Raw genomic sequence first — 91,506 nt, forward strand, 5'->3', positions numbered from 1 at the left:
GTGCACAACGGCGAGCTGCCTGCCGTCCGGGTCGGGCGCTCGTTCCGCGTGCATGCGAAGGCTGTTCACGACATGTTGGAGAGCTCGTACTTCGACGCAGGCTGATCGACTTCCGCGAACTCGGCGCGACGCTGGTGACCGGTCGGGCGCGTTTCGCGGTTACCTGCACAGCCCGGTAAAGTGGCCGGGTCAGTCAACGATGCTCATCGGGCAGGTAAGGCGTAGGTAGCGGAGTTCATGGGTTCAGTCATCAAGAAGCGGCGCAAGCGCATGTCGAAGAAGAAGCACCGCAAGCTGCTTCGTCGCACCCGGGTCCAGCGCAGAAAACTCGGCAAGTAATCGCCGCCCGCGGTCGCTAGGCTGACCGGACATGGATTCCGAGGGCCGTGCCAACGGAGACGTCAACGGAACTGACCCGCGCGATGCCGTGCAGTATCCGAAGGTCGTCCTGGTCACCGGGGCGTGCCGGTTTCTCGGCGGCTACCTGACGGCAAGGCTGGCGCAGAACCCGTTGATCAACCATGTGATCGCCGTCGATGCGATCACGCCGAGCAAGGACCTTCTGCGGCGGATGGGCCGCGCGGAGTTCGTTCGCGCCGACATCCGCAACCCCTTCATCGCGAAGGTCATCCGCAACGGCGACGTCGACACCGTGGTGCATGCCGCGGCGGCGTCCTACGCGCCCCGCTCCGGGGGCCGGGCGACGCTCAAGGAACTCAACGTGATGGGCGCGATCCAGCTGTTCGCGGCCTGCCAGAAGGCGCCCTCGGTGCAGCGCGTGGTGCTCAAGTCCACGTCGGAGGTGTACGGCTCGACCGCGCGCGACCCGGTGATGTTCACCGAGGACACCAGCGCGCGACGGCCACCGGGGGAGGGCTTCGCCCGCGACAGCATCGACATCGAGGGCTATGCGCGCGGACTGGGACGTCGTCGGCCCGACATCGCGGTCACCATCCTGCGGCTGGCCAACATGATCGGACCGGGCATGGACACCGCGTTGTCGCGCTACCTCGCCGGCCCCGTGGTGCCGACGGTGATCGGACACGACGCCCGCCTGCAGCTGCTGCACGAGCAGGATGCGCTCGGGGCCCTCGAGCGCGCGACGATGGCCGGCAAGGCGGGCACCTACAACGTCGGCGCGTCCGGCATCGTGATGATGAGCCAGGCGATCCGGCGGGCCGGCCGGATCGCGTTGCCGGTGCCGCGATCGGCGCTGGCTGCCGTGGATTCGCTGAGGCGTGCGACTCGTTACACTGAACTCGATCGAGAACAGCTGAACTACCTCAGTTATGGCAGAGTGATGGACACATCGCGGATGCGCAACGATCTCGGCTATAACCCGAAGTGGACGACGGTGGAGGCCTTCGACGATTACGTCCGAGGTCGCGGATTGACTCCGATCGTCGACCCGCGGTGGGTACGCTCAATGGAGAGTCGCGCCGTTGCCGCGGCGCAAAGGTGGGGGCGCTAGGCGCATCAACTGATCGGGTGGGGAGAAGGAAACGACCGTGGCGGGCGAGTCCAAGGCGAAAGTTATTCCGCTGCATGGCAATTCGAGTCGTGCAGCGGCTCAGCGGCGTAATGCCGCACGAGCGCAGGGCTCGCGCCGACATCCCTCGCAAATGTCGGATCCGGTGGGCGGGGCCTCTGCCGAAGAGATCGCCGCCGTCGTCCGCGAGATCGACGAGCACCGCGGCGGCGCCGCGGGCGCACCGTCGGTCGACGAGACGCCCACCGAACTGGCCAAGCAGATCGCCTCGGTCGCCGAGTTCGTGCGTAAGCGGATGACGGGTGATTACACCGTCGACGAGTTCGGGTTCGATGCCCACCTCAACAACGCAATCTTCTTGCCTTTGCTGAGAGTCTTCTTCAAATCGTGGTTCCGGGTCGAGGTCAGCGGGATCGAGCACCTGCCCGAATCCGGTGCCGCGCTCGTGGTCGCCAACCACGCCGGCGTGCTGCCGTTCGACGGGCTGATGACATCGGTGGCAGTGCACGACCACCACCCGACGCATCGCGACCTGCGCCTGCTCGCTGCCGACATGGTGTTCGACCTGCCCGTGGTCGGCCAGGCGGCCCGCAAGGCCGGCCACACCATGGCCTGCACCGCCGACGCGCACCGGCTACTGGCCGCGGGCGAGCTGACCGCGGTCTTCCCCGAGGGCTACAAGGGTCTCGGCAAGCACTTCAAGGACCGCTACAAGCTGCAGCGATTCGGCCGCGGGGGCTTCGTCGGCGCGGCGCTGCGCACCAAGGCGCCCATCGTGCCGTGCTCGATCGTCGGGTCCGAGGAGATCTATCCGATGATCGCCGACGTCAAGCTGCTGGCCCGGTTGCTCGGGCTGCCGTACTTCCCGATCACACCGTTCTTCCCGCTGGCGGGTCCGGCCGGCATGGTGCCGCTGCCGTCGAAGTGGCACATCCAGTTCGGTGAACCGATCGAGACCGCGGATTACGACGAGTCGGCCGCCGACGATCCGATGATCACCTTCGAACTCACCGACCAGGTGCGCGAGACCATCCAGCAGACGCTGTACCAACTGCTCACGCAACGTCGCAACACGTTCTTCGGCTGAGGGCGCCGAAAGCCGCTAGCTCTACGAATTACTTTGCTTGGCAATCATTTTCGCGATTGCCTCGTCACGTGCCGCGGCGATGCGCTGACTCACCTCATCGGCTTCGGTGTCCGACTGCGCCTCGCCCATGACCGTGACGACGCTCGTCAGGACGGGGTTCCCGTCGGCGTCGGTCACTTCGCCGCGCACCTCGGTGACGATGGCGCCGTGCGATTCGGTGACCGAATCGAGGTAGGAGTCGAAGAACAGCTTGTCGCCGGCCAAAATCGGACGGTGGAACGTGATCTTCTGGTCGCGGTGCAGGACGCGCTCCATATTGATCGGCACGTCGAACTGATTGAAGATCTCCAACTGAACCCGGCGACCGGCGACGGCCAGGAACGTCAGCGGGGCGATCAGCGAGTCGTAGCCGTACCCGGCGGCGGCCTCCTCGCTGAAATGCGCGGGGTGATCGTCCTTGACCGCCCGTGCGAACTCGCGGATCTTCTCCCGGTCGACCTCGAAGTAATCGGGATACCGGTAGTGCGTTCCGATGATGTTCTCTGCGATTGCCATACCTGAACTGCTCCTCGCGTGCGCGGGCTGCCGTCTCGTCCTCGGAGTCAGCGGCGCGAGCCTATCAGCGGGTCTCGACCCCCGCCGCGACCAGAGCGGCTCGTCAGCGGCCCTCCTGGCGGCGGGAGACCACCGCTGCCAGCGCCCCTCCTGCCGCGCCGAGCGCAAGCGCGGACGGAACTCCGATGCGCGCGGCCTTGCGGGCGGTGCGGAAGTCGCGGATCTCCCAGCCCCGCTCACGGGCCAGGTCGCGCAGGTCGGCGTCGGGGTTGATCGCCACCGCGGTACCCACCAGCGAGAGCATCGGGACGTCGTTGAAGCTGTCCGAGTAGGCCGTGCAGCGGCGCAGGTTGAGCCCCTCGCGGATGGCCAACGAGCGCACCGCGTGCGCCTTGCCGGTGCCGTGCAGGATGTCGCCGACCAGGCGTCCGGTGAACACCCCGTCGACGGATTCCGCGACGGTGCCCAGCGCTCCGGTCAGGCCCAGCCGCTTGGCGATGGTCGCGGCCAGTTCGTACGGCGTCGCGGTGACCAGCCACACCTGCTGTCCGGCGTCGAGGTGCATCTGCGCGAGCGCGCGGGTGCCGGGCCAGATCTTGTCGGCGATGATCTCGTCGTAGATCTCCTCGCCGACCGCCATGAGTTCGGCCGTCGAACGGCCCTCGATGAAGGCCAGCGCCTTGCGTCGGCCGGCTGCCACGTCATCGCTGTTCTCGCGTCCGGTCAGCTGGAACTTCGCCTGCGCGTACACGAACCGCGCGATGTCGCCGTAGGTGAAGTACTTGCGGGCGGCCAGGCCGCGGGCGAAGTGCAGCAGCGAAGAGCCGTGCACAAGGGTGTTGTCGACGTCAAAGAACGCCGCCGCGGTCAGGTCCGGTGGCGGAGCGGGCGGCGCCGCGGCAGCTTCGGCCGCGAGGTCGGTGAAGGCCGCCTCCGCGCTGGCCTCACCGGCAAGTTGCTGTTCAGCAGCTTCGCGGTCGCCGTTTCGAGACACGAATCAACCCTAAGACACGGAAGTGGAGATACTGGCCAGGTGGAGCACCGGGTGGAGTTGCTGACGCGCGACGGTTGCACGATCTGCTCGGCGGCGGCCGCCCGACTCGCGGCGCTGGCCGAGGAGCTGGGCTTCACGCTTGCTGTCACCGATGTCGATGCCGCCGCGGCCGCGGGCGACTCCGGGCTGCGCGCGGAGTACGGCGACCGGCTCCCGGTCGTTCTGCTCGACGGCAGCGAGCACAGCTACTGGGAGATCGACGAGCCGCGCCTTCGCGCCGACTTGGCCGGGTGACCATCCGTTTCCGCGCAAAATTGCGTTCCAGCAGGCCTGCACTGGTGATTCGGCTGCCGGAACGCAATTTCAGCGATAATGGTTGGAATTTGGTGAGCTAACTGTTCAGCGACTACCTTGGATGACGTGGTGATGAAGCCGTGAGCGTGTTGCTTTTTGGGGTTTCGCACCGCAGTGCGCCGGTGTCGGTGCTCGAGCAGCTGAGCACGGACGAGTCCGATCAGGCCAAGATCGTCGATCAGGTGCTGCAATCCTCGCTCGTCACCGAGGCCATGGTGCTGTCCACGTGCAACCGCGTCGAGATCTACGCGGTCGTCGATGCGTTCCACGGCGGATTGTCGGTGATCGGCCAGGTGCTCTCCGAGCACTCCGGGATGAGCCTCAACGACCTGACCAAATACGCGTATGTGCGGTACGCCGAAGCGGCCGTCGAGCACCTGTTCGCAGTCGCCTCCGGCCTGGATTCCGCCGTCGTCGGCGAACAACAGGTCCTCGGCCAGGTACGGCGCGCCTACGCCGCCGCCGAGGCCAACCACACCGTCGGACGCACGCTGCACGAGTTGTCGCAGCGCGCGCTCGGCGTCGGCAAGCGAGTGCACACCGAGACCGGCATCGACGCCGCGGGCGCCTCGGTGGTGTCGGTCGCACTGTGCAGCGCCGAATCCAAGCTCGGCTCGCTGGCCGGCCGCACCGCGGTGGTCATCGGGGCCGGTTCGATGGGCTCGCTGGCCGCCAAGCACCTGACCCGCGCGGGCGTCGACCGGATCCACGTCGTGAACCGCAGTCAGCCCCGGGCCAAACGGCTCGCCGCGAACATCCGGGAACTGGGCGTCGAGGCGCACGCATTCCCGTTCGACCATCTGCCCCCGCTGCTGACAGACGCCGACGTGGTCGTCTCCTGCACGGGAGCGGTGCGCCCGGTGGTATCACTGGCCGACGTGCACCGCGGCCTGGCGCACGGTCAAGAGCCCAAACAGCTCGTCATCTGCGACCTCGGCATGCCCCGTGACGTCGACCCCGCCGTGGCAGGCCTGCCCGGCGTCTCCGTCGTCGACATGGACCGTATCCAGCGCGAACCGGCGGCCCGCGCCGCGGCGTCCGACGCCGAAGCCGCCCGCGCGATCGTGGCCGCGGAGGTCGCCAACTACCTGGCCGGTCAGCGGATGGCCGAGGTCACCCCGACCGTCACCGCCCTGCGTCAGCGCGCCGCCGACGTGGTCGAGGCGGAGTTGCTGAGGCTGGATCACCGCCTGCCGGGCTTGGACGCCGCGCACCGCGACGAGGTCGCCAAGACGGTGCGACGGGTCGTCGACAAACTCCTGCACGCGCCGACGGTGCGCGTCAAACAATTGGCGAGCGCGCCGGGCGGAGACAGCTACGCCGAGGCGCTGCGCGAGCTGTTCGAACTCGACCAGCAGGCCGTCGACGCCGTCGCAGGGCCCGAATTACCTTTGATCACAACGGATCTCGACAAGGCCGAGTAACGCTTGACTGTAATTCGGATAGGCACTCGCGCCAGTCTCCTGGCGACCACTCAGGCCGGTACGGTCCGGGACGCGCTCATCGCGAACGGGCATGAAGCCGAGCTCGTCCCCATCTCCACCGAGGGGGACCGCAACCAGGGTCCGATCGCCGAGATCGGCGTGGGCGTGTTCACCGCCGCCCTGCGGGAGGCCATCCACGACGGCCGGGTGGACGCGGCCGTGCACTCCTTCAAGGATTTGCCGACCGCGGCCGATGCGCGCTTCGTCATCGCCGCGAGTCCCCCGCGCGAAGACCCCCGGGACGCCCTGGTGGCGCGCGACGGGCTGGTGCTGGGGGAGTTGCCGCCGGGTTCTCTGATCGGCACATCGAGCCCGCGGAGGGCCGCACAGCTTAGAGCACTGGGTCTCGGTTTGGAAATCCGCCCCCTAAGAGGCAACCTGGATACCAGGTTGAACAGGGTTAGCAACGGTGATCTCGACGGCATCGTAGTCGCACGGGCGGGACTGGCCCGCATCGGGCGACTGGCCGATGTCACCGAGACTCTCGAGCCGGTGCAGATGTTGCCAGCGCCGGCTCAAGGTGCGCTCGCGGTCGAGTGCCGCGCAGACGACACCGAGCTCGCCGCGCTGCTGGCGGAGTTGGACGACGCCGACACACGCGCCGCGGTCACCGCTGAACGGGCCCTGCTCGCCCGACTGGAGGCGGGTTGTCACGCACCGGTGGGCGCGATCGCTGAGGTGGTCGAGTCCATCGATGAGGACGGCAACGTCTTCGAAGAGGTGTCGCTGCGCGGCTGCGTGGCGGCACTGGACGGATCCGACGTGATCCGCGCGTCCGGCGTCGGCACGACCGACCGGGCCCGGGAGCTGGGGCTCTCGGTGGCCGAGGAGCTGTTCGACCTCGGGGCGCGCGACCTCATGGCGGACGCCAGATGAAGCAGTAGAGCTGCGATGAGCGTTGAGCGAAGAGCAGAGAGATGAGTGACTGAGATGACAGGCCAGACCAGCGGGCGGGGGCGCAAGCCGAAGCCGGGCCGCATCACGTTCGTCGGCTCGGGTCCGGGCGACCCGGGACTGCTGACGACGCGGGCCCACACGGTGCTCGCCAACGCTGCCTTGGTGTTCACCGATCCCGACGTGCCCGAAGCGGTGCTGGCCCTGGTGGGTTGCGAACTGCCGCCGCCCTCGGGGCCCGAACCCGCCGAGACCGCCGACAACGGCGAGGCCTCGGGCAAGGAAACACCGGCGCTGCCCGGTGGGCCGGATATCCGGTCGGCCGTAGGCGATCCGGCCGAGGTGGCCAAGACCCTGATCACCGAGGCGCGCACCGGGGTCGACGTGGTTCGGCTGGTGGCGGGCGACCCGCTGTCGGTGGACGCCGTGATCACCGAGGTGTCGGCGTTGGCCAAGTCGCACCTGAACTTCGAGATCGTGCCCGGCCTGCCCGACACCACCGCGGTGCCCACCTATGCGGGCCTGCCGCTGGGTTCGGCGCACACCGTGGCCGATGTCCGCGACCCCGATGTCGACTGGGCCGCGCTGGCCGCCGCACCCGGCCCGCTGATCCTGCACGCGACGGCGTCCCATCTGCCCGATGCGGCGCGCACGCTGATCGAGTACGGGCTGACCGACACCACCCCGCTGGTGGTCACCGCCAACGGCACGACGTGCCAGCAGCGTTCGGTCGAGACCACGTTGGCCGGGTTGCTCGACAAGGCCACCCTGGCGGGCACCGAGCCGGCCGGTCCATTGGCCGGACCGCTGGTGGTGACCATCGGCAAGACCGTGGCCAACCGCACGAAGCTGAACTGGTGGGAGAGCCGCGCCCTGTACGGCTGGACCGTGCTGGTGCCCCGCACCAAGGACCAGGCCGGGGAGATGAGCGAGAAGCTGGTGGGTCACGGTGCGCTGCCCATCGAGGTCCCGACCATCGCCGTCGAGCCGCCGCGCAGCCCCGCTCAAATGGAGCGCGCCGTCAAGGGACTGGTCGACGGCCGGTTCCAGTGGGTCGTGTTCACCTCGACCAACGCGGTGCGTGCGGTGTGGGAGAAGTTCAACGAGTTCGGTCTGGACGCCCGGGCGTTCTCGGGGGTGAGGATCGCGTGCGTCGGCCAGGCCACCGCCGACCGGGTGCGCGCGTTCGGCATCAATCCCGAGCTGGTGCCCGCCGGCGAGCAGTCCTCGCTGGGCCTGCTCGATGAGTTCCCGCCGTACGACGACGTTTTCGACCCGGTGAACCGGGTGCTGCTGCCGCGCGCCGACATCGCCACCGAGACGCTGGCCGAGGGCCTGCGTGAACGCGGGTGGGAGATCGAGGACGTCACGGCCTACCGAACGGTGCGTGCCGCGCCGCCGCCCGCGCACACCCGCGAGATGATCAAGACCGGCGGCTTCGACGCGGTCTGCTTCACCTCGAGCTCCACGGTGCGCAACCTGGTCGGTATCGCGGGCAAGCCGCATGCGCGCACCATTGTGGCGTGCATCGGGCCCAAGACCGCCGAGACCGCAGCGGAATTCGGTCTGCGCGTCGATGTGCAGCCCGAGGTGGCCGCCGTCGGACCGCTGGTCGAGGCGCTCGCCGAGCACGCCGCCCGGCTGCGCGCCGAGGGCGCCCTGCCCCCGCCGCGTAAGAAGAGCCGCCGCCGCTGACCGCGAGACCGAAGGTGGGTTTGCATGGCTTTTCCCAGGCACCGCCCCCGCCGGCTGCGCACGACTCCGGCGCTGCGGCGACTGGTCGCCGAAACAACCTTGGAGCCAAGGCAACTCGTGTTGCCGATGTTCGTCGCCGACGGGATCGCCGAGCCGCGCCCGATCTCCTCCATGCCCGGCGTCGTCCAACACACCCGCGACTCGCTGCGTCGCGCCGCCGCCGACGCGGTGGCCGCCGGGGTGGGTGGTCTGATGCTGTTCGGTGTACCGCGCGACGAGGACAAGGATTCCACCGGTTCGGTCGGTGTCGCCGAGAACGGCATCCTCAACGTCGCCCTGCGTGATTTGGCGACTGACCTCGGCGAGGACACCGTGCTGATGGCCGACACCTGCCTCGACGAGTTCACCGACCACGGTCACTGCGGCGTGCTGGACTCCGCGGGCCGCGTCGACAACGACCTGACGACCAAGCGCTACGTGGAACTCGCTGTGGCACAGGCGGATTCAGGAGCGCACGTCGTCGGCCCGAGCGGAATGATGGACGGCCAGGTCGCCGCGATCCGCGACGGCCTGGACGCTGCCGGGCACACCGACACGGTGATCCTGGCGTATGCGGCGAAATTCGCCTCGGGCTTCTACGGCCCGTTCCGCGAAGCCGTGGGATCGAGCCTGCGCGGGGATCGTCGCACCTACCAACAGAATCCGGGCAACGCCCGCGAGGCGCTGCACGAGGTGGAACTCGACATCGACGAGGGCGCCGACATCGTGATGGTCAAGCCGGCGATGGGCTACCTCGACGTGGTGCGCGCAGCCGCCGATGGCTCGCCCGTCCCGGTGGCCGCCTACCAGGTGTCCGGTGAGTACTCGATGATCAGCGCCGCAGCCGCCAACGGCTGGGTCGACCTGCAGACGGTGGCACTGGAGACGCTGACCAGCATTCGGCGGGCCGGTGCGGACATCGTCCTGACGTACTGGGCGGCCGACGTCGCCGGTTGGCTGGCGTGAATCCGGAGTCGCAGGGCCGACCGGACGCGGCCGGCCAGCCGCCTGAGCCGGGCGCCCGCCCAGACGATGTCGACACCGGTTTCTGGCTGTGGGTGGTCGCGCTCGTCCTGTTGGTCGTCGGCCAGGTGGTCGACCTGCTGGTCAGCGAACGCGCCGAGGGCCTGCCCGCGCCGGTGTTGGCCCTCTCGGTGGTGTTCATCGTGATCCTCGGCGCCGTCGCGCTGACCTTCCAGGTGTTGATGCGTCAGGGTTACCGGTGGACCCGCACCGTGCTGACCGGCGCCGGCGTCGCCGCGGTCGTGTACGTCGTGAGCAGCTTGTTCAGCGAGGATCGGCCGCCGGCCGCCGCGCTCGCCTACGCCGTCACCGCGATCCTAGGCTCGGTGCTGATCGTCGGCGGTGTGTACCTGCTGCACCGAAAAGACGCCAACGACTACTTCACCCGGTGACCCGATAGGCTGACCCGACCATGACCGCTCCTGCGCCGCGAACCCGCGTCGTCACCGCCGCCTTCTGGTGCTGGGTCCTCGCCGCGGTGATGTTGATGCTGGGCGGGCTGATCGCCGCCTCGGTGGATCTGCCGCCGCTGTTCCGCGGCGCGGGGGTCCTCACCGCCGTCGCGGGCGCCGGCATGGCCTTCCTCGCGGGCCGCAGCCGCGCAGGCGACGTCCGGTTCCGCCGGGCCGGGGTCGCGTTGGCGCTGACCATCGTCGTATTCGTCGCGCTGCTCGCGATGCGCGGCGTCGTCCACATCATAACGGTGCTCGCGGTGCTGCCCCTTGTCGCGGGCGCCATCCTGATCACACGGCCGAGCGCGAACGCGCAAGAGGAAGCGACGTGACCGACAAGCAGAGCCCGCCGCAGGTGCTGTTCTACGAGCAGGGGGCCAGCTGGTGGTGGTTGGCCGCCGGGCCCGCCGCGGCGATCGCGATGGGGTTGATCCAGGCATCGGCGGGCTACGGGTTTCAATGGCTGGTTCCCGGCATGTTCCTGGTCCTCGTCAGCGGCTTCCTCGCGATCCAGGTCAAGGCCGCGCGCATCCACACCTCGGTCGAGTTGACGACCGAGACGTTGCGGCAGGGCACCGAGCGCATCAGTACCGACGAGATCGTCCGCATCTACCCCGAGGCAACCGGTTCCGAGCCGCCGAAATGGCAGTCGGCGCGCGCGCTCGGCGAGCTCACCGGTGTCCCGCGCGGCCGCACGGGGATCGGGCTGAAGATGACCAATGACCGCACCGCCCAAGCCTGGGCCCGCAAGCATCAGACGCTGCGGCAGACGCTGACGCAGCTCATCGAAGAGCGCATCCCGCCGGTATGACGGTCCGCGCAGCGCTCGAACTGGTGCTGGGCGTCGCCGCCGCGGTGGGCAGCGTGCTGAGCTGGTTGGCGGCGAAGGCGACGGTCGTCGTCGCACCGGTGCTCGAAGGTGAACCCCAGACCACCTCGGTCGAGTACCGCGCGCCGATGGTGGGGCTGGCGCTGCTGCTGGCCGCGCTCGCCGGTGTGCTCGTGGTGCTGGCCATCGCGCATCTGCGGCGCGCACGCCGTTCTGCACCATCGCGCGACTGACCGCCCGCGTCGGCACCCTCTCCCTCCGCGACTGACCGCGTTTGCACCGCGACACGCCGTTGCATCGCGGGCACAACAGGTCGCTCGCCGGCACCGTGAGACCCCTCACAGCCACTTGGTACAAAGTGCAAAATTTGTAACACTGTGTCTCATGACCGAATTGGTGCAGACAGACAGGCCCGTCGACGATGCGCTGCCGCTGGGCCCGCAGTCGCTGGTGTGGCGCTATTTCGGGGACAACCGGATGTACCTGATCGGACCCCGCCCCGCAGTGCTTCAGAACATGCTCGCCGAACTCGGCCAGGGCGTACTGGACCACTCGGTGTTCTTCGACGACACCGCCGCGCGGGTCAAGCGCTCGCTGCCGCCGATCTTCAACACGGTCTACGGCTCCGAAGACGACCACCCGGGCACCCAGGTGCGCGACTTCCACACCGACATCAAGGGCAACATGCCCGACGGTGCCCGGTACCACGCCCTGGATCCGGAGACCTACTTCTGGGCGCACGCGACATTCGTCGAGCAGGTGCTGTACTTCGCCGACACCTTCGTCAAGCGGCTGAGCCGCGAGGAAAAAGAGCAGATCTATCTCGAGTCGAAGACGTGGTACCGCCGCTACGGCGTCAGTGACCGGCCGATGCCCGCCACCTACGACGAGTTCGAACGGTACTGGGACCGCATGCTCGACGAGATCGTCGTCGCGCACAAAACCGCGGTGTACGGCGTCGGCTACGTGAAGAAGGGTTTCCCGTGCCCCAAGGGTGTCCCCGCATGGGCGTGGAAGCTGATCGCACCGGCGTTCAACCCGCTCGCAGCGTTCCTGACCACCGGGGGCCTGCCGCCCCGCGCGCGCGAACTGCTGCAACTGCCGTGGAGTGACCGCCAGGAGCGCCGCTACCAACGCTTTGCGGCGCTGTGGCGGTCGCGTCCGGTCAACTGGGTGTGGGATCGTCTGCCCATGAGCTGGCGCTACAACAGCTACGCCCAAAAGGGTTATGCCCGGGCCTGACCCGGCCCACGGGCCTGATTCGTCGCCCGCGACTGGACCTGATTCGTCGCCCGCGACTGGACCTGATTCGTCGCCCGCGACGGGACCCGATTCGTCGCCCGCGACGGAAGCCATCCTGGACGCCGCCGTCATCGAGTTCGAACGGCACGGCTTTCGGCGGGTCGCGCTCGACGACGTCGCCCGCCGCGCAGGCGTCAGCCGGACCACGATCTACCGACGGTTCGCCAACCGCGACGAACTCGTGGCCGCGGTGATCGAACGCGAGAACATCGCGCTGTTCGCCGACATCGCCGAAGAGGTCAAACGCGCTGGGCCGCAGTCGAACTACTACGTCGAGGCGTTCACCCTGTCGATCCTGAAGTTCCGTCGCCACCGCGTGCTGTACCGGATACTGACCGACGAACCCGCTCTGCTGCTCGAACTTGCCCGCACGCACTACGACGCCGCGATCACCAGGATGGCCGCCGCGTTGCGAATCATCTTCCCCGCCGGGTTCGCCGAACGCATCGGCGACGAAACCGTCGAGGAGTTGGCCGACACGATCCTGCGGTATGCGGTGATGGTGTTGCTGCTGCCCAGTTCCCAGCCTCTGCAGTCCGCCGACGACATCCGCGCTTTCGCTCGCAAACACTTCCTTCCCAGCCTTCCCGCCGCTTTGCGAACAGTGCCCACCGGTTAGCCGAACTGCGTTTCGTATTTCGGCTCTCCGGGCAGTCGTAGTTCCATGACCAGCGAACAAGGGCAGGACCCAGGGTTCATCGAGGAGCAGCGGAAAGCCGAACCGGAGACCGACGAACACCACCAGGTCACCAGCGAACAGGAAACGCCGCCGCCCACCGAGAAACCCGAAGTCACCGACGAGCATCGGGAAAAGGCCAAAGAAATGCACAAGGCCTACGAGGAGGAGAGGCCGACGACCAAGATGCCGGGCACCGGCGGGGCGGTCGCGGGTACCGCGGTCAACGACTGGCTCGACGATGACGGCAACCCGAAGTTCACCAAAGAATCTGCGGGCGACGAAGCATCTGAGAGCAACAGCAGCTGACTGGCCGAGCGGGCGCGTGCCTACGCTAGGCAACCGTGACCACTCTGGAACAGATCGCACCGGCGTTCGTCGACATGGCCCACTCGATCGTGTGGGCCTCCGTCGCCACCGTCGACGCGAACGGCCGGCCCCGCACGCGCATCCTGCATCCGTTCTGGGAGTGGGACGGGACTGATCTCCTCGGTTGGATCGCCACCGTGCCGTCACCGGTGAAGAAGGACCATCTCGCGGCGCACCCGGAGGTCTCGGTGAGCTACTGGACCACCAACCACGACACGTGCAGCGCGGAATGTCTTGTCGAGTGGTATGTCGACGACGAAACCCGGGCGGCGGTATGGGACAAGTTCGCCACCGCCCCCGCACCGGTCGGCTACGACCCACGGATCATCCCGATGTGGCAGGACGGGCCCACCTCAGACCAGTTCGCCGCGCTGCGGTTGACGCCGTACCGCATCCGGGTCATGCCCGGCACGGTGATGACGAAAGGTGAAGGCGCGCCGCTCACCTGGTCCGCGTGAATCTCGCGTACCGATGCGGACCCGACGCGACCTGGGCGATGATCTGCACATGACCACCACGCTCGACGTCTCGGCGTTGCCGCTGGTGCCGAAGAACCCGCTGCCGATCTGGCGGCTGGTCAAGCTCCTCCGCAGACTCGACACCGGCCAGGACGTCATCCGCGACGCCAGCGGCCCGATCACGCGCATTCAGGTCGCACCGAAGTGGCTGTATCAACCGATCGTGGCCGTGATGTCGCCCGCCGGTATGCGCGACATACTCGGACGCCCCGACAACTCCTCCGAGCGATGCATCTACCACGACGAAGTCCGCAACATGGCGGGCGACAGTCTGTTCGTGTTGCCCAATGAACTGTGGCGACCGCGCAAGCGGGCCCTGCAGCCGGTCTTCACCAAGCAGAACGTCCGCAACTTCGGCGGCTACATGTCCGCGGCCGCCCAAGCCTTCGTCGACCGCTGGCCCGACGGCGGCGAACTCGACCTCGACGTCGAATGCCGCCGCGTGGCCATGCAGTCACTGGGACATTCCGTGTTGGGCGTCGACCTCAACGAGCGCGCCGACACGATCGCCCGCTGCATGCACGTCGCGTCTTCCTACACCGCCGACCGCGCGCTGCGCCCGGTGCGGGCACCGCGCTGGCTACCCACGCCCGCCCGCCGCCGCGCGCGCCGCGCGGTAGCCGAGATGAAAGAGATCACCGACGAGATGGTGCGCGCGTGCCGCGACGACCCGACGCGCGACGCCCCGCTGGTGCGGGCGCTCATGGCTGCCAGGGATCCCGAGACCGGGGTGCCCCTGTCGGACGACGACATCTCGAACGACCTACTGATCTTCATGCTCGCCGGGCATGACACCACCTCGACCGCGCTGACGTTCTCGCTGTGGGCGCTGGGGCGTCATCCCGACATCCAGGACCGCGTCGCCGCAGAAGCCGCCGCGATCGGCGACCGGGAGCTGACTCCCGACGACGTGCCCCGGCTGACGTACACCGTGCAGGTGCTGCACGAGGCGATCCGACTGTGTCCACCGGCGGCCGGCGTGGCCCGGCTGGCCACCCGTGACATTGCCGTCGACGGCTATCGCGTCGAGGCCGGCACCCTCGTGGCGCTCGGGCTCTACGGGCTGCACCACGACCCGGCGCTGTGGCCCGACCCGATGGTGTTCGACCCCGAGCGCTTCAGCCCGGAGAACACCGCGAACCGCGAGCGTTGGCAGTTCCTGCCGTTCCTCGCCGGTGGACGGCCGTGCATCGGCGAGCACTTCGCGCGGCTGGAGACGACGCTGGCGCTGGCCACGATCGTGCGGGCCGCCCGGATCGAATCGCTGGACAGCGCGTTCGAGTGCGACGTGCCGTTCACCACCATCGCCAAGGGCCCGATCCGGGCCCGTCTTTGCCCCCGGGCTTAGCCCCGCGTCAGCAGGACGGCCTGGTCGAACGGCAGCAGGCCGAACAGCGGCCGCATCCATCCGGTGACCGAGGGCGCGGCCTCGGCCTTCGTCACCACGCGGGGGTCACGGACGCCGAACGTCCGGCCGTACCGTCTCATCCGCCCACCACCGGCAGCGGTGATGTTCTTCAGCCAGTCCCGGTCGGGGCCGTAGGTGAGCAGAATGGCCACCCCGTCACGGGTTGGGAACACCGTCAGCGGAGTCCGATACGGCCGACCCGACTTGCGCCCGGTGTGCTCGAGGATGCCCATCGACGGCGCCCACCCCGCCCACAGCCGCTGAATCGGATTGGTGACGCGGCGGTTGAACCGCGCGAGCCATTGCGGGAGCTGCATGCCCTCATCCAACTCGGAAGCCGAACGCGGCTCAAGCGTGTGACCACTACACCCTGTAGTTGACGGTTTGCGCCGGGCTGGGACACTGGTGGCCATGCGTGCTGACCAGATCACCACCGAGGTGTCGGCGCGGTTGTTCGCCGAGGCGTCGGCCGTCATCCCGGGCGGGGTGAACTCACCCGTGCGGGCGTTCACCTCGGTCGGCGGCACCCCCCGGTTCATCACCTCCGGCAACGGCTACTGGCTGACCGACGCCGACGGCAACCGCTACGTCGACCTGGTCTGCTCGTGGGGACCGATGATCCTCGGCCACGCGCATCCGGACGTGGTCGCCGCGGTGCAGCAGGTGGTGACCGACGGACTGTCCTTCGGCGCGCCCACCCCCTCGGAGTCGGAGCTGGCCGCCGAGATCATCGGCCGGGTCGCGCCGGTTCAGCGGCTGCGGCTGGTGAACTCCGGGACCGAGTCGACGATGAGCGCGATCCGGCTGGCGCGCGGCTACACCGGCCGGGCCAAGATCGTGAAGTTCTCCGGCTGCTACCACGGCCACAGCGACGCGCTGCTTGCCGACGCCGGTTCCGGTGTCGCCACGCTCGGCCTGCCGTCCTCGCCGGGTGTGACGGGTGCCGCGGCGGCCGACACGATCGTGCTGCCCTACAACGACGTCGCCGCCGTCGACGAGGTTTTCGTCCGTTTCGGCGACGACATCGCCTGCGTGATCACCGAAGCCAGCCCCGGCAACATGGGAACGGTGCCGCCGCAGGACGGTTTCAACGCCGCGCTGCGCCGCATCACGGCCGACCACGGGGCCCTGCTGATCGTCGACGAGGTGATGACCGGCTTCCGGGTCAGCCGATCGGGTTGGTACGGCATCGACCCCGTCGATGCCGACCTGTTCACCTTCGGCAAGGTGATGAGTGGCGGGCTGCCCGCGGCGGCGTTCGGCGGCCGCGCCGAGGTGATGGAGCGGCTCGCCCCGCTGGGGCCGGTGTATCAGGCCGGCACGTTGTCCGGTAACCCTGTCGCGATGGCGGCCGGGCTGGCGACGCTGCGCGCGGCCGACGACACCGCGTACGCGACACTCGACGCCAACGCCGACCGCCTTACCGCACTGCTTGAGCAGGCGTTGACCGAAGCCGGTGTGGCGCACACCGTCTCGCGGGCCGGCAACATGTTCAGCGTGTTCTTCACCGACCAGCCGGTCACCGACTTCGCCTCCGCGCGGGCGTCAGAGACGTGGCGGTTCCCGGCCTTCTTCCACGCGCTTCTGGACGCTGGTGTCTACCCGCCGCCGAGCGCCTTCGAGACCTGGTTCGTGTCAACGGCTTTGGACGACGAGGCGTTCGACCGTATCGCAGCCGCGCTGCCCGGTGCGGCCCGCGCCGCCGCCGAGGCGGTCAAACCGGCATGACCGAGACACCGTCCGAGGCGGGCGAGGCCGTGAAGACAGTGGTGCACGTCATGCGCCACGGCGAGGTGCACAACCCCGACAAAATCCTCTACGGCCGCCTCCCGGACTACCACCTCTCCGAACGGGGCCGAGCGCAGGCCCAGGCCGTGGCGAACTGGCTCGCCACGCGAGACATCGTCTACGTGGTGGCCTCGCCGCTGGAGCGCGCACAGGAGACAGCCGCCCCGATCGCGGCGGGTCTGGGACTGTCCGTCGACACCGACGACGAGCTCATCGAATCGCTGAACATCTTTCAGGGACAACGGGTCTCACCGGGTGACGGCGCGCTGCGCGACCCCCGCAACTGGTGGCACCTGCGCAACCCCCGCACACCGTCGTGGGGGGAGCCGTACCGCGAGATCGCCGAGCGGATGACCGCGGCCGTGCATCGGGCCAGAGGCAAGGCGGCCGGCCACGAGGCGGTGTGTGTCAGCCATCAACTACCCGTTGAGACCCTGCGCCGGTCGATGACCGGTCAACCGCTGCACCACTTCCCGACCCGACGGCTGTGCAACCTGGCCTCGGTGACGTCGTTCTACTTCCACGGGGACACCTACGTCGGCTGGGGTTACGCGGAGTTGGCCGGACAGTGAGTCGGTGGTTTGTGCACGGCCGTCGGCACTTCGCGCGAGCGCTCATCGCAGCCTGCGTGGGATGCGTCGCGGTGGCCGGATGCTCCACCGGCGACGATGCCGTGGCGCAGGGCGGCACCTTCGAATTCGTCGCCCCCGGCGGCCAGACCGACATCTTCTACGACCCCCCGCAGGATCGCGGCCGTCCGGGTCCGCTACGCGGTCCGGATCTGATGGACCCCGACAAGACCATCTCCCTCGACGACTTCGCGGGCAAGGTGGTGGTTCTCAACGTGTGGGGCCAGTGGTGTGGCCCGTGTCGCACCGAGATCACCGAGCTCCAACAGGTGTACGACGCCACCAAGGATCTCGGCGTGCAGTTCCTCGGCATCGACGTCCGCGACAACAATCGAATTGCGGCGCGGGACTTCATCGTCGACCGCGGCATCACCTTCCCGTCGATCTACGATCCGCCGATGCGGACCATGATCGCGTTCGGGGGCCGCTATCCGACGACGGTGATCCCCTCGACGGTGGTCCTGGATCGCGAGCATCGCGTCGCCGCGGTGTTCTTGCGTGAACTGCTGGCCGAAGACCTGCAGCCGGTGGTGGAACGCCTTGCGCGCGAGAAGAATGGGACCGAGCAGCCGGAGAAGGCCGGCACATGAGCCTCGACCAGGTGGACCAGCTGATCGCCGGCGGTCCGGTTCTGCTGGCTCTCCTGGTCAGCGCGCTCGCCGGGCTGGTGTCGTTCGCGTCGCCGTGCGTGGTGCCGCTGGTGCCCGGTTACCTGTCGTATCTGGCCGCGGTCGTCGGGGTGCAGGATGCGGCTACCCCCGGGGACACCCCCGTATTGGTGCGCCCAGACCGACGTCCTGGCGGAAAAACGCGGGAAGAATCCGCCACAGGGTCGGTCTCGGCGAGAACCACCAGGCTGCGAGTCGCCGGCGCGGCCGCGCTGTTCGTCGCCGGGTTCACGGTCGTCTTCCTGCTCGGCACCGTCGCCGTCCTCGGGATGACGACGTCGTTGATCACCAATCAGCTTCTGCTGCAGCGCATCGGCGGGGTGGTCACGATCGTCATGGGGCTGGCGTTCGTCGGATTCATCCCCGCATTACAGCGGGAGGCCCGGTTCGCGCCGCGGCAGATCTCCACGCTGGGCGGCGCCCCCCTGCTCGGCGCGGTCTTCGCGCTGGGCTGGACACCGTGCCTCGGTCCCACCCTGACCGGTGTGATCGCGGTCGCTTCGGCCACCGACGGCGCCAACATCGCCCGGGGCGTCGCGCTCGTCATCGCATACTGCCTGGGCCTGGGAATCCCGTTCGTGTTGTTGGCGTTCGGCTCGGCGCGCGCGGTGCAGGGTCTGGCGTGGTTGCGCAGGCACACCCGCGCGATCCAGATCTTCGGCGGCGTGCTGCTGATTCTGGTCGGCGTGGCGCTGGTGACGGGGCTGTGGGGAGACTTCGTGTCCTGGGTGCGCGACGCCTTTGTCAGCGATGTGACGCTGCCGATATGACGAAAGTGTTTGCGCTGCTTCGGAACACCTGGCGAACCCTGACGTCGATGGGCACCGCGCTGGTGTTGCTGTTCCTGCTGGCCCTCGCGGCGATCCCCGGCGCCCTGCTGCCGCAGCGCAGCCTCAACGAGTCCAAGGTCGATCAGTACATCGCCGAGCACCCGACCATCGGGCCCTGGCTCGACCGACTGCAGGCCTTCGATGTGTTCTCCAGCTTCTGGTTCACCGCAATCTATGTGCTGCTGTTCATCTCGCTGGTGGGCTGCCTCACCCCCCGCCTCGTCGAACACTTCCGCAGCATGCGGGCCAACCCCGTCCCCGCCCCGCGCAACCTGAGGCGGCTGCCCAAACACCACACCGCCGAGGTGTCCGGCCAGGCCGATGACCTGGCGGCGACGGTGAACGAGCGGTTGCGCGGATGGCGCAAGACCACCCGCGAGGACAACGGAACCGTCGAAATCTCCGCGGAGAAGGGCTATCTGCGCGAGTTCGGCAACATCGTGTTCCACTTTTCGCTGCTCGGGCTGCTCGTGGCGGTGGCTGCGGGCAAGCTGTTCGGCTACGAGGGCAACGTCATCGTCATCGCCGACGGCGGTCCGGGCTTCTGTTCGGCCTCGCCGGCGGCGTTCGACTCCTTCCGCGCGGGTAACACCGTGGACGGCACCTCGCTGTATCCGATCTGCCTGCGGGTCAACGACTTCCAAGCCGACTACCTGCCGACGGGGCAGGCGACATCGTTCGCCGCCGACATCGAATACCAGGCGGGCGCCGACCTGGAGTCGGGCACCTGGCGGCCGTACCACCTGAAGGTCAACCATCCGCTGCGGGTCGGCGGCGACCGGGTGTACCTGCAGGGTCACGGTTACGCCCCCACCTTCACCGTGACGTTTCCGGACGGGCAGACGCGCACGCAGACGTTGCAGTGGCGACCCGACGACCAGATCACGTTCCTGTCCTCGGGTGCCCTGCGTTTCGACCCGCCCGCGGGCACCTACCCCGACGCCGACGAACGTCGCAAGAACCAGCTCGCCATCCAGGGCCTGTTCGCGCCGACCGAACAGCTGCACGGAACGCTGCTGTCCTCGAGCTTCCCGGCGCTCAACGACCCCGCCGTCGCGATCGACATCTACCGCGGTGACACCGGCCTGGACAGCGGACGACCGCAGTCACTGTTCACGCTCGACCCGCGCCTGATCGAGCAGGGCCGGCTCACCAAGAAGGCGCGGGTCAACCTCGGCGCGGGCGAATCGACACGACTCGACGACGGCACCCTGGTGCGGTTCGACGGCGCCGTGCCGTTCATCAACGTCCAGGTCTCCCACGACCCGGCGCAGGTGTGGGTGCTGGTTTTCGCGATGACCATGATGGCGGGTTTGTTGGTGTCGCTGGTGGTGCGCCGGCGCAGAATCTGGATTCGGCTCACCCCCGCGGGGGCGGGTACCGTAACCGTCGAGCTGGGCGGGCTGGCGCGCACCGACAACTCCGGGTGGGGCGATGAGTTCGAGCGGTTGACGCAGCGCCTGCTTCCCGACGCGACACCGGCGCACGCCGCAGGAGAGAAGGTCACATGAATCCCGAGCAGATCGACGTCGGGCTGGCCCGGTACTCGGACTGGGCGTTCACCTCATCGGTGCTGGTCCTGGTGGGCGCGCTGCTGTTGCTCGCGATCGAGTTGGCATACAGCCGCAGCCGCAAGGCCGACGCCCGGGAGCTGGTCGGAGCCGCGGCAGCGACATCGGAGCGGGCAGCCGCGGCGTCCGGCGGTGTGCACGCGGACAGCGCCGCGCCGGGCGTCGTGACCCAAACCCCGCGCCGCCCGGTCGACGAACGGATCGGCGGAGCCGGTCTCGCGCTGACCTACCTCGGCATCGGTTTGCTGCTTGCCTGCATCGTGCTGCGCGGTGCCGCGACCTCGCGGGTGCCGTGGGGCAACATGTACGAGTTCATCAACCTGACCTGCTTCTGCGGGCTGGTTGCCGCGGCGGTGGTGCTGCGGCGGCGCCAGTACCGGACGCTGTGGGTGTTCGTGCTCCTTCCGGTGCTGATCCTTCTGACAATCTCGGGCCGCTGGCTGTACACCAACGCCGCGCCGGTGATGCCCGCCCTGCAGTCGTACTGGCTGCCGATCCACGTCTCGGTGGTCAGCCTCGGGTCGGGGGTGTTCCTGGTCGCCGGTGTCGCCAGCATCCTGTTCCTGCTGAAGATGTCGCGGTTCGCCGACCCCGAGCGCCGCTCGGGCGACAGCATGCTCAGCCGCGCCCTGGACAGGCTTCCCGATCCGCAGACCTTGGACCGAATCGCCTACCGCACCACGATCTTCGCGTTCCCGGTGTTCGGGTTCGGCGTCATCTTCGGCGCGATCTGGGCCGAAGAGGCATGGGGCCGCTACTGGGGTTGGGACCCCAAGGAGACCGTGTCGTTCATCGCATGGGTCATCTACGCCGCCTACCTGCACGCCCGCTCCACCGCCGGGTGGCGCGACAAGAAGGCCGCCTGGATCAACGTCGCCGGCTTCGTCGCGATGGTGTTCAACCTCTTCTTCATCAACCTGGTCACCGTGGGCCTGCACTCCTACGCCGGAGTCGGCTGAGTCGCAGCATCGCGCTTGGCTAAGATCGGCGGCGAAATCCTGCGAAGCCTTGGGGGCGTCAGCGTGTCTGAACAACCGGTGCACCACGCCCGGGATGGTGTCGGCGAAGACGTGGCGTCTCCCGCGATAGTGCCCGAAAACGCCTATGCGCCAGGGGGATTCCGCGCACAGAGCCGGTTCAGTGATCCCGCGGCCGATCCTCCGCCGGAATGGACGGCGCCCACACCGCCCCACGGCCTTCCGGTCGTCTCCCCGCCACCGAACATCGCTGAGGCCGACCCGGGGCCGTACCTCGACCTCTCGACGGTCGCGCTGCTCGGACAACCCAAACGCGCGCCGTCCGAGGGCTGGCGCAAATGGCTCTATTACGCGTCGTTCGGATCGGTCAACCTCGGTGACGGGCCCAAGGCCCGCCGCCGGCAGGCGCTCACCGCCGGGATACAGCGGCCATTGCGCGGTTGCCACCGCATCGCGGTGCTGTCGCTGAAGGGCGGGGTCGGCAAGACGACCATCACCGCGACATTGGGCGCCACCTTGGCGTCGCTGCGCGGCGACCGCGTGATCGCCGTCGACGCCAATCCCGACCGCGGCACGCTCAGCCAGAAGGTCCCGCTGGAGACGCCGGCCACGGTGCGGCACCTGCTGCGAGACGCCGAAGGCATCCAGGCCTACAGCGACGTGCGCGCCTACACCTCACAGGGACCGAGCCGGCTCGAGGTGCTCGCCTCCGAAAGCGACCCGGCGGTGTCGGAGGCGTTCAGCTCCGAGGACTACAGGCGCACCCTCGAGGTCCTCGAGCGCTTCTACAGCCTGGTGCTCACCGACTGCGGCACGGGCCTGATGCACTCGGCCATGTCCGCCGTGCTGGCCAGTGCCGACACGCTGGTGGTGGTCAGTTCCGGGTCGGTCGACGGGGCGCGTAGCGCAGCTGCCACGTTGGACTGGCTGGACGCCCACGGACATCAGGACATGGTGCGCAACTCGGTCGCGGTGATCAACGCGGTGCGGCCGCGGTCGGGGAAAGTGGACATGACGAAGGTCGTCGACCATTTCAGCCGGCGATGCCGGGCGGTGCTCGAGGTGCCTTTCGATGCACACCTCGAGGAAGGCGCCGAGATCGACCTCGACCGGCTCAAGCCGGAAACCAGGGCAGCGTTGCTGGAGCTCGCCGCCGCGATCGCGGCCGGATTCCCCGGCGCACGACGCTAGAACCGGGCGGTCACGGTCTCGGGTTGTCCTCCTGGCCGAGCCGACGCAGGAATTCTGGATCGTCGTCCGGCCCGATGACGCGGGTGCGCGGACGGCTCGGAGACACTCGCGTCAGTCGCCAGCCGACATACGCCAGCGTGCACAACACGAGAATCAGGAGCAGATACGCCACGAACAAAACCTCCTTGGTTCGAATATACGCGTCATCGGTAGGCTCGGTTCGTGTCCGACGGTCGCCAGGGAACTCGCCTCGTGGTGGACGTGCTGGCCTATGTGCTGGCACGGCTTGCGCTCGTCGCTGCGGTCGCGGCAGCGATTCTCGGTGTCGGACATCTGCTCGGGCTGCGCGAATTCCCGCTCATCGTCGCGTTGCTCTTCGCGTTGGTGATCGCACTGCCGCTGGGCATCTGGCTGTTCGCGCCGCTGCGGCGCCGCGCCACCGAGAGCATCGCGGCCTTCGACGAACGCAGGCGCCGCGACCGTGAGCAACTACAGGCGAGGCTGCGGGGCGAAGACCCACCGTCCCGAGAATGACCACCACCGCGGTGCGTACCGCGTTCGGGGCCGAATTTGCCGGTGCGGCGGGTTATTTGAACAGCCCGACGTATGGTCTGCCGCCGCACTTCGTTGTCGATGCGCTGCACGACTGCATCGAGCGGTGGCAGACCGGCACGATGGACGTCCCGTCGTTCGACGACCAGGTTCGCGCGGGACGCGCCGGCTACGCCGCGCTGGCGGGCGTGCCCGTGGAGTCGGTCGCCATGGGCAGTACCGTCTCCGGGGCGCTGGGGCTGGTGGCCGCGGCGATCCCCGACGGTAGCCGCGTCGCGGTCCTGCCCGGCGAGTTCACCAGCACGACGTTTCCCTTCGCCGCGCAGTCCGGTCGCGGGGTCACGGTCACCGAGTTGCCCGCCGAGAGGCTCGTCATGGACGCCGCGGACTTCGACGTCGTGGCCGTGAGCCTGGTGCAGTCCGCCACCGGCGCGCTGCTCGATGCCGAGGCGCTACGCCGGACCGTCGCGGGCACCAGCACCGTGACCGTCGTCGACATCACCCAGGCGGTGGGCTGGAAAGCCCTCGACATCGGCTGGGTCGACGTCACCGTCGCCGCGGCCTACAAATGGCTTCTCGCCCCACGGGGCGTGACCTGGATGTCGCTCAGCGACCGCGTGAGCCGGGTGATGACGCCGCACGCGGCGAACTGGTACGCCGCCGAGCAGCCGTGGCAGGCGATCTACGGCCTGCCGATACAGCTCGCCGACGACGCGCGGCGCTTCGACATCTCACCGACCTGGTTCAGCGCGCTGGGCGCCGGGCTGACCCTGCCCTGGCTCGCCACCCTCGACCGGATCGCCGTCGAGCGCCACACGGTCGGTCTGGCCGCTCGGCTGCGCTCGGCGTTGCAGCTGCCCCCGCAGGAGTCGGCGATCGTGTCGCTGCCCATCGACGGCGCGGCCGAACGACTCGCGAGCTCCGGCATCCGCGCATCGGTGCGGGCCGGGGCCGTCCGCGTCGGATTTCACCTCTACAACGACGACAACGACCTCGACCGACTGCTCGACGTGCTCGGCTGACCACGGCGATCGCCCGCGGTGGCATGGGACGGCACGGCCGTACTCGTCGGTAGATTGCGTACCCACCCCCGGGGCGGGTAAGACACCACCATGATTTCGCCTAAAGAGCTATACACACGATGGATAGACGAATTGTGGGCGGGAGATCCCGTTGCGGCCGACCTGGTCACCGAGAATTTCGTGGGACATTGGCCGGGCCGGGACGTTCGCGGCCCCGGAGAGCTCCAGGCCGTCGTCGGGGAGACCCATCAGATGCTCAGCGATCTGAAGTTCGTGATCGAAGTGGAGCCGTTCGTCGACGGCGACATGCTGGCGGCCAGGTGGATCGGCACGGGTGCGGCCCAAGACGGGCCGAAGCGATTCACCGGCAATGACATCCTGCGCATCGAAAACGGCCGTTTCGCGGAGTACTGGACTGGAACCAGCACCGGTTAGCCCGCAGCATCCCGCAGCACCTGCTGGAGCTTGTCGAGCGGATCGCCGGAACCGGGATCCAGCCGCAACGCGTCCCGGGGCGTGTCGACGTCGGGTACCACCGGCGCGGGCGGCGGTGCCGCCGGTGGTGGGGGTGAAGCCAACGGTGGTGCCGGCGGCGGTGGGGGCGGAGCGGTCAGACCGGCCAGCTTGGCCCGCAGCCGCGGGGCCGCGTCGTTGCGGACGGCGCGCCGCTCGGGATCGGGATCGGTGTTGGCTTCAAAGCAACGCTCGGGCGCGTTGCCGACGAGGTCCAACGCGCTGAGGTATCGCTCGCGCGCGGCGTCGGGCCGGTTCTCCCACGCGTCCACGTCGCCTTGGCGTTCGCGGACGAGCTCGAGGTTGATCAGGACCGGACACGACCGATCCCGCGCGGTACGGCTGAGCGCATCCGAGAAGTGAGCGTCGGCGTCAGCGAGGCGGTCGTCGAGCACCGCGAGAGTCCCCGCCGCGAACGGCGCCTTGGCGGGTTCGACGATGTTGAGCAGGCCCATCACCGCGACATCGCCGCGCAGTGCATCGGCGTCGGCGTCGGCGAAGTTCGACACCGCCGAGTGACCCGCCACCACCGTGGAGACGAGTTTCAGCGCGATCGCGAGCACCACGACCACGACGGGCGCCGAGAACAGCAGCAACCGACGGCGCAGGCGCAACCGAGAGGGACGCATCAGACCACCTCGTCGCGCCGGGCCGCGCGGCTGGTGCGGAACTCGCGCAGCGTGAGGTAGATCTCGAACAGCAACAGCACCGCGGCCACCATGGTGAAGACCCAGTACAGGTCGGTCCGGTCGACGGCGGTGGCGCCGGGCTGCGCCGACGAGGCACCGCTCATCTCGGGGGCATCGTCGGTGACCGGGCGCGACGTGTCCCGGGGGACGAACGGCACGACGAGCTGATCGGCGACGGCCTGCAGACGCGAATCGTCGCGGGTCGCGCCGTAACCGAACACCGCGCCGCCGTCCACCGAACCGGGTACGGGGTCGAACTCGCCCTGCGGGGCTTGCGACCCGGGTGCGCCGGAGCCGAAGTAGAACACCAGGTTCTGGGCACCCGGGCTGCGCTGGCCGGCCGCGATCAACTGGTAGCGCAGGACGTTGGCAGCCGCCGCCGCGTTCGCCTCGCCCCCTGCGCCGTCGGGGGCGGCGGTCACGGCCGCGACCACCGGCTTGAGGCTCCAGTTGTCTTCGGACAGCGGCCATTCCACGGAGGAGCGCGCGGCGAACGTGATGAGGGCGAACCGAGCCTGCGGGTAGTGGTCGATGAGCGCGGCGACGTCATCGCGGATATCGGCGATCGCCGAGTCGGCGGAGCGGTCGACGATCAGGAACACGTTGGCGGTCGCGTCGCCGTCGGAGTCCGTCACCGCAGAGTCTTCGGTGTCACCGCCGATGGCGGGTCGGGCCGCAGCGATCAGCATCAGCATCACCGCAAGCGTCAGCGCCGACCACCGCCACACGGTGGCCCACCGCTGACCGGTGCGCGCCAGCTGGCGCATGCTGATGAGCCGCAGCACGACCGCGGCGACAGCGACGGCGATCAGGAGGACCGGCGGTACGACGGGCGAGAAGGTCATCGTCGAAGCACCGCCAACGACAGGCACAGCAGCGCCGACACCACGACCGCGATCGCCAACGGGACCGTCGGGGTGTCGCCGCGGAATCCCGCGAGGGTCGCGGCTCGGTCGGCGTCTGGCGGATGCGCTCGGATGCCGTCCAATTGAGCCGCCGGGTCGGGCCCTACGGGGGCGTACCGTCCGCTCGTGGCCGATACGACGGACCGCACGGGGCCCGGGGACGTCACCAGCGCGTTGACCTGGATTCCGCGCTCCTGCATCAACTCGGTGACCTGCTGGTCGGTGTAGAGCGAGGGGCGGGTCTCGTCCGGCGCGCGTAACTGGCCCGGGCCCAGGTAGATGATCGAACGGCGGCGTTCACCGGGTGGATCGTCGGCGGGGAAGCCCGCGGCGCACAGGGCGAGGACGTCGGCGACGCTCGTCGCATAGTCCACATATGTGACGGGCGCAGTGAACGCGGCGAGGCTGTTCCGTTTGGCCGCGCGTTGGGCGGGCGAAAGCGCGGCGTCATCGGGCAGGCCGGCGAGACCGGCTGCCTCCCCGAGCTTCTCGACCGCAAACTGATGGTCCCGGGTCAGCGGGATGATCCGGCGGTTGATCGAGGTCAATCCGACCCGCTGGGCGCCGAAGGCTCCGGTGCGCTGCGCGAAATAGGACAGGAACGCGCTCGTGCTGGGATCGTCGACCGGTTCGGCGACGCACAACATGACGTCCTCGGGCACGTCGGAGGTCTGGAGCGACCACCACAACCCGCTGGGGCGGGCGCTGGCCAGCACGGCAGCGCCGAACAACAGCACGAGCAGCACGATCGTGACGACCATCGACGCCGTGCGCGCCCGCGCCACCCGCGCGTACTCGGGCAGGCGGGTGAGGCGGACGGTGTTCGCCAACGGCAGCAACCGTCGCCGCAGCTGCTTCGTCGGCACCAGCACCGCGAGCGCGACAGCGCCTGCCAGACAGGCGAATCCGATGACTGCGATCGGCCACCAGGTCAGGGCCACGAGCGGATCAGCTCCTCGGTCGTCGCGCCGGCCTCGACGACGCGCACCGGCGAGGCCGCGTTGAACTGCGCGTCGTCGAGGGCGGCGAGCGTCGGGGCGGCAGGCGCCAGCTCCCCGGATGCGATGTCGTCGAGCTGCATGTATTGCGCCCGTATCCCCGTGGCCTGGTGCAGGAAACTGCGCAGGGTCCGGCTCATCGCCGCACCGGCCTCGGCGTCGGTGAGCTCACCGTGGCGGTGCCGAGCGGCGATGCGCTGCACGCTGCGCGCGAACCGTCGGCGCAGCAGCCGGGCGTGCAGGGAACGCGCCAAGGGCAGGCGCCGGAGTCGCTGCGCCGGTAGTGTCCACATGAAAACGCCGATGTACCAGACGATTACCGCCAATACGAGTAGCGCCCCGAGCCACAACCACCCCGACGAGTACGGCATGGGCCCACCGACGAACCGCAACAGGTCATCCGGCACGGGCGAACACCTCGGTCAATGCGACGAGCCGGGCGCGGATCTCACTGCTGCCGCCGATCCTGGTGTGCGGGACCGCGCGGGCGGTCATGAACTCGTCGAGGCGGTGCGCCCGGGCCTGTTCCGCCTTGCGGTACGCCGCGACCACCCGAGGGCCCAGGGTGGCGGTGTCGAGGACGAACCGGCCGGTGGACACGTCGAATCCGGCCCTGTCGTCGCTCGTGGCACCGACGGCGGGCATGTCGGAGACCGTCGCCCACAGCACGTCGTGGCGGGCGGTCATCCGGGTGACGGCGTCGGTCAGCCGGTCGTCGACATCCGGTTCGTCGGACACCACCACGACCAGCATCGGATGGCGGTAATGCGTTGTGACGTAATCGAGTTGGCAGACGATGTCGCTGCGGCCGGACCCGCGGCCGGCGTGACCGTGGTACCTGTGCAGCAGGCTTTCGATGTGGGTCTCGCCGCGCCGCTGCCGAATGTTGACGCAGCCGCGGGTGTCGCCGAACACCATACCGATCTGGTCGGAACGTCCGAGTGTGATGAGCCCGAACGCCCCCAGGATGTTCATGGCCACATCATGTTTCAACTCGCCACTGGGGGTCAGGGCCGCCATGTTGCGACCGGCGTCGGCGACGAGCAGCAGCTTGTGGTGCTTCTCGGAGACGAACCGCTTGATCAGTACATGACCCGAACGCGCCGACGCCTTCCAGTCGATGTCGCGGACGTCGTCGCCGGGCACGTAGGGCCGCAGATCGTCGAACTCGAGGCTGCGGGTGTGCAACAGTGCGTAGCGGCCGCCTTCGAGCATGCCGCGGGTGTCGGTGCCGAAATGCGTCCTCGCCGTGGTGAGGTGTCTGCCCATACTCGGCCCTAGGGCACTCGAACCGCTTGCAGCACAGCGTCGATGATCAGCTCGGGGGTGACGTTCGCGCTGGCGGCCTCGAAGCCGAGGATGAGCCGGTGCCGCAGCACCCGGTGGGCGAGCTTGGCGATGTCGCCGGGGATGACATGTCCGCGCCCGGACAACAGCGCCAGCGCCCGCGCCGCGTTGCAGAAGGCGATCGTGGCCCGCGGGCTGGCACCGTACTCGATCAACCGGGCCATTTGGCGCGGCAGATATTGGTCGGGCTCACGGGTGACGGTGACCAGTTGGCTGGCGTAGTGCATCAGCGCGCCGTTCATGTGGACCCGACGCACGACGGCGCGCAACCGGCGGATGTCGTCGAGGCCGACGACAGGCCTGCTGCGGTGGTCTTTGTCGTAGAGTCCCGCATCCATCCGGGACATCATCTCCACCTCTTGTTCGGGGGTGGGGTAGTGCACGACATCCTTGAGCATGAACCGGTCGGTCTGGGCTTCCGACAGCGGATAGGTGCCCTCCTGGTCGACGGGATTCTGCGTCGCGATCACCAGGAACGGCTCGGGAATCGGATACTCGGTGCCCGCGATGGTGGTCTGGCGTTCCTCCATTGCCTCCAGCATCGCGCTCTGCGTCTTGGCGCTGGACCGGTTGATCTCGTCGAGCAGCACGATGTTGGTGTGCACCGGCCCGAGTTGGGTGACGAACGAGTTGGTCGCGGACTCGTAGATCTGGGTGCCGATGATGTCGCTGGGGAGCAGGTCGGGCGTGCACTGGATCCGCCGGAACCCGCCGTCGATGGCTTCGGCGATCACGCGCGCGGCGGTCGTCTTGGCCAGCCCCGGCACGCTCTCGATGAGGATGTGACCGCCCGCGAGCAGGCCGATCAGCAACGACTCGCGTAGGTTCTCTTGGCCGACGACCTTGGCCGAGAACGCATCGGAGACCGCGGCGACGACGCGCCGGGCCTCCGCGAGATCGCGCTGGTCGAGTTGAGTTCGTGCTGCGGTCATGGATGCCTCTCGTCTCCGGCTGCCGGATGCGGATACCCGGGCCAGGGTATTCACACACCGCTGATCGGGCGAACAGCCGCGGAGAACGCGAGAGGCTTACGTCAGGAAGCGTTCGACATAGGGTGCGAACCGGGCCTGCAACTCGTGCGGGTCGAGTCCGAACATCTCCGGCGACGTCGCCACCCGTCCCAGCCGGCCCCGCTGGTGGCCCGCGAGGTATCCGGCCATGGCGGCGCGGACATCCTCGGTCATCGGCTCGTCCGCGAGCGCGTAAATCGCTGCAGCAGTGCCCATTTCGTCGGCCATGAAGTCGTCGAACCGGACGTCGATCGAGCGCTCGGCTCCAATGACGTCGCGATCGCGGACCAACGCGGCCAACATGAGCTCGAGGCGATCGATCCAGCATGCGGCGATGTCCTCGACCGGTACCGGTGAGCAGTGCATGCGCGCGGAGTAGGTGAGCATCGCGAGCATCGACAGCACGACGGGGACCGGATCGCGGTGGGTCGCGATCACCACCGCGCCGGGAAACACCCGGTCGAGCACCGGCAGCTGCTCGAGGTGCTGCGGGGACTTGAGCAGCCAGCGCCTGCCCCCACGCAGGAATTGCAGCGCCTTCAGCTGGAGGGCCAGGTGTTCGTAGTGGGGCGTCTGGTCATGGGACAGGTAGTAGTCGCGCCACCGCGGCACATGCGCCAACGTCTCGAACAGCATCGAGCTGAAGTCGTTGGCCAGCAGCTGGATCTCCTCGTGCACGTGGTCGGTCGTCATCTCGTGCATCAGCGCGAAATGCGGCATGACCGCGTTCATGAACTCCACGGCGGCATCCATCCGGCTGCGCCTCGGGTCCGGCTCGACACCGGCTTCCGAGGGCAGTGGGATCGGTTCGTTGCTCTCCCAGTAGGGAAGGGTGCGGAAGGTCGGTCCCGTCGCGAGCAGATTGTGCATGTGGGTGGTGCCCGTGCGGGGCAGGCCGGCGATGACGACCGGCGGGGCCAATTCGATGTCGTGGATCTCGGGATGCCTGGCCAGCAGGTCAGTGAGCAGCAGGCGGTTCTTCAGCAACTGCACCAGCTGGGCATGGAAGTTCACCACCCCGGCGTCGCTCAGCCCCGGAATCTCCTGTAGCGCAGCGAGATACACATCGAGTCGTTCGCGGTAATCGTCGGGGCCGAAGTCGTCGAGGCCGGTTTCCGCGCTGGCCTTGGCGTGCAGGGCGTCGGCGTCGAGCGGGCACTCGGGTGCCATCGCCGCCATCATGTCGCGAATCGGCTGGATCGCCTCCGGGAAGCGGGGCTCGGCGAGGTCGTCGAGGACAACGGGCGACGCTGATGAGATGTCGGTCACAGATAGTTATGTTACTGTCAGTTTCGTAATGACGACGGAAATTGGCCGACCCCGCGACAAGCGCATCGACGACGCAGTGCTGAGCGCGACGGTCGACCTGCTCGGGTCCACCGGTTACGCGGACCTCACCGTCGATGCGATCGCCCGGCGCGCGGGCACGAGCAAGCCCGCCATCTACCGCCGATGGCCGGGCAAAGCGCACCTCGTGCACGAGGCGGTGTTTCCGCTCGGCTCGGCGACCGAGCTCCCCGACACCGGATCACTGGCCGGTGACATCCGTGAGATGGTCAGCCGCACGGTCGGCGTGCTCACCACTCCTGCCGCGCGCGCCGCGCTGCCCGGACTGGTCGCGGAGATGGCCGCCGATACCGCGCTGCACGCCGCGCTGCTGGAACGTTTCTCGCACGTGCTCTCGCGCGGGCTGACCGAACGGCTCGACGCGGCGGCGGGCCGCGGCGAGGTACGACCGGAGGTGTCGGCCGCCGACGTCGTCGAGGCCATGGCCGGCATGACGTTTCTTTGTCTGATCACCCGCGGGGATCGCCTCGACGACGCATGGGTGGATCGAGCCGCCACTTTCATCACGAGAGGAATCAGCGCATGACGCACGAATCCACTTCCGCGGCGAGCCGCGAATCCACTGAAGCGTGGCGAGAACTGCTCGACACCCTGGGTGGCCTGGACCGCAGCTTTCTCGAGGGGGACCGCGCTGTCTCCGACGACCGCCACATCGCCGACGGCTACCGCATGCTCGCCACCACGCTGGGCGTCGCGTTCGACACCTATCTGTTCGCCGAGCCGAGCCGACCCGTGTGGATCGAGCTCAACACCCCGTTCCGCCGCGACCGCCGGTGGGGCGGGGACAACACCGACGCCTACTACTTCATGTGCCCGGTCGACCCCAAACGCCGCTACCGCATCAGCGGTAACAAGGGCGACAGCGTCTACTTCTCGGTGACCGCCTACAACGAGCCGTCCCCCGGTGCGTGGTCGGATCGGATCGTGGCGCTGGTGCGCGACGACGACCTCGAGTTGGATGCCGACGGCAACTTCTCCTTCGAGTACGGCCCGACCGACGGCGGTGTGGTGCTGGTGACCCGCGACTACCAGGCCGACCCGCTGACGGGTCGCCCGGTGTCCTGGCACATAGAGGCGCTCGACGAGCCCGAGCCGATCCGGCACGGCGACGCCGAGACCGCCGCGGCGCTGCGGGCCAGTGCGGCGTGGCTGCGCACGATGTTCGCGATCGTGCCGCTGGCGGTGGGTGTGCGGGTCGATGACAACCGCACTCTGGGCCATGAGATCTCGCAGGTGGCAAACCAATTCGCCGATCCGTATCAGGTTCCGGATGCGAACTTCGGCTGGTCTGCGCGCGACGCGTGCTACGCCTACGGCAGCTTCGTGCTCTCCGACGATGAGGCGCTCGTCGTCACGCACCGGCCGCCGGCATGCCGGTTCTGGAACCTCGTCGTATGGAACCAGTTCATGGCAGGCGTCACCGACGAGAAGACGTCGATCAACGGCTACAGCGCGGTGCCCAACTCCGACGGTTCGGTCACCGCCGTCATCTCCCGCGGTATGACCGCACACCCGAATTCCATCAGCACGGTGGACTATCCGCGCGGCAACCTGGCGTTCCGATGGTTCCTCGCCGACGCGGTGCCCGCCAAGCCGGAGGTGACGTTGGTCAAGGTCGCCGACGCTCCGACCGCCGTCACCTAATAGCGATTTGTGCGTGATTTCGTTCGCTCAGCAATCGTTTTCACGCACAAATCGCGAGCGCCAGCGCGACCGCCACGGCCCACACCAGCATCGTCAACCCCGTGTCGCGCAGCACCGGGATGAGGTCTTTGCCGCCGCGGCCTCGGCGCACCGGCGCGGCCGCGCGTACCGCGAGCGGCAGCGCCACCAGGCCGACCGCCGCCCACGGCGTCGCGAGCATCAGCACCAGCGTCAACGCGAACGCCACGACCAGCAGCGCCTGGTACAGCAGCCGGGTGCGGGCATCGCCGAGCCGCACCGCCAGCGTGATCTTCCCCGACTCCTTGTCGGTCGGGACGTCGCGCAGATTGTTGGCCACCAGTACCGCCGATGACATGCACCCCATCGCCACCGCGACGGCGACGCCCACCCAGTCGATCCGCAGCGCCTGGGTGTACTGCGTGCCCAGCACCGCGACCAACCCGAAGAACACGAACACCGCGACCTCGCCGAGTCCGAGGTAGCCGTACGGCTTCGACCCGCCGGTGTAGAGCCACGCCCCGGCGATGCACACCGCCCCGACCGCGATCAGCCACGGGGCGCTCACCGCCGCCAGCACCACACCGGCGACAGCGGCGACCACGAGGCTCACCACCGCGGCGGTCAGCACGGCACGCGGACTGGCGACCTTCGACCCCACCAGCCGCAGCGGGCCCGCCCGCACGTCGTCGGTGCCGCGGATCCCGTCGGAATAGTCGTTGGCGTAGTTGACCCCGACGATCATCGCGACCGCGACAGCCAGTGCGAGCAGCGCCCTCCACCAGCACGCGGCCTGCAGCCACGCCGCGGCGCCGGTGCCCGCGATCACGGGTGCGATCGCGTTGGGCAGGGTGCGCGGACGAGCGCCCTCGACCCACTGCGCGAATGTCGCCACGAGCGCCAGTCTCGCACGGCTGCAGACCGTGGCAGACTGAGCGCATGGAGGACCGGCTCAGCAAGGCGGAGATTCGCAAGGACGCCGTGCAGGAGATCTTCGACTCCGGCATATCGACCGTCGGCGAGGTGGCGTCGATCATCACCACCGCGGTCAAGGACGTCGCCAACGCGATCGGCGGCTTTGCGACCGACGCGTTCGAGATCCGCGACACCGTGCGGCGCGCGTCGCAACAGCTCGACGAAACCGACGACCAACCGCGCGCGTAGCCGTGCTGGGAGTCATCGGCGGGAGCGGTTTCTACAGCTTCTTCGGCTCGGACGCCCGCAGCGTCACCCTCGACACCCCCTACGGTGCGCCGAGCGCCCCGATCACCGTCGGCGCCGTCGGCGAGCACGAGGTGGCGTTCCTGCCGCGCCACGGAGTCGACCACGAGTTCTCCCCGCACACCGTCCCGTACCGGGCGAACATGTGGGCGCTGCGTTCACTCGGGGTGCGACGCATCTTCGCGCCGTGCGCGGTCGGCAGCCTCACGCCCGCGCTGGGGCCCGGGGCCATGGTGGTGCCCGACCAGCTCGTCGATCGCACCCGCGGACGCGCCGACACCTACTTCGACTCCGGTGGCATCCATGTCGCGTTCGCCGACCCGTACTGCCCGAGCCTGCGTGCTGCGGCCACCCTGCCCGGCGTCGTCGACGGCGGAACCATGGTGGTGGTGCAGGGGCCGCGGTTCTCCACCCGCGCCGAAAGTCGGTGGTTCGCGAATCAGGGTTTCACCCTGGTCAACATGACCGGCTACCCCGAGGCGGCGTTAGCTCGAGAACTTGAGATGTGCTACGCCGCAATCGCATTGGTGACCGATCTGGACGCCGGCATCGACAGCGGAACTGCCGTGCGCACCGTCGACGTGTTCGCCGAATTCCAACGCAACCTGGTGCCGTTCAAAAAGCTCGTGCACGAGGCCATCAACCAGGTGACGGTCGAACAGACCTGCACGCACTGCCTGGCGCACGACGGTGTCCGACTGCCGTTCGAACTTCCGTGAGAGTCCTGCTGACCGGCGCCGCCGGATTCATCGGGGCCCGGATCCACGACGCACTACGCGACGCCGGCCACGATGTGATCGCCGTCGACGCGATGCTGACCGCCGCCCACGGCCCGGGCGTCGAACCACCTCCCGGCTGCCAGGTGGTAGATGTCCGCGACGCATCCGCGCTGGCACCGCTGATGACGGACGTCGACGTGGTGTGCCATCAGGCGGCCGTGGTCGGTGCGGGTGTCAACGCCGCCGATGCGCCCGCGTACGGCTCGCACAACGACTACGGGACTGCGGTGGTGCTGGCCGAGATGTTCGCGGCGGGCTGTCAACGACTGGTGTTGGCGTCGTCGATGGTGGTCTACGGTCAGGGCCGCTACGACTGCGCCGAGCACGGACCGGTCGACCCCCACCCGCGCACGCGCGCCGACCTCGACGCCGGCCTCTTCGAGCACCGCTGCCCGCTGTGCGGTGAAGTCGTCTCATGGCGACTGGTGCCCGAGGACGCGCCGCTGCGGCCTCGCAGCCTGTACGCCGCCAGCAAAACCGCGCAGGAGCATTACGCGCTCGCGTGGACGGAGGCCGTCGGGGGCGCGGTCACCGCGCTGCGCTACCACAACGTCTACGGGCCCTACATGCCCCGCGACACCCCGTACTCGGGGGTGGCGGCTATCTTCCGTTCTGAGCTTGAATCCGGCGATGTACCAAGGGTATTCGAAGACGGCGGGCAGATGCGCGATTTCGTGCACGTCGATGACGTGGCGGCGGCCAACGTCGCGGCCGTGGAATCCGCGCGCGGGGGATTCGAGGCGTTCAACGTGTGCTCGGGACGGCCGATCTCGATACTCGAGGTGGCCACCGCGCTGTGCGAGGCGCGGGGTGACGCCCCGCCGGTGGTCACCGGCCAATACCGCAGCGGAGACGTCCGCCACATCGTCGCCGACCCCGCGCGCGCCGGCGAGGTGCTCGGGTTCTGCGCGGCGGTGGACCCGCTCGACGGGTTGCGCGAGTTCGCGTTCGCGCCGTTGCGGGCCTGATGCGCCGCATCGTTCGCCTGCTCGTTATCGTCACGCTCGTGACGTCCGGTCTGATGGGTCTGCTGTGGTCTGCGCAGCGGCGGTTGGTCTACTTTCCGTCGCCGGGCCCGGTGCCGTCCGCCGCCACGGTGGCGCGCAACGGACAAGACGTGGTGATCGAAACCGACGACGGAATCCGTTTGGACGCCTGGTACTTCCCGGTCGACGGCGACGGGCCCGCCGTGCTGGTGCTGCCGGGCAACGGCGGAGACCGGTCGATGCGCGCGCCGCTGGCCGTGGCGCTCAACCGGATGGGCTCCTCGGCACTGCTGGTGGACTACCGCGGTTTCGGGGGCAACCCGGGCCGCCCGTCGGAGGACGGTCTGGCCGCCGACGCGCGGGCCGCGCAATCGTGGCTGGCCGCGCAGCCCGGCGTCGACCAGATCGTCTACTTCGGCGAATCCCTCGGCGCCGCAGTCGCTATCGGACTGGCCGTCGAGCGGCCGCCCCGTGCGTTGATACTGCGTTCGCCGTTCACCTCGCTGCCCGACGTCGGGGCGGTGCACTATCCGTGGCTGCCGGTGCGGTGGCTGCTGATGGACCGCTATCCGTCGCTGGACCGGATTCCGTCGGTGCACGTGCCGCTACTGGTGATCGCCGGAGACCGCGACGACGTCGTCCCCGAGCCGATGAGCCGGCGGCTCTACGACGCGGCGAACGAGCCGAAGAGCTACGAGCTGGTGCCCGGCGCCGGGCACAACGACCTCGAGTTGCTGGTCGGCAAGCAGATGCTCGACGCGATCCGGCGACTCCTGTCCCAGGCATGAACCGGCCTCGCCATACTGGCCGGGTGAAACCAGCGATTTGTGAACAGTTCGGCATCGACTTCCCGTTGTTCGCGTTCAGCCACTGCCGCGACGTGGTGGCTGCGGTGTCCAACGCGGGCGGCTTCGGCGTGCTGGGCGGGACGGCGTACACACCCGAGCAGCTCGACCAGGAGTTGTCCTGGATCGATGACCACGTCGGGGGCAAGCCGTACGGCGTCGACCTGATCGTCCCCGCCCGCTACGAGGGCAAGGGCGAGGACCTGACGATGAGCGACCTCGCAGGTCGGATCCCCGACGAATACCGCGGCTTCGTCACCGAGCTGTTGGCCGCGCACGACATCGAGGCCGAGGAGGCGCCGCGGTTCGGCAACGCCGCCCTGTCGGGCAACACCGGCAAGGACCTGCTGGATGTGGCGATGAACCACCCGATCCGGTTGATCGCCAACGCGTTGGGCGTCCCGCCCGGTTACATGATCAAGGCCGGCAAGGAGAACGGCGTGCCGGTGGCGGCCCTGGTCGGTGCCAAGGAGCACGCCGTCAAGCAGGCGCAGGCGGGCGTCGATTTGATCGTCGCTCAGGGCACCGAGGCCGGTGGGCACTGCGGTGAGGTGACGACGCTGGTGCTGGTGCCCGAGGTGTTGGAGGCGCTTGCGGCGATCGGTAGCGACATCCCGGTGCTCGCCGCGGGCGGGATCGTCACGGGCAGGCAGATGGCCGCGACGGTGGCGATGGGCGCGGCGGGCGCCTGGACGGGTTCGGTCTGGCTGACCACCGAGGAGGCGGAGACGGCGCCCTACACCAAGGAGAAGTTCCTGGCCGCCTCGTCGCGAGACACCGTCCGATCGGCGGGTAGAACCGGAAAGCCTGCGCGCCAATTGGTTTCGGACTGGACCCAGGCGTGGCTGCCGAACGAGGGCGGCCAGAAGCCGCTGCCGCTTCCGCTGCAGTCGATGCTCGCCGAACCCGTCGTGCGTCGCATCGACGTGCTGGCCGCCCAGGGACATCCCGGCGCGCAGGCGTTGGCGACGTACTTCGTCGGACAAGGGGTCGGGCTGATGAACAAAGTCAAGCCCGCGCGCGAGGTGGTGCGCGAGTTCATCGAGGACTACGTCGCCGCGACCGAACGCCTGAGCAACTCGCTACCGGACTAGCGCACCAAATCGTCAGGCGTCGAACGTGATCCGCACCGAGATCGGGTCGCTTTCCATCGCCCGCATGGTCAACGCGGTCGCCGACTGACCGAGCCTGCCCGCGCCGCCGAAGCTGCGTGCGCGGGCACGCACGTCATCGTCGGGTTCGAATGTCGCGGTGCCCGTGCGCCATTCGTCGTTGACGCGCACCCGCACATGAGGGTTCGCGGCGATGTTGTACGCCCAGCCCGCGCGGCGGCCGTGCTGAGAGATCACCCACACACCGGTGTCGTCGGCGCGGCCCGCCAGCGGCACGAGCCGCGGTTCCCCGCTTTTGCGGCCGATCGTCTCGAGGTCGACCACCAGCGGCGACCGGATACCGACGCGGTCCAGCGCGGCGACCAACGGGTTCATCAGGACACGACCCAGTTGCCGCTCGAACTTGAACTTGCGCACCGCCTTGTCGGCACTCCGTGTGGCCATCTCGAACCTCCTCGTGGGATCAGGTTGACCACGATAATTGAGTGATCACTCAAAAACAACCCCGAGACGATGAGCGAGAATCCCTCGTCGCGAAAAGTCAACGTCCAGGGATGCGGTTTCGCCGACGAAGAAGTCAGTCCGCCGCCAGCGGCAACCGCACCTCGAAGCGTGCGCCGGTGCCCAGGTTGCGCGCGGACAACGTCCCGCGATGGGCCTGCACCAGACCCGCGGCGATCGCCAGGCCCAGCCCCGACCCGCTGGGCAGCGACGAATCGGCACGCGGCACGCGATCGTTGGACCCTCGGTAGGCGACGTCGAACACCCGGGGCAGATCGGCCTCGTCGATACCGACCCCGGTGTCGTCGACGCGCGCCCACGCGCCGTTCTCGTCCGAGCCCAGTGACAGCGACACCCGGCCGCCCTCCGGCGTGTGTGCGATCGCGTTGGCCACCAGGTTGGACAGCACCCGCACCAGCGCGCGGTCGCTGCCCAGCACCCGCACCGGCGCCTGCGGCAGCTCGGCCGTCAACGCCACACCCGCACGCTCGGCGGCGATCCGGTGCGCGGTCAGCACGTCGTCGACCACCTCGTCCAGCGCCACCTTGTCGAACACCGGTTGGACCGCACCCGCGTTGATCTTCGACATCTCGAACAGGTCGTCGACCATCTCGGATAGCCGGACAGACTCCTGCTCAATGGTTTTGGCGTGTACGCGAACCTCGGCGTCGGGTACCACGCCGTCGGCGATCGCCTCGGACACCGCCCGTATCCCGGCCAGCGGGGTCCGCAGATCGTGGCTGACGAACGCGACCAGCCTGCGGCGCGACTGCTCGGCGGCCCGTTCCGACTCGCGGATCTCCTGCTCCCATACCGTGCGGCGGGCCTGATAGCGCGCCAGCATCACCGCGGCCGGGATCGTCACCACCGAGACGATCACCAGGACGATCGCGGTCTTCTCGAACGTTTCGGTGATCATGAAGCGGCTGGCGCCGAGCACACCGGTGAACGTCGCCAAGACCGGGATGAGCACCAGCGCCACCATGCTGACCGCCAGCGACCACGACCGGGCCAGACGGATGACGAGCGCGCCCGCGAGCACCACCGGAACCGAACATGCCAGCGCCAACCCGATGATCTCCCACAGGTCGGACGGCACTAGGCGCTCTGCCCTTCCGGGGACCGTGCCTCGCTGCTCCACAGATAGCCGCGACCCCACACCGTCTGCACCCTGTGGTGCTCACCGAGCTTCGACCGCAGCCGCTTGACGTGCACGGTCACCGTCGACAGGTCACCGAAATCCCAGTGCCACACCTGTTTGAGCAGTTCCTCGCGGCTGAACACGACGTCGGTGTGGGTGAGGAAGAACAGCAGCAGGTCGAACTCGCGGTTGGTCAGCGACACCGGCTGCCCGTCGACGGTCACGGTGCGTGCGGCCGTCGACACGGTCAGGCCGCCGACCGTGATGTCCAACGCGCGCCGACCCGTCGGTGCGGGCGCGCGCCGCAGCACCGAGCGCACCCGCAGCGCCAGTTCGCGCGGGCTGAACGGTTTGGTCAGGTAGTCATCGGCGCCGGCCTCCAGGCCCGCGATCCGGTCGTCCTCCTCGCCGAGCGCGGTCAGCAGGATCACCGGCACCGCGTAGCCGCCGCGCTGGCGCAGGTTGCGGCACAGCGTCAGCCCGTCGGGCCCCGGCATCATCACGTCGAGCACCGCGACGTCGATGTGCTGGGAGCCCAGCAACCGCAGGGCCTCGGCTCCGTCGTGCGCGATCGCGACGTCGAGCCCGTCGCGCTCGAGATAGCGACGCACGACATCACGCACGACGCTGTCGTCGTCGGCGATCAATACCCGCGTCACAGTTTCCGAGAGTAGCCCGATGTGGCGACTACCTGCGCCGATGTCACGGATTCGTCATTGATCCACTGGTCGGTGCGGTCGGCGGCTGGTTAGCCTCGAACCCATGCCCGACTGTCCGGTGACCGTGGTGCTGCCGTGCCTGAACGAGGCGCAGTCCCTGCCCGGCGTGCTCGCGGCGATCCCCGACGGATACCGGCCGTTGGTGGTCGACAACAACAGCACCGACGCGACCGCGGACGTCGCCCGCGAGCATGGAGCGCAGGTGGTCGCCGAGAAGCGCCCCGGTTACGGCGCCGCAGTGCACGCCGGGGTGGTGGCGGCAGCGACGCCCATCGTGGCGGTCCTGGACGCCGACGGCTCACTGGACCCTGGTGACCTGCCCGCGCTTGTCGACGACCTGCACCGGGGGGCCGATATGGCGATCGGGCGGCGCCGGCCGGTGCCGGGGCTCACGTGGCCGTGGCACGCCCGCCTCGGCACCGCGGCGGTGTGCTGGCGGCTGCGGCAGCGCCATGGCCTGGCGGTGCACGACATCGCTCCGATGCGGGTCACCCGCCGCGACGCGCTGCTCGATCTCGGCGTCAGCGACCGCCGCTCCGGTTACCCGCTCGAACTGTTGGTGCGGGCGGCCGCCGCCGGGTGGCGCGTCGTCGAGCGCGATGTCGCCTACCGGGCGCGCACCGGCGGCAAGTCCAAGGTCAGCGGGTCGATCCGCGGTAGCGCGGTGGCGGCCTTCGACTTCTGGCGGGTGATCTCGTGACGGTACTGGCCGTGACGGTGTTGGTGGTGGCGAAGGCGCCGGTGCCGGGTCTGGCGAAGACGCGCCTCGCGGCGACGATCGGCGACGTCGCCGCGGCCGACCTCGCTGCCGCCGCCCTGCTCGACACCCTCGACGCGGTCGCCGCCACCCCCGTCGGCCACCGGGTCGTCGCGATGACCGGCGATCTGAGACACGGCAGCCGAGGTGACGAAATCGTTTCTCGCCTAGATAAATTCACGGTGATACCCCAACGTGGCGCCGACTTCGCCGAGCGATTGGCCAACGCGCACACCGACGCTGCCACCGGCAACCCCGTACTGCAGATCGGCATGGACACCCCGCAGGTCAGCGCCGGCCTACTCGCCGAGTGCTGCCACGAGCTGATGCGAGCCGACGCGGTCCTGGGGCCCGCCAGCGACGGCGGATGGTGGGTGCTCGGTGTTTCGCACCCATCCATGGCCGAATGCCTGCGGAGTGTGCCGATGTCACGGTCGGACACCGGCGCGTTGACCCTGGCGGCGTTGCGCGACAACGGAGTGGATGTCAAGACGGTCGACGAGCTCGCCGACTTCGACACCATCGACGACATCGACGCGGTGCGCAGCCGATGCGCGCCCAACAGCCGGTTCGCTCGAGCGGTCGAGGCGGTTTTCGCCTGATGCTGGGCAACCTCTACGACTGCGCACTCGACGGAGAGCGGTGCTGGATCCGCAGCGATGACGGTGAGGTACAGGCGCTTCCGGTGCATCGCTGGATCGGCGGCGCGCATGCCGATTGCCGGTTCGACCGGGCCATCGTCGAATTGTGCGAAGGACCGACCATCGATTTGGGCTGTGGCCCGGGGCGGTTGGTGATCGAATTGACCCGCCGAGGCATCCCCGCTCTCGGTGTCGACCAGTCCGCGACCGCCGTCGGACTCGCGCGGCGCAACGGTGCACCCGTGTTGCGCCGAGACGTGTTCGGACAGCTGCCCGCGACCGGCCGGTGGCAGACCGTGCTGCTTGCCGACGGCAACGTGGGCCTCGGCGGCGACCCGTTTCGGATGCTGCACAGGGCAGCAGAGCTGCTGCGCCGCGGCGGTCGGTGCATCGCCGAATTCGAGGCGCTCAGGCAGGGTGTCCGCAATCGCTGGGTCCGGCTCGAGTCGTCGCGGGTGGTGGGCCCCTGGTTTCCGTGGGCGTCGGTGGGCATCGACTGCGCCGCAGAGGTCGCCGAGACCGCGGGGCTGGCGTTGACCCGGGTCCACCCGATCGGCAACCGGGTGGTCGCCAGCCTGACGTTGGCCTAGCCTTCGGTCGTCACCAGCCGTGCGGCGTAGAGCACCGCGCTGATCCCGAACAGCGCGGCCGTCAGCAGCAACCACCTGCCCAGGTACGGGTCTTGGGTCTGTCCCGTCGCGGCCAGCGCGACCGGCCCGCCTTGTTTGATGATGCCGGGCAGAAACAGCAGCAGCGTCAACGCCGAGCCGAGCGCCGGTACCCGCACATAGTTCAGCAGCGGGACACGCAACCGGGGAATCCTGGTGCCGCGCACCAGGACCCGGTCGGCCAACGTGTAGATCGGAAACAGCACGAGATCGTGTACGACGATCGCCGCGGCGAACCACACCGCGATGGACTGCCACCATGTGCGGGTGTTCCACAACGCGGCCGGCGTGAGGGTGGCCAGCACGTAACCGAACAGCGCGAAGCCGGCCACCAATGTCAGCAGGTGCAGCGGATGCGATCCGTAGACGGCGCGAAACCGGCCCATGTCAGTCACCCGCCCGGAAGTCGATCGAACCCACCCATTTGGTGTTGTGCACGCCGGGCAACGCAGGCACGATGATGCGGGCCGGGAAACCGTGATCCGGTGACAGGTCGACGCCGTTGACCCTCAACGCCAGCAGCGCGTCGGGGTGTAGGACCTGATTACGTTGCAGCGTCGCACGATTGAAGGCACCCCGCCGCTCCACGGACCGGACGAACGCCGACACCGGCGAAGGCACACCGGCCAACTGCGCGAGATCCCGCAGCGGCACGCCTGTCCACGTCTCTGTCGTCGACCAGCCTTCGACACAGGCGATGGGCAGGCGGGCGGTGTGCTGGGGCATCGCGGTGAGCCCGGCGCGGTCCAGCACCACCGGCGACGGGCCTCCGGTCAGGGTGAGTCGCCAGCGCTCGCCGGTGAGCTCCGGTGTGATCCTGGCCGCCGCAGCGGTTCTGTTGACCTGGAAGTCATTCGGGCCATCGCCGCGGGTCCGTCCGCGGGGCAGGAGCAGCGCGGCCTGCCTGGTCCATCCGCCGATGGTCTGCCCGGCGGTCAGAACCGCCACCAACGCCGCCCCGCCACCCACCAGAGCGAGCGCACCGCGGCGACTCATCGTCACCGGATCCGGGTCCGCGGGCGCCAACCCGTCGGGCTCATACGGATCGGCGACGGTGTCCTCGCGCGACGTGCGCAGCACCGCGCGCATCGACCGTGACCGCAACCCCTCGCGCAGCCGTGGGAGCTTGATCGCGACGTGCAGGACGAACCCCGCGATGAACACCCAGGCGCCGAAGTAGTGAGCGGTGTAGAAGCTGAAGCCGAAGATGTAGTCGTACTGGATGTTGAGCACTCCGGTGACGACCTCGAACAGCACTCCGCCGACCAGCATCAACAACGAAATCCGTTCGAGCAGTTGAGCGATCGAACGCGTGGGCGGCCAGGCGAACAGGCGGGGAATCACCGACCACAGCTTCGCGAGCACGACCGGTACGAGCACCAGGCCCAGCCCGACGTGCAACCCCTGCGTCAGCCGGTACAGCCAGGACGGATCGGTGGGCCAGTCGAACGTCGGAAGCTTGAGCCAGCCCACATCGCCCGGTATGGCCTGACCGAACTGCGGCCCGTAGGCGATGTAGGACAGCAGCCCGGTGAAGATGACCACCGGCAGCCCGATCAGCAGCACCGTGCCGAACACCGACGTCAGCCACAAACCGCGCAGCGGACTACGCCAGCGGATCGCCCGCTGTACCCGGGGCCGGTTGCCGGGTTGCACGGTTCCAGGGTCGCGGCAAGTGCCTACGGATGTGCGTGGTGACCCGCGACCGTTACCAATTCGTCAGAATGAAGTGGTTGAGCAGCAGGGCGCCCACCACGTTGACGCCGAGCCACCAGCGGTGTGACCGCGGCGGTAGCAGCGCCCCGGCCGCGGTCAGCCAGACGGTGAACGGCAACCAGATGCGTTCGGTCTCGGCCTTGCTCAGCATCGACAGGTCGGCGAACAGGATCGCCAGCAGTGCGCCGAGAAGAATCATGGGCAGGCCGGGCCGACGCCGGATCGCCGCGATGTCGAACAGCCTGCCCAGACCGGCCACGCTGCCCAGGCCGATCGCGCACACGACGGAAGCGAAGTTCGCCCAACCCCAGTACTGGAACGGCCGGTCGTTGGCGATGCCCTGCCAATAGCGTTCCTGCACCAGGTGATAGCCGTCGAACCACCAGAATCCCAACACCGCGAACACCACCACCACGGCGAGGACGACCCCGACCGCTGGTACCGCGGCACGAGCCGCGGCCCGCCAGTCGGACGCGCACATCAGCACCGCGAGCGCAGGTAAGGCCATCAGGACCAGTCCGTAGTTGAGGAAGAGGCCCCAGCCCAGCAGCAGACCGCCCCCCGCCGCGGCGAGGACGGGCCAGCGCACCGTGCTCCCGATCGCCATCGCCAGCAGCGCGACACCCCACGCCGCGACTCCCGCGAAGTAGCCGTCGGCCGACACCGCGATCCAGATCGCCGTGGGCGCAACGGCGACGAAAGGGGCCGCGAGCCGCGCGGTCGCTTCCCCCGTCAGCGCGCGCAACGCGACGACGATGGCGGCCGCGGCGCTGGTTCCCACCAGCAGGCACAGCAGGCCGGCCCATGCGCCGCCACCGAGCCCGATGCGGTCGAGCCACACGAACGTGAGCAGCGCCCCGGGGGGATGGCCCGATACGTGGGTGATCCACGAATCGGGTTGATAGTCAAGAATTCTGTCGGAGAATGTGCGCAGCGCGTGGGGTATGTCGGTGACGGTGGGAACCTGACGCAGGTACTCGTGGCGGGCTGCCAGCCTGCCGGCGAAACCGCGCTGCCAGCCGTCGATCATGGCCAGCGAGAACGCCCATGCGCACGCCGTCGCCCATGTCGCCCACGGCAACGCACGCCACGACAGTCGTTGCGCGACCGTCGGCCCCCACCACACCACCGCGCCGCCGATCACGACAGCGGGGACCGTGCCCCACCCGACGTGAGCGTTCCACCATCCGAAGATCGGCGCGGTGTCGGCGAACTGGCGTATCCGGGCGGGTGTCGCGTTGATCAGTGGCGTGACGATCCCCAGGTTCAGGTGCGGTACGACGAACGCGGTGACCACCAGCAACGCACCGACGGCGACCGCCACGATCTCCTTGCGACTGGTCCGCATCCCGTCACCCTATTCGCCCCCGCACCGGAGGTCACACATTCGTCGCCCCGGCGGCGCGGGCCTGTTCCGCCACGCCGGGTCGCCGATGAAGCAGTGATCGGACGGGCCTTCGCCGGGTGCCGCTGGTCCCGAGAGATACGGACCGAACGGTCCATAACATGGGTACGCTGGAACCATGCCACGCCCCCGCCAGTTCGACGAAGCCGAGGTGATCTGCGCGGCCCGCGACGAGTTCTGGTCGCGCGGCTACGCGGGCACCTCCGTTGACAACCTCACCGCCGCAACGGGTCTCGGCAAGGGCAGCCTTTACGGCGCGTTCGGCGACAAGCACACACTGTATCTGCGCGCCCTGGACGACTGGATCGCCGACTCGATGGCGAAGGTGCGCAGACAACTTCAAGACCCCCGGCGTGGCGCCTACGACCGGCTGGTGCGGCACGTGCGCGCGGAAGCGAAGGCCATCGCCGCCGACAAGACGTTGCGCGGGTGCATGATCGCCAAGAGCGCGGCCGAGCTCAGCGCCACCGACCCCGCCGTCGAGCGTGCTGTCGAACGGGCGTACCGCGAGTGGCGCACACTGCTGGCCGACTGCATCGAGGCGGCCCAGCGCGACGGCTCGATCGACTCCGATCGCGACCCACGGACACTGGCGACGGTGCTGTTGGGTTTCCTGCGCGGGCTGGAGGCGCTGCACAAAGGCGGTGTCAAATCGTCCCAGCTCATTGCGGCCGCCGACGAGGTCATCAGCCTCATATCGCGTGCCTGAACCTGTCCTGGAATACATCTTCGCGCGCCAGTGTCTCTGGTTATTGACCAATTAGTCCATAACTAAGGAGCGCGGCGATGGCACTACTCGTAGACAAGACAGCGGTGATCACCGGCGGCAGCACGGGTATCGGGCTCGCCACCGCGAAGAGGCTGGCCGAGGAGGGCGCCTACGTGTTCATCACCGGCCGCAGGCAGGCCGAACTGGAGGCCGCGGCCAAAGAGATCGGCGACAACGTCACCGTGGTGCAGGGCGACGTCGCCGACCCCGAGGACCTGGACCGCCTCTACGCCGCGGTTGCCGACCGCGGTGGGCGCATCGACGTGCTGTTCGCCAACGCCGCGGTGATCGACGTCGCGCGCCTCGGCGAGATCACCGAACGACACCTCGATTACCTGCTCGACATCGATTTCAAGGGTCTGGTGTTCACCGTGCAGAAGGCGCTGCCGCTGCTCGCGGACGGGGCGTCGGTCATCTTGAACTCGTCGAACACCAACGCGAAAGGCTCCGAGGGCATCGGCATCTACGCGGCGATCAAGGCGGCGGTGCGATCGCTGGCCCGAACGTGGGCAAGTGAGTTGCGCGATCGCAATATTCGGGTCAACGTGGTCAGCCCCGGTGCCACCGAAACCCCGGGCCTCAACGATCTCGCCCACGTTCTGGTCCCCGGACCCAACGCCGTCGAGGAGTTCGACAGCCAACAGCGCAGCGTCATCCCGATGGGTCGCCGCGCAACGCCCGAGGAGGTCGCCAACGCGGTGTTGTTCCTGGCGTCGGACCTGAGCACCTACACCACAGGTGCCGACATCCCCGTCGACGGCGGCACCAACCAGATCTGACCGCGCGCTGGTCAGTACAGCCGGGTGCGGGTGTTCTCGTCGCTGTAGTACTCGTCGAGCTGGTCCTGACTCCAATCGGGACGGATCGACTTGAGCAGCTGCGCGACGCTCGGCAGCGCCGACGGGTTCCATGTCGACGGGTCCCAGGTTTCTGAACGCAGAAAAGCCTTGGCGCAGTGGAAGAACACCTCTTCGACCCCGACTTCCAACGCGAGGATCGGACGCTTGCCCTTGACCGCAAGCGCGTCGAAATAGTCGGCGTCCGAGACGATCGCGGCGGTGCCATTGATGCGCAGGGTGTCGCCACGGCCGGGGATGAGGAACACCGTGCCGACATGCGGATTCTGCAGCACGTTGAGATAGCCGTCGACCCGTTTGTTGCCCGGCCGCTCCGGGATCGCGATCGTGGTGTCGTCGATGACGTGCACGAAGCCTGGCGGATCACCCTTGGGTGACACGTCGACGCGACCGCGCGCATCCGTCGTCGCGACGAAACCCAACGGCGAGTGGGCGAGCCAGTCGCGCTGTACCGGCGACAGGCGGGCTCTGACCTTGTTGGCGACGTAGTGGTCCGGCTGCCCGACGATGGCCCGCAACTCGTCGGCGGTGTTGACTTCGCGACGCATGGGTCCATGATGCTCGACCGCGCAAGGGGTTAACCCCCGCCGGCCGCCGGGTGGCCGAACGGGCGGGCTGAGTGCCCGTGACCTAGTTCTGAAACCGGGCCGTCAGCGCGCGCCGGTCGACCTTGCCGATGCCGCGCCGCGGCAGTTCGTCGACGACGTGATACTCGCGCGGCGCCGCGGTGGCATCCAGGGTCGCGGCGACGTGCGCGCGTAGCTCGGCGGGCGTGGGGGAGTGGTGACCGGCCACGAGCACGACGGCCGCGGCCACCCGCTGGCCCAGCCGCTCATCGGGGACCCCGAACACCGCGCATTCGGCCACCGCATCGTGGGTCGCCAAGACGGCCTCCACGATCTGCGGCATGATGGTCAACCCGCCGCTGCCGATCGCGTCGTCGACCCTGCCGAGCACCGTCAACCGTCCCGCGGCGTCGATCGCTCCCACGTCGTCGGTGCGAAACCAGCCCGCATCGGCGAAGGGATCGGGGGCCACCGCATTGCGATAGCCCTTCGCCAGTGTCCGACCGCCCAACACGATCCGGCCCCCGCCGCCTGAAGCGCCCGGCTGCGCGGCTCCGCTCCCTGAGGTCGCCTGCGGCACATTGCCGAGAATGCGGACACGCACACCGTCGAGCGGCACACCGTCGTACACGCACCCGCCCGCGGTCTCGCTCATCCCATAAGTCCGGACGACCGAGATCCCCGCCGCGGCCGCACGTTCGGCCAGACCCGCCGGCAGCGGGCCCCCACCGATCAGCACCGCGTCCAGGCTGGCCAGAGCGTCGGCAGCCCGCACGTCCCGCAGCGCTTTGTCGAGTTGCACGGCCACCAACGAGGCGTACCGCCGTCCCGAGCCCAAAGCGTCCACGGCAGAGGGCAATTCGGACGGATCAAATGTCGGCGGCAAGGCCACCGGGGTGGTGCCCGCGACCACGCTGCGAACCAGCACCTGAAGTCCCGCGATGTGATGTGCCGCCAATGCCAGCAGCCAGCGCCCCGGCCCGCCGAGCCGGTGGTGTGTCGCCTCGGCGCTGGCGGTCAAGGCGGCGGCGGACAGCATGGCGCCCTTCGGGGTTCCGGTCGTGCCCGATGTCGGCACCACCACCGCCACGTCGCCGTCGATCTCCGCACCGCACCGCAAAGCCTCTGTCAGAAAGGATGATTCGCGATCATCCTCGGCAGGAATCGGCAGCACGGTGGCGTGGCCGGCCAGCATGTCGTGCACGACGGGCAGGAGCGACAACGCCGCGGCGCCGGGCCCCACCGCGACCGGGCGCAGGACGGCTATGGTTCACCCTCCGCGTCACGGGGGTCATCGAGTGGCCAGCCCCGGACCGCCAGCCGCTGACGGACCCGCTCGACATCCTCAGAGGACGGCAGCGCATCGGTGATCTGGGTGATGAGCACCCCGATGTCGGCGTCGTCGAATTCGCCGTTGCGCTTCAGCTCCACCGCCACGGTGCGAACCTCATCCTCGGTGAGGCGCCGCCGCAGGAGCGAGAACAGCGGCACTCGGTCCGGGCCGGGCACTCCTTCGGGATAACCCGCTGTGATCCACGCGACGATTTTGGCCAGAAATTTCGTCACTGTGCCCTCCCGCGTGTCGCATCGGGTCTACCCACTCCCGTTGGATGATGCTAGTGCGCGACCGAACAAGACGAGTTCGGCGTCGCCGGCAAACGCTCGACCGCCGGCGGGTGAACAGTGGATGAACACATTGCCCCAGAAGGCGAAATGCCAGATGACACGCCGGTCCAAGAGCGTTGAAGATTAGGTGAAACGAACTCCATGGCCGCAGAATTAACGCCGTGAGCGCTGAGTTGATCGTCCTGGTGCTGTTGATCACAACCGCACTGGCCTTCGACTTCACCAACGGCTTCCACGACACCGGCAATGCGATGGCCACGTCGATCGCCACCGGTGCGCTCAAGCCCAAGACCGCGGTCCTGTTGGCGGGCATTCTCAATTTGGTCGGCGCATTCCTGTCGGTCGAGGTCGCGGTCACGGTCACCACCTCGGTGCTCAACGTGCAGGACGGCCAGACCGGCGCCCTGCTGCCGTCGATCGATGCGTCGACCGGCCTGACCATCATCTTCGCCGGGCTGATCGGCGGCATCCTGTGGAACCTGCTGACGTGGTTGTTCGGCATCCCGTCGAGTTCCTCGCACGCGCTGTTCGGCGGGCTGATCGGCGCGGGCCTGGCCGCGATGGGCACCGCCGGGGTCAACTGGAGCGGTATCAGCCAGAAGGTGCTGATTCCCGCGATCGCCGCGCCGCTCATCGCGTGCCTGGTGGCTGCCTGCGGCACCTGGCTGGTGTACCGGATCACCCGCAACGTGGCCGAGCGTCGCCGTCGGGAGGGCTTCCGCTGGGGCCAGGTCGCGACCGCCTCGCTGGTGGCGCTGTCGCACGGCACCAATGACGCGCAGAAGACGATGGGTGTCATCGCGCTCGCACTCATCACCACCGGGCACCTGACCGGCGACGTCAAGGAGAACGGCCTGCCGTTCTGGGTCATCTTCAGCTGTGCGGTCGCGATCGGTCTCGGCACCTACCTCGGCGGCTGGCGCGTCATCCGCACCCTGGGCAAAGGCCTGGTCGAGATCCAGTCACCCCAGGGCTTCGCCGCCGAAGCATCCTCGGCCGCAATCATTCTCAGCTCGAGCGCCGCGGGTATGGCCTTGTCCACCACCCACGTCGCGACCGGTTCGATCCTGGGCAGCGGCGTCGGCAAGCCGGCGGCCGAAGTCCGCTGGGCGGTCGCGGGCCGGATGGCCGTGGCCTGGTTGATCACCCTGCCGGCTGCAGGACTCGTTGGCGCACTGTCCTTCTGGCTGGCCCACGGCGTCGAGACGCTCACCGGATCGGGCCTCGCCGGTGACGGGTTCATCTTCCTGGTGTTGGTCGGCCTGTCGTTCTACATGTGGTGGCGTGCCCAGCAACAGAAGGTCGACCACACAAACGTCAACGCCGAGTGGGACGACGCCACCAACTCGGTGGTCCCGGCCGAACTGCGGGCCGCCATCGAGGAGGCCATGCCTGAACCCGCCGAGCCGGCCGCGACGGTGTAGCAGAGGAACGTCGATGACCTATCTCGAGAGCATTCTGAAGGTACTGGTGGTCGGGCTGGTGCTGGGCGCGGGACTGCCCGCGCTGTTCGCCACCGGATTGATGGCCTTCTCCAGCGGCGTGGGCGACGAGTCCGCCGACGGCGCCGTGACCGCGCCCAACCCGGCCCGCAAATACCTCGGCATCGGGTTGTTCGTCTTCGTCGCATGGGTGATCGTCACCGCGGTGCTGTGGATCACCCGGGCCACGATCATCCACCACACGGGAATCGACCTGTTCCCCTTCATGCCGCAGAAATGAGATGTGCCGCACCATGACCGAGAACCGCACCGTGCTGGACAGCGTGCTCAACTGGCTGCGCCGCGGGTATCCGGAAGGCGTGCCGCCCACCGATTACTTCCCGCTACTGGCGCTGCTGAAGCGCTCGCTGGCCGAGGACGAAGTGGTCAGCGCCGCGCAGGCGGTCCTCAAGGGCGCCAGCTCGGACATCGTCACCGAAGACGACATCCGCGCGGCGATCCATCAGGTCACCGCGCAGGAGCCGAATCCCGAAGAGATGCACCAGGTTGCGTCGCGGCTGGCCTCCGTCGGCTGGCCGCTGGCGCCCGCGCGCTGAGTCCAGGGCGTCACCGCCGGGTGTCGCGGCGCAGCGGGTGGGTCTCGGGGACCTGCACGAAGATCAGCAGAACACCGTCGGGGTCGTTGACATGCATCTCATGCAGACCCCACGGTTCCTCGCGGGCCTCCCGCGCGACCGGTACACCCCGACCCGACAGCTCCTTCTCGGTCGCGTACACGTCGCGCACCTGAAGCCACATCGTGCCGCCCGCACGCGGGCCACCGTGACCGGCGAGTTCGATCAACGACTGGCCGGCGTAGAACACCGTGCCCGCACCGTAGTCGCGTGCGATCGCCAGCCCCAGCTCGTCACGGTAGAACGTCAGCGAACGCTGGTAGTCCGCCGGCCGAATGAGCATCCGGCTGGCCAGAATCTCCATGACGTCGTGTCTATCACGCTCAGCCGATCCGCCGCCCGACACCTTCCCAGTAGGGTTTGCGCAGCGCACGCTTGAGGATCTTGCCGCTGGGGGTGCGGGGCAGGTCGTCGGCGAACGACACCGACTTGGGCAGCTTGAACCCCGCCAGCCGTTCGCGGGCGTACGCGATGAGCTGCGCCTCGCCGGGGGAGCAGCCGGCCGCGGGCACCACGACAGCCTTGACCGCCTCACCCCACGCCGGGTCCGGCACACCGATCACCGCCACATCGGCGACGTCCGGGTGCGTCATCAGAACGTTCTCGACCTCGGTCGGGTACACGTTCTCGCCGCCGGAGACGATCATGTCCTTGACCCGGTCGTGCAGGTACAGATAACCCTCGGCATCGAGGTAACCGGCGTCGCCGGTCTTCAGCCAGCCGTCCGGGGTGACCGTGGCGGCCGTCGCAGCGGGGTTGTTCCAATAGCCGCGCATGTTCTGCCGCGAGCGGGTCCACACCTCGCCGACCTCTCCGGTGGGGACGTCGCACCCCGCGTCATCGACGATGCGCACCTCGACCCAACCGAACGGCTTACCGCAGGAGCGCAGCAGTTCAGGGTCGTGACGGTCCAGTTGCGTGATGGATCCGGTGGTTTCGGTCTGCCCGTACACCTGTAGCAGATCGCAGTCGAATCGTTCGAGCGCCCGGACCAGGACGTCGTCGGTGATCGGGGATGCGCCGTAGACGATGGCGCGCAGGGCCGAGAAGTCCGTCGTCGCAACCCCCGGGGTCTCCAGGAGGCGCTGAATCACCACCGGCACCAGCAGCATGTTCGTAACACCGTGCCGCGCAACGGCGTCGAGGATAGCGGTCGGATCGACGTCGCGAAGCACGACCGTGCGCGCGCCTTCGCACAGGCCCACCAACGCCCAGCCGGAGCCCGCCATGTGGAACATCGGCATCACGGCCAGGCTCACGCTGTCGGCGTCGAAGCGCCATTTGTCGGCGATCCCGGAGGCCTTGCAGAAGTAGTTGTCGTTGGTCAGCATCACGCCCTTGGGTGAGCCGGTGGTGCCGGAGGTGTACATCAGAAACGCGATATCGTCGGGTTGCGTTGTGACGCAGGGGTCCTCGGCAGGATGTGGCTCGATCCAGCGATCGAACTCCGGCCAGCGCGGGTGCTCGCCGACGGCGACGACCAGAGCCGTCAGCCGGTCCTCGATCGCCTCGACGTGCCCGAAGAACTCGGCGCCGACGATCACCACCCGCGCGCCGGCATCGTCGATGATGTGCAGCATCTCAGGTGGTGCCAGCCGCCAGTTGACGGGCACCACGACCGCACCGAGTTTGGACAGCGCACAAGCGACTTCGAAGAACTCGATGCCGTTCTTCTCGATGAACGCGACCCGGTCGCCGAACCCGACACCGGCGGCGCGCAGCGCCTGGGCCACCCGGTTCGATCGGGTGTCGAGGTCGCCGAACGTCGCGGTGCGCTCGCCGGCGATCAACGCGACGGCGTCGCGACGTTCGGCGCCGAAGACGCGTGCGATATCGGCGACGGTCGCGATGTCGGGGTGGGGCATCTACTTGTTCGGTTGTAGGCGTTGCCGTTTCATCACGGCGTCGACGACCGCGGGTGCGAAGCTGTTGAGCACCTGGGCGCTGACGGCCATGCGCGGCGCGATCCGCACGGGCCGGGTTCTGGCGGCGGTGATCATCCAGTCTGCGGCCTCGTCGGAGGACAGCCCGGGCAAGCCGTCGTAGGCGCGGGTGGGGGCGATCATCGGCGTGCGCACCAGCGGATAGAACAGGGTGGTGGAGTGCACTCCGTCGGCGCTCCACTCGGTTTCGATGACGCGGCTCACCGCGGTCAGCGCCGCCTTGGACGCGTTGTACACCGAGAACAACGGCGACGACTCGCTGAGCACACCCCAGGTGGACACGTTGATGATGTGGCCGTCGCGCCGCTCACGCATGCCCGGTGCCAGGCCGCGGATCAGACGCAGCGGCCCGTAGTAATTGAGCGCCATGGTGCGTTCGACGTCGTGCCAGCGTTCCAGCGACTCGGCCAGCGGCCTGCGGATCGACCGTCCGGCGTTGTTGATCAGGATGTCGACGCCCCCGAGTTCCGTGGTGACACGTTCGACCAGGTCGTCGGCCGCGTCGAGATCCGACAGGTCGCAGGCGTGCGCCCAGGCGTCCCCGCCCTGCTGGGCGATCCGGTCGACCAGCGCATCGAGCAGTTCCTGGCGGCGTGCGGCCACCACGACGGTGGCTCCGCGGCGGGCGAACTTCTCGGCGGCCGCCTCGCCGATGCCCGATGACGCGCCCGTGAGAAGGATGCGCTTACCCCGCAGGTCAACGACGTCGCGGCCGGGCTGGTACTGCAGCAATTCGGGGACCACCGGCGGACGCATGGTGGTCAGCACGAGTTGATCGGCCAACCGCCGCAACGGGCTCTTGCTCACGACGCGCCAGTCTAGGTGAGTGGTTTGTGAGTGAAAACGTTCGCTCACCGATCGAAATCACTCACAAATCGCGCGTGCGGCCGGGGCCGCCGGCCAGCAGACCCGACGACGCGAACTTCAGCCCCGCTCGGAGTTCGTCCAACTGGATCGGATCCTCGGACTCGATGTAACGCAGCGTCGTCGCCACCGCCATGTTGAAGAACAACCACGCCAACGCTTTCGGGCTGAGCTCGTTGCGGTACTGGTCGCGGTAGTGGTTCATGTGCAACGTCGACATCGCCACGAGGGTGGCGTTCAGACCCGAGATGCTCTCGAACGCGCGCACATGGTCCGGCCGCTCGGCGAGGTACCGAAGCAGGCCGCGGTTGGCGATCGTCACGTCGATGAGGAAGTCGATGGAGGCGGCCATCGCCTCGGCGGGTTGGGCGAGCGTCACGGCCCGCAGTCGTTCCTCGATGACCGGTGCCTGCGACAGGGCGAGGTGTTCGATGGCGGCCTGGAGGATCTCGTCCTTGTCGGCGAAGTACTGGTAGATCGATCCCTTGCTGACCCCCGCACGATCGGCGATCAGGTTCGTGGTGACCTGTGCCGGATCGGTGGTGAGCAGCAGGCCGGCCGTCGTTTCGACGATTTTTGCGACCATCTCACGAGACCGTTGTTGTTGCGGCGTCTTCCTGCGCTCCGACCTGCGGTTATTCGTGCCCACAAATATCCCTTATGCGACTTGAATGCGACCTGGCGGTCATATTAACCTCGCCCGACTACCTGAAACGGAGGTGGACGCCGCCATGACCGCCACTTCGGACATCGATCTGCCTGTCGATGACGAGCCGATCGAGCTCGTCCCGCCGGATTCGCTGACCGCCGAGCACACCGGCCGCTGGACGTTCCTGATCTTCGAGGGCGCGGCGTTCATGATGCAGGCGATGCATCCCGTCATCGCCGAGGTCACCGGACGCTATTCGGCGGCGTTCCACGGCGATCCGGGCGGCCGCGCGATCCGGTCCATCGACTCGGTGCTTCGTTGGACCTACGGCGGCACCGAAGCCGTTGCCGAAGGAAACCGGGTTCGGGCCATGCACCGCCCGATGACGATGAAGAGCGAGACGACCGGCAAACAGATCAGCGCCCTGAATCCCGAGGCGTACCAATGGGTTATCTGCACCGGCTACATCGTCAACGTCCACGGCGCTCGCCTGTTGATCGGACGTGACTTCACCGACGACGAGAAGGCCCAGCTGCTGCGCGACAACCGCCGGCTGGCGCGGCTGCTGCATGTGCCGATGCGCGATTATCCCGAGACCGACCAGGAGATGACCGACTACTTCGAGTCGATGGTCGACAAGCTCGAGGCGACACCGCAGGCCCAGAAGCTGATGGACGACCTGATCACCGGAACGATGGAGATGCCCCCGTCGGTGCCGACGGCGTTCTATCCGGCGATCAAGGCCGTGCTGCGGCCCGTACTCCGCCTGAACTACCTGTCGATCGTCGGCCTGCTCGACCCGCGCCTGCGCACCAAGCTCGGGGTGAGCTGGAGTCCCCGGGAGGAGCGCCAGCTCAACCGCGTCTACTAGGCGATCCGCATCGCCTACCGCGTGCTTCCCGACCGGTTGACCTACTTTCCGCTGGCCTACCACGCGCGCAAGCATCACCAGTGCCTGGAGAAGATGGCCGAGCGGCAGAAGAAGTCGTTCGCCTACCAGGTGCCGGGCGCGGTTGCGCCGGCGTAGAACTCAGAAGTAGCGGGGGAAGCCGGTCCAGTCGGGGTCGCGCTTCTCCAGGAACGCGTCGCGGCCCTCGACCGCCTCGTCGGTCATGTACGCCAATCGCGTCGCCTCACCGGCGAACAACTGCTGACCCACGAGACCGTCGTCGGTGAGGTTGAACGCGTACTTGAGCATCCGGATCGCCTGCGGCGACTTGCCGTTGATCTCCGACGCCCACTGCAGCGCGACGGTCTCCAGTTCGGTGTGGTCGACGACCGCGTTGACCGCACCCATCGCGTGCATCTGCTCGGCGGTGTACGGGCGGCCCAAAAAGAAGATCTCGCGGGCGAACTTCTGGCCGACCTGCTTGGCCAGATACGCGCTGCCGTATCCGCCGTCGAAGCTGCCGACGTCGGCATCGGTCTGCTTGAACCGGGCGTGCTCGCGGCTGGCCAGTGTCAGGTCGCACACCGCGTGCAGGCTGTGCCCGCCGCCGGCCGCCCACCCGTTGACCAGACAGATCACCGGTTTGGGCATGAACCGGATCAGCCGCTGCACCTCCAGGATGTGCAGGCGACCGGCGCGCGCCGGGTCGACGGTTTCGGCCGTCTCGCCCGATGCGTACTGATAGCCGCTGCGGCCGCGGATCCGCTGATCCCCGCCGGAGCAGAAGGCCCATCCGCCGTCCTTCGGTGAGGGCCCGTTGCCGGTCAGCAGCACGACTCCGACATCCGATGACATCCGCGCGTGGTCGAGAACGCGGTACAGCTCGTCGACGGTGTGCGGCCGGAACGCGTTGCGCACCTCGGGCCGGTCGAACGCGACGCGCACCGTGGGCTGCGCGGCGCCGTCGACGACGTGGCGGTGGTAGGTGATGTCGGTCAGCTCGAACCCGTCGATGGACTGCCACAGCGACGGGTCAAACGGGTTGTCACTCACTGGCTTACCCTATCGATGCGGAATACCGGGCAGCGACCGGCGAGTGCCTCGAACTCGTCGGGGTCGGGTCCGGTGACCAGTCCCGCACCCTTGATGAAGTCCACGCCGGTGGGCACCTTCGACGGGAACTGCCGCAGCAACGGTCGTGCCGCGTCGACGGGCATCTCCACCATCCGCACCCGCTCGCTGCGGCGGCCGATGTGCAGCGTGACCTCGCCGGCGGCCCTGACGTTGGCGGCCCAGTCGGAGCCGGGCACCCCGCCGACCACATAGCGCTGACCGTCGACCTCCATCGGCGTGACCGGCGTGGACCGCATCTTGCCGGTCTTGCGTCCCGGTACGGACAGCACGACGGGGCCTTTCTCGCCGAGAATGCCCAGCTTCTGCAGGCCGATCATCACCTTGTTGACGTACTTCAGCCACCAGGGCAGGCGAATGTCGGACATGGCGCAAACGCTACGTGATCGGATCGACGCGGAACACCGGCAGGCGGCCCGCCATGGCCTCGAGTTCCTCGGGTGTGCCGGTCGCCAATACCCCCGCGCGCGTCATCATGTCCACGCCGACGGGAACCTGCGCCGGGAACTGCCGCAGCACCGGCCGCGCCTCGTCGGGGGTGAGCTCGACGAGGCGCACCCGCTCCGATCGCCGGCCCTGCCGCAACGTGACCTGTTTCGCCGCACGGGCGTTGCGCACCCAGTCCGCGCCCGGGTAGCCGTTGACGACGTATCGGGCGCCGTCGACGAACATCGGCGTGATCGGCGTCGACCGTGGCTTACCCGTCCTGCGGCCCGGCACGGTCAACACCACGGGGGATTCGTGCCGCGAGATCGGCACCCCGATCCTCAGCAGCACCATCACCAGCTTGTTGGCGAGTTTGAGCCACCGCGGGGGCGCCGTGCGATCGCCCATGCCTCTCCTCCTCCCTCGAGCCGGAACAACGTACCCGGTCGCCAAGGACGGCCCCGGTCCGGCTTGTGGCGCTGACACTACCGGCGAACTCGGCTTACCTTGTCGCGCAGCACGTCTCGTTCCCGGTCGTTGTCGGTCATGGCGGCTGCCCGGTCGAGTTCGGCGGCGGCCTCGGCGCTGCGGCCCAATCGCGCGAGCAGTTCGCCGCGCACGCTCGGCAGCAGATACGAGCCGTCCAGCCCCGTCAACGAGTCGACGATCTCCAGCCCGGCCTCGGGGCCCTCCGCCATCGCCACCGCCACCGCCCGGTTCAGTTCGACCACCGGTGACGGTGCGACCCGCGCCAATCCGTCGTACAGCGCGACGATGCGGCGCCAGTCGGTATCGGCGGCGGTGGGCGCGGTGGCGTGGCATTCGGCGATCGCCGCCTGCAGCGCATACGGTCCCCACCCAGTGCCCTTGCGCCGCAATGTGTTCGCGGCGCATTCGAGCGCGGCCACCCCGCGCTGGATCTGTGCCCGGTCCCATTTGGTTCGGTTCTGATCCTCCAGCAGTATCGGCCGGCCGTCGCTGTCGGTGCGGGCGGCAAAGCGTGACGACTGCAGCTCCATCAGTGCCACCAGGCCGTGGGCCTCCGGTTCGTCGGGCACCAGCGCGGCGAGCACCCGGCCGAGACGAAGTGCCTCGGCGCACAGTTCGTCGCGGATCCAGCGCTGACCGAACGAGGCCGAGTAACCCTCGTTGTAGATCAGGTAGATCACGCTCAGCACCGCCGACAGCCGCTGCGCATACTCCGAGCGGTCCGGCACCTCGAACGGCACGTCGGCGGCCGAGAGGGCCTTCTTGGCACGGGTGATGCGCGCCGCGACGGTCGGCGTGGACGTCAGGAAGGCGCGCGCGATCTCCTCGGTGGTGAGCCCGCCGACCACCCGCAATGTCAACGCGATTCGGCCCTCGGGCGGCAGCACCGGATGCGCCGAGATGAAGATCAGCCGGAGCACGTCGTCGTCGATGCGGTCGGGGTCCCACGACTCCTCGATGTGGTTCTCCAACTCGTGAGCCATCGCGGCATATTTGCTGTCGAGATTGCGCTGACGGCGCCACAAGTCGATGGCCTTGCGTTTGGCAACGGTGGTCAGCCATGCGCCGGCGTTGCGCGGAACGCCCGTCGTCGGCCACTGCTCGAGTGCGTCGACGAGCGCGTCGGCGGCCAGATCTTCGGCGAGCCCGACATCGCCGACCGCGCGCGTCAGCGTCGCGACGATTTTCGCCGCCTCCATGCGCCACACCGCGGCGACGGTCGCCTGCACGTCGGTCACGACCTCATTGTGCCGAGCCGGGGCCGACGCGGAGCCCGGAGCGCGGAATCCACTGTCTTACTGCGGCGTGTCGCAACGCTTTTGCCGAGTTCGCGACGGAAAGTTAGAAGGTATGACCCACAGGTTGGTCACCGCGTATTGGGAAGGCCGCAAGGCGTTCCCGCACACGCTCGTCAACCCGTATGCGGGACTGGGGGACCGGGCGATCGCGAGGATGTGGCGGCTGGGCTGGCAGCGCGCCGCCGACGAGCAGCGGGGTATTCCGAGCGAAGAGGAGCGACTTGCTCGCTTCGCCGCGGAAATCGATGCCCTCCTGGACTAGTCGCCTCGACGCGCTACGGCGCCGACGGCCTCGCGTGGTTCTCGGTGTCACGGGCCCGCCGGGTGCGGGCAAATCGACACTGGCCGAGGCGATCGCGGCCGCCGAAGGCGCGGTGTACGTCCCGATGGACGGCTACCACCTCGCCGACGCCGAACTGCAGCGGCTGGGCCGCCTGGACCGCAAGGGCGCCATCGACACCTTCGACGCCTACGGGTATCTCGCCCTGCTGCAACGCATAAAGGCCCAGGGCGACGAGACCGTGTACGCGCCGGCGTTCCACCGCGATCTCGAACAGCCGATCGCGGGCAGCATCCCCGTCCTGCCCGGCCACCGGCTGATCGTCACCGAAGGCAACTACCTTCTCGACGACGAGCTTCCATGGCCGACGATCGGCGCCCTGCTCGACGAGGTGTGGTTCGTCGACGCCCCGCCCGACGTGCGCCGTCGTCGCCTCATCGCCCGCCATGTCGAGTACGGTAAGTCGCCCGAGCAGGCCGAGGCGTGGGTGCGCGCCGTCGACGACCCGAACGCCGTGCGCATCGAAACCGCCCGGGCGAAGGCCGATTTCGTCGTCACGCCGTAGCAAACCCCTTAACCCAAACCCCTTAACCCAAACCCCCGCGAGCGACCGCGTCTGCTCGCCGACACGCCGCTACCGCATGTACAAGCGCGGTCGCTCGCGCCAACAGAGAACTAGCCGACAGCGCGGTCGCTGCCCTCCCAGAACTGCGCGCGCACCGCCTTCTTGTCCGGCTTGCCCAGCGCGGTCACCGGCACCGAGTCGACGACGATCACCTGCTTGGGCGATTGCACCGAACCCTTGCGCTCCTTGACCGCGGCCTGGATCTCGGAGGTCATCTGAGCGACGGCGGTCTCGGAGCGGTCGACGTCGGGGCGCAGCACGACCACCGCGGTCACCGCCTCACCCCACTTCTCGTCGGGCGTTCCGATCACACACACCTGGGCTACCGACGGGTGTTCGGCCACAACGTCTTCCACCTCGCGGGGGAACACATTGAACCCGCCGGTGACGATCATGTCCTTGGTGCGGTCGACGATGTAGTAGAAGCCCTCGGAGTCCTCGCGGGCCAGATCGCCGGTGTGCATCCAGCCGTCGCGGAACGTCTCGGCCGTCGCCTCCGGCTTGTTCCAGTAGCCACCGGACACCAGCGGGCCGGACACGCAGATTTCACCGACCTCGCCCTGCGGCACCGGGTTACCGTCGCCGTCGAGCAGCGCGACCCGCGCGAAGACCGTCGGACGACCGCACGACGTCAACCGCTTCTCGTCGTGATCACCCTTGGCCAGGTACGTGATCACCATCGGGGCCTCGGACTGGCCGTAGTACTGGGCGAAGATCGGGCCGAACCGGTCGATGGCCTCGCGCAGCCGCACCGGGTTCATCGCCGAGGCTCCGTAGTACACCGTCTCCAGCGACGACAGGTCGCGGGTGCGCGAGTCCGGGTGGTCCATCAACGCATAGATCATCGACGGCACCAGCATCGTCGCGGTGATCTTCTGCTCCTCGATCACCCGCAGCACCTCGGCCGGGTCGAACTTGGTCAGCACGACCAGTTCGCCACCCTTGATGATCGTCGGCACGAAGAACGCCGCGCCGGCGTGCGACAGCGGGGTGCACATCAGAAACTTCGGGCGTTCCGGCCACTCCCACTCGGCCAGCTGGATCGTCGTCATCGTCGTGATCGACTGCACGGTGCCGATCACGCCTTTGGGCTTGCCTGTCGTGCCACCCGTGTAGGCCATGCCGCCGATGTGATCGGGCGGCAGATCCGCGGCCACCAAGGGCTGCGGGGAGTACTTCGCGGCCTCGGCGGTCAGGTCGACGCCGACGCCCTCCAATTCCGGGGGCACCGGCCCGATCGTCAGCACCTGCTTGAGCGCGGGCACCTTCTGCAACAGGCCCTGCGCCCGCTCGACGAACATCGGATTCGGGTCGATGATCAGCGACGTGACCCCGGCGTCGTTCAACACATAGGCGTGGTCGTCCAGGGAACCGAGAGGGTGTAGCGCGGTACGGCGGTAGCCCTGGGTCTGCCCGGCGCCGATGATCATCAGCACCTCCGGCCGGTTCAGCGACAGCAGGCCGGTGGCCGTTCCCGAACCCGCGCCGAGCGCCTCGAACGCCTGGATGTACTGGCTGATGCGCTCGGCGAGCTGTCCGCCGGTGAGCGTGGTGTCCCCGAGGAACAGCACCGGCTTGTCCTTGTTCCGCTTCAGTGCCCCGACGGTGAGGTGGCCGGAATGGATCGGATGGCGCAGCAGGTCACTCATGGCCATCAGACTAGAACGTGTTCCAATTCCAGTCATCAAGTCCCTGGGAATCGACGCACGCAGCCGGCCCTTCAGAACCGCGACGGCAGGCGTCCGCATTCGCGTAGCCACCCGCGACGCGCGGCCGGGTACACCCCCCGGCCGCGGCCCCGGACTGCTTCCCGCCCGGCCACCCGCGGCCTCGAGACGCGAACTGAACGCGAGCTCTGGCTCGTGTCAGCATCTCGGGCGACTGGAAGGGGTGCCGTATCGGACCACGCCGCACACCGAATAAGTTAATGTCCATCCTCATCGGATGAGTGGTGTGGTGACGGGACTCGACGCTGCGGCAAAAAAGCGCCCGCGGCAAACAGGCGGAAAATACTGAATTTTGCTGCGGCAGCCTCAAGGCATGGTGAATGCTGCCGGCAGGGGGTTTGAGCATTAAGTGAACGGCGATTCAGCATGACGGCACGTGGTGACGGAATCGAGGTCATCGGCAACTGGGCCGGCGGTTACGTCAAACGCCATCCCCTGGCTTCCCTCGCGACGGCCGGGGACCAGTTCGTGCTGGGCGTACGCACGGTGCAGTACATGTTCATCGACCTGTTCACCGGACGATTCCAGTGGTGGGAGTTCATTCGCCAGGCCGCGTTCATGGCGGGCACGGCGGTCTTGCCGACGGTCCTCGTGGCGCTGCCCATCGGCGTCACTCTGTCGATTCAGTTCGCGCTCCTGGCCGGTCAGGTCGGGGCCACCTCACTTGCCGGAGCGGCCAGCGGCCTGGCCGTGATCCGGCAGGCGGCATCCCTGACCGCGGCGATTCTGATGGCGGCCGCCGTCGGCTCGGCCATCACCGCAGACCTCGGTTCGCGCAAGATGCGCGAGGAGACCGACGCGATGGAAGTGATGGGCGTGTCGGTGATCCGCCGCCTGGTCGTTCCGCGGTTCGCCGCGGCGATCATGATCGGCGTGGCGCTCACCGGAATGGTGTGCTTCGTCGGATTCCTGGCCAGTTATCTGTTCAACGTCTACTTCCAGAACGGCGCGCCCGGCAGCTTCGTCGCGACGTTCGCCTCGTTCACGACGACCGGCGACATGATCGTGGCGATGGTGAAGGCGGTCATCTTCGGTGCCATCGTCGCCGTGGTGTCCTGCCAGAAGGGGCTGTCCACACAGGGCGGTCCCACCGGCGTCGCGAACTCGGTCAACGCCGCCGTGGTCGAATCGATTCTGATTCTGATGGTCGTCAACGTCGCGATCAGCCAGCTCTACATCATGCTGTTCCCCAGGGTCGGTTTGTGACATGGCGTCGACGTACGTACCCCCGCTGCTCGCGCCCTTTGTCCGCATCTTCGGCAAGGTCGGCCCCCCGATCGGGCGGCTCGGCCACATGCTGGTCTTCTTCGTCCGGGCGATCGTCGCAATCCCGTTGGCGCTTCGGCACTATCGCTCCGAGTTCGTCCGCCTGCTGTCCGATATCGCCTGGGGCAACGGCTCTTTGGTGGTCGGAGGCGGAACCGCCGGAGTCGCGATCGTCCTCGGCGTCACCGTCGGAGCGCTGGTCGGCATCGAGGGTTACAACTTCCTCGACCTGCTCGGCCTTGGTCCCGCCACGGGCATCATCTCCTCGCTGGTCAACACTCGCGAACTCGCGCCGATAGCGTTGTCGCTGGCGTTCGCCACCCAGGCCGGCTGCCGGTTCACCGCGCAGCTGGGGTCGATGCGCATCGCCGAAGAGATCGACGCCCTTGACTCACTGGCGATCCGGCCCATCCCATACCTCGTCACCACCCGCCTGATGGCCTCGGTGATCGCGGTGATCCCGCTCTACGTCGTCTGCCTGGCGGTCAGCTACCTGACCACACAGATCGTGGTGTATGTCATCAGCGGGGGATCGACCGGCTCCTATCTGCACTACTTCACGCTGATGTTGTCGGGCCAGGACATTTTGTATTCGCTTCTCAAGGCGATCGTCTTCGTCTGGATCGCCACGACGATCCAGTGCTACTACGGCTTTTACGCCAGCGGCGGGCCCGAGGGTGTCGGGGTTGCCGCCGGCCATGCCATGCGGGCCAGCATCACCGTGGTGATCATCGTCAACATGCTTCTCACCATGGCGCTGTGGAACGTCGACTCCGGAGCGAGGTTTGGGGGGTAGGTGGCGAATTCCTTTGACTTGGACGGGCGGGGACCCACCGATCGCCAGCTGATCGGCGCCGGCATCGCCGTAGCCGTCGTGCTGGCGGTGATTTCGGTGACCCTGTTGGTCAAGGCGACGGGACGCCTCGATCCGTTCGTGTGCGTCGTGGCGAATCTCGTCAATGTCGGTGACGGACTGCCGCAGCGCTCCGATGTGAAGTACCACGGGGTCCTGGTCGGAGCCGTCGACAGTGTCACCCCGGCCGCACACGGAAATCCGAACTACGTCCACATCAATCTCGATCCGCACTACGCCCGCTCCATACCGGCGAACGTCACGGCGCGGGTGGTGCCCAGCAATGTGTTCGCGGTGTCGTCTGTGCAGCTGGTGGATCCCGCCGGCGGGCCGGCGAATGATCCAAGAAATCAACCCGGGCCGGCGATCAGCGCGGGGGCGCACATTCCGGAAGACACCGAGCTGCCCACCGTGCTGTTTCAGACCACGATCAGCAAGTTGCGCGACGTCCTGGCGGCCACCGGCCGCGGTCGCGAGGACAAGACGGTCGGCATCCTGGCGGCGGTGAACGAGGCCACCGAGGACCGCCGCACCGAACTGCTCACCAGTGGCGCGCAACTGAATCGACTGCTCGATCAGCTCAACGCCATTGTGGCCACCGATCCCGGCCCGACCACGGTCTCGGCGCTCGTCGATGCGACGCGGGGACTGCAGGCCACCGCGCCGGAGCTGATCGACGCGCTGCACATGGCGGTCGAACCGATGCAGACCCTGGTGCAGCAGCGCGCTCAACTCGACGCGCTGATCAGTGGCGGTATGCACACCGTGGGAACTACGCATACAGCACTGAACAACCACACCGACCGGCTCGTCACGACCACCTCGGAGTTGACCCCGGTGATGGGGATTCTTGCCGACACGTCCCACCACTGGCTGCCGGCCTTCATCAAACTGAACGGGTTGTCGGACAAGTTCTTCAACGAGGTCTGGCGGCCCGAGCGCGATGTCGGCAACATGAGGATGAACTTCTCCCTGACCCCGAGCTACACCTACACCCGGGCCGACTGCCCGCGCTACGGGGAACTGAAGGGTCCCAGCTGTTACACCGCGCCCCTGGTGGTGACCCGGCCGGAGTTGCCCGACGTCCTTCTGCCGCAGAACTATCAGCCGCCCAAGGATCTGGCGCCTCCACCGGGCACGGTACTCGGCGAGAACGGAAACCTGATCGCCGTGGGACCGCCGCTGGTGAACCCCAATCCCAGCCTCGCCGACCCGAATCCACCACTGCCACCGTGGATGTCGCCGGCGCCACCGGTGCCGGGAACGGCGAACGACGCGCTGGTGCCGATACCGCCGCCGCCGGTGAACCAATCGCCTGTCGCGCCGGTTGCTCCCAAACCGGGTGATCCGCCCCGGCCGCAGGCACCGCCGCCGGCCGCACCCGCACCCGCACCCCCGCTGCCCGCCGAAGCCGTGATCGGGGGGAACCGATGAAGTATCGAGCCGCACTGGTCGGGCTGTCGCTGTTCATGGTGGTGGCGCTGACGTTGACCTGGCTTGTCTACGTCACGCTGCGCCGGGACGTCGCCGGCTCGACGGTGCCCTACGCCGCGGTGTTCACCGATGTCTTCGGCCTACGCGAGGGTGACGACGTCCGGATGGCCGGCGTCAGGGTGGGTCGGGTGGAAAGCATTGACCTGCAGGGCAAACACGCCAAGGTGTCGTTCGTCGTGCAACGCGACCAGCAGCTGCTCGGCACCACCGTCGCCTCGGTGACCTACCAGAACATCGTCGGGCAGCGATACCTCGGCCTGTCGCTGGGGAACCTGGGATCGCCCGATCCGCTACCCGCCGGCAGCGTCATCCCGGTCGAACAGACCGATCCGTCGTTCGACGTGGGCAGGCTGCTCAACGGGTACGAACCGCTGTTCAGCGTGCTCGACCCGCGGCATGCCGACAACCTCACCAAGGGTGTGATCCAGTCACTGCAGGGCGACGAGGGGTCGATCACCGCGCTGATCGACCAGACCGCGCAGCTGACCGACGCGTTCGCCGGCCGCGACGAGGAACTCGGCGGGGTGATCACCGACCTGAATCTCGTGGTTGCCAACCTCGCCCGACACAACGACGACCTCGACCACATCATCGGTGAAGCACGCTCGGTGGTCTCGACCTTCGACGCGCGACGGCCCCAACTGGTGGATTCGATGGGCTCGATCGCCAAAGTGGTGCGCCAGCTGTCGACGATCTCCGACGAGGTCTACCCCTCGCTGAACGAACTCGTTCAGCGCGAACCGGGTTTCGCCCAGCACATGGTCAAGATCGAACCGCAACTGGCCTTCGTCGGGGCCAATCTGCCGTTGATGCTGAAGGGATTTGCGCGCATCACCGGCGAGGGCACCTACGCCAGCGCCTACGCGTGCAACCTCGACGGCACCGCGTTCTTCCCCGGGCTCAACGACGTGACCCCGATCGTCGTCGACGCGGCCACCCCCGGCAACAAAGCCCGCTACACCCCCAAGTGCAGGAATATGGCCAATGGCTGATCCAACATCCAACGCCGCGCGCAGGCGGCGCCCCCTGGAGAGCTACAGCAAGATCTGGTTGGGAGTCGTTGCCGTCGCGGTGGTTTCGGCTCTCATCGGAGCGCTGATGTTGGTGCGAGTCGCCGACTTCGGGTACCGCCATTACACCGCGCGTTTTCTGCAAGCCGCGGCGCTGCAACCCGGCAATCCGATCACCGTGGCCGGCATCCCGGTGGGCGAGGTGTCGAGCATGGAACTCAAGGGTGACCATGTCGAGGCGGACCTGAAAGTCCGCAACGACGTCGTGCTCGGTGAAGACTCGCGCGCCTCGATCAAGATCACGACGATCCTGGGATCGCGCTACCTCGCGCTGTATCCCGATGGGCCAGGATCGTTGCCCGACGACACTTTCGACCTGACGCACACCGAGGTGCCCTACGACCTGCAGGAGGCGCTGGCCGACGTCACCACCACCTACGAGCAGGTCGACTCCGATCAGTTCGCCGAAACCCTGGCGATTCTGGGCCGCCAGCTGGAGACCCTGCCCCCGGTCGTTCCGCAGGCGTTGGAGAACACCCACACGCTGTCGACGATCATCGCCGAACGCCGCGACCAGTTGGGCGAGCTACTCAAGACGACGGAACTGGTCAGCTCCACGCTGCGTCGCCAGCAGTCCACGATCGGCAGCCTGATGGATCAGGGCAACTCGTTGCTCGGTGAGTTCGTCGCGCGGCGTGCCACGTTCCACGCGATGATGGACGGGCTGACCAACCTGGTGGAGACGTTGAGCAGCATCGTGATCGACGATCGGCCCGAGCTCGAGGAGCTGCTCGACAACCTGCGGGAGCTATCCACTCTGCTCGGCCGAAACGACGGTATGGTGCGCAGCATCCTGCAGTCCGGGGCTGTCGCCCTACGCAACATGACCAACATCACCGGCACCGGCAACGCGATCGACTTCAACGCCTCCAGCGGCCTGCTGGTCGACTCGTGGATGTGCGCAATCAGCGGCCGGGCCAAGCAGTTCGGCATGCTCGAGTACTACCAGGACTGCAAATGATCCAGGCATCCGAGGAGCGAGTGTGAAAAGCACCAGGTCCAAGATCATCGCGGTGGTCGCCGTCGGCCTCGCCGTAGCACTGGCCGCGGCCGTGGTAGTGGTCAAGTTCGCAGTGGATCAGCTCGACACCATCACCGTCACCGCCCAATTCGACAGCGCCGCAGGGTTATACGAGGGCAATGTGGTCGCGGTCCTCGGGATGCCGGTGGGCAAGGTCACCAAGATCACCACCAAGGGTGGTTACGTCGAGGTCGATTTCACCGTCGACAAGGATGTCAAGGTGCCCGCCGACGTCCAGGCCGCCACCATCTCGAACTCGATCCTCACCGATCGCCAGATCGAGTTGACCCCGCCCTACCGCGACGGCCCCACCCTGCAGAACCACGACACCATCGGTTTGAACCGCACCCGGACACCGGTCGAATTCGCCAGGGTCCTCGACGTTCTCGACAAGCTTGCGTTGTCGCTGCACGGTGATGGCAAGGGAGACGGCCCGATCGCCGATGTGGTGGACGCCAGTGCGGCGATCGTCGACGGCAACGGCCAGCAGATGAAGGACGCGCTGGGTGAACTGTCGCATGCGTTGCGGCTCAGCGCCGATCGCGGCACCGTGACCAAGGATCAGCTCACCACCATCGTCCGCAACGTGAGTTCGCTGTCGGAGGCGGCGGCCCGCAACGACTCGATGATGCGGGAGTTCGGTTCGTCCGTGCGGGCACTGAGCCAGATCCTGGCCGACGAGGAACTCGGCAGCGGCACCACCGGTAAGAAGATCAACGAGGTGCTGACCAACACCGGCGAAGTGCTGGAAAAGCACCGGGAATCCATCAAAGACCTCGTCGCCAACGGCGACATCGTGTTGAACACCGCGGTCGACCACGAACGCGATCTGATGGAGTTCCTCGACCTCGCGCCGATGACCCTGGACAACCTCTACAACGTCGCCGACCAGAAGAACGGCGCACTGCGGGTGAAGGTGGTCACCGACAAGGTCCTGTTCGACAACCAGCTGATCAAGGAGGTCTGCAACATGATGGGCCTGCGCCAGCTGGGTTGCAGCACAGGGACGTTGCAGGACTTCGGACCGGATTTCGGGTTGACGTACATGCTCGAGGGGCTCGCGGCAATGGGACAGAAGTGATGACGACCGCCCGGAACCGCCGGCGGCTGGCAGCCGCACTGGCGATGAGCGCGTGCCTTGCCGTCTCCGGCTGCGCCACCGAGGGTCTGTCGAGTCTGCCGCTGCCGGCACCCAGTGTGGGCTCGGGCGGATACCGAGTGACCGCCGTGTTCTCCAACGCACTGAACCTGCCGGCGAACGCCAAGGTGAAACTGGCCGGTGCCGATGTCGGCCAGATGGAGTCGATGGTCGCCCGCAACTACACCGCGGTCACCACGTTGCGCATCATGGACGGCGTGCAGTTGCCGCGGGGCAGTACCGCCGAATTACGTTCTGCGACACCGCTCGGGGACGTGTTCGTGGCGATCAAGCCACCGAGTTTCGTCGAACCGGGTACGCCGCTGCTCAAGGACGGAGACACCATTCCCCTGGAGTCGACGACCGCCGCGGCCACGGTCGAATCGGTGTTGGGTTCGGCCGCGATCCTGGTCAACGGCGGTGCGGTGCGCAACTTCACCAACATCATCAACGGACTCGGTAAGGCGACCGGTGACGAGGGCCAGGCGTTCGGCGCCCTGATCCGCAAGACCAACGACACGCTCGGCACGCTCAACGCGCGTTCGGAGGAGATTTCGACCGCGATGACCGAGACCTCGCGGCTGGCCAACTCGATCGCCGCCAAGAACCAGGTGATCGCCGACGTGATGGCCGAAGCCCGCCCGGCCACCGACACATTGGCGGCACACACCACCCAGATCGCCGATCTCGTTCAACAGCTCGGCGATGTCTCGAACCAGATGCGCAAGTTCCCGTCGATTGCGGGCACCGACACCAGCGGGCGCAGTGTCATCGCGGATGCCAACACCGTTGCGCGCGCGTGGAACGACGTCGCACTGGCTCCCGGCGCCACCCTCTATGCGCTCAATCGGCTGATGCCGCCGTTCCTCAAGACGTTGACCAGCAGCTCGATCGCGCTGGACGCCAGCGTCGACCGATTGGTCCTGGGGTCCATCCCCGACATCGGATACGCCGGCGACCCCGGGCTACACGGTCCCAAGCGCCACGATTGGCATCAGCTGGTGGGCACGCTGCAGTACACGCTGTTTCGGTTGCAGGAGCGGGTCGTCGGCAGGGGGCCCGGGGTACCGCAGGTCCCGGTGATCCCCAGCCCGACGGAACCCGGTGAGATCATCGTGGCGCCCCAGCACGGGCCCCAGCAGGCTGCCGCCCCCGGCCAAGCTCCGCCCGCCGCCCCTGGCCAAGCTCCGCCGGTCGCTTCCCAAGCGCCGCCGTCGCCGGCCCCGCTGCCCGCCGAGGCTCCACGATGATCACCGGTGCCGCCGACCGGATCGTCGGCCTCGTCCGGTTCGGTTACCGTCGCCGGGCCTGGTTGTCGGCGCTGGCGTTGGTCATGACGCTCGTGGTGGCGACCGCATATCTGTTGTTCGGTGCGCTGCAGGTGAATCCGCTCGCGTCGACGTACCGGCTCACCGTCGAACTGCCGGCTTCGGCCGGGTTGTTGCCCAACCAGGATGTGACGCTGCGGGGAGTACGGATCGGCCGCGTGGAACGGCTCGACATCACGCCCGGCGGCGTCAACGCGGTCGTGACCGTCAACTCAACGACGCAGATCCCGAAATCGTCCGCCGTGCGGGTCTCGGGGCTGTCACCGGCCGGCGAGCAGTACATCGACTTCGTCCCCGACGAGCAGACGGGTCCGTTCCTCGCAGACGGCGCAGTGGTCGGGCAGGGCAAGGCCACGATCCCGGTGAGCCTGGCCGAGCTGCTCGCCAACGCCGACGGGGCGCTGGCCCAGGCGGACACCGAGAAGCTCGAACTCATCAGACGAGAACTCAGTCTCAGCGAAGCCGGTCCGCAGAAGCTGGCCGACATCGTCGACGGCGGCACCTTCCTGCTGTCCACCCTCGATTCGGTCCTGCCCGAGACGAGTTCCCTGCTGCGGACCAGCCAGGTGGTGTTCACCCTCGCCGCCGACAAGAACGCCGGAATAGGCGTTGCCTCAGACAATCTCAGTGAGAGTTTCGTCGGGATCAACAAGATGCGCGACGGCTATCGTCGGCTCACCGACCAGACCCCTGGCGTCCTGAACCACGTCGACAACCTGTTCGTCGACAACTCCGACACCATGGTGCAGTTACTGGGCAATCTGAGCACCACGTCCCGATTGCTCTACCTGCGGGTGCCGGCGCTGAACGCACTGTTCCCGAAACACCGCACATCGGTGCTCGACGCACTCGGCGCGGCGATGCACAGCGGCGGACTGTGGGGAACCGCCGAGATCTATCCGCGCTACACATGCGATTACGGCACGCCCAAGCTGCCGCCGTCGAATGCCGACTACCCCGAACCGTTCATGTACACCTACTGCCGCGACGACCACCCCGGAGTACTGGTGCGCGGGGCGAAGAACGCACCACGGCCGGCCGGAGACGATACCGCCGGGCCACCCCCGGGTGCCGACCTCGGCCGACAGATGGACCCAACCCCGAAGGGGCGCTACACGATTCCGACGCCCTACGGTGGCCCGACGCTTCCGATCGAGCCGCCCCGCTGATCGACGCCTATCCGTGAGGAGATGACGATGCCCGTGAGTACCGACCGAGACCACGAGACCGACAAGCCCGACGCCGCCGACCCGACGCCGGAAGCCGATACCACGGTCGAGTCCGACGCCGCCGAAGCCGATGCCAAGGCTGCCGAGAGCAGCGCCGACGACGGCTCCGACGACGACGACTTCAACGGCGAAGGCACCGCACGCAACTGGCGCCGCCCGGTGCTGCGCGGGGCGCTGGTCCTGGCGTTCGTGGTGCTGCTCGGCGCAACCGGGTTCCTGGGTTGGCAACTGTGGCAGGAGCGGCAGATCGCGCAGGCGGGCGAACAGGCCCGAGTGGCAGCGGTGACCTACGCGCAGATCCTGACGAGCATCGACTCGGCGAAGGTCGACGAGAACTTCGATGCGGTGCTCGACGGGGCGACCGGCGAGTTCAAGGACATGTACTCACAGTCCAGCAGCCAACTGCGCCAGTTGCTGATCGACAACAAGGCGTCCGCGCACGGGGTGGTGCTCGAATCGGCGGTCCAGTCGGCGACCAAAGAAAAGGCGGTCGTGCTGCTGTTCGTCGACCAGTCCGTCACCAACACCAACGTGCCCGATCCGCGCATCGACCGCAGCCGCATCAAGATGACGATGGAGAACGTCGACGGACGTTGGCGGGCAAGCAAAGTCGAATTGCCGTGAGGACGTGGGGAGACGTGAGATGCGCCTGCTGAGCTCGGCACTGGCCGCGGTGACCGTGATTTCCGCGGCGGTGGCCGTCGCACCCGCCGCCTCCGCGTCGGCGCCCTCGTTCTGCGCGGAGCTCGGCGGGCATTGGGACGGGCAGTTCTGCAGCACGTCGGTGGTCTCGGAGCGCAAAGCGACGCGCAACATCAAGATGGCGTTGCCCGGCGATCTGGTGGACAACCCCACGATCCGGGAGTACCTGACCAACCTGATGAACAACTGGCGCGACGCCGCGAAGTTGACGGTCCACGACAGTTTCGGTGAGCAGCACTTCCAGATATTTCAGCACGGCGGCGCGATGACGGTCGTCTTCCACGAGATGTACTCGGGGACAGTCGGTACCGACGCCCTCGCGCACCCGAACGCGCCGATCATAAGCGACGCCTACCGCACCTTCACCTTCGCCGGTGGTCGGCGGCTGCAGTTGGCCGACCTGTTCAAACCGGGCGTCGACCACATGACCGAGATCCCGCTCCTGGGCGAGCCGTTCATCGTCGCCGCACTCGACGCCGCACCGCCGCCGCACCAGTCCGGCACCTATCCGTTCACCCCGGACCGCTGGACCCCGGACAAGGTCTACTCCGGTGCGTACAAAGCGTGGGCGCTCACTCCAGATGAACTGATCCTCTACATGCCGGACTACCCGGTGGCCCGGGACCGGCCGATCAACTTCAGCCCGGGGCTCCCGCAGTGGGCGATGGACGGCGGCACCGTGCAGGCCCACATCCCGCTGTCGGCGCTCGCGCCGATCCTGCGCCCCGAATTCGGCGGTACCTGAGCATGATTCGGGCGCTTGCCGCGATACTGGTCGGATTGCTGTTGTTCGCACCGGTGATCCGGGCCGAACCCGCCGCCCCGACGCTGCCGGTGTTCACACCGCATCCGTCGGATTGGCAGCCCGATTACACCGTGTTCCCGTACAACCTGTGGCAGATCCGGGTCACGCCGGAGCAGATCACGGCGATGCGTGATTCATGCCAGTGGTTCAACGCGCAGTACGAACAGCTGATGGGCCAGGTCTACGGGTTTCAGCGTTTCCTCGCCGATCAGGGCGACGACTGGACGCGGCCCGGGGTCAGCCAGGCGGGGGACATCGTCGCAGCCAACCTCGACCAGTCCGCCGCATTCCTCGACCCCCGCGCACACACATTGTTCATCATCAACTACCCGGACCAGAGCGAGTATTCGCCGGTGTTTCATGGGGATTCGATCTACCGGTTGTGGTTTCAGTTCACTCAGATCAGCGACAAGATCAAGAAGCAGATGCCGTCGGGGCAGATCAACGCCAACATCGCGACCGCCAACGTCTACGGCAGCGTGATCCGCGACTCCGGGGTCTGCGCCGGCGCGTAACGCGTAGGGTTCGGCCGGTGAGCACCGATGCCCGGCAGCGGCTCCGCGAGACGATCCTGAGGCTCTCCCGCGAGCGCGGCCCGCACAAGACGATCTGCCCGTCGGATGCGGCTCGCGCCGTCGGCGGCGACGCCTGGCGCGACCTGATGGACGACGCCCGCGAGGCCGCCCGCGCCCTCGCCCGCGACGGCGACGTCGAGATCACCCAGAAGGGTGAGGTGCTCGACCCGAAGGGCGAGTGGCGCGGACCCATCCGGATCCGCGCCACCTAGCGACCGTCGCCTTCGCGCTCAGCAAGGACTCACGCCAACTTGTCGGCCTCGGCCCGTGCCTGCGCCGCGACCTTCTCCGCCAGCTCGGCCTTCCACTGGATCTCCTTCTTGATCCAGGGGTTGTCCTGCGGGAACTGGTCGGTCTCGCCGACCAGCCGGACCTCGAGCTTCACGCCGGGCCCCAGTGGGCACTTCTGGGCCCACTGCTTGGCCTCCTCCTTTGAGGAGACGTCGATGATCCAGAAGCCGTTGAACAGCTCCTTGGCCTCGGTGTACGGGCCGTCGGTCACCACCGGCGGGTCGGAGTCGAAGTCGACGACGAAGCCGTCCTCCGGCCCGGTCAGGCCCTCGCCGGCGAGCATCACACCGGCCTTGATCAACTCCTCGTTGTAGCGGCCCATCGACTCGATGACCTCGTTGAAGTCCACGTTGGCGTCGGCGAACGCAGCTTCGGCCTCGGGGGTGACCCGCATGATCAGCATGTATCGCGCCATTTGTCTGTCTCCTTCTAGTCGCTTCTGACGGGGCGGGTTTTCGCGCCCTCACGACTACGTCGAACGGGCTCTCACTGGATTCGACACGGGCCGCACGAATTTTTCATCGGAGTTTTGGGAGATTCCTCATCACCGAGCCAGAGCGGGCTTAGACCGGGTCGCTGACAATCGGTCATGGGTATCGCACGTTCGCTCGGATTCGCCGTGGTGGTGGTCGGCGCCCTGCTCGGGATGTACGCCGTCCCGCGGGTGCTCGGCGATCCGATGCCCAGTGTCGGCCCCGTCGTGGGCTTCGCCACCGTCGCCGGTCACCCCGCCGTGCTGGCGGCGTACGGCCGCACCGGCGGTGTGCGCTCGGCACCATTCGGTACCGACGACGTATGGCAGGAGCGTTTGGCCGCGGTGTCGCTTCACACCGGCGAACTGCTGTGGGATGTCCAGTTGCACGGCAAGAGCGGCTGGGAACGGGCCGTACTCGCCGTCGCCGACGGCCTCGCTTACGTCGCCACCGACTACGGATTGTCGATCGTTGCCGTCGAGGACGGTCGGATCGTCATGCAGAACGACCAGATCCCCGGTCTGGGCAACGATTACGTGCAGGCCTACATGGCTTACCACGTCGACCCGGACCTCGGCGCTGTCATCGCGCTGACCCAGTCGGGCGCCGTCGTCCACATCCCGCTGGGCACAACCGAAGCCACGCCTACGCCCCACGATGTGGCCGACAACTGGCGCGGCACACTGCTCGCCGACGCGGCGCCCACGCGCGACGCGGCATTCGAGATGATCGACGTCGACCCAACGGCCACGCCGAAGCGCATGGCGCTTCCCGACGGCGGCGCGGTGCACCTGTCCCGGCAGACGGGCGTGTTGACCCGCGAATGGCCCGACGGACGCACCGAGGTGCTCACCCGCATCCACGATGTGACCCGCCCCGAACTCGTCTACGAGATCGTGCGCACCCCTGCGGCGCTCGCCACCGCAGAACAACTCGCCGAAGGCACAGACATGTTCACGAAGCACCACTCGGCCGCAGCGCCACTGGGTACCGTGAGCGGCGTGGTGCTCGTGCGCGGCGACGACCCGAACGCCGATGGGCGAGAGTCACTTTTGCTGATCGACATCGGGTCGGGGGAAACGATGGCGGTGGTGGCTGACCTCGATGACGTCAAGCGGGTGACCGCCACGCCCGACGGGGACATCCTCGTCGTCGCGACGCCCACCCCGCCCGCCTTCGAGCCTTCCAACGACAACCGTCTGATCGTGCTGCGGCCCGACGGCCGGGTCACATCGACCGATCTCGGGCTGACCGACTTCTGGGGCCGTACCAAAGCCGACACGAGGAGCAGCGATGCCCGCTGACCTGATCATCCGTGGAACCATCCTGACGGTCGACGAAAGCCGGCCGACCGCGGAGGCGCTCGCGGTGAGCGACGGCCGCATCGTCGCCGTGGGCAGCGGCAACGAGATCGACGGCTGGATCGGCCCCGAGACCGAGATCCGCGACGTGGACGGGTGCGTGATGCCAGGATTCGTCGAGGCGCACGGCCATCCGCTGATGGAGGCCATCGTGCTGTCCGAGCGGATGGTCGACATCCGGCCGGTCACACTGCCCAAGGCCGACGACGTGGTCGCCGCCATCAAGACCGAGGTTGCCAACCGCGGCCCCGAGGGTGCATACCTCAACGGCTGGGATCCGCTGCTGCAGACGGGCTTACCGGCGCCGACGTTGGCCTGGCTCGACGACGTCGCCCCCGACACCCCGTTGGTGATCGTGCACAACTCGGGGCACAAGGCCTACTTCAACAGCGCCACCGCCCGACGTTTCGGCCTCACCCGCGACACCCCCGACCCCAAAGGCGCGCGGTACGGCCGCGACGCCGATGGTGAGCTCGACGGCACCGCCGAGGAGACCGCCGCGGTGTTCAGCCTGCTGGCGGGCGTGATCGATCCCGCCGACTATCCGGCGATGCTGCACGCCGAACTGCAGCGGCTCAACGCCGCCGGGCTGACCACCTGCTCGGAGATGGCCTTCGACCCGGTGTTCCGTCCGGTGGTCGATGCGCTGCGCGACGAACTGAGCGTGCGGCTGCGACTCTACGAGATCTCCAATGCCCAGATGTCCACCGACGCGACCCCGGGCGCCGGCGACGACCTGCTCCGTCAAGTCGGGATCAAGATCTGGGTCGACGGGTCACCGTGGGTCGGCAACATCGACCTGTCCTTTCCGTACTTGGACACCGACGCCACGCGCACCATCGGCGTCGCACCAGGATCCTGCGGACACGCCAACTACACCCGCGAGCAGCTCACCGAGATCGTGCACGCCTACTTCCCCAAGGGCTGGGCGATGGCCTGCCACGTGCATGGTGACTCGGGCGTCGACACCATCCTCGACGTCTACGAAGAAGCGTTGCGGCGCTGGCCCCGTGACGATCACCGGCTGCGGCTCGAGCACGTCGGCGCCATCCGCGACGATCAGCTGCAACGCGCGCACGACCTCGGCGTCGTCTGCAGCGTGTTCGTCGACCAGATCCACTACTGGGGCGACATCATCGTCGACGGGTTGTTCGGCACCGAACACGGAAGCCGTTGGATGCCATGCGGATCCGCGGTCGCCACGGGTATGCGGATTTCGCTGCACAACGATCCGCCGGTCACCCCCGAAGAACCCCTGCGCAACATCAGCGTCGCGGCCACCCGCACGGCGCCGAGCGGGCGGGTGATCGGCCCGGAGCAGCGGATCTCCGTCGAGCAGGCGATCCGGGCGCAGACAGTGGACGCGGCCTACCAGCTGTTCGCCGACGATGTGGTCGGCTCGCTTGAAGTGGGCAAGTACGCCGACATGGTGGTGCTGTCGGCCGACCCGCGCACGGTGGCGCCCGAGGAGATCGCCGATCTGCAGGTGCAGGCCACGTATCTGGCCGGCCGACAGGTTTACCGCAAAGGCGACTGACCAGACCACGTCGGTCGCTAGGCTTCCCCCATGTCTGACCTGCATGACCCGCGATTCCTCGACGAACGGCTCGCGCATTGGGCCGAAACCAAGCCCGACGCCGAGGCGATGACCTTCCTCGACCGCACCTGGACGTGGTCGGAATGGAACGACCGGGTCCGCCGCCTGGCGGGCGCGTTGCAGCAGCGCGGTATCAAACGCGGTGACGTGGTGGCCTTCCTCGACAAGAACCACCCGGCCTGCGTCGAATTGACCATCGCCGCCGCGTCGTTGGGCGCGGCAACGGCGATCATCAACTTCCGGCTGGCCGCCGATGAGATCGACTACGTGCTCACCGACTCGGGAGCCAAGCTGTTGATCGTGGGCACGGAGTTGAAGCCGACGATCGACAAGATCCGCGACAAGCTCACCCACGTCGAACACCTCATCGAGGTGACGCCCGACGGCGGTGACGGTGACGAGTACGAGGCGCTGCTCACCGACGCGACACCGGTCGGGCGCGCCGACGATGTTCAGCCCGACGACGTGGCGATCATCATGTACTCATCGGGCACGACGGGACGCCCGAAGGGCGTGCAGATCACGCAGGCCAACCTGATCGCGCACACCATCAACGCGCACAACGGCTGGGGCTTCGACGAGGGCGACAAGAGCATGGTGTCGATGCCGCTGTTCCATGTCGGCGGATCGTCCTACGTGCAGTTCAGCATTCACGACGGTGTACCGACGGTGATGACACGCGAAGTCGATGGCGCCGCGCTGGCCGGCGCAATCCTCAACGGCGCCAACCGAACCTTCCTGGTGCCCGCGGTGCTGGCCAAGGTGCTGGAATCCGGCGAGGATGCGGTCAAGTTGTTCGGGGCCCTGAAGACGTACGTGTACGGCGCGTCGCCGATGCCGCTGCCGCTGCTGCGCGCGGCGTTGGAGGCCTGGCCGAACACCGATTTCATTCAGGTGTACGGGCTGACCGAGGTGTGCGGGGTGATCAGCCAACTGCTGCCCGAGGACCACCGCTCGGGCACCGAGGAACGGCTGGTCAGCGCGGGCCGGGTCATCCCGGGCGCCGAGGTCCGGGTGGTCGACCCGGACACGCTGAAGGACGTAGCGGCAGGTGAGCAGGGCGAATTGTGGTTCCGCACACCGCAACTGATGAAGGGATACCACAACAAACCCGAGGCGACGGCGGAGGCGATCACCGATGACGGCTGGTTCCGCACCGGAGACATCGGCCGCATCGACTCCGACGGTTATATTTTCGTCGAGGACCGCCTCAAAGACATGATCATCTCCGGCGGTGAGAACATCTACTCCATCGAGGTCGAGCGCGTCATCGCCGAGCATCCCGCGGTGACCGACGTCGCGGTGATCGGCGTGCCCGACGAGAAGTGGGGCGAGGTGGTCAAGGCCGTTGTTTCGGTCGAGGATTCGGTGTCACCGGACGACCTCATCGCGTGGTGCCGCGAACGGCTAGCGGCCTACAAGTGCCCGAAGACGGTCGACATCACCGACGAGTTGCCGCGCAATCCGACGGGCAAGATCCTGAAAAAGGAGCTGCGCAAGCCGTACTGGGAGGGCCGCGACCGCGCGACGGTCTAGTCGGTGGGCCGCACCGGGATCGCGATCTCGTTGCGGCGGCGGAACGGCAGCGTCCACGGCGGGTCGTAGAACCAGGACTGCGGCGGCCCAACGGCCTCGATCCCGTTGGCGCGCAGTGTCTCCGAGAGGTCGCGGGTGCGCTCGGCGACGGCGCGGGGGCTGCGGTCGCCGGTGAACCGCAGCACCGCGACCGTTTCTCCCGGCACCTCCACCAACCGCACCTTCTCGTCGTCCGGAGTGGGCAGCGTGTCCATCGTCCACTTCGACGGCATGTAGAAGCGGATCGTCGAGTTCTCGCCGTCGCGGGCTTGCGCGACCGGCGCCGTCATCGCGATCTTCTCGCGCGACTGCTGACTGACGGGGGCGGTCATCGCGATCGTCTCGTCGCGGTGGTTGCCGCCGAAGATATAGCCCGCAAGGCGCCGGAACCCGATGTTTCTGGCGCGGTCCTCATCGGCGCTCACGGTGGTTTCGGCGGCGATGCGGGGACCGTACCGGCGGATCTCCACTCGGGGAGAGAGTTGCGTGGCCAGATAGTGGGGCTCTTCGGTGCCCACCCGGATCCCGACCATCGAGAACACCGACTCCGCGACCTGGCGCGGGATCTCCAATAGCCGCATCATCGTCGGTTCAGGTACCAGATGTGCGACGACAGCGCGGTCGCGAACGCACACCAGAGCGGATACAACGCCAGCGGCGCAGCCTGGGCGCCGCGCACCTGCACGGCACGGCGGGTCAGGTCCGCGCTGCTGACCGCCAGCGCGCCGGCCGCCACCGCCGACGTGCCGAGCTTGCCCTGGTTGAAGAACAACCACGACCAGCTGCCGTTGAGCACCAGGTTCACCCCGAGCGCGGCGAGGTAGCGCCGACGTTCGCGCGTCTGACCGCGGCGCTCGAGTTCGTCGAGGGTCGCCGCCGAGGTCACGGCGATATCGGCGTACAAAATGGGCCATACGATCGGAAACGCCTGCCGCGGTGGCTGATACGGCGGCTTGCGCAGCCTGGCATACCAGAGGGACTGCGAGTCCTTGCTGGCAAGGCCACCGGCAACCGCCGTCGCCGTCACCGCAAGCGCCGAGGGCACCAAGGTCTTCAGTTGCACCGTGTACTCCTACTACGAATCACAATTAGTTAAGCAACTGAAAGGTAGCCGGATTCCCGATCGTTAAACCTCGCGATCGGGAACCGGCAGGATGGGCGCATGCCACAGCTCGACGACGTCCTGGACCGCATGCACGTCGTCGCACTCCCGATGCGGGTGCGCTTTCGCGGCATCACGGTCCGCGAAGTGGCGCTGATCGACGGTCCAGCCGGGTGGGGCGAGTTCGGCGCGTTCCTTGAATACGAGCCGCCGGAAGCGGCGCACTGGCTGGCCTCCGGGCTCGAGGCGGCCTACGAATCACCCCCTCGACTCCACCGCGATCGGATCCCGATCAACGCGACCGTGCCCGCCGTCGACCCCGCCCAGGTGCCCGAGTTGCTGGCGCGCTTCCCCGGAGCGCACACCGCAAAGGTCAAGGTCGCCGAGCCGGGGCAGTCGCTGGCCGACGACGTGGCGCGCGTCGACGCGGTGCGGGCCGTGGTGCCGACGGTGCGGGTCGATGCCAACGGCGGCTGGAGCGTCGACGAAGCCGTCGCCGCGGCGGCAGCGCTGAGCGCCGGCGGACCGCTGGAATACATGGAACAACCGTGCGCGACGGTTGCGGAGCTGGCCGAGCTGCGTCGCCGCGTCGATGTCCCGATCGCCGCCGACGAGAGCATTCGCAAGGCCACCGACCCCCTGCGGGTGGTGCGGGAGAAGGCGGCGGACGTCGCGGTGCTCAAGGTCGCACCGTTGGGTGGCGTGCGGGCGATGCTCGCGATCGCCGCGCAGATCGACATCCCCGTCGTGGTCTCCAGTGCGCTGGATTCGGCGGTCGGCATCGGCCACGGCCTGTTGGCCGCCGCGGCGCTGCCCGACCTGCACCACGCGTGCGGGCTGGGCACCGGCGGGTTGTTCGCCGAGGACGTCACCGAACCGCTGCGTGCCCGGGGTGGGTACCTGCCGGCCGTGCCTGCCGTACCGGATCCGGCCCGTCTTTCGGCGCTGGCCGCACCTCCCGAGCGCCGCCGATGGTGGATCGACCGGGTGCGCGCCTGCCTCCCATTGACACGTTGACACAAATCACTAGTCTCTGTTTCAGAAGCTACGGAGGCGACATGACCGAAACGGCCGAAGCTCCACCCGTCCACGCCGGTGATATCCGCCCAAAGGTCATGCGCGAGTTCCGAAAACACAGCGGGAGCGCACTGGGTGGCTTCTTCGGCGCAGCGGCCTTCGACGAGGTCGCGTTGGTGCCGGTGGCCGCGGCCGTCGACAAGACCGGTCGTTTCGAGGCCAACTTCGCCGATCGAGGGGTGCGAAGTGGGCTCTCGGCGTTCCTCGCGATCTGGGGCGATCCGCACGACCGGGCTGCCGAGGGGGAGCGGCTCAAGCGGATGCATCGCGAGGTGCGCGGCCGCGGCGACGGCACGTTCACCGATGTGCGCTACAGCGCGCTCGACCCGAAGCTGTGGAACTGGATCGCGGTGAGCGGGATGTTCCTCGTGTTGAACTCGTTCACCCCCTGTACGGCGATCACCATGACCGAAGCCGAGAAGGAAGCGGCATATCAGCAGTTGCTCGAGGCGTTCCGGTCATTGGAACTGCCCGGAACCCACGCCAAGCTCCCGGCGAGCTACGACGAGGCCGTGCAGTACTACGACTGGATGGTCGACAACGAGCTGGCCGACAACGCCTTTCTGCGCCGCGTCACCGATCAGCTGACGCGACTGCCGTTGCCCACGTTGATGATTCCATCCGCGATGCGCGTCGCGCTGACTCCGCCGTGGCTGCTGCTGCGGCCTGTCGCCGGACGTGTGGTCAAGATCTGCTCGTTCGGGATCCTGCATCCCGGAATCCGTGAGATGACGGGCTTCCAATGGGAGGATCGCCATCAGCGGGAGTTCGAGGTGTACACCCGCGTCCTGCAACTGGCGTGGCGGGTACTCCCCGACAAAGTGAGGCTGATCCCGTTGGCGCGCAACCGGTTGGAGTACGAGAAGCTCGTGCGGTTCCACCGCTCGGTCACGCTCGACTCGTTCGCGCCGCCTGCGGCGTGCCCGGCCGGTCGGCGGGCATAGCCTAGACCGATGCGCCGTCTCCGCAACACCGACAGTCGCACCGAACAGGAGGCCGCGATCCTCAAGGCGGCCGCCGAGGAGGTCGCGCTCGTCGGCGTCGGAAGGGCCAGCATGGACGTCATCGCGCGCCAAGCCGGCGTCAGCCGCAGCACGCTGTATCGACGCTTCCCGAGCCGCGACGTGCTGATCACCGAACTCGGCAGGCAGACATTCGACTTCGCGATGGCTCGCCTGCAGACCGTCGGCATCGACTCCGGTGCGAAAGAGGCTGCCGTCGCGGCGTTCTGCGAGGGTCTGCGGCTGCTGACCGCCGAACCGGTCATGCGCCGGTTCCTGCGGCTCGACGGCGACCTGTCGGCGATGTCGGGCATGTACGACGAGGCCCAGGAATTCCTCGAGAGCGCTTCCGCGGCCATGGCAAGGGCGCTGAAGGCGGCCGGGGCGACCATGCCCGACGACGATCTGCTGGCGGTCAGCGAGCTGCACATCCGGTTGGCCGCGTCGCTGGCTCAGGTACGCACGCCGGTGCTGGACGTCAACGACGGTGATGCGGTCCGCGCCTACGCGCTGAAACACCTCGCCCCGTTGGTGTGGTGAGCCGCGCGCAACCGTCGCTGTCCTGATCTGTGGGGTGCGTGGCCTAGACGCCATCGAGCTGTTGGCCAACACTGACTTCATGCGATCGGTGGTGATTCTCGGTTTTGCCGGCGTGCAGGCTCTCGACCTGGTCGGCCCCTTCGAGGTGTTCACGGGAGCGTCCCGTTATCTGCGGGGTATGGGTCGTGAGGGGTACGTCGCCAAGGTGGTGACCCTCGGCGGTGAGCCCGCGACCACCGGCACGGGTCTGGCGCTTGCCGCCGAACCACTACCGGACCCCCGCGAACCGATCGACACCCTGGTCCTTCCCGGCGGTGCCGGAGTTCAGGACGCCCGCGAGGACCTCGACCTGATCAACTGGATCCAGACCGTCGCGCAGAACTCGCGTCGGGTCGTCAGCGTGTGCACCGGCGCGTTCCTCGCCGCCCAGGCCGGCTTGCTCGACGGCTGCACCGCCACGACGCACTGGGCCTACACCGACCAGCTTTCTCGTGAATTCCCGACGGTGACAGTCGATCCCGAGCCGATCTTCGTGCGCAGTAACGATCGGACGTGGACCGCCGCCGGTGTCACCGCCGGCATCGACCTCGCACTCTCGCTCGTCGAGGACGACCATGGCACCGATGTCGCGCAGACGGTCGCGCGCTGGCTCGTCATGTACCTGCGCAGACCGGGTGGCCAGACGCAGTTCGCCGCACCGGTGTGGATGCCGCGCGCCAAGAGGGCGCCCATCCGCGAGGTGCAGGAGGCCATCGAGACCGAACCCGGTGGTGTGCACAGCATCACGGAGTTGGCTCGTCGTGCCGCGATGAGCCCGCGCCATTTCACCCGGTTGTTCACCGAGGAGGTGGGGGAGGCGCCCGGCGCCTACGTCGAACGGATCCGCACCGAGGCCGCGCGCCGTCAGCTCGAGGAGACCGACGACACCGTCACCGTCATCGCCGCCCGCTGCGGATTCGGCAGCGCCGAGTCGCTTCGGCGTAATTTCGTTCGCCGACTTGGTATCTCACCCGACCAGTATCGCAAGACCTTCGCCTGAGACAGGAGACGACCCGTGACCCAGATCGCCATCATGGTGTACCCCGGCTACACCGCGCTCGACTTCATCGGACCCTACGAGGTACTGCGCAACCTGCCCGACGCCGAGGTGCGGTTCGTCTGGCATGAGCCGGGGCCGGTCGAGGCCGACTCCGGCGTGCTGCTCGTCGGGGCCACTCATTCGTTCGACGAGACACCCTCGCCCGACATCGTCCTGATCCCCGGTGGCCTGTCGAGCTTCCAGCACGCCCGCGACGAGAAGGTGCTCGACTGGGTCCGCACGGCCCACGAGACATCGACCTGGACGACATCGGTGTGCTCGGGTTCGGTCATCCTCGCCGCCGCGGGCCTACTCGACGGCCGACGCGCGACGTCGCACTGGATGGCGTTGCCGATGCTCAAACCTTTCGGTGTCGACACCGTCTCCGACGAGCGGGTGGTACACGAGGGCAAGATCGTCACGGCCGCAGGAGTGTCGGCCGGAATCGACCTCGGCCTCTGGCTCTACGGGCAGATCGCCGGTGACGCGAAGGCCAAGGCGGTGCAGCTCGTCATCGAATACGACCCGCAGCCGCCCTACGATTCCGGGCACCTGTCGAAGGCATCGGCCGCGACCAAGGCGAGTGCATCGACCCTGCTGAGCCGGGACACCGTCAAACAGGGACAGCTGGCCCCGACGATGGCGCTGCTGTGGACCGCCGCGGTGCAACGGGTCCGCAGAAAGGCGGTCTCGGCGCGATAGCTCCTCGGCGATACCCTCGCATTCGTGGGGATTCCTGAAGTGCGCCCCGATCCGCCGACGCCGTTCGTCCGTGCGGGCGCCCGTTTGATGGGCCTGGCGCCGTCGCGGTGGTTTCTGCGCCGCATCGGCTGGCGGCTGGATCGCGCGGTGATCAACCTGACCAACGGTCGGGTGTCGATGTCGCTGGTGATGCCGGAGGTGCTGTTGACGCACACGGGCGCCAAGACCGGCCGACAGCGCAGCACGCCGCTGACGTACTTCACCGATGCCGGCCGTGTGATCACGATCGCCTCCAACTACGGCGGCGACCGGCACCCGGCGTGGTTCCACAATGTCAAAGCCAATCCGCGGGTCGCGCTGTCTGCGCGCGGCTACCGGGGCACCTTCATCGGCGAGGAGGTCATCGGTGCGGAACGGGACCGCCTGTTCGAGCTGGCCAAACAGTTCGTACCGAACTACGCCGACTACGAGAAGCGCGCCGCGGGCCGCCGCATCCCGGTCGTCGCGTTCACCGAAGCGGCGGATTCGGCGTAGTTCGTCGCTTCCTCATGTGCGATCGGCCTGTGAGCGCTCGGTCAGTTCCCGGTAGGCCGCGGTGAAGGCGCGTGCACCTTGCATCAGCGCCGCGACGTCGCGCTCGGTCATCTGCCGGGTCACCGCGCCGAACGCCTCGAGGCGCAGCTTGATCAGCTCGTCGAGCACCGCGCGTCCCGCGTCGGTCAACTCGAGCAGCGTGGCGCGGCGGTTGGTGGGAGCGACCCGGCGGGTGATGTAACCGGCGTCGGCGAGGCGGTCGCTGAGCCTGCTCGCGGTGGACGGCAAGAGTCCCAGCTCGTCGCCCAGAGCGGTGACCAGGCTGGGCCCCAGCCGATCCAGGGCCTGCAGCGCACGCAGCGGCGCCAGGCCGATCCGCTGCTCCATCTGCTCGAGCGCGGACACGTTCAGCGCGAGCAGCCCGCGGGTGGCGCGCTCGAGTTCCGGCAAGCTGTCCCCGGCGGGCACGTTGGTGGACGGCATCGCTTCCTTCTGCCTCGCAGCGGTATTCGACGTCACGGTATCGGGTGTCATCTTCGCGGTTTGATCTCTGGCGGCTCGTACTCCGGTAGTGCGATGTCGTCGCGCAGGGTCCGGCCCACCACCAGATTGCCGACCGGCGGAATGCCGAATGCGCGAATCGCCAGATCGCGCAACCAGATGCCGAGCTTGGTGCGGGGCGTGAAGAAAGAGATCAACCGCTGGGCCCCGTCCTGCTTGGCTTCGATGAACTCGCGCAGTCGGTTCTCGTACGCCTCGAACGCAGCGCCGATGTCTTCACCCGCCCGGCCCAGCTCACCGGCCAGGACGTAAGCCTCGGCGATGGCCAGCCCGGTGCCCTCGCCCGCCAACAGCGAGACACACGCCGCCGCATCGCCGATGAGCGCCACGCGACCGGTCGACCACCGATCGATGCGGATCTGGCTGACCACGTCGAAATAGATGTCGTCGACGCCGTCAAGGGCATCGAGGATGCGTGTCGACTCCCAGCCGGCGTCGGCGAACTCACTGCGCAGCAACGCTTTACAGGACGCTAGATCAAGGGCTGGGGCGGGCGTTGGCGAGCGGAAGATGAACAGGACAAGGGTGCGGTCGCCGCGCAGCGAGAACCTGCCGATCTGGCGGTCGGGCACGTTGTGCGTCACGTACACCAGGTCGTCGCGCGGTCGATAGCCGTCGAGCACACACGCTGCGACCTGACAGCCGAGATAGCGCTCGTAACGCGCATCCGGACCGAAGGCGAGCGCACGGACGTTGGAGTGCAACCCGTCCGCGCCGATCACCATGTCGAATTGTCGTGACTGGCTGTGCTCGAATTCGACCGTGACACCATCGGATCTGTTGTCGAGCGCGGTGATGCTCTCTGAGTAGACGGTTTCGATGTCGTGCTCGACTGTCCGGTAGATCGCTGCAGCCAGGTCGCCGCGGGGCAGGCTGATGTAGCGGTCGCGCACCGCTCGGCGCAACGGGTCGACGCGCAGCCGGGTCGACGCCCGACCCTCGTCGTCGACGATGTGCAGTTCGCGAACGCGGTAGCCGGCCGCATGGAGGTCGTCCTCGATACCCATCTTCTGGGTGATCGCGTAGCCGACGCCCCAGAAGTCGATCAGATAGCCGCCGGTGCGAAAAGTCGGCGCCTTCTCGATCAGGGTGACCTCGTGGCCCATGCGCACCAGCCAGTGGGCGAATGTGGGTCCTGCGACGCCGGCGCCGCTGATTGCGATCTTCATTTCACGCTTCTTCTCGAAGTCATCGAGGCCGCTGGTTTTGATGCTACGCGCATATCGTGCGAGCTGCACGATCTGCCGGATGGCCCGGGCCGCGCCCTGCGGAGGGCATTTGAGTACCGTCGGTCGGGTGAATTTGGCGTACGACGATCGTGGTAGCGGCCCATCGGTACTGTTCATCGCCGGTCACGGCGGTGCGGGCCGAACCTGGCATCTGCATCAGGTGCCCGAGTTCCAGCGCGCCGGCTACCGCTGCATCACGTTCGACAACCGCGGGGTGGGCGCCACCGAGAACGCCACCGGCTTCACCACCGAGACGATGGTGGCCGACACGGCGGCGCTGATCGAGAAGCTCGACGCGGCGCCAGTGCGCATCGTCTCGGTGTCGATGGGCTCCTACATCGCCCAGGAGCTGATGGTGGCACGGCCCGACCTGGTCGACCGGGCGGTGTTGATGGCCACCCGTGGCCGTGAGGATCGCACCCGCGAGTTCTTCCGCGACGCCGAGCGCGAGCTCGCCGCCTCCAACATGGTGCTGCCCACCAAGTACGACGCGAAACTACGCCTGCTGGAGAGCTTCTCGCCCAAAACGCTCAACGACGACACCAAGGTCCGCGACTGGATCGACATGTTCGTCATGTGGCCCACCAAGCCCACACCCGGCGGCCGCGCGCAGATCGAGGTTCGGCCGCAGGGCAACCGGCTGCCCGCTTACCGAAGTATTACGGCGCCCACACTGGTCATCGGATTCGCCGACGACCTGGTGCTGCCCCCGCACCTGAGCCGCGAGGTCGCCGACGCGATCCCGAACGGCCGTTACCTGGAGATTCCCGACGCCGGCCACCTCGGCTTCCTGGAGCATCCCGAGGCGATCAACAAAGCGGCGCTCGATTTCTTCGCCGATAAGCTGTAGTGGTGAACCCCTCGACCGCGCAGGCGCGCGTGGTCGTCGACGAACTCATTCGCGGCGGCGTGCGGGACGTTGTGCTGTGCCCCGGATCGCGTAACGCCCCGCTCGCTTTTGCGCTGCAGGACGCCGATCGTGGGGGCCGACTCCGACTGCACGTCCGCATCGACGAGCGCACCGCGGGTTTCCTGGCCATCGGGCTGGCGATCGCCGAGCGCGCCCCGGTCTGCATCGCGATGACGTCGGGGACGGCGGTGGCCAATCTCGGCCCGGCCGTGGTCGAGGCGAACTACGCGCGGGTTCCGCTGGTCGTGCTGAGCGCGAACCGCCCCTACGAACTGCTGGGCACCGGCGCCAACCAGACCTTCGAGCAATTGGGATATTTCGGCACGCAGGTCCGCGCCTCGATCAGCCTGGGCCTGGCAGAGGAATCCCCGGAGCACCTCGACGTGCTCAACGCGCAATGGCGCTCCGCGGTGTGCCGGATTCTCGTGGCGGCCAAGGGTTCTCGGTCTGCCAATGCAGGCCCCGTGCAGTTCGACATTCCGCTGCGGGAGCCGCTCGTGCCCGATGCGGACGAGGCGGCGACCTACGTGCCGCAGGGCAGGCCTGGCGGCAAGCCGTGGACGTACACCCCACCGGTGTCCTTCGACCAGCCGCTCGACATCGACCTGACGCCGGACACCGTGGTGATCGCCGGGCACGGCGCGGGCGAGCATCCGAACCTGGCCGCGCTGCCGACCGTCGCCGAACCGACCGCACCGCCCGCCGACAACCCGTTGCATCCCTTCGCGCTGCGCTTGGTACGGCCCAAGCAGGTCATCATGCTCGGCCGCCCGACGCTGCACCGGCCGGTCTCGGCGCTGCTGGCCGACCCGTCGGTGCCGGTGTACGCGCTGACCACCGGTCCCCGCTGGCCCGACGTGTCGGGTAACTCGCAGGCCACCGGCACCCGCGCCGTCACCACGGGCACCCCCGACCCGGCCTGGCTCGCCAGATGCGCCGAGGTGCACCGGCACGCGATGGAGGCGGTCCACTCGCAGCTGCGGGCGCATCCGCTCAAGACCGGTTTGCACGTGGCCGCCGCGGTGGCCGACGCGGTCCGGCCCGGCGACCAGTTGGTGCTCGGCGCGTCGAATCCGGTGCGTGACGCGGCGCTGGTCGGCCTGAACACCCACGGGGTCAAGGTGCGATCGAACCGCGGAGTCGCGGGTATCGACGGCACGGTGTCGACGGCCATCGGGGCTGCGCTCGCCCACGACGGCCGGACGATCGCGCTGCTCGGTGATCTGACGTTCGTGCACGACAGCTCGGGGTTGTTGATCGGGCCGACGGAGCCGACGCCGCGCAACCTGACCATCGTCGTCTCCAACGACAACGGCGGCGGCATCTTCGAATTGCTCGAACAGGGCGACCCTCGGTTCTCCGACGTGTCGTCGCGCATCTTCGGCACGCCGCACGACGTCGACGTGGGCGCGCTGTGCCGGGCCTACCACGTCGAGAGCCGACAACTCGAGGCCGACGACCTGGCCGAGGCGCTCGGCGAACCCCACGACGGGATGCGGGTGCTGGAGGTGAAGGCCGACCGGTCGTCGTTGCGGGCGCTGCACGCTTCGATCAAGGCTGCCCTGTGAGCGGAGCGAACGATTCAGCTCCTGTGAGCGGAGCGAACGATTCAGCGCCTGTGAGGACTTCCACTGGGTTGAGGCGATCAACCATGGACCGCTTGCGGAAGCCCATCCGATGGGTGCGCCGGTTTCTGCCGCGGCTGACCGCCGACCCGGACGAGTCACACCGCCAACGGGTGTTCCGCCGAATCCGCGTCGGCATCGTGATCGCGGCATGCCTGGTGACCCTGCAGTCGGTGCTGATGGTGTTGGGCGCGTGGCGCAATGACCGCCAGATCGAGCGGCACATGGGCGTCGCCGCCGCCGAGGTGCTCGACGCCGGGCCGCGCCGGTCGACGATCGAGTTCGTCACCCCCGACCGCGTCACCTACCGCCCGGAAATCGGCGTGCTCTATCCGTCGGAACTCGAGACGGGGATGAACATCTACGTCGAATACGACACGAACAACCCCGATCTCGTTCGCGTGCAACACCGCAACGCGGCGTTGGCGATCATTCCGGCGAGTTCGATCGCGGTCGTCGGCTGGCTGATCGCCACTGCCGCACTGGCCGGCGTCACGCTGATCGAGCGCAGAACCTCACCGCGTCCAACGCCCGATCGGAACTCCGCCGAGCTGTCGAGCGCGATCTGACAGTCAGGACTGGATCAGCTTGTCGAGCCAGTCGTTGTCGTAGATGTCGACCTTCTCGCCGGTGACCAGGTCGTAGACGGTCGGTGTGCCGGTGGCCTCGGGATCGACGTCGTACAGGAAACCGAAGTTGCTCTCGTCCATCTCGACGATGTTCACCGCGGACCCACCACTGGCGATCCGCTTGACGGCTTTGTCGGGCATGCCCGCCGCGCTGGCCATGTCGGCCATCTCGTCGTCGCTCGGGCCCGGTCCGCCCGGATCCTGGTTGGCCCACAGCTCTTCGACGAACCGCTGAAACTGGGTGCCGGTCGCGCCGCCTCCGGTGGCGAGGAACAGCGCGTTGCTCACCCGCGCCGAGTGCCCCTTGGGCGTCTCGTCGAGGAAGATCAGCGGCCGGTAGGTGACGTTGAGTTGTCCGACGCCGATGTAGTAGGCGAGTTGATCTCCGAAATCGGCTTGTAGGTCCGCGCAATGGGTGCATTGCGGCTCAGTGAAGATCTCGATTTTGACCGATGCGTCGTCGAATCCGGCCACCACTCCGAAACCGTCTTCGCTGACCTTCAAAGGGGCCTGGGCGGGATCGCGCTTCGCGGTGCCGGCGACGTGGTTGGTGCAGCCGACGGCGGCGAACAGCACGGTGAGCGCCAACACCGCCAGTGCCCGCGAGAACCGCATGTCGACCGCCCTTTCTCTGGTGCGCACGATACTCGACGCGAACGCGTCGCAGCACCCGTTGGCGCACCGGGCTTCGCGTGCCGTATTCCTGGCCGCAACCTTCCCGACAGGCTGCGCTGAGACGATTCGGTCGTGCGCGTGGCAATCGTCGCAGAATCGTTCCTCCCGAATGTCAATGGCGTCACCAACTCGGTTCTGCGGGTGATCGAGCATCTCCGCCGCACCGGGCACGAAGCCCTCGTCATCGCTCCCGACACGCCGCGCGGCGAGCCGCCCGCCGAACGCGTGCACGACGGCGTTCGCGTCCATCGTGTGCCCTCGCGGATGTTCCCGAAGATCACCTCGCTGCCGCTGGGCGTACCGCGGCCCCGGATCGTCGGTGTGCTACGGGGATTCAACCCCGACATCGTGCATCTGGCCTCACCGGCGTTGCTCGGCTACGGCGGTCTGCACGCGGCGCGCCACCTCGGTGTTCCGACCGTGGCCGTCTTCCAGACCGACGTCGCCGGTTTCGCCGAAAGCTACGGAGTCGGCTTCGCTTCCCACGCCGCGTGGGCGTGGACAAGGCATCTGCACAGCCGGGCCGACCGGACCCTCGCTCCGTCCACCGCCGCGATGGAAGACCTGACGGCACACGACATTCCGCGTGTGCACAAGTGGGGTAGGGGTGTCGACATCACCGGGTTCGTGCCGTCGGCACGCGATGACAACCTGCGGCGCCGGTGGTCGCCAGACGGTAAGCCGATCATCGGGTTCGTCGGTCGCCTCGCGCCGGAGAAGCACGTCGAACGTCTGGCGGCACTCGCGAACCGAGACGACATGCGGGTGGTCATCGTCGGCGACGGCGTCGACCGCGTCAAGCTTCAAAGTCTCCTTCCCTCAGCGGTATTCACCGGCGCGCTGTACGGCCATGACTTGGCCGCCGCGTACGCCAGCATGGATGTGTTCGTGCATCCGGGCGAGCATGAGACCTTCTGCCAGGCCGTACAGGAGGCGATGGCGTCGGGCCTGCCGGTCATCGCGCCGGACGCCGGCGGCCCGCGCGACCTCATCGCCCCCTACCGCACCGGACTGTTGCTGGCAGTCGACGAATTCGAGGCCCGCTTGCCCGAGTCCGTCGCGCACCTGATCGCCGAGCGCCAACGGTATTCGATCGCTGCGCGCCGCAGCGTGCTGAGGCGCACCTGGCCGGCGGTCTGCGACGAACTATTGGGCCACTACCAAGACGTCATCGCCGAATCCCGCCCTCCCCATCCCCGCGACGGTGCGCGTCTGCACACGACACGCCGCGGAAATTCGACGCTTCGCGCACGGTCGCGCCGCAGCGAGAGTGCGTAACCGCCGACCTCGGGCCTGAGCAATCGTGCGACTGACGCGTGAACCGTTTTTGTCGGTGGTCGAATGTATGTTCGAAGCATGTCGGGAGACGACCTCGAGGCCGCGGTGACCGCGTTGCGTGCCGCCTTCGAGGAGGCGGCCGCCTGTGATGTCGACTTGCTGACGCGCCAGAAT

At 67.9% G+C, this 91,506-nt stretch carries 106 protein-coding genes and 1 pseudogene (1 of these 107 cut by a window edge); 71 read left to right on the plus strand and 36 right to left on the minus strand.

Annotated elements, in window-relative coordinates; translation table 11 throughout:
• The 4 genes from AU197_RS04340 to AU197_RS04350 form a co-directional block, all read left to right on the plus strand.
• A protein-coding gene (locus tag AU197_RS04340; protein ID WP_064351303.1) for a helix-turn-helix domain-containing protein crosses the window boundary here: on the plus strand, window positions 1–105 show its end. It extends 156 nt beyond the left edge of the window; the window shows 105 of its 261 coding nt (coding positions 157–261); the start codon falls outside the window, past its left edge; it ends in the stop codon at window positions 103–105.
• Window positions 106–237: 132 nt separating this feature from the next.
• Complete coding sequence (locus AU197_RS25890; RefSeq protein WP_003402602.1) at window positions 238–339, plus strand: 30S ribosomal protein bS22; 102 nt, start codon at window positions 238–240, stop codon at window positions 337–339.
• A 31-nt stretch (window positions 340–370) separates the two neighbouring features.
• On the plus strand, window positions 371–1,471 hold the full coding sequence (locus tag AU197_RS04345; protein ID WP_064401294.1) for an SDR family oxidoreductase: 1,101 nt from the start codon (window positions 371–373) through the stop codon (window positions 1,469–1,471).
• Window positions 1,472–1,508: 37 nt separating this feature from the next.
• Entirely contained in the window at window positions 1,509–2,576 is a 1,068-nt protein-coding gene (locus AU197_RS04350; protein WP_064401295.1) for a lysophospholipid acyltransferase family protein, read from the plus strand.
• A 21-nt stretch (window positions 2,577–2,597) separates the two neighbouring features.
• On the opposite strand, the gene AU197_RS04355 is transcribed toward AU197_RS04350, so the two are convergent.
• Together AU197_RS04355 and AU197_RS04360 are read right to left on the minus strand one after the other, a co-directional pair.
• A complete protein-coding gene (locus tag AU197_RS04355) occupies window positions 2,598–3,131 on the minus strand; it encodes an FAS1-like dehydratase domain-containing protein (protein ID WP_064401296.1) in 534 nt (177 codons plus the stop codon).
• 103 nt (window positions 3,132–3,234) lie between these two features.
• Window positions 3,235–4,125 (minus strand): HAD family hydrolase, encoded by an 891-nt coding sequence (locus AU197_RS04360; protein ID WP_064401297.1) that lies wholly within the window; start codon window positions 4,123–4,125, stop codon window positions 3,235–3,237.
• 39 nt (window positions 4,126–4,164) lie between these two features.
• Between AU197_RS04360 and AU197_RS04365 the strand changes: the two genes are divergently transcribed.
• The 14 genes from AU197_RS04365 to AU197_RS04430 all read left to right on the plus strand — a co-directional run bounded on the left by AU197_RS04365 (window position 4,165) and on the right by AU197_RS04430 (window position 15,108).
• On the plus strand, window positions 4,165–4,419 hold the full coding sequence (locus AU197_RS04365; protein ID WP_064401298.1) for a glutaredoxin family protein: 255 nt from the start codon (window positions 4,165–4,167) through the stop codon (window positions 4,417–4,419).
• Between the two features lie 140 nt (window positions 4,420–4,559).
• Window positions 4,560–5,903, plus strand: coding sequence for a glutamyl-tRNA reductase (locus AU197_RS04370; RefSeq protein WP_064401299.1), 1,344 nt, complete (start codon window positions 4,560–4,562; stop codon window positions 5,901–5,903).
• Between the two features lie 3 nt (window positions 5,904–5,906).
• Window positions 5,907–6,839 (plus strand): hydroxymethylbilane synthase, encoded by a 933-nt coding sequence (hemC, locus tag AU197_RS04375; protein WP_064401300.1) that lies wholly within the window; start codon window positions 5,907–5,909, stop codon window positions 6,837–6,839.
• 54 nt (window positions 6,840–6,893) lie between these two features.
• Window positions 6,894–8,552 carry a bifunctional uroporphyrinogen-III C-methyltransferase/uroporphyrinogen-III synthase gene (locus tag AU197_RS04380; RefSeq protein ID WP_064401301.1) on the plus strand — a complete coding sequence of 553 codons (1,659 nt, stop codon included), beginning with the start codon at window positions 6,894–6,896 and terminating at the stop codon, window positions 8,550–8,552.
• Between the two features lie 24 nt (window positions 8,553–8,576).
• Complete coding sequence (gene hemB / locus AU197_RS04385; protein ID WP_064401302.1) at window positions 8,577–9,557, plus strand: porphobilinogen synthase; 981 nt, start codon at window positions 8,577–8,579, stop codon at window positions 9,555–9,557.
• Window positions 9,554–10,006, plus strand: a complete 453-nt coding sequence (locus AU197_RS04390; protein ID WP_064401303.1) for a hypothetical protein — start codon at window positions 9,554–9,556, stop codon at window positions 10,004–10,006. The genes hemB and AU197_RS04390 overlap by 4 nt, the downstream gene beginning before the upstream one ends.
• A gap of 20 nt (window positions 10,007–10,026) precedes the next feature.
• The gene (locus AU197_RS04395; protein ID WP_064401304.1) at window positions 10,027–10,398 is read left to right on the plus strand and encodes a hypothetical protein; all 372 of its coding nucleotides are present in this window, start codon (window positions 10,027–10,029) and stop codon (window positions 10,396–10,398) included.
• Window positions 10,395–10,877, plus strand: coding sequence for a transport-regulating membrane protein Mce1N (gene mce1N / locus AU197_RS04400; protein WP_064401305.1), 483 nt, complete (start codon window positions 10,395–10,397; stop codon window positions 10,875–10,877). Before AU197_RS04395 ends, mce1N begins: the two co-directional genes overlap by 4 nt.
• Complete coding sequence (locus tag AU197_RS04405; RefSeq protein WP_064401306.1) at window positions 10,874–11,128, plus strand: hypothetical protein; 255 nt, start codon at window positions 10,874–10,876, stop codon at window positions 11,126–11,128. The genes mce1N and AU197_RS04405 overlap by 4 nt, the downstream gene beginning before the upstream one ends.
• A 151-nt stretch (window positions 11,129–11,279) precedes the next feature.
• Window positions 11,280–12,137, plus strand: a complete 858-nt coding sequence (locus AU197_RS04410) for an oxygenase MpaB family protein (protein WP_064401307.1) — start codon at window positions 11,280–11,282, stop codon at window positions 12,135–12,137.
• Complete coding sequence (locus tag AU197_RS04415; RefSeq protein ID WP_082696496.1) at window positions 12,124–12,816, plus strand: TetR/AcrR family transcriptional regulator; 693 nt, start codon at window positions 12,124–12,126, stop codon at window positions 12,814–12,816. The genes AU197_RS04410 and AU197_RS04415 overlap by 14 nt, the downstream gene beginning before the upstream one ends.
• A 45-nt stretch (window positions 12,817–12,861) precedes the next feature.
• Window positions 12,862–13,182: a hypothetical protein gene (locus AU197_RS04420; RefSeq protein ID WP_064401308.1), complete on the plus strand. Its 321-nt coding sequence runs from the start codon at window positions 12,862–12,864 to the stop codon at window positions 13,180–13,182.
• 35 nt (window positions 13,183–13,217) lie between these two features.
• Window positions 13,218–13,700, plus strand: a complete 483-nt coding sequence (locus tag AU197_RS04425; protein ID WP_064401309.1) for a pyridoxamine 5'-phosphate oxidase family protein — start codon at window positions 13,218–13,220, stop codon at window positions 13,698–13,700.
• A gap of 49 nt (window positions 13,701–13,749) precedes the next feature.
• Entirely contained in the window at window positions 13,750–15,108 is a 1,359-nt protein-coding gene (locus AU197_RS04430; RefSeq protein WP_064401392.1) for a cytochrome P450, read from the plus strand.
• Here the strand turns inward: AU197_RS04430 and AU197_RS04435 are convergent.
• Window positions 15,105–15,485 (minus strand): nitroreductase family deazaflavin-dependent oxidoreductase, encoded by a 381-nt coding sequence (locus AU197_RS04435; RefSeq protein WP_064401310.1) that lies wholly within the window; start codon window positions 15,483–15,485, stop codon window positions 15,105–15,107. The two genes, AU197_RS04430 and AU197_RS04435, sit on opposite strands and share 4 nt — an antisense overlap.
• A 94-nt stretch (window positions 15,486–15,579) precedes the next feature.
• Here AU197_RS04435 and hemL point away from each other — a divergent pair, with 94 nt between their 5' ends.
• Genes hemL through AU197_RS04470 form a run of 7 tightly spaced genes read left to right on the plus strand, consistent with a single transcriptional unit; the run spans window position 15,580 to window position 22,822 of the window.
• Entirely contained in the window at window positions 15,580–16,896 is a 1,317-nt protein-coding gene (hemL, locus tag AU197_RS04440) for a glutamate-1-semialdehyde 2,1-aminomutase (RefSeq protein ID WP_064401311.1), read from the plus strand.
• Complete coding sequence (locus AU197_RS04445; protein ID WP_064401312.1) at window positions 16,893–17,528, plus strand: histidine phosphatase family protein; 636 nt, start codon at window positions 16,893–16,895, stop codon at window positions 17,526–17,528. The genes hemL and AU197_RS04445 overlap by 4 nt, the downstream gene beginning before the upstream one ends.
• A gap of 44 nt (window positions 17,529–17,572) precedes the next feature.
• Entirely contained in the window at window positions 17,573–18,175 is a 603-nt protein-coding gene (locus AU197_RS04450) for a TlpA disulfide reductase family protein (RefSeq protein WP_064401393.1), read from the plus strand.
• The gene (locus tag AU197_RS04455; protein ID WP_064401313.1) at window positions 18,172–19,023 is read left to right on the plus strand and encodes a cytochrome c biogenesis CcdA family protein; all 852 of its coding nucleotides are present in this window, start codon (window positions 18,172–18,174) and stop codon (window positions 19,021–19,023) included. Before AU197_RS04450 ends, AU197_RS04455 begins: the two co-directional genes overlap by 4 nt.
• A complete protein-coding gene (gene resB / locus AU197_RS04460) occupies window positions 19,020–20,594 on the plus strand; it encodes a cytochrome c biogenesis protein ResB (protein WP_064401314.1) in 1,575 nt (524 codons plus the stop codon). Before AU197_RS04455 ends, resB begins: the two co-directional genes overlap by 4 nt.
• Window positions 20,591–21,613, plus strand: a complete 1,023-nt coding sequence (gene ccsB, locus AU197_RS04465; RefSeq protein WP_064401315.1) for a c-type cytochrome biogenesis protein CcsB — start codon at window positions 20,591–20,593, stop codon at window positions 21,611–21,613. The genes resB and ccsB overlap by 4 nt, the downstream gene beginning before the upstream one ends.
• 15 nt (window positions 21,614–21,628) lie before the next feature.
• Window positions 21,629–22,822, plus strand: coding sequence for a MinD/ParA family ATP-binding protein (locus AU197_RS04470; RefSeq protein ID WP_502687854.1), 1,194 nt, complete (start codon window positions 21,629–21,631; stop codon window positions 22,820–22,822).
• Window positions 22,823–22,832: 10 nt separating this feature from the next.
• Here AU197_RS04470 and AU197_RS26435 read toward each other — a convergent pair whose 3' ends face one another.
• Entirely contained in the window at window positions 22,833–22,994 is a 162-nt protein-coding gene (locus tag AU197_RS26435) for a hypothetical protein (protein ID WP_197415454.1), read from the minus strand.
• Window positions 22,995–23,044: 50 nt separating this feature from the next.
• Between AU197_RS26435 and AU197_RS04475 the strand changes: the two genes are divergently transcribed.
• The 3 genes from AU197_RS04475 to AU197_RS04485 all read left to right on the plus strand — a co-directional run bounded on the left by AU197_RS04475 (window position 23,045) and on the right by AU197_RS04485 (window position 24,831).
• Window positions 23,045–23,356 carry a DUF4229 domain-containing protein gene (locus tag AU197_RS04475; protein WP_064401316.1) on the plus strand — a complete coding sequence of 104 codons (312 nt, stop codon included), beginning with the start codon at window positions 23,045–23,047 and terminating at the stop codon, window positions 23,354–23,356.
• Window positions 23,353–24,396: an aminotransferase class V-fold PLP-dependent enzyme gene (locus AU197_RS04480; RefSeq protein WP_064401317.1), complete on the plus strand. Its 1,044-nt coding sequence runs from the start codon at window positions 23,353–23,355 to the stop codon at window positions 24,394–24,396. The genes AU197_RS04475 and AU197_RS04480 overlap by 4 nt, the downstream gene beginning before the upstream one ends.
• 90 nt (window positions 24,397–24,486) lie before the next feature.
• The gene (locus AU197_RS04485; RefSeq protein ID WP_064401318.1) at window positions 24,487–24,831 is read left to right on the plus strand and encodes an ester cyclase; all 345 of its coding nucleotides are present in this window, start codon (window positions 24,487–24,489) and stop codon (window positions 24,829–24,831) included.
• Here AU197_RS04485 and AU197_RS04490 read toward each other — a convergent pair.
• The 7 genes from AU197_RS04490 to AU197_RS04520 form a co-directional block, all read right to left on the minus strand.
• Entirely contained in the window at window positions 24,828–25,538 is a 711-nt protein-coding gene (locus tag AU197_RS04490; protein ID WP_064401319.1) for a hypothetical protein, read from the minus strand. The two genes, AU197_RS04485 and AU197_RS04490, sit on opposite strands and share 4 nt — an antisense overlap.
• Window positions 25,538–26,443, minus strand: coding sequence for a hypothetical protein (locus tag AU197_RS04495; protein ID WP_064401320.1), 906 nt, complete (start codon window positions 26,441–26,443; stop codon window positions 25,538–25,540). Before AU197_RS04495 ends, AU197_RS04490 begins: the two co-directional genes overlap by 1 nt.
• Window positions 26,440–27,444 carry a hypothetical protein gene (locus AU197_RS04500; RefSeq protein WP_064401321.1) on the minus strand — a complete coding sequence of 335 codons (1,005 nt, stop codon included), beginning with the start codon at window positions 27,442–27,444 and terminating at the stop codon, window positions 26,440–26,442. The genes AU197_RS04495 and AU197_RS04500 overlap by 4 nt, the downstream gene beginning before the upstream one ends.
• The gene (locus AU197_RS04505) at window positions 27,435–27,908 is read right to left on the minus strand and encodes a hypothetical protein (RefSeq protein ID WP_064401322.1); all 474 of its coding nucleotides are present in this window, start codon (window positions 27,906–27,908) and stop codon (window positions 27,435–27,437) included. Before AU197_RS04505 ends, AU197_RS04500 begins: the two co-directional genes overlap by 10 nt.
• Window positions 27,898–28,770, minus strand: coding sequence for a DUF58 domain-containing protein (locus AU197_RS04510; protein ID WP_064401323.1), 873 nt, complete (start codon window positions 28,768–28,770; stop codon window positions 27,898–27,900). The genes AU197_RS04505 and AU197_RS04510 overlap by 11 nt, the downstream gene beginning before the upstream one ends.
• Window positions 28,771–28,778: 8 nt before the next feature.
• Window positions 28,779–29,780, minus strand: a complete 1,002-nt coding sequence (locus tag AU197_RS04515; protein ID WP_064401324.1) for an AAA family ATPase — start codon at window positions 29,778–29,780, stop codon at window positions 28,779–28,781.
• A 96-nt stretch (window positions 29,781–29,876) separates the two neighbouring features.
• On the minus strand, window positions 29,877–31,040 hold the full coding sequence (locus tag AU197_RS04520) for a sulfotransferase family protein (RefSeq protein ID WP_156434305.1): 1,164 nt from the start codon (window positions 31,038–31,040) through the stop codon (window positions 29,877–29,879).
• A gap of 115 nt (window positions 31,041–31,155) precedes the next feature.
• On the opposite strand from AU197_RS04520, the gene AU197_RS04525 reads away from it, so the two are divergent.
• Both AU197_RS04525 and AU197_RS04530 read left to right on the plus strand, forming a co-directional pair.
• Window positions 31,156–31,731: a TetR/AcrR family transcriptional regulator gene (locus tag AU197_RS04525; protein WP_064401326.1), complete on the plus strand. Its 576-nt coding sequence runs from the start codon at window positions 31,156–31,158 to the stop codon at window positions 31,729–31,731.
• A complete protein-coding gene (locus AU197_RS04530; protein WP_064401327.1) occupies window positions 31,728–32,849 on the plus strand; it encodes a DUF1214 domain-containing protein in 1,122 nt (373 codons plus the stop codon). Before AU197_RS04525 ends, AU197_RS04530 begins: the two co-directional genes overlap by 4 nt.
• A gap of 40 nt (window positions 32,850–32,889) precedes the next feature.
• On the opposite strand, the gene AU197_RS04535 is transcribed toward AU197_RS04530, so the two are convergent.
• Window positions 32,890–33,762, minus strand: coding sequence for a 1,4-dihydroxy-2-naphthoate polyprenyltransferase (locus tag AU197_RS04535; RefSeq protein WP_064401328.1), 873 nt, complete (start codon window positions 33,760–33,762; stop codon window positions 32,890–32,892).
• A gap of 44 nt (window positions 33,763–33,806) precedes the next feature.
• Here AU197_RS04535 and AU197_RS04540 point away from each other — a divergent pair, with 44 nt between their 5' ends.
• Genes AU197_RS04540 through AU197_RS04560 form a run of 5 tightly spaced genes read left to right on the plus strand, consistent with a single transcriptional unit; the run spans window position 33,807 to window position 37,792 of the window.
• Window positions 33,807–34,031: a hypothetical protein gene (locus AU197_RS04540; protein WP_064401329.1), complete on the plus strand. Its 225-nt coding sequence runs from the start codon at window positions 33,807–33,809 to the stop codon at window positions 34,029–34,031.
• A gap of 2 nt (window positions 34,032–34,033) precedes the next feature.
• Window positions 34,034–34,807 (plus strand): S-methyl-5'-thioadenosine phosphorylase, encoded by a 774-nt coding sequence (locus AU197_RS04545; protein WP_064401330.1) that lies wholly within the window; start codon window positions 34,034–34,036, stop codon window positions 34,805–34,807.
• On the plus strand, window positions 34,804–35,835 hold the full coding sequence (locus AU197_RS04550; RefSeq protein ID WP_064401331.1) for an NAD-dependent epimerase/dehydratase family protein: 1,032 nt from the start codon (window positions 34,804–34,806) through the stop codon (window positions 35,833–35,835). Before AU197_RS04545 ends, AU197_RS04550 begins: the two co-directional genes overlap by 4 nt.
• Entirely contained in the window at window positions 35,835–36,641 is an 807-nt protein-coding gene (locus tag AU197_RS04555) for an alpha/beta hydrolase (RefSeq protein ID WP_064401332.1), read from the plus strand. Before AU197_RS04550 ends, AU197_RS04555 begins: the two co-directional genes overlap by 1 nt.
• A gap of 23 nt (window positions 36,642–36,664) precedes the next feature.
• On the plus strand, window positions 36,665–37,792 hold the full coding sequence (locus AU197_RS04560; RefSeq protein ID WP_064401333.1) for an NAD(P)H-dependent flavin oxidoreductase: 1,128 nt from the start codon (window positions 36,665–36,667) through the stop codon (window positions 37,790–37,792).
• 12 nt (window positions 37,793–37,804) lie between these two features.
• Here the strand turns inward: AU197_RS04560 and AU197_RS04565 are convergent, their stop codons facing one another.
• The 3 genes from AU197_RS04565 to AU197_RS04575 all read right to left on the minus strand — a co-directional run bounded on the left by AU197_RS04565 (window position 37,805) and on the right by AU197_RS04575 (window position 40,111).
• On the minus strand, window positions 37,805–38,254 hold the full coding sequence (locus AU197_RS04565; protein WP_064401334.1) for a nitroreductase family deazaflavin-dependent oxidoreductase: 450 nt from the start codon (window positions 38,252–38,254) through the stop codon (window positions 37,805–37,807).
• Between the two features lie 133 nt (window positions 38,255–38,387).
• Window positions 38,388–39,410 (minus strand): sensor histidine kinase, encoded by a 1,023-nt coding sequence (locus AU197_RS04570; RefSeq protein WP_064401335.1) that lies wholly within the window; start codon window positions 39,408–39,410, stop codon window positions 38,388–38,390.
• Window positions 39,410–40,111 carry a response regulator transcription factor gene (locus tag AU197_RS04575; protein WP_064401336.1) on the minus strand — a complete coding sequence of 234 codons (702 nt, stop codon included), beginning with the start codon at window positions 40,109–40,111 and terminating at the stop codon, window positions 39,410–39,412. The genes AU197_RS04570 and AU197_RS04575 overlap by 1 nt, the downstream gene beginning before the upstream one ends.
• Before the next feature lie 103 nt (window positions 40,112–40,214).
• On the opposite strand from AU197_RS04575, the gene AU197_RS04580 reads away from it, so the two are divergent.
• Genes AU197_RS04580 through AU197_RS04590 form a run of 3 tightly spaced genes read left to right on the plus strand, consistent with a single transcriptional unit; the run spans window position 40,215 to window position 42,159 of the window.
• A complete protein-coding gene (locus AU197_RS04580) occupies window positions 40,215–40,871 on the plus strand; it encodes a glycosyltransferase family 2 protein (protein ID WP_064401337.1) in 657 nt (218 codons plus the stop codon).
• Window positions 40,868–41,530, plus strand: coding sequence for a TIGR04282 family arsenosugar biosynthesis glycosyltransferase (locus AU197_RS04585; RefSeq protein ID WP_064401338.1), 663 nt, complete (start codon window positions 40,868–40,870; stop codon window positions 41,528–41,530). The genes AU197_RS04580 and AU197_RS04585 overlap by 4 nt, the downstream gene beginning before the upstream one ends.
• On the plus strand, window positions 41,530–42,159 hold the full coding sequence (locus tag AU197_RS04590) for a methyltransferase domain-containing protein (RefSeq protein WP_064401339.1): 630 nt from the start codon (window positions 41,530–41,532) through the stop codon (window positions 42,157–42,159). The genes AU197_RS04585 and AU197_RS04590 overlap by 1 nt, the downstream gene beginning before the upstream one ends.
• Here the strand turns inward: AU197_RS04590 and AU197_RS04595 are convergent.
• Genes AU197_RS04595 through AU197_RS04605 form a run of 3 tightly spaced genes read right to left on the minus strand, consistent with a single transcriptional unit; the run spans window position 42,156 to window position 45,301 of the window.
• Window positions 42,156–42,623, minus strand: coding sequence for a hypothetical protein (locus AU197_RS04595; protein WP_064401340.1), 468 nt, complete (start codon window positions 42,621–42,623; stop codon window positions 42,156–42,158). The genes AU197_RS04590 and AU197_RS04595 overlap by 4 nt on opposite strands.
• 1 nt (window position 42,624) lies before the next feature.
• Window positions 42,625–43,893, minus strand: a complete 1,269-nt coding sequence (locus tag AU197_RS04600) for a molybdopterin-dependent oxidoreductase (protein WP_082696499.1) — start codon at window positions 43,891–43,893, stop codon at window positions 42,625–42,627.
• Between the two features lie 52 nt (window positions 43,894–43,945).
• Window positions 43,946–45,301, minus strand: a complete 1,356-nt coding sequence (locus AU197_RS04605; RefSeq protein ID WP_064401341.1) for a hypothetical protein — start codon at window positions 45,299–45,301, stop codon at window positions 43,946–43,948.
• Window positions 45,302–45,476: 175 nt separating this feature from the next.
• Here AU197_RS04605 and AU197_RS04610 point away from each other — a divergent pair, with 175 nt between their 5' ends.
• The gene (locus AU197_RS04610) at window positions 45,477–46,067 is read left to right on the plus strand and encodes a TetR/AcrR family transcriptional regulator (RefSeq protein ID WP_064401342.1); all 591 of its coding nucleotides are present in this window, start codon (window positions 45,477–45,479) and stop codon (window positions 46,065–46,067) included.
• Between the two features lie 77 nt (window positions 46,068–46,144).
• Window positions 46,145–46,906 carry an SDR family NAD(P)-dependent oxidoreductase gene (locus AU197_RS04615; protein ID WP_064401343.1) on the plus strand — a complete coding sequence of 254 codons (762 nt, stop codon included), beginning with the start codon at window positions 46,145–46,147 and terminating at the stop codon, window positions 46,904–46,906.
• 11 nt (window positions 46,907–46,917) lie between these two features.
• Here AU197_RS04615 and AU197_RS04620 read toward each other — a convergent pair whose 3' ends face one another.
• From AU197_RS04620 to AU197_RS04630, 3 genes are all read right to left on the minus strand, one after another.
• On the minus strand, window positions 46,918–47,532 hold the full coding sequence (locus AU197_RS04620) for a pyridoxamine 5'-phosphate oxidase family protein (protein WP_064401344.1): 615 nt from the start codon (window positions 47,530–47,532) through the stop codon (window positions 46,918–46,920).
• 82 nt (window positions 47,533–47,614) lie between these two features.
• Window positions 47,615–48,745, minus strand: a complete 1,131-nt coding sequence (gene menE, locus AU197_RS04625; RefSeq protein ID WP_231744825.1) for an o-succinylbenzoate--CoA ligase — start codon at window positions 48,743–48,745, stop codon at window positions 47,615–47,617.
• A 68-nt stretch (window positions 48,746–48,813) separates the two neighbouring features.
• The gene (locus AU197_RS04630; protein WP_064401345.1) at window positions 48,814–49,116 is read right to left on the minus strand and encodes a DUF3349 domain-containing protein; all 303 of its coding nucleotides are present in this window, start codon (window positions 49,114–49,116) and stop codon (window positions 48,814–48,816) included.
• Window positions 49,117–49,337: 221 nt separating this feature from the next.
• Here AU197_RS04630 and AU197_RS04635 point away from each other — a divergent pair, with 221 nt between their 5' ends.
• Genes AU197_RS04635 through AU197_RS04645 form a run of 3 tightly spaced genes read left to right on the plus strand, consistent with a single transcriptional unit; the run spans window position 49,338 to window position 51,214 of the window.
• On the plus strand, window positions 49,338–50,600 hold the full coding sequence (locus tag AU197_RS04635) for an inorganic phosphate transporter (RefSeq protein ID WP_064401346.1): 1,263 nt from the start codon (window positions 49,338–49,340) through the stop codon (window positions 50,598–50,600).
• A 13-nt stretch (window positions 50,601–50,613) separates the two neighbouring features.
• A complete protein-coding gene (locus tag AU197_RS04640) occupies window positions 50,614–50,898 on the plus strand; it encodes a hypothetical protein (protein WP_064401347.1) in 285 nt (94 codons plus the stop codon).
• Between the two features lie 13 nt (window positions 50,899–50,911).
• Entirely contained in the window at window positions 50,912–51,214 is a 303-nt protein-coding gene (locus tag AU197_RS04645) for a DUF3349 domain-containing protein (RefSeq protein ID WP_064401397.1), read from the plus strand.
• Window positions 51,215–51,224: 10 nt separating this feature from the next.
• On the opposite strand, the gene AU197_RS04650 is transcribed toward AU197_RS04645, so the two are convergent.
• The 4 genes from AU197_RS04650 to AU197_RS04665 form a co-directional block, all read right to left on the minus strand.
• Window positions 51,225–51,596, minus strand: a complete 372-nt coding sequence (locus tag AU197_RS04650) for a VOC family protein (protein ID WP_064401348.1) — start codon at window positions 51,594–51,596, stop codon at window positions 51,225–51,227.
• 19 nt (window positions 51,597–51,615) lie between these two features.
• Window positions 51,616–53,157 (minus strand): long-chain-fatty-acid--CoA ligase, encoded by a 1,542-nt coding sequence (locus AU197_RS04655; RefSeq protein ID WP_064401349.1) that lies wholly within the window; start codon window positions 53,155–53,157, stop codon window positions 51,616–51,618.
• A complete protein-coding gene (locus AU197_RS04660; protein WP_064401398.1) occupies window positions 53,158–54,042 on the minus strand; it encodes an SDR family oxidoreductase in 885 nt (294 codons plus the stop codon).
• A 61-nt stretch (window positions 54,043–54,103) separates the two neighbouring features.
• Window positions 54,104–54,685 (minus strand): TetR/AcrR family transcriptional regulator, encoded by a 582-nt coding sequence (locus AU197_RS04665; protein ID WP_064401350.1) that lies wholly within the window; start codon window positions 54,683–54,685, stop codon window positions 54,104–54,106.
• Window positions 54,686–54,830: 145 nt separating this feature from the next.
• On the opposite strand from AU197_RS04665, the pseudogene AU197_RS04670 reads away from it, so the two are divergent.
• Window positions 54,831–55,775: pseudogene (locus AU197_RS04670) on the plus strand (oxygenase MpaB family protein).
• A gap of 3 nt (window positions 55,776–55,778) precedes the next feature.
• Here AU197_RS04670 and AU197_RS04675 read toward each other — a convergent pair.
• From AU197_RS04675 to AU197_RS04690, 4 genes are all read right to left on the minus strand, one after another.
• Window positions 55,779–56,690, minus strand: coding sequence for a 1,4-dihydroxy-2-naphthoyl-CoA synthase (locus AU197_RS04675; protein WP_064401351.1), 912 nt, complete (start codon window positions 56,688–56,690; stop codon window positions 55,779–55,781).
• Window positions 56,687–57,136: a nitroreductase family deazaflavin-dependent oxidoreductase gene (locus tag AU197_RS04680; RefSeq protein WP_064401352.1), complete on the minus strand. Its 450-nt coding sequence runs from the start codon at window positions 57,134–57,136 to the stop codon at window positions 56,687–56,689. The genes AU197_RS04675 and AU197_RS04680 overlap by 4 nt, the downstream gene beginning before the upstream one ends.
• A 10-nt stretch (window positions 57,137–57,146) precedes the next feature.
• On the minus strand, window positions 57,147–57,602 hold the full coding sequence (locus AU197_RS04685; RefSeq protein ID WP_064401353.1) for a nitroreductase family deazaflavin-dependent oxidoreductase: 456 nt from the start codon (window positions 57,600–57,602) through the stop codon (window positions 57,147–57,149).
• 77 nt (window positions 57,603–57,679) lie between these two features.
• A complete protein-coding gene (locus AU197_RS04690) occupies window positions 57,680–58,882 on the minus strand; it encodes an RNA polymerase sigma factor (protein WP_064401399.1) in 1,203 nt (400 codons plus the stop codon).
• Window positions 58,883–59,033: 151 nt separating this feature from the next.
• On the opposite strand from AU197_RS04690, the gene AU197_RS04695 reads away from it, so the two are divergent.
• On the plus strand, window positions 59,034–59,243 hold the full coding sequence (locus AU197_RS04695; RefSeq protein WP_064351359.1) for a hypothetical protein: 210 nt from the start codon (window positions 59,034–59,036) through the stop codon (window positions 59,241–59,243).
• Window positions 59,227–59,826: a nucleoside/nucleotide kinase family protein gene (locus AU197_RS04700; protein ID WP_064401354.1), complete on the plus strand. Its 600-nt coding sequence runs from the start codon at window positions 59,227–59,229 to the stop codon at window positions 59,824–59,826. The genes AU197_RS04695 and AU197_RS04700 overlap by 17 nt, the downstream gene beginning before the upstream one ends.
• A 110-nt stretch (window positions 59,827–59,936) precedes the next feature.
• On the opposite strand, the gene fadD8 is transcribed toward AU197_RS04700, so the two are convergent.
• Window positions 59,937–61,571: a fatty-acid--CoA ligase FadD8 gene (fadD8, locus tag AU197_RS04705; RefSeq protein ID WP_502687855.1), complete on the minus strand. Its 1,635-nt coding sequence runs from the start codon at window positions 61,569–61,571 to the stop codon at window positions 59,937–59,939.
• Between the two features lie 408 nt (window positions 61,572–61,979).
• Here fadD8 and AU197_RS04710 point away from each other — a divergent pair, with 408 nt between their 5' ends.
• Genes AU197_RS04710 through AU197_RS04765 form a run of 12 tightly spaced genes read left to right on the plus strand, consistent with a single transcriptional unit; the run spans window position 61,980 to window position 73,306 of the window.
• A complete protein-coding gene (locus tag AU197_RS04710; RefSeq protein ID WP_064401355.1) occupies window positions 61,980–62,819 on the plus strand; it encodes an MlaE family ABC transporter permease in 840 nt (279 codons plus the stop codon).
• Window position 62,820: 1 nt separating this feature from the next.
• The gene (locus tag AU197_RS04715; RefSeq protein WP_064401356.1) at window positions 62,821–63,675 is read left to right on the plus strand and encodes an MlaE family ABC transporter permease; all 855 of its coding nucleotides are present in this window, start codon (window positions 62,821–62,823) and stop codon (window positions 63,673–63,675) included.
• A complete protein-coding gene (locus AU197_RS04720; RefSeq protein WP_064401357.1) occupies window positions 63,676–65,166 on the plus strand; it encodes an MlaD family protein in 1,491 nt (496 codons plus the stop codon). It abuts the gene before it with no gap.
• A complete protein-coding gene (locus tag AU197_RS04725; protein ID WP_064401358.1) occupies window positions 65,163–66,218 on the plus strand; it encodes an MCE family protein in 1,056 nt (351 codons plus the stop codon). The genes AU197_RS04720 and AU197_RS04725 overlap by 4 nt, the downstream gene beginning before the upstream one ends.
• The gene (locus AU197_RS04730) at window positions 66,211–67,257 is read left to right on the plus strand and encodes an MCE family protein (RefSeq protein ID WP_064401359.1); all 1,047 of its coding nucleotides are present in this window, start codon (window positions 66,211–66,213) and stop codon (window positions 67,255–67,257) included. The genes AU197_RS04725 and AU197_RS04730 overlap by 8 nt, the downstream gene beginning before the upstream one ends.
• A 22-nt stretch (window positions 67,258–67,279) precedes the next feature.
• Window positions 67,280–68,398 carry an MCE family protein gene (locus AU197_RS04735; protein WP_064401360.1) on the plus strand — a complete coding sequence of 373 codons (1,119 nt, stop codon included), beginning with the start codon at window positions 67,280–67,282 and terminating at the stop codon, window positions 68,396–68,398.
• A complete protein-coding gene (locus tag AU197_RS04740; RefSeq protein ID WP_064401401.1) occupies window positions 68,398–69,705 on the plus strand; it encodes an MCE family protein in 1,308 nt (435 codons plus the stop codon). Before AU197_RS04735 ends, AU197_RS04740 begins: the two co-directional genes overlap by 1 nt.
• Complete coding sequence (locus tag AU197_RS04745; protein ID WP_064401361.1) at window positions 69,702–70,952, plus strand: MlaD family protein; 1,251 nt, start codon at window positions 69,702–69,704, stop codon at window positions 70,950–70,952. Before AU197_RS04740 ends, AU197_RS04745 begins: the two co-directional genes overlap by 4 nt.
• Before the next feature lie 21 nt (window positions 70,953–70,973).
• On the plus strand, window positions 70,974–71,636 hold the full coding sequence (locus AU197_RS04750) for an Rv1363c family protein (protein WP_082696501.1): 663 nt from the start codon (window positions 70,974–70,976) through the stop codon (window positions 71,634–71,636).
• Between the two features lie 19 nt (window positions 71,637–71,655).
• On the plus strand, window positions 71,656–72,459 hold the full coding sequence (locus AU197_RS04755; protein ID WP_064401362.1) for a mannan-binding protein: 804 nt from the start codon (window positions 71,656–71,658) through the stop codon (window positions 72,457–72,459).
• 2 nt (window positions 72,460–72,461) lie between these two features.
• A complete protein-coding gene (locus AU197_RS04760) occupies window positions 72,462–73,034 on the plus strand; it encodes a hypothetical protein (protein ID WP_064401363.1) in 573 nt (190 codons plus the stop codon).
• Window positions 73,035–73,051: 17 nt separating this feature from the next.
• Window positions 73,052–73,306, plus strand: coding sequence for a DUF3253 domain-containing protein (locus AU197_RS04765; RefSeq protein WP_064401364.1), 255 nt, complete (start codon window positions 73,052–73,054; stop codon window positions 73,304–73,306).
• 29 nt (window positions 73,307–73,335) lie between these two features.
• On the opposite strand, the gene AU197_RS04770 is transcribed toward AU197_RS04765, so the two are convergent.
• Window positions 73,336–73,800: a YciI family protein gene (locus AU197_RS04770; protein ID WP_064401365.1), complete on the minus strand. Its 465-nt coding sequence runs from the start codon at window positions 73,798–73,800 to the stop codon at window positions 73,336–73,338.
• A gap of 174 nt (window positions 73,801–73,974) precedes the next feature.
• Between AU197_RS04770 and AU197_RS04775 the strand changes: the two genes are divergently transcribed.
• The 3 genes from AU197_RS04775 to AU197_RS04785 are packed head-to-tail and all read left to right on the plus strand — an operon-like array spanning window position 73,975 to window position 78,352.
• Window positions 73,975–75,162, plus strand: coding sequence for a PA2928 family protein (locus tag AU197_RS04775; protein ID WP_064401366.1), 1,188 nt, complete (start codon window positions 73,975–73,977; stop codon window positions 75,160–75,162).
• Complete coding sequence (locus AU197_RS04780; protein ID WP_064401367.1) at window positions 75,152–76,756, plus strand: amidohydrolase; 1,605 nt, start codon at window positions 75,152–75,154, stop codon at window positions 76,754–76,756. The genes AU197_RS04775 and AU197_RS04780 overlap by 11 nt, the downstream gene beginning before the upstream one ends.
• 30 nt (window positions 76,757–76,786) lie before the next feature.
• Entirely contained in the window at window positions 76,787–78,352 is a 1,566-nt protein-coding gene (locus tag AU197_RS04785) for a long-chain-fatty-acid--CoA ligase (RefSeq protein ID WP_064401368.1), read from the plus strand.
• Here the strand turns inward: AU197_RS04785 and AU197_RS04790 are convergent.
• Together AU197_RS04790 and AU197_RS04795 are read right to left on the minus strand one after the other, a co-directional pair.
• Window positions 78,349–78,972 (minus strand): SOUL family heme-binding protein, encoded by a 624-nt coding sequence (locus AU197_RS04790; protein WP_082696507.1) that lies wholly within the window; start codon window positions 78,970–78,972, stop codon window positions 78,349–78,351. The genes AU197_RS04785 and AU197_RS04790 overlap by 4 nt on opposite strands.
• Window positions 78,972–79,454, minus strand: coding sequence for a TspO/MBR family protein (locus tag AU197_RS04795; RefSeq protein ID WP_064401370.1), 483 nt, complete (start codon window positions 79,452–79,454; stop codon window positions 78,972–78,974). Before AU197_RS04795 ends, AU197_RS04790 begins: the two co-directional genes overlap by 1 nt.
• A gap of 99 nt (window positions 79,455–79,553) precedes the next feature.
• Here AU197_RS04795 and AU197_RS04800 point away from each other — a divergent pair, with 99 nt between their 5' ends.
• The 6 genes from AU197_RS04800 to AU197_RS04825 all read left to right on the plus strand — a co-directional run bounded on the left by AU197_RS04800 (window position 79,554) and on the right by AU197_RS04825 (window position 84,425).
• Window positions 79,554–80,510, plus strand: a complete 957-nt coding sequence (locus AU197_RS04800; RefSeq protein ID WP_064401371.1) for an o-succinylbenzoate synthase — start codon at window positions 79,554–79,556, stop codon at window positions 80,508–80,510.
• A 41-nt stretch (window positions 80,511–80,551) separates the two neighbouring features.
• The gene (locus tag AU197_RS04805; protein ID WP_064401372.1) at window positions 80,552–81,514 is read left to right on the plus strand and encodes an oxygenase MpaB family protein; all 963 of its coding nucleotides are present in this window, start codon (window positions 80,552–80,554) and stop codon (window positions 81,512–81,514) included.
• Between the two features lie 9 nt (window positions 81,515–81,523).
• The gene (locus tag AU197_RS04810; RefSeq protein ID WP_064401373.1) at window positions 81,524–82,111 is read left to right on the plus strand and encodes a TetR/AcrR family transcriptional regulator; all 588 of its coding nucleotides are present in this window, start codon (window positions 81,524–81,526) and stop codon (window positions 82,109–82,111) included.
• Between the two features lie 79 nt (window positions 82,112–82,190).
• Window positions 82,191–83,150: a GlxA family transcriptional regulator gene (locus tag AU197_RS04815; RefSeq protein WP_064401403.1), complete on the plus strand. Its 960-nt coding sequence runs from the start codon at window positions 82,191–82,193 to the stop codon at window positions 83,148–83,150.
• A gap of 15 nt (window positions 83,151–83,165) precedes the next feature.
• Window positions 83,166–83,891, plus strand: a complete 726-nt coding sequence (locus AU197_RS04820) for a DJ-1/PfpI family protein (RefSeq protein WP_064401374.1) — start codon at window positions 83,166–83,168, stop codon at window positions 83,889–83,891.
• A 24-nt stretch (window positions 83,892–83,915) separates the two neighbouring features.
• Window positions 83,916–84,425, plus strand: a complete 510-nt coding sequence (locus tag AU197_RS04825; RefSeq protein ID WP_064401375.1) for a nitroreductase/quinone reductase family protein — start codon at window positions 83,916–83,918, stop codon at window positions 84,423–84,425.
• 12 nt (window positions 84,426–84,437) lie between these two features.
• Here the strand turns inward: AU197_RS04825 and AU197_RS04830 are convergent, their stop codons facing one another.
• Together AU197_RS04830 and AU197_RS04835 are read right to left on the minus strand one after the other, a co-directional pair.
• A complete protein-coding gene (locus AU197_RS04830) occupies window positions 84,438–84,959 on the minus strand; it encodes a MarR family winged helix-turn-helix transcriptional regulator (RefSeq protein ID WP_231744820.1) in 522 nt (173 codons plus the stop codon).
• Window positions 84,956–86,155: an FAD-binding domain gene (locus AU197_RS04835; RefSeq protein WP_064401404.1), complete on the minus strand. Its 1,200-nt coding sequence runs from the start codon at window positions 86,153–86,155 to the stop codon at window positions 84,956–84,958. Before AU197_RS04835 ends, AU197_RS04830 begins: the two co-directional genes overlap by 4 nt.
• A gap of 127 nt (window positions 86,156–86,282) precedes the next feature.
• On the opposite strand from AU197_RS04835, the gene AU197_RS04840 reads away from it, so the two are divergent.
• The 3 genes from AU197_RS04840 to AU197_RS04850 all read left to right on the plus strand — a co-directional run bounded on the left by AU197_RS04840 (window position 86,283) and on the right by AU197_RS04850 (window position 89,319).
• Window positions 86,283–87,065 carry an alpha/beta fold hydrolase gene (locus AU197_RS04840; protein WP_064401377.1) on the plus strand — a complete coding sequence of 261 codons (783 nt, stop codon included), beginning with the start codon at window positions 86,283–86,285 and terminating at the stop codon, window positions 87,063–87,065.
• A 2-nt stretch (window positions 87,066–87,067) separates the two neighbouring features.
• Window positions 87,068–88,693 (plus strand): 2-succinyl-5-enolpyruvyl-6-hydroxy-3-cyclohexene-1-carboxylic-acid synthase, encoded by a 1,626-nt coding sequence (menD, locus tag AU197_RS04845; RefSeq protein ID WP_064401405.1) that lies wholly within the window; start codon window positions 87,068–87,070, stop codon window positions 88,691–88,693.
• Between the two features lie 83 nt (window positions 88,694–88,776).
• Entirely contained in the window at window positions 88,777–89,319 is a 543-nt protein-coding gene (locus AU197_RS04850; protein ID WP_064401378.1) for a DUF3592 domain-containing protein, read from the plus strand.
• Between the two features lie 3 nt (window positions 89,320–89,322).
• On the opposite strand, the gene AU197_RS04855 is transcribed toward AU197_RS04850, so the two are convergent.
• A complete protein-coding gene (locus tag AU197_RS04855) occupies window positions 89,323–89,994 on the minus strand; it encodes a DsbA family protein (RefSeq protein WP_064401379.1) in 672 nt (223 codons plus the stop codon).
• Window positions 89,995–90,126: 132 nt separating this feature from the next.
• On the opposite strand from AU197_RS04855, the gene AU197_RS04860 reads away from it, so the two are divergent.
• Complete coding sequence (locus AU197_RS04860) at window positions 90,127–91,332, plus strand: glycosyltransferase family 4 protein (protein ID WP_082696502.1); 1,206 nt, start codon at window positions 90,127–90,129, stop codon at window positions 91,330–91,332.
• The last annotated feature ends 174 nt before the right edge of the window (window positions 91,333–91,506 follow it).

The sequence above is a fragment of the Mycobacterium sp. IS-1590 genome (assembly GCF_001500025.1).
GTDB lineage: Bacteria > Actinomycetota > Actinomycetes > Mycobacteriales > Mycobacteriaceae > Mycobacterium.

What these genes read in the sequence shown, in the direction of transcription:
- AU197_RS04775 (WP_064401366.1), top strand. Translation starts at nt 73,975, where the DNA reads ATGGGTATCGCACGTTCGCTCGGATTCGCCGTGGTGGTGGTCGGCGCC.
- AU197_RS04665 (WP_064401350.1), bottom strand. Translation starts at nt 54,685, where the DNA reads ATGGTCGCAAAAATCGTCGAAACGACGGCCGGCCTGCTGCTCACCACC.
- AU197_RS04435 (WP_064401310.1), bottom strand. Translation starts at nt 15,485, where the DNA reads ATGCAGCTCCCGCAATGGCTCGCGCGGTTCAACCGCCGCGTCACCAAT.
- AU197_RS04685 (WP_064401353.1), bottom strand. Translation starts at nt 57,602, where the DNA reads ATGGGCGATCGCACGGCGCCCCCGCGGTGGCTCAAACTCGCCAACAAG.
- AU197_RS04455 (WP_064401313.1), top strand. Translation starts at nt 18,172, where the DNA reads ATGAGCCTCGACCAGGTGGACCAGCTGATCGCCGGCGGTCCGGTTCTG.
- ccsB (WP_064401315.1), top strand. Translation starts at nt 20,591, where the DNA reads ATGAATCCCGAGCAGATCGACGTCGGGCTGGCCCGGTACTCGGACTGG.
- AU197_RS04495 (WP_064401320.1), bottom strand. Translation starts at nt 26,443, where the DNA reads ATGACCTTCTCGCCCGTCGTACCGCCGGTCCTCCTGATCGCCGTCGCT.
- AU197_RS04815 (WP_064401403.1), top strand. Translation starts at nt 82,191, where the DNA reads ATGCGATCGGTGGTGATTCTCGGTTTTGCCGGCGTGCAGGCTCTCGAC.
- AU197_RS04835 (WP_064401404.1), bottom strand. Translation starts at nt 86,155, where the DNA reads ATGAAGATCGCAATCAGCGGCGCCGGCGTCGCAGGACCCACATTCGCC.
- AU197_RS04760 (WP_064401363.1), top strand. Translation starts at nt 72,462, where the DNA reads ATGATTCGGGCGCTTGCCGCGATACTGGTCGGATTGCTGTTGTTCGCA.
- AU197_RS04745 (WP_064401361.1), top strand. Translation starts at nt 69,702, where the DNA reads ATGATCACCGGTGCCGCCGACCGGATCGTCGGCCTCGTCCGGTTCGGT.
- AU197_RS04540 (WP_064401329.1), top strand. Translation starts at nt 33,807, where the DNA reads ATGGAGGACCGGCTCAGCAAGGCGGAGATTCGCAAGGACGCCGTGCAG.
- AU197_RS04445 (WP_064401312.1), top strand. Translation starts at nt 16,893, where the DNA reads ATGACCGAGACACCGTCCGAGGCGGGCGAGGCCGTGAAGACAGTGGTG.
- AU197_RS04430 (WP_064401392.1), top strand. Translation starts at nt 13,750, where the DNA reads ATGACCACCACGCTCGACGTCTCGGCGTTGCCGCTGGTGCCGAAGAAC.
- menE (WP_231744825.1), bottom strand. Translation starts at nt 48,745, where the DNA reads ATGCTGGCCGGCCACGCCACCGTGCTGCCGATTCCTGCCGAGGATGAT.
- AU197_RS04520 (WP_156434305.1), bottom strand. Translation starts at nt 31,040, where the DNA reads ATGATGGCGGCGATGGCACCCGAGTGCCCGCTCGACGCCGACGCCCTG.
- AU197_RS04715 (WP_064401356.1), top strand. Translation starts at nt 62,821, where the DNA reads ATGGCGTCGACGTACGTACCCCCGCTGCTCGCGCCCTTTGTCCGCATC.
- AU197_RS04810 (WP_064401373.1), top strand. Translation starts at nt 81,524, where the DNA reads ATGCGCCGTCTCCGCAACACCGACAGTCGCACCGAACAGGAGGCCGCG.
- AU197_RS04805 (WP_064401372.1), top strand. Translation starts at nt 80,552, where the DNA reads ATGACCGAAACGGCCGAAGCTCCACCCGTCCACGCCGGTGATATCCGC.
- AU197_RS04530 (WP_064401327.1), top strand. Translation starts at nt 31,728, where the DNA reads ATGACGCACGAATCCACTTCCGCGGCGAGCCGCGAATCCACTGAAGCG.
- AU197_RS04490 (WP_064401319.1), bottom strand. Translation starts at nt 25,538, where the DNA reads ATGCGTCCCTCTCGGTTGCGCCTGCGCCGTCGGTTGCTGCTGTTCTCG.
- AU197_RS04655 (WP_064401349.1), bottom strand. Translation starts at nt 53,157, where the DNA reads ATGCCCCACCCCGACATCGCGACCGTCGCCGATATCGCACGCGTCTTC.
- AU197_RS04605 (WP_064401341.1), bottom strand. Translation starts at nt 45,301, where the DNA reads ATGCGGACCAGTCGCAAGGAGATCGTGGCGGTCGCCGTCGGTGCGTTG.
- AU197_RS04615 (WP_064401343.1), top strand. Translation starts at nt 46,145, where the DNA reads ATGGCACTACTCGTAGACAAGACAGCGGTGATCACCGGCGGCAGCACG.
- AU197_RS04410 (WP_064401307.1), top strand. Translation starts at nt 11,280, where the DNA reads ATGACCGAATTGGTGCAGACAGACAGGCCCGTCGACGATGCGCTGCCG.
- AU197_RS04510 (WP_064401323.1), bottom strand. Translation starts at nt 28,770, where the DNA reads ATGGGCAGACACCTCACCACGGCGAGGACGCATTTCGGCACCGACACC.
- AU197_RS04770 (WP_064401365.1), bottom strand. Translation starts at nt 73,800, where the DNA reads ATGGCGCGATACATGCTGATCATGCGGGTCACCCCCGAGGCCGAAGCT.
- AU197_RS04700 (WP_064401354.1), top strand. Translation starts at nt 59,227, where the DNA reads ATGCCCTCCTGGACTAGTCGCCTCGACGCGCTACGGCGCCGACGGCCT.
- AU197_RS04830 (WP_231744820.1), bottom strand. Translation starts at nt 84,959, where the DNA reads ATGACACCCGATACCGTGACGTCGAATACCGCTGCGAGGCAGAAGGAA.
- fadD8 (WP_502687855.1), bottom strand. Translation starts at nt 61,571, where the DNA reads ATGACTGGAATTGGAACACGTTCTAGTCTGATGGCCATGAGTGACCTG.
- AU197_RS04415 (WP_082696496.1), top strand. Translation starts at nt 12,124, where the DNA reads ATGCCCGGGCCTGACCCGGCCCACGGGCCTGATTCGTCGCCCGCGACT.
- AU197_RS04420 (WP_064401308.1), top strand. Translation starts at nt 12,862, where the DNA reads ATGACCAGCGAACAAGGGCAGGACCCAGGGTTCATCGAGGAGCAGCGG.
- AU197_RS04580 (WP_064401337.1), top strand. Translation starts at nt 40,215, where the DNA reads ATGCCCGACTGTCCGGTGACCGTGGTGCTGCCGTGCCTGAACGAGGCG.
- AU197_RS04850 (WP_064401378.1), top strand. Translation starts at nt 88,777, where the DNA reads ATGGACCGCTTGCGGAAGCCCATCCGATGGGTGCGCCGGTTTCTGCCG.
- hemB (WP_064401302.1), top strand. Translation starts at nt 8,577, where the DNA reads ATGGCTTTTCCCAGGCACCGCCCCCGCCGGCTGCGCACGACTCCGGCG.
- AU197_RS04855 (WP_064401379.1), bottom strand. Translation starts at nt 89,994, where the DNA reads ATGCGGTTCTCGCGGGCACTGGCGGTGTTGGCGCTCACCGTGCTGTTC.
- AU197_RS04750 (WP_082696501.1), top strand. Translation starts at nt 70,974, where the DNA reads ATGACGATGCCCGTGAGTACCGACCGAGACCACGAGACCGACAAGCCC.
- AU197_RS04780 (WP_064401367.1), top strand. Translation starts at nt 75,152, where the DNA reads ATGCCCGCTGACCTGATCATCCGTGGAACCATCCTGACGGTCGACGAA.
- AU197_RS04645 (WP_064401397.1), top strand. Translation starts at nt 50,912, where the DNA reads ATGACCGAGAACCGCACCGTGCTGGACAGCGTGCTCAACTGGCTGCGC.
- AU197_RS04355 (WP_064401296.1), bottom strand. Translation starts at nt 3,131, where the DNA reads ATGGCAATCGCAGAGAACATCATCGGAACGCACTACCGGTATCCCGAT.
- AU197_RS04730 (WP_064401359.1), top strand. Translation starts at nt 66,211, where the DNA reads ATGGCTGATCCAACATCCAACGCCGCGCGCAGGCGGCGCCCCCTGGAG.
- AU197_RS04610 (WP_064401342.1), top strand. Translation starts at nt 45,477, where the DNA reads ATGCCACGCCCCCGCCAGTTCGACGAAGCCGAGGTGATCTGCGCGGCC.
- AU197_RS04485 (WP_064401318.1), top strand. Translation starts at nt 24,487, where the DNA reads ATGATTTCGCCTAAAGAGCTATACACACGATGGATAGACGAATTGTGG.
- AU197_RS04800 (WP_064401371.1), top strand. Translation starts at nt 79,554, where the DNA reads ATGCCACAGCTCGACGACGTCCTGGACCGCATGCACGTCGTCGCACTC.
- AU197_RS04690 (WP_064401399.1), bottom strand. Translation starts at nt 58,882, where the DNA reads ATGGAGGCGGCGAAAATCGTCGCGACGCTGACGCGCGCGGTCGGCGAT.
- AU197_RS04695 (WP_064351359.1), top strand. Translation starts at nt 59,034, where the DNA reads ATGACCCACAGGTTGGTCACCGCGTATTGGGAAGGCCGCAAGGCGTTC.
- AU197_RS04710 (WP_064401355.1), top strand. Translation starts at nt 61,980, where the DNA reads ATGACGGCACGTGGTGACGGAATCGAGGTCATCGGCAACTGGGCCGGC.
- AU197_RS04380 (WP_064401301.1), top strand. Translation starts at nt 6,894, where the DNA reads ATGACAGGCCAGACCAGCGGGCGGGGGCGCAAGCCGAAGCCGGGCCGC.
- AU197_RS04790 (WP_082696507.1), bottom strand. Translation starts at nt 78,972, where the DNA reads ATGCGGCTATTGGAGATCCCGCGCCAGGTCGCGGAGTCGGTGTTCTCG.
- resB (WP_064401314.1), top strand. Translation starts at nt 19,020, where the DNA reads ATGACGAAAGTGTTTGCGCTGCTTCGGAACACCTGGCGAACCCTGACG.
- AU197_RS04595 (WP_064401340.1), bottom strand. Translation starts at nt 42,623, where the DNA reads ATGGGCCGGTTTCGCGCCGTCTACGGATCGCATCCGCTGCACCTGCTG.
- AU197_RS04590 (WP_064401339.1), top strand. Translation starts at nt 41,530, where the DNA reads ATGCTGGGCAACCTCTACGACTGCGCACTCGACGGAGAGCGGTGCTGG.
- AU197_RS04395 (WP_064401304.1), top strand. Translation starts at nt 10,027, where the DNA reads ATGACCGCTCCTGCGCCGCGAACCCGCGTCGTCACCGCCGCCTTCTGG.
- AU197_RS04620 (WP_064401344.1), bottom strand. Translation starts at nt 47,532, where the DNA reads ATGCGTCGCGAAGTCAACACCGCCGACGAGTTGCGGGCCATCGTCGGG.
- AU197_RS04785 (WP_064401368.1), top strand. Translation starts at nt 76,787, where the DNA reads ATGTCTGACCTGCATGACCCGCGATTCCTCGACGAACGGCTCGCGCAT.
- AU197_RS04515 (WP_064401324.1), bottom strand. Translation starts at nt 29,780, where the DNA reads ATGACCGCAGCACGAACTCAACTCGACCAGCGCGATCTCGCGGAGGCC.
- AU197_RS04405 (WP_064401306.1), top strand. Translation starts at nt 10,874, where the DNA reads ATGACGGTCCGCGCAGCGCTCGAACTGGTGCTGGGCGTCGCCGCCGCG.
- AU197_RS04640 (WP_064401347.1), top strand. Translation starts at nt 50,614, where the DNA reads ATGACCTATCTCGAGAGCATTCTGAAGGTACTGGTGGTCGGGCTGGTG.
- AU197_RS25890 (WP_003402602.1), top strand. Translation starts at nt 238, where the DNA reads ATGGGTTCAGTCATCAAGAAGCGGCGCAAGCGCATGTCGAAGAAGAAG.
- AU197_RS04755 (WP_064401362.1), top strand. Translation starts at nt 71,656, where the DNA reads ATGCGCCTGCTGAGCTCGGCACTGGCCGCGGTGACCGTGATTTCCGCG.
- AU197_RS04650 (WP_064401348.1), bottom strand. Translation starts at nt 51,596, where the DNA reads ATGGAGATTCTGGCCAGCCGGATGCTCATTCGGCCGGCGGACTACCAG.
- AU197_RS04480 (WP_064401317.1), top strand. Translation starts at nt 23,353, where the DNA reads ATGACCACCACCGCGGTGCGTACCGCGTTCGGGGCCGAATTTGCCGGT.
- AU197_RS04680 (WP_064401352.1), bottom strand. Translation starts at nt 57,136, where the DNA reads ATGTCCGACATTCGCCTGCCCTGGTGGCTGAAGTACGTCAACAAGGTG.
- AU197_RS04525 (WP_064401326.1), top strand. Translation starts at nt 31,156, where the DNA reads ATGACGACGGAAATTGGCCGACCCCGCGACAAGCGCATCGACGACGCA.
- AU197_RS04725 (WP_064401358.1), top strand. Translation starts at nt 65,163, where the DNA reads ATGAAGTATCGAGCCGCACTGGTCGGGCTGTCGCTGTTCATGGTGGTG.
- hemL (WP_064401311.1), top strand. Translation starts at nt 15,580, where the DNA reads ATGCGTGCTGACCAGATCACCACCGAGGTGTCGGCGCGGTTGTTCGCC.
- AU197_RS04565 (WP_064401334.1), bottom strand. Translation starts at nt 38,254, where the DNA reads ATGGCCACACGGAGTGCCGACAAGGCGGTGCGCAAGTTCAAGTTCGAG.
- AU197_RS04740 (WP_064401401.1), top strand. Translation starts at nt 68,398, where the DNA reads ATGACGACCGCCCGGAACCGCCGGCGGCTGGCAGCCGCACTGGCGATG.
- AU197_RS04555 (WP_064401332.1), top strand. Translation starts at nt 35,835, where the DNA reads ATGCGCCGCATCGTTCGCCTGCTCGTTATCGTCACGCTCGTGACGTCC.
- AU197_RS04345 (WP_064401294.1), top strand. Translation starts at nt 371, where the DNA reads ATGGATTCCGAGGGCCGTGCCAACGGAGACGTCAACGGAACTGACCCG.